Annotated in this window: 100 protein-coding genes and 1 pseudogene (1 of these 101 only partly in view); 53 read left to right on the top strand and 48 right to left on the bottom strand. The window is 42.9% G+C overall.

The window, feature by feature from the left end; genetic code table 11:
• Positions 1–498: the 3' portion of an MBL fold metallo-hydrolase gene (locus PCAR9_RS16965; protein ID WP_179984634.1), read on the top strand. It extends 393 nt beyond the left edge of the window; 498 of the gene's 891 nt are visible here — the last part of the coding sequence; its start codon lies beyond the left edge, outside the window; it ends in the stop codon at positions 496–498.
• A gap of 39 nt (positions 499–537) precedes the next feature.
• Here PCAR9_RS16965 and PCAR9_RS16960 read toward each other — a convergent pair whose 3' ends face one another.
• Both PCAR9_RS16960 and rutR read right to left on the bottom strand, forming a co-directional pair.
• Positions 538–756 (bottom strand): VF530 family protein, encoded by a 219-nt coding sequence (locus PCAR9_RS16960; protein WP_179984633.1) that lies wholly within the window; start codon positions 754–756, stop codon positions 538–540.
• Positions 757–841: 85 nt separating this feature from the next.
• The gene (gene rutR / locus PCAR9_RS16955; RefSeq protein WP_179984632.1) at positions 842–1,513 is read right to left on the bottom strand and encodes an HTH-type transcriptional regulator RutR; all 672 of its coding nucleotides are present in this window, start codon (positions 1,511–1,513) and stop codon (positions 842–844) included.
• 317 nt (positions 1,514–1,830) lie between these two features.
• On the opposite strand from rutR, the gene rutA reads away from it, so the two are divergent.
• The 10 genes from rutA to PCAR9_RS16905 all read left to right on the top strand — a co-directional run bounded on the left by rutA (position 1,831) and on the right by PCAR9_RS16905 (position 13,637).
• Positions 1,831–2,919: a pyrimidine utilization protein A gene (gene rutA / locus PCAR9_RS16950; RefSeq protein ID WP_136783790.1), complete on the top strand. Its 1,089-nt coding sequence runs from the start codon at positions 1,831–1,833 to the stop codon at positions 2,917–2,919.
• Positions 2,919–3,650 carry a pyrimidine utilization protein B gene (rutB, locus tag PCAR9_RS16945; RefSeq protein WP_232091241.1) on the top strand — a complete coding sequence of 244 codons (732 nt, stop codon included), beginning with the start codon at positions 2,919–2,921 and terminating at the stop codon, positions 3,648–3,650. Before rutA ends, rutB begins: the two co-directional genes overlap by 1 nt.
• A 201-nt stretch (positions 3,651–3,851) precedes the next feature.
• Complete coding sequence (gene rutC / locus PCAR9_RS16940; RefSeq protein ID WP_179984631.1) at positions 3,852–4,235, top strand: pyrimidine utilization protein C; 384 nt, start codon at positions 3,852–3,854, stop codon at positions 4,233–4,235.
• Between the two features lie 58 nt (positions 4,236–4,293).
• Positions 4,294–5,142 carry a pyrimidine utilization protein D gene (gene rutD, locus PCAR9_RS16935; RefSeq protein WP_179984630.1) on the top strand — a complete coding sequence of 283 codons (849 nt, stop codon included), beginning with the start codon at positions 4,294–4,296 and terminating at the stop codon, positions 5,140–5,142.
• Between the two features lie 69 nt (positions 5,143–5,211).
• Positions 5,212–5,832, top strand: a complete 621-nt coding sequence (locus PCAR9_RS16930) for a malonic semialdehyde reductase (protein WP_179984629.1) — start codon at positions 5,212–5,214, stop codon at positions 5,830–5,832.
• Between the two features lie 22 nt (positions 5,833–5,854).
• Positions 5,855–6,385 carry a flavin reductase gene (locus tag PCAR9_RS16925; RefSeq protein ID WP_179984628.1) on the top strand — a complete coding sequence of 177 codons (531 nt, stop codon included), beginning with the start codon at positions 5,855–5,857 and terminating at the stop codon, positions 6,383–6,385.
• Between the two features lie 19 nt (positions 6,386–6,404).
• The gene (locus PCAR9_RS16920; protein ID WP_179984627.1) at positions 6,405–7,895 is read left to right on the top strand and encodes a CoA-acylating methylmalonate-semialdehyde dehydrogenase; all 1,491 of its coding nucleotides are present in this window, start codon (positions 6,405–6,407) and stop codon (positions 7,893–7,895) included.
• Between the two features lie 271 nt (positions 7,896–8,166).
• The gene (locus PCAR9_RS16915) at positions 8,167–10,485 is read left to right on the top strand and encodes a TonB-dependent receptor (protein ID WP_179984626.1); all 2,319 of its coding nucleotides are present in this window, start codon (positions 8,167–8,169) and stop codon (positions 10,483–10,485) included.
• Between the two features lie 378 nt (positions 10,486–10,863).
• Complete coding sequence (locus PCAR9_RS16910) at positions 10,864–12,363, top strand: NCS1 family nucleobase:cation symporter-1 (protein ID WP_179984625.1); 1,500 nt, start codon at positions 10,864–10,866, stop codon at positions 12,361–12,363.
• Between the two features lie 221 nt (positions 12,364–12,584).
• Entirely contained in the window at positions 12,585–13,637 is a 1,053-nt protein-coding gene (locus tag PCAR9_RS16905) for a hypothetical protein (protein ID WP_179984624.1), read from the top strand.
• Between the two features lie 96 nt (positions 13,638–13,733).
• Here PCAR9_RS16905 and PCAR9_RS16900 read toward each other — a convergent pair whose 3' ends face one another.
• The 3 genes from PCAR9_RS16900 to PCAR9_RS16890 form a co-directional block, all read right to left on the bottom strand.
• Complete coding sequence (locus PCAR9_RS16900) at positions 13,734–15,779, bottom strand: TonB-dependent receptor (RefSeq protein ID WP_179984623.1); 2,046 nt, start codon at positions 15,777–15,779, stop codon at positions 13,734–13,736.
• A gap of 124 nt (positions 15,780–15,903) precedes the next feature.
• Positions 15,904–17,463 (bottom strand): PepSY-associated TM helix domain-containing protein, encoded by a 1,560-nt coding sequence (locus PCAR9_RS16895; protein ID WP_179984622.1) that lies wholly within the window; start codon positions 17,461–17,463, stop codon positions 15,904–15,906.
• 3 nt (positions 17,464–17,466) lie between these two features.
• Positions 17,467–18,048 (bottom strand): hypothetical protein, encoded by a 582-nt coding sequence (locus PCAR9_RS16890; RefSeq protein WP_179984621.1) that lies wholly within the window; start codon positions 18,046–18,048, stop codon positions 17,467–17,469.
• 243 nt (positions 18,049–18,291) lie between these two features.
• Here PCAR9_RS16890 and PCAR9_RS16885 point away from each other — a divergent pair, with 243 nt between their 5' ends.
• Positions 18,292–19,125 carry a class II glutamine amidotransferase gene (locus PCAR9_RS16885; protein WP_179984620.1) on the top strand — a complete coding sequence of 278 codons (834 nt, stop codon included), beginning with the start codon at positions 18,292–18,294 and terminating at the stop codon, positions 19,123–19,125.
• A gap of 710 nt (positions 19,126–19,835) precedes the next feature.
• On the opposite strand, the pseudogene PCAR9_RS20270 reads toward PCAR9_RS16885, so the two are convergent.
• Positions 19,836–20,294, bottom strand: a pseudogene (locus PCAR9_RS20270) (LysR family transcriptional regulator); the annotation flags it as partial.
• 226 nt (positions 20,295–20,520) lie between these two features.
• Here PCAR9_RS20270 and PCAR9_RS16875 point away from each other — a divergent pair.
• Complete coding sequence (locus PCAR9_RS16875) at positions 20,521–21,036, top strand: lactoylglutathione lyase family protein (RefSeq protein ID WP_014950763.1); 516 nt, start codon at positions 20,521–20,523, stop codon at positions 21,034–21,036.
• Between the two features lie 146 nt (positions 21,037–21,182).
• Here the strand turns inward: PCAR9_RS16875 and PCAR9_RS16870 are convergent, their stop codons facing one another.
• The 4 genes from PCAR9_RS16870 to PCAR9_RS16855 all read right to left on the bottom strand — a co-directional run bounded on the left by PCAR9_RS16870 (position 21,183) and on the right by PCAR9_RS16855 (position 26,134).
• Entirely contained in the window at positions 21,183–21,824 is a 642-nt protein-coding gene (locus PCAR9_RS16870; RefSeq protein WP_179984618.1) for an MBL fold metallo-hydrolase, read from the bottom strand.
• Positions 21,825–21,827: 3 nt separating this feature from the next.
• Positions 21,828–23,270, bottom strand: a complete 1,443-nt coding sequence (locus PCAR9_RS16865; RefSeq protein ID WP_179984617.1) for an APC family permease — start codon at positions 23,268–23,270, stop codon at positions 21,828–21,830.
• Positions 23,267–24,967, bottom strand: a complete 1,701-nt coding sequence (locus tag PCAR9_RS16860) for an amidohydrolase (RefSeq protein WP_179984616.1) — start codon at positions 24,965–24,967, stop codon at positions 23,267–23,269. Before PCAR9_RS16860 ends, PCAR9_RS16865 begins: the two co-directional genes overlap by 4 nt.
• A 132-nt stretch (positions 24,968–25,099) precedes the next feature.
• Complete coding sequence (locus PCAR9_RS16855) at positions 25,100–26,134, bottom strand: serine/threonine dehydratase (RefSeq protein ID WP_179984615.1); 1,035 nt, start codon at positions 26,132–26,134, stop codon at positions 25,100–25,102.
• 196 nt (positions 26,135–26,330) lie between these two features.
• Here PCAR9_RS16855 and PCAR9_RS16850 point away from each other — a divergent pair, with 196 nt between their 5' ends.
• Positions 26,331–29,225: a bifunctional diguanylate cyclase/phosphodiesterase gene (locus tag PCAR9_RS16850; protein ID WP_232091240.1), complete on the top strand. Its 2,895-nt coding sequence runs from the start codon at positions 26,331–26,333 to the stop codon at positions 29,223–29,225.
• A 94-nt stretch (positions 29,226–29,319) separates the two neighbouring features.
• Positions 29,320–29,694, top strand: coding sequence for a PH domain-containing protein (locus tag PCAR9_RS16845; RefSeq protein WP_014950757.1), 375 nt, complete (start codon positions 29,320–29,322; stop codon positions 29,692–29,694).
• Positions 29,695–29,930: 236 nt separating this feature from the next.
• Here PCAR9_RS16845 and PCAR9_RS16840 read toward each other — a convergent pair whose 3' ends face one another.
• Complete coding sequence (locus PCAR9_RS16840; protein WP_179984614.1) at positions 29,931–32,144, bottom strand: S9 family peptidase; 2,214 nt, start codon at positions 32,142–32,144, stop codon at positions 29,931–29,933.
• A 70-nt stretch (positions 32,145–32,214) separates the two neighbouring features.
• On the opposite strand from PCAR9_RS16840, the gene PCAR9_RS16835 reads away from it, so the two are divergent.
• The 8 genes from PCAR9_RS16835 (at position 32,215) to PCAR9_RS16800 (ending at position 43,321) form a co-directional block, all read left to right on the top strand.
• Complete coding sequence (locus PCAR9_RS16835) at positions 32,215–32,838, top strand: NAD(P)H-binding protein (protein WP_179984613.1); 624 nt, start codon at positions 32,215–32,217, stop codon at positions 32,836–32,838.
• A gap of 109 nt (positions 32,839–32,947) precedes the next feature.
• Positions 32,948–33,904, top strand: coding sequence for a tRNA1(Val) (adenine(37)-N6)-methyltransferase (locus PCAR9_RS16830; protein WP_269475069.1), 957 nt, complete (start codon positions 32,948–32,950; stop codon positions 33,902–33,904).
• Positions 33,905–33,917: 13 nt separating this feature from the next.
• A complete protein-coding gene (locus tag PCAR9_RS16825) occupies positions 33,918–34,406 on the top strand; it encodes a YgjV family protein (RefSeq protein WP_179984612.1) in 489 nt (162 codons plus the stop codon).
• A gap of 304 nt (positions 34,407–34,710) precedes the next feature.
• The gene (locus PCAR9_RS16820; RefSeq protein ID WP_179984611.1) at positions 34,711–35,283 is read left to right on the top strand and encodes a hypothetical protein; all 573 of its coding nucleotides are present in this window, start codon (positions 34,711–34,713) and stop codon (positions 35,281–35,283) included.
• Positions 35,261–37,486 (top strand): UDP-forming cellulose synthase catalytic subunit, encoded by a 2,226-nt coding sequence (gene bcsA, locus PCAR9_RS16815; protein WP_179984610.1) that lies wholly within the window; start codon positions 35,261–35,263, stop codon positions 37,484–37,486. Before PCAR9_RS16820 ends, bcsA begins: the two co-directional genes overlap by 23 nt.
• Positions 37,483–39,759, top strand: a complete 2,277-nt coding sequence (locus PCAR9_RS16810) for a cellulose biosynthesis cyclic di-GMP-binding regulatory protein BcsB (protein ID WP_179984609.1) — start codon at positions 37,483–37,485, stop codon at positions 39,757–39,759. Before bcsA ends, PCAR9_RS16810 begins: the two co-directional genes overlap by 4 nt.
• Complete coding sequence (locus PCAR9_RS16805) at positions 39,753–40,859, top strand: family 8 glycosyl hydrolase (RefSeq protein WP_179984608.1); 1,107 nt, start codon at positions 39,753–39,755, stop codon at positions 40,857–40,859. The genes PCAR9_RS16810 and PCAR9_RS16805 overlap by 7 nt, the downstream gene beginning before the upstream one ends.
• Positions 40,856–43,321 (top strand): cellulose synthase subunit BcsC-related outer membrane protein, encoded by a 2,466-nt coding sequence (locus PCAR9_RS16800; protein ID WP_179984607.1) that lies wholly within the window; start codon positions 40,856–40,858, stop codon positions 43,319–43,321. Before PCAR9_RS16805 ends, PCAR9_RS16800 begins: the two co-directional genes overlap by 4 nt.
• Before the next feature lie 32 nt (positions 43,322–43,353).
• On the opposite strand, the gene PCAR9_RS16795 is transcribed toward PCAR9_RS16800, so the two are convergent.
• The 5 genes from PCAR9_RS16795 to PCAR9_RS16775 form a co-directional block, all read right to left on the bottom strand.
• A complete protein-coding gene (locus tag PCAR9_RS16795) occupies positions 43,354–44,670 on the bottom strand; it encodes a choice-of-anchor A family protein (RefSeq protein ID WP_179984606.1) in 1,317 nt (438 codons plus the stop codon).
• A 183-nt stretch (positions 44,671–44,853) separates the two neighbouring features.
• On the bottom strand, positions 44,854–45,264 hold the full coding sequence (locus PCAR9_RS16790; RefSeq protein ID WP_136783761.1) for an ExbD/TolR family protein: 411 nt from the start codon (positions 45,262–45,264) through the stop codon (positions 44,854–44,856).
• Positions 45,265–45,406: 142 nt separating this feature from the next.
• Positions 45,407–46,195: a CLCA_X family protein gene (locus tag PCAR9_RS16785; RefSeq protein WP_179984605.1), complete on the bottom strand. Its 789-nt coding sequence runs from the start codon at positions 46,193–46,195 to the stop codon at positions 45,407–45,409.
• A 26-nt stretch (positions 46,196–46,221) separates the two neighbouring features.
• Positions 46,222–46,758, bottom strand: coding sequence for a flavodoxin FldB (gene fldB / locus PCAR9_RS16780; protein ID WP_179984604.1), 537 nt, complete (start codon positions 46,756–46,758; stop codon positions 46,222–46,224).
• Positions 46,759–46,775: 17 nt separating this feature from the next.
• On the bottom strand, positions 46,776–48,641 hold the full coding sequence (locus PCAR9_RS16775) for a metallophosphoesterase family protein (protein ID WP_179985265.1): 1,866 nt from the start codon (positions 48,639–48,641) through the stop codon (positions 46,776–46,778).
• 249 nt (positions 48,642–48,890) lie between these two features.
• Between PCAR9_RS16775 and PCAR9_RS16770 the strand changes: the two genes are divergently transcribed.
• A complete protein-coding gene (locus PCAR9_RS16770; RefSeq protein ID WP_179984603.1) occupies positions 48,891–50,012 on the top strand; it encodes a hypothetical protein in 1,122 nt (373 codons plus the stop codon).
• Between the two features lie 103 nt (positions 50,013–50,115).
• Here the strand turns inward: PCAR9_RS16770 and msrA are convergent, their stop codons facing one another.
• Positions 50,116–50,661: a peptide-methionine (S)-S-oxide reductase MsrA gene (msrA, locus tag PCAR9_RS16765; protein WP_179984602.1), complete on the bottom strand. Its 546-nt coding sequence runs from the start codon at positions 50,659–50,661 to the stop codon at positions 50,116–50,118.
• 257 nt (positions 50,662–50,918) lie between these two features.
• On the opposite strand from msrA, the gene PCAR9_RS16760 reads away from it, so the two are divergent.
• The 3 genes from PCAR9_RS16760 to PCAR9_RS16750 all read left to right on the top strand — a co-directional run bounded on the left by PCAR9_RS16760 (position 50,919) and on the right by PCAR9_RS16750 (position 53,781).
• Entirely contained in the window at positions 50,919–51,314 is a 396-nt protein-coding gene (locus tag PCAR9_RS16760) for a thiol-disulfide oxidoreductase DCC family protein (protein ID WP_179984601.1), read from the top strand.
• Positions 51,304–52,029, top strand: coding sequence for an SDR family NAD(P)-dependent oxidoreductase (locus PCAR9_RS16755; RefSeq protein WP_179984600.1), 726 nt, complete (start codon positions 51,304–51,306; stop codon positions 52,027–52,029). The genes PCAR9_RS16760 and PCAR9_RS16755 overlap by 11 nt, the downstream gene beginning before the upstream one ends.
• A 330-nt stretch (positions 52,030–52,359) precedes the next feature.
• The gene (locus PCAR9_RS16750; RefSeq protein WP_179984599.1) at positions 52,360–53,781 is read left to right on the top strand and encodes a sodium-dependent transporter; all 1,422 of its coding nucleotides are present in this window, start codon (positions 52,360–52,362) and stop codon (positions 53,779–53,781) included.
• A 203-nt stretch (positions 53,782–53,984) separates the two neighbouring features.
• On the opposite strand, the gene PCAR9_RS16745 is transcribed toward PCAR9_RS16750, so the two are convergent.
• Positions 53,985–54,797, bottom strand: coding sequence for an NAD-dependent epimerase/dehydratase family protein (locus PCAR9_RS16745; RefSeq protein ID WP_179984598.1), 813 nt, complete (start codon positions 54,795–54,797; stop codon positions 53,985–53,987).
• Positions 54,798–55,035: 238 nt separating this feature from the next.
• Positions 55,036–55,875 (bottom strand): DUF2884 family protein, encoded by an 840-nt coding sequence (locus PCAR9_RS16740; RefSeq protein WP_179984597.1) that lies wholly within the window; start codon positions 55,873–55,875, stop codon positions 55,036–55,038.
• A gap of 359 nt (positions 55,876–56,234) precedes the next feature.
• On the opposite strand from PCAR9_RS16740, the gene PCAR9_RS16735 reads away from it, so the two are divergent.
• Positions 56,235–56,426, top strand: a complete 192-nt coding sequence (locus tag PCAR9_RS16735) for a hypothetical protein (RefSeq protein ID WP_014950735.1) — start codon at positions 56,235–56,237, stop codon at positions 56,424–56,426.
• 136 nt (positions 56,427–56,562) lie between these two features.
• Here the strand turns inward: PCAR9_RS16735 and PCAR9_RS16730 are convergent, their stop codons facing one another.
• From PCAR9_RS16730 to yihG (PCAR9_RS16720), 3 genes are read right to left on the bottom strand one after another with little or no spacing between them, the layout of a single operon-like run.
• The gene (locus PCAR9_RS16730) at positions 56,563–57,915 is read right to left on the bottom strand and encodes a mechanosensitive ion channel family protein (protein ID WP_179984596.1); all 1,353 of its coding nucleotides are present in this window, start codon (positions 57,913–57,915) and stop codon (positions 56,563–56,565) included.
• Between the two features lie 3 nt (positions 57,916–57,918).
• Positions 57,919–58,812, bottom strand: coding sequence for a 1-acylglycerol-3-phosphate O-acyltransferase, YihG family (yihG, locus tag PCAR9_RS16725; protein ID WP_179984595.1), 894 nt, complete (start codon positions 58,810–58,812; stop codon positions 57,919–57,921).
• Complete coding sequence (yihG, locus tag PCAR9_RS16720; RefSeq protein ID WP_179984594.1) at positions 58,809–59,723, bottom strand: 1-acylglycerol-3-phosphate O-acyltransferase, YihG family; 915 nt, start codon at positions 59,721–59,723, stop codon at positions 58,809–58,811. Before yihG (PCAR9_RS16720) ends, yihG (PCAR9_RS16725) begins: the two co-directional genes overlap by 4 nt.
• 113 nt (positions 59,724–59,836) lie before the next feature.
• Here yihG (PCAR9_RS16720) and fghA point away from each other — a divergent pair, with 113 nt between their 5' ends.
• Positions 59,837–60,679, top strand: coding sequence for an S-formylglutathione hydrolase (fghA, locus tag PCAR9_RS16715; RefSeq protein ID WP_179984593.1), 843 nt, complete (start codon positions 59,837–59,839; stop codon positions 60,677–60,679).
• 84 nt (positions 60,680–60,763) lie between these two features.
• Here fghA and PCAR9_RS16710 read toward each other — a convergent pair whose 3' ends face one another.
• The 9 genes from PCAR9_RS16710 to PCAR9_RS16670 form a co-directional block, all read right to left on the bottom strand.
• Positions 60,764–62,884 (bottom strand): putative bifunctional diguanylate cyclase/phosphodiesterase, encoded by a 2,121-nt coding sequence (locus PCAR9_RS16710; protein WP_179984592.1) that lies wholly within the window; start codon positions 62,882–62,884, stop codon positions 60,764–60,766.
• Positions 62,885–62,893: 9 nt separating this feature from the next.
• Positions 62,894–63,379: a Rab family GTPase gene (locus PCAR9_RS16705; RefSeq protein WP_179984591.1), complete on the bottom strand. Its 486-nt coding sequence runs from the start codon at positions 63,377–63,379 to the stop codon at positions 62,894–62,896.
• Between the two features lie 15 nt (positions 63,380–63,394).
• Positions 63,395–65,158, bottom strand: a complete 1,764-nt coding sequence (locus PCAR9_RS16700) for an OmpA family protein (RefSeq protein ID WP_179984590.1) — start codon at positions 65,156–65,158, stop codon at positions 63,395–63,397.
• A 3-nt stretch (positions 65,159–65,161) separates the two neighbouring features.
• Positions 65,162–65,713 carry a hypothetical protein gene (locus PCAR9_RS16695; RefSeq protein ID WP_179984589.1) on the bottom strand — a complete coding sequence of 184 codons (552 nt, stop codon included), beginning with the start codon at positions 65,711–65,713 and terminating at the stop codon, positions 65,162–65,164.
• A gap of 278 nt (positions 65,714–65,991) precedes the next feature.
• Entirely contained in the window at positions 65,992–66,828 is an 837-nt protein-coding gene (locus PCAR9_RS16690; protein ID WP_179984588.1) for a glycosyltransferase family 2 protein, read from the bottom strand.
• On the bottom strand, positions 66,825–67,868 hold the full coding sequence (locus PCAR9_RS16685; protein WP_179984587.1) for a glycosyltransferase: 1,044 nt from the start codon (positions 67,866–67,868) through the stop codon (positions 66,825–66,827). Before PCAR9_RS16685 ends, PCAR9_RS16690 begins: the two co-directional genes overlap by 4 nt.
• Positions 67,849–68,877, bottom strand: coding sequence for a glycosyltransferase (locus PCAR9_RS16680; RefSeq protein WP_179984586.1), 1,029 nt, complete (start codon positions 68,875–68,877; stop codon positions 67,849–67,851). Before PCAR9_RS16680 ends, PCAR9_RS16685 begins: the two co-directional genes overlap by 20 nt.
• 8 nt (positions 68,878–68,885) lie before the next feature.
• Positions 68,886–69,911 carry a glycosyltransferase gene (locus tag PCAR9_RS16675; protein ID WP_179984585.1) on the bottom strand — a complete coding sequence of 342 codons (1,026 nt, stop codon included), beginning with the start codon at positions 69,909–69,911 and terminating at the stop codon, positions 68,886–68,888.
• Positions 69,908–70,474 carry a hypothetical protein gene (locus PCAR9_RS16670; protein WP_179984584.1) on the bottom strand — a complete coding sequence of 189 codons (567 nt, stop codon included), beginning with the start codon at positions 70,472–70,474 and terminating at the stop codon, positions 69,908–69,910. Before PCAR9_RS16670 ends, PCAR9_RS16675 begins: the two co-directional genes overlap by 4 nt.
• A 475-nt stretch (positions 70,475–70,949) precedes the next feature.
• On the opposite strand from PCAR9_RS16670, the gene PCAR9_RS16665 reads away from it, so the two are divergent.
• The 3 genes from PCAR9_RS16665 to PCAR9_RS16655 all read left to right on the top strand — a co-directional run bounded on the left by PCAR9_RS16665 (position 70,950) and on the right by PCAR9_RS16655 (position 74,098).
• Complete coding sequence (locus PCAR9_RS16665; protein ID WP_179984583.1) at positions 70,950–72,533, top strand: FAD/NAD(P)-binding protein; 1,584 nt, start codon at positions 70,950–70,952, stop codon at positions 72,531–72,533.
• Positions 72,533–72,964, top strand: a complete 432-nt coding sequence (locus tag PCAR9_RS20130; protein WP_232091239.1) for a hypothetical protein — start codon at positions 72,533–72,535, stop codon at positions 72,962–72,964. The genes PCAR9_RS16665 and PCAR9_RS20130 overlap by 1 nt, the downstream gene beginning before the upstream one ends.
• A gap of 435 nt (positions 72,965–73,399) precedes the next feature.
• Entirely contained in the window at positions 73,400–74,098 is a 699-nt protein-coding gene (locus tag PCAR9_RS16655; protein ID WP_179984582.1) for a hypothetical protein, read from the top strand.
• A gap of 79 nt (positions 74,099–74,177) precedes the next feature.
• On the opposite strand, the gene PCAR9_RS16650 is transcribed toward PCAR9_RS16655, so the two are convergent.
• Together PCAR9_RS16650 and PCAR9_RS16645 are read right to left on the bottom strand one after the other, a co-directional pair.
• Positions 74,178–74,735 carry a hypothetical protein gene (locus tag PCAR9_RS16650; RefSeq protein WP_179984581.1) on the bottom strand — a complete coding sequence of 186 codons (558 nt, stop codon included), beginning with the start codon at positions 74,733–74,735 and terminating at the stop codon, positions 74,178–74,180.
• 358 nt (positions 74,736–75,093) lie between these two features.
• The gene (locus PCAR9_RS16645; RefSeq protein WP_179984580.1) at positions 75,094–75,420 is read right to left on the bottom strand and encodes a hypothetical protein; all 327 of its coding nucleotides are present in this window, start codon (positions 75,418–75,420) and stop codon (positions 75,094–75,096) included.
• Positions 75,421–75,528: 108 nt separating this feature from the next.
• On the opposite strand from PCAR9_RS16645, the gene PCAR9_RS16640 reads away from it, so the two are divergent.
• The 6 genes from PCAR9_RS16640 (at position 75,529) to PCAR9_RS16615 (ending at position 79,364) form a co-directional block, all read left to right on the top strand.
• Positions 75,529–75,852 carry a hypothetical protein gene (locus PCAR9_RS16640; protein WP_179984579.1) on the top strand — a complete coding sequence of 108 codons (324 nt, stop codon included), beginning with the start codon at positions 75,529–75,531 and terminating at the stop codon, positions 75,850–75,852.
• 39 nt (positions 75,853–75,891) lie between these two features.
• Positions 75,892–76,284 (top strand): hypothetical protein, encoded by a 393-nt coding sequence (locus tag PCAR9_RS16635; protein WP_179984578.1) that lies wholly within the window; start codon positions 75,892–75,894, stop codon positions 76,282–76,284.
• Between the two features lie 191 nt (positions 76,285–76,475).
• Complete coding sequence (locus PCAR9_RS16630) at positions 76,476–77,441, top strand: hypothetical protein (protein ID WP_179984577.1); 966 nt, start codon at positions 76,476–76,478, stop codon at positions 77,439–77,441.
• Positions 77,442–77,765: 324 nt separating this feature from the next.
• Positions 77,766–78,047 carry a hypothetical protein gene (locus PCAR9_RS16625; RefSeq protein WP_179984576.1) on the top strand — a complete coding sequence of 94 codons (282 nt, stop codon included), beginning with the start codon at positions 77,766–77,768 and terminating at the stop codon, positions 78,045–78,047.
• Positions 78,048–78,917 (top strand): hypothetical protein, encoded by an 870-nt coding sequence (locus PCAR9_RS16620; RefSeq protein ID WP_179984575.1) that lies wholly within the window; start codon positions 78,048–78,050, stop codon positions 78,915–78,917.
• Between the two features lie 39 nt (positions 78,918–78,956).
• On the top strand, positions 78,957–79,364 hold the full coding sequence (locus PCAR9_RS16615) for an AAA family ATPase (protein WP_179984574.1): 408 nt from the start codon (positions 78,957–78,959) through the stop codon (positions 79,362–79,364).
• Positions 79,365–79,433: 69 nt separating this feature from the next.
• Here the strand turns inward: PCAR9_RS16615 and PCAR9_RS16610 are convergent, their stop codons facing one another.
• The 9 genes from PCAR9_RS16610 to PCAR9_RS16570 all read right to left on the bottom strand — a co-directional run bounded on the left by PCAR9_RS16610 (position 79,434) and on the right by PCAR9_RS16570 (position 93,598).
• Entirely contained in the window at positions 79,434–79,988 is a 555-nt protein-coding gene (locus tag PCAR9_RS16610) for a DEAD/DEAH box helicase family protein (protein ID WP_232091183.1), read from the bottom strand.
• Positions 79,989–80,077: 89 nt separating this feature from the next.
• The gene (locus PCAR9_RS16605) at positions 80,078–81,613 is read right to left on the bottom strand and encodes an ISNCY family transposase (protein WP_179983789.1); all 1,536 of its coding nucleotides are present in this window, start codon (positions 81,611–81,613) and stop codon (positions 80,078–80,080) included.
• 261 nt (positions 81,614–81,874) lie between these two features.
• Complete coding sequence (locus PCAR9_RS16600; protein ID WP_179984573.1) at positions 81,875–83,587, bottom strand: DUF262 domain-containing protein; 1,713 nt, start codon at positions 83,585–83,587, stop codon at positions 81,875–81,877.
• 2 nt (positions 83,588–83,589) lie between these two features.
• Positions 83,590–86,787, bottom strand: coding sequence for a type I restriction endonuclease subunit R (locus tag PCAR9_RS16595; RefSeq protein ID WP_179984572.1), 3,198 nt, complete (start codon positions 86,785–86,787; stop codon positions 83,590–83,592).
• 10 nt (positions 86,788–86,797) lie between these two features.
• Complete coding sequence (locus PCAR9_RS16590) at positions 86,798–87,628, bottom strand: FRG domain-containing protein (protein WP_179984571.1); 831 nt, start codon at positions 87,626–87,628, stop codon at positions 86,798–86,800.
• Positions 87,621–88,973, bottom strand: coding sequence for a restriction endonuclease subunit S (locus PCAR9_RS16585; protein ID WP_179984570.1), 1,353 nt, complete (start codon positions 88,971–88,973; stop codon positions 87,621–87,623). The genes PCAR9_RS16590 and PCAR9_RS16585 overlap by 8 nt, the downstream gene beginning before the upstream one ends.
• On the bottom strand, positions 88,973–90,004 hold the full coding sequence (locus tag PCAR9_RS16580; RefSeq protein WP_179984569.1) for an Abi family protein: 1,032 nt from the start codon (positions 90,002–90,004) through the stop codon (positions 88,973–88,975). The genes PCAR9_RS16585 and PCAR9_RS16580 overlap by 1 nt, the downstream gene beginning before the upstream one ends.
• Before the next feature lie 223 nt (positions 90,005–90,227).
• Entirely contained in the window at positions 90,228–92,258 is a 2,031-nt protein-coding gene (locus PCAR9_RS16575) for a type I restriction-modification system subunit M (RefSeq protein WP_179984568.1), read from the bottom strand.
• A 149-nt stretch (positions 92,259–92,407) separates the two neighbouring features.
• On the bottom strand, positions 92,408–93,598 hold the full coding sequence (locus PCAR9_RS16570) for a tyrosine-type recombinase/integrase (RefSeq protein WP_179984567.1): 1,191 nt from the start codon (positions 93,596–93,598) through the stop codon (positions 92,408–92,410).
• 117 nt (positions 93,599–93,715) lie between these two features.
• On the opposite strand from PCAR9_RS16570, the gene dusA reads away from it, so the two are divergent.
• The 10 genes from dusA to PCAR9_RS16520 all read left to right on the top strand — a co-directional run bounded on the left by dusA (position 93,716) and on the right by PCAR9_RS16520 (position 103,288).
• A complete protein-coding gene (gene dusA / locus PCAR9_RS16565) occupies positions 93,716–94,786 on the top strand; it encodes a tRNA dihydrouridine(20/20a) synthase DusA (protein WP_269475068.1) in 1,071 nt (356 codons plus the stop codon).
• 192 nt (positions 94,787–94,978) lie between these two features.
• The gene (locus PCAR9_RS16560; protein WP_179984566.1) at positions 94,979–95,263 is read left to right on the top strand and encodes a hypothetical protein; all 285 of its coding nucleotides are present in this window, start codon (positions 94,979–94,981) and stop codon (positions 95,261–95,263) included.
• A gap of 343 nt (positions 95,264–95,606) precedes the next feature.
• Positions 95,607–96,275 (top strand): phage shock protein PspA, encoded by a 669-nt coding sequence (pspA, locus tag PCAR9_RS16555; protein WP_179984565.1) that lies wholly within the window; start codon positions 95,607–95,609, stop codon positions 96,273–96,275.
• A gap of 62 nt (positions 96,276–96,337) precedes the next feature.
• Positions 96,338–96,538 carry a PspC domain-containing protein gene (locus PCAR9_RS16550; protein WP_025254029.1) on the top strand — a complete coding sequence of 67 codons (201 nt, stop codon included), beginning with the start codon at positions 96,338–96,340 and terminating at the stop codon, positions 96,536–96,538.
• Positions 96,538–96,900, top strand: coding sequence for a hypothetical protein (locus PCAR9_RS16545; protein WP_179984564.1), 363 nt, complete (start codon positions 96,538–96,540; stop codon positions 96,898–96,900). Before PCAR9_RS16550 ends, PCAR9_RS16545 begins: the two co-directional genes overlap by 1 nt.
• Positions 96,901–97,056: 156 nt before the next feature.
• A complete protein-coding gene (locus PCAR9_RS16540) occupies positions 97,057–98,049 on the top strand; it encodes a DUF2333 family protein (RefSeq protein WP_179984563.1) in 993 nt (330 codons plus the stop codon).
• A gap of 3 nt (positions 98,050–98,052) precedes the next feature.
• The gene (locus tag PCAR9_RS16535; RefSeq protein WP_179984562.1) at positions 98,053–98,808 is read left to right on the top strand and encodes a TIGR04219 family outer membrane beta-barrel protein; all 756 of its coding nucleotides are present in this window, start codon (positions 98,053–98,055) and stop codon (positions 98,806–98,808) included.
• A gap of 199 nt (positions 98,809–99,007) precedes the next feature.
• Positions 99,008–100,831, top strand: coding sequence for an assimilatory sulfite reductase (NADPH) flavoprotein subunit (locus PCAR9_RS16530; protein WP_179984561.1), 1,824 nt, complete (start codon positions 99,008–99,010; stop codon positions 100,829–100,831).
• A complete protein-coding gene (gene cysI, locus PCAR9_RS16525; protein ID WP_179984560.1) occupies positions 100,831–102,552 on the top strand; it encodes an assimilatory sulfite reductase (NADPH) hemoprotein subunit in 1,722 nt (573 codons plus the stop codon). The genes PCAR9_RS16530 and cysI overlap by 1 nt, the downstream gene beginning before the upstream one ends.
• Complete coding sequence (locus PCAR9_RS16520) at positions 102,542–103,288, top strand: phosphoadenylyl-sulfate reductase (protein WP_179984559.1); 747 nt, start codon at positions 102,542–102,544, stop codon at positions 103,286–103,288. The genes cysI and PCAR9_RS16520 overlap by 11 nt, the downstream gene beginning before the upstream one ends.
• Here PCAR9_RS16520 and PCAR9_RS16515 read toward each other — a convergent pair.
• Positions 103,285–104,190 carry a TIGR03899 family protein gene (locus PCAR9_RS16515; protein ID WP_179984558.1) on the bottom strand — a complete coding sequence of 302 codons (906 nt, stop codon included), beginning with the start codon at positions 104,188–104,190 and terminating at the stop codon, positions 103,285–103,287. The genes PCAR9_RS16520 and PCAR9_RS16515 overlap by 4 nt on opposite strands.
• A gap of 142 nt (positions 104,191–104,332) precedes the next feature.
• On the opposite strand from PCAR9_RS16515, the gene PCAR9_RS16510 reads away from it, so the two are divergent.
• Entirely contained in the window at positions 104,333–106,558 is a 2,226-nt protein-coding gene (locus tag PCAR9_RS16510) for a bifunctional diguanylate cyclase/phosphodiesterase (protein ID WP_179984557.1), read from the top strand.
• Here PCAR9_RS16510 and PCAR9_RS16505 read toward each other — a convergent pair.
• Positions 106,555–107,133: a uracil-DNA glycosylase family protein gene (locus PCAR9_RS16505; protein WP_179984556.1), complete on the bottom strand. Its 579-nt coding sequence runs from the start codon at positions 107,131–107,133 to the stop codon at positions 106,555–106,557. The two genes, PCAR9_RS16510 and PCAR9_RS16505, sit on opposite strands and share 4 nt — an antisense overlap.
• A 114-nt stretch (positions 107,134–107,247) precedes the next feature.
• Here PCAR9_RS16505 and PCAR9_RS16500 point away from each other — a divergent pair, with 114 nt between their 5' ends.
• Positions 107,248–107,553, top strand: coding sequence for a hypothetical protein (locus PCAR9_RS16500; protein ID WP_025254039.1), 306 nt, complete (start codon positions 107,248–107,250; stop codon positions 107,551–107,553).
• A gap of 54 nt (positions 107,554–107,607) precedes the next feature.
• On the opposite strand, the gene sthA is transcribed toward PCAR9_RS16500, so the two are convergent.
• The gene (gene sthA / locus PCAR9_RS16495; protein WP_179984555.1) at positions 107,608–109,029 is read right to left on the bottom strand and encodes a Si-specific NAD(P)(+) transhydrogenase; all 1,422 of its coding nucleotides are present in this window, start codon (positions 109,027–109,029) and stop codon (positions 107,608–107,610) included.
• Positions 109,030–109,225: 196 nt separating this feature from the next.
• Positions 109,226–110,353, bottom strand: a complete 1,128-nt coding sequence (locus PCAR9_RS16490; RefSeq protein ID WP_179984554.1) for an acyl-CoA desaturase — start codon at positions 110,351–110,353, stop codon at positions 109,226–109,228.
• A gap of 340 nt (positions 110,354–110,693) precedes the next feature.
• Here PCAR9_RS16490 and fabR point away from each other — a divergent pair, with 340 nt between their 5' ends.
• Together fabR and PCAR9_RS16480 are read left to right on the top strand one after the other, a co-directional pair.
• Positions 110,694–111,287 carry an HTH-type transcriptional repressor FabR gene (gene fabR, locus PCAR9_RS16485; protein WP_179984553.1) on the top strand — a complete coding sequence of 198 codons (594 nt, stop codon included), beginning with the start codon at positions 110,694–110,696 and terminating at the stop codon, positions 111,285–111,287.
• 134 nt (positions 111,288–111,421) lie between these two features.
• Positions 111,422–111,712 carry a DUF1330 domain-containing protein gene (locus PCAR9_RS16480; protein ID WP_179984552.1) on the top strand — a complete coding sequence of 97 codons (291 nt, stop codon included), beginning with the start codon at positions 111,422–111,424 and terminating at the stop codon, positions 111,710–111,712.
• A 22-nt stretch (positions 111,713–111,734) separates the two neighbouring features.
• On the opposite strand, the gene trmA is transcribed toward PCAR9_RS16480, so the two are convergent.
• Positions 111,735–112,832: a tRNA (uridine(54)-C5)-methyltransferase TrmA gene (gene trmA / locus PCAR9_RS16475; protein ID WP_179984551.1), complete on the bottom strand. Its 1,098-nt coding sequence runs from the start codon at positions 112,830–112,832 to the stop codon at positions 111,735–111,737.
• 190 nt (positions 112,833–113,022) lie between these two features.
• On the opposite strand from trmA, the gene PCAR9_RS16470 reads away from it, so the two are divergent.
• Positions 113,023–114,339, top strand: a complete 1,317-nt coding sequence (locus PCAR9_RS16470) for a DUF5610 domain-containing protein (RefSeq protein ID WP_179984550.1) — start codon at positions 113,023–113,025, stop codon at positions 114,337–114,339.
• A 75-nt stretch (positions 114,340–114,414) separates the two neighbouring features.
• Here the strand turns inward: PCAR9_RS16470 and PCAR9_RS16465 are convergent, their stop codons facing one another.
• Complete coding sequence (locus tag PCAR9_RS16465) at positions 114,415–114,879, bottom strand: RNA recognition motif domain-containing protein (RefSeq protein ID WP_179984549.1); 465 nt, start codon at positions 114,877–114,879, stop codon at positions 114,415–114,417.
• Between the last annotated feature and the right edge of the window lie 464 nt (positions 114,880–115,343).

Genomic DNA, 115,343 nt, shown 5'->3' with positions numbered 1-115,343 from the left:
GCCAATGATGAGAAGATAAAACCGGAAGCCCTGCCAACCATTACCTATGAAGATGGGATTAAAATTTACTTCAATGGTGAAACCCTACATGTAATGCACTTAGCAGTAGGCCACACCGACGGCGATAGCGTAGTGTGGTTTGAGCAACCAAACGTCATGCACACGGGCGACTTATTCTTCAATGGCCGTTTTCCCTACATTGACCAAGGTGCAGGTGGCAATGTGGAAGGCTACATGGAATCGGTAGAGCAGTTGCTGGCAAAAATAAATGACCAGACCATTATTATTCCCGGTCACGGCGATATTAGTAACAAGCAAGAATACACCGCGTTTTTAGCCATGATCAGCGAAACTTTCGACTACGTTAAGGCACTTAAGCAAGACGGAAAAACCCTTGATGAAGTTAAAGCGATGGGCTTAGATGAAAAATGGGCTGACTGGGGTTGGAACTTTATTACTGAAGAGAAGTGGATAGCTACGCTTTACACCGATGCTTAGGCCACAAATAATGGGGTCAGTGTAAAACGCTACACTATTCTAATTACTAAACGTTTGAATATAGAGCTGTTCTACTTTGTCTCGCGCCCACTGGGTCTTTCTAAGAAACTTAAGAGACGATTTAATCGAAGGGTCGTTGTTAAAGCAGTTCACTCTTATGCGGTAATACAACCCGTCCCAGCCGTAGCGCTCGTGAAGCTGTGTCACAATTTTTTCAAGCGTTAAGCCGTGTAGGGGATTGTTCGGTTGTTGGTCCATAATGTTCCGCTAATTTGCATGTACTCTATGTTTTAGTTTATCACAAACAATGGGGTCAGAGTCATTACTCTGACCCCATTCGTCTTTAAGGCTTTAGCCCATCTAAAATAATGTGCTGAATGTTACTAAGCGTGCTATCGAAGAAGTCGGGATCGCTCAAATCTTTGCCGGTGACCGCTTTAATCTGAACGCTGAAATCGGCGTAGTGCTGCGTAATGGCCCAAATGCTAAAAATTAGGTGTATGGGGTCGACAGATTTAAGCTTTCCCGCCTCAATCCACTCATTAATGACGGCGCTTTTTACGTCTAGCAATGTTTTAAGCGGCGTTTCTAATTCCTTTATTAAAAGCGGTGCACCTTGTACCACTTCCATACAAAAAAGCTTAGATTCAGCGGGGTTGTCTCTCGACATTTCAAGTTTTACTTTAATGTAGTCGCTTAGGGTTTCTATGGGCGCTTGTTCTGCTGAAAAGCTTTGCAGTGGCGTTAGCCACACATCTAATAGGTGAGTGATAACTGACAAATAAAGGCCGTCTTTACTTTTAAAGTAATAAAGTAAGTTACTTTTTGAGACATTCGCTAATTCCGATACTTGTTCTACCGTTGTGCCACTTACGCCGTTTTTTGAAAACAGAGAAAGGGCAGCATCCATAATGCGGGTGCGCTTTTCTAACAGCGCCTTTTCTCTTCGTTTCTGGGTAGTAGGGCTAAAAGCTCTTGCTGTTTTTGTACTTAGTTGGTCTTCAGATTTACTCACTACACAATTCTTCTTAACCGGATTTCTGCAATTGGCGCATAGTTTACGCGCAGTTTTCTAACCTATAAACCCATTTGCACAAATATGCACCAATTAAGTTCAGTTGCACTGGACTGGATGTTCCAAATTGAACCAGGGGGTCTAATTCCAAGTTATGTATTATTTAAGTTATTGAAAATTAATAAATAAATAAATTGGCCTGCTTTATGCTGTTTACTATGTATACCGCCACTTCAATGTTTTGAATTCGGCAACCTTAAAAAAAGCGGGGTAAACCGCTTAAACCGCTTAAAACGCAGACAAGCAGAGGGAACAACATGGATATAGGTGTATTTATTCCGATTGGTAACAACGGCTGGTTAATTTCTAAAAATTCGCCTCAGTTCAAACCATCGTTCGATCTCAACAAAGAGATTGTAATGAAGGCAGAAAAGTACGATATGGACTTCGCACTTTCTATGATCAAGTTGCGTGGTTTTGGCGGTGAAACAGAATTTTGGGACTACAACTTAGAGTCGTTTACGTTGATGGCTGGTCTTGCGGCCGTTACCTCAAAAATACAGCTGTATGCTACGGCTGCCACGTTAGTCTTACCGCCTGCGATCATGGCGCGCATGGCGACTACTATCGATTCTATTTCTAACGGTCGTTTTGGGGTCAACCTGGTGACTGGCTGGCAACGCCCTGAATATTCTCAAATGGGCATGTGGCCGGGCGATGAGTTTTTCGGTAACCGCTACGAATATTTAGATGAATACATCAAAGTTGTGAAAGAGCTGTGGGAAACAGGGAAAAGTGATTTTAAAGGCGAGCATTTCCAAATGGATGACTGCCGCATGCTACCTAAACCACAGCGTAAAATACCGCTTATTTGTGCTGGCCAAAGTGCCGCGGGCATGGATTTCTCGGCCCGTCACGCCGACTACAACTTCTGTTTTGGTAAAGGTGTGAATACACCTACCGCATTTGCGCCTACCGCTGCGCGCTTGACCGAAGCCGCTGAAAAGCACGGTCGTAGCGTAGGCTCCGCGGTGCTTATCATGGTCATTGCTGATGAAACCGACGAAGCAGCTATGGCTAAATGGGAAAGCTATAAAGAGGGTAAAGATCAGTCAGCGTTAGATTGGATGGCAACGCAGGGCGCGGCTGACAAAAAGTCAGGCAAAGACACCAACATTCGCGATATGACCAACCCAACCTCAGCGGTAAACCTGAATATGGGTACCCTTGTTGGCTCTTATGAATCAGTCGCTTCTATGCTAGATGAAATCGCGACGGTTCCAGGCTGCGAAGGTGTATTGCTAACTTTTGATGATTTCCTTAAAGGTATGGATGACTTCGGGACTAAAATTCAGCCGTTAATGAAGTCCCGTCAGCATCTACTTGAAACATCGGGAGCAGCCTAATGTCTGCCGGTGAAGTATTTGAAGTGTCAGGGTGCTTTCAAGCACGCCAAACAGGGCAGCCAGTGCTGCCTGCCAAACCAGAGCCCTTAACCCTAAACCCAGCTGAAACCGCCGTGATAGTTGTGGATTTGCAGAACGCTTATGCTAGTAAAAACGGTTATTTAGACAAAGCGGGGTTTGATGTCTCTACTACTGCGCCGGTTATTGAAAATACCGTTAAGGTGCTTGATACCGCTCGCGCCGCAGGCATGCCGGTGGTGTTCTTACAAAATGGGTGGGACGCGGATTATAAAGAAGCCGGCGGCCCTGGCTCACCTAACTGGTATAAGTCTAACGCCCTTAAAACTATGCGCAAACAGCCTGAGCTTAAGGGCAGTTTGCTTGCCAAAGGCTCTTGGGACTATGCACTCGTAGACCCATTAAAGCCTCAAGCCGACGATATCGTTATCCCTAAAACCCGTTATAGCGGTTTTTATAACACCAATTTAGACAGCATGCTGCGGGCTCGTGGTATTCGCAACTTAGTGTTTACAGGCATTGCCACTAACGTGTGTGTGGAGTCGACGCTGCGCGATGGCTTTCATCTGGAATATTTTGGTGTGGTGCTTGCTGACGCTGCCTATCAAGCTGGCCCGCCAGATATTCATGAAGCGTCTCTTTTTAATATTCAAACGTTTTTCGGGTGGGTGTCTACCACGGCGCAATTTTGTGAGGTGTTTAAACCTTCTTAATTTTAAAAGCCAAGTCGTGAGCTCGCAGCACGTAAAGCGTAAACCCATAGCAGCTATTAAAAAGTGGGAAAGAAAGCTTAAAAGCGAGAATCCGATAATCGAAAAAATAAAGGGCAACAAGTAGCGCTGCCTTTATAAAAAATTAGCTAAAGCAGTACTAAAAGCACTGTCTGAATAGCACAAAGAATGAGGAATGTAATTATGCCAAAGAAAGCCATTATTCCAGCGGGTACTTCAACGCCAATAGCCCCTTTTGTTCCGGGCTCTATGGCTGACAATATTTTATATGTGTCAGGCACTTTGCCGTTTGATGAAAATAATGATGTGGTGCATGTAGGTGACGCTGAAGCACAAACTCGACACGTTTTAGAAACCATCAAAAGCGTTATTGAAGAGGCGGGCGGCACTATGGATGACGTCACTTTCAACTCAATTTTTATTACCAATTGGGACGACTACGCCGCGGTAAACAAGGTGTACGCCGAATACTTCCCAGGTGAAAAGCCTGCTCGCTACTGCATTAAAGTTGGGTTGGTAAAGCCTGAAGCCTTAATTGAAATTGCCTCTACAGCACACATTGGGTAAGCAGCTATGTTAGGACTTCCCATTAATTGTGCTCATTGGTTTTATGTAGGTGAGCTATATGCCTTCTGATACGCAGGCAAGCTACGCCCACACGAGCGTCGAAATGCACAGCGAAATGTGCGGTAAAACACATTACGAAATACACGGTCTTATGTCGCCCGACGCGCCAACGGTTGTGTTTAGTTCAGGGCTAGGCGGGGCTGCTAAGTTTTGGCAGCCTCAACTGGCTGACTTTACCAAAAGCTACCGAGTGATCACTTACGACCAACTCGGAACCAACAAAAGTGTGGGTGACTTGCCAGCGAACTACAGTATTTCTGATATGGCCAATGAACTGGCTGCACTGCTGAAAAAACTGGAAGTACAGCAATGCCATTTTGTTGGTCATGCATTAGGCGGCTTGGTGGGCTTAGAACTCGGTTTAACTCAGCCCCACCTACTGCAAAGCCTAGTGCTAGTCAATGCATGGAGTAGCCCTAATCCGCACACCCTGCGCTGCTTTGATATACGTAAAGCCTTACTCGCTGCGGATAGAAAAGACATGTACCTACAGCTGCAAGCGCTGCTGCTATTTCCACCAGATTGGATAGCGGCTAATGCACAGCACTTAGACAATGAAGAGGCACATTTACTCAACCATTTTCCCGATGTAGATAACTTGCTAGCTCGTATCGGCGCTCTAAGCGCGTTCGATATCGATGACAAGCTAGCAAATATCACTACACCAACATTAGCGCTGGCAAATAAAGACGACACCTTGGTTCCATGGCAGCGCTCAAAACTATTAGTTGATGCCATGCCTACCGCAGAGCTATCGGTAATGGAATATGGCGGTCATGCATCGAGTATTACGGTGCCTGAGGACTTTAATAAATTGGTATTGGAATACTTAGCGCGTATAGCTTAAACGCCTAGCCCAATACCTAGATGGCTAAAACAGTACTCAATAATCTTTAAAAACTGGAAAGAACTTGAAATGACGGTATCAGAGAAAACTGAATATGAAACAAAAGGCCCCATTAGCGAAAGTGGTCTAGCCCAGTTATTTAGCGGTGCTCATACGCACACTACATGGCTCGATAAAAAGATAGATGAAGCGGTACTAAAGCAGCTTTATGACTTGGTGAAAGTAGGCTCGACGTCAGCAAATTGCAGCCCTGCGAGATTTGTTTTTATTACCTCAGATGAAGGGCAAGAAAAACTCAAGCCTTGTCTTTCAAGCGGTAACGTAGAGCAAACCATGACCGCACCTTGTACGGTTATCGTGGCTTACGACGAAGAATTCTATGAAGAATTACCTACGCTATTTCCTTATGCGGATGCGAAAAGCTGGTTTACTTCAAGCCCTGAAGCCGCCTATGAAACCGCGATGCGAAACAGTTCCATGCAGGGGGCTTATTTAATTAGCGCTGCGCGTGCACTAGGTCTTGATGCCGGTGCCATGTCTGGCTTTAACCCCAAATTACTCAACGAAACATTCTTTTCCGATAGCACGTGGAAGGTGAACTTCTTACTTAACATTGGCTATGGCGATGGAAAGAAAGTGCACAAACGTTTGCCTCGCTTAAGCTTCGAGCAAGCTTGTCAAATATTGTAACGCCAACACAAAGGATATTTGTATGACTATTACAGCAATAAAAAACGCAGTAACAGAAGTGCTTCTCCCGGTTACGCCTGAGCAATACCGTCAGGGAATGTCTAGCTTAGCGGCAGCGGTAAACGTCGTTACAACAACTGGCCCAGAAGGGCGCGCTGGCTTTACAGCAACTGCGGTGTGCAGCGTAAGCGACAGCCCAGCAACCTTACTGGTGTGTTTAAACCGCAGTGCTTCTGTCCACCAGGTATTCAAAAACAGCACGCATCTGGTTATTAACACACTAACTTCACAGCATCAGTCAATTTCAAACACTTTTGGTGGTAAAGCGCCGATGAGTGAACGCTTCGAAATTGGCGAATGGGGCGAGTCAGCAACTGACTGCCCTCAACTACTCGATGCCGCCGTCAGTTTTGATTGCGTTATCACAGATGTAAAAAGTGTTGCTACACACGATGTGCTTTTTTGCCAAGTAGTAGACATTAAACAAGACCAAGACGCCGACGCACTTTTATATTATCAGCGCGGATATCACAGCGCGTGCAAAGACGCATAACTGAAGGATTAGATACCCAATGAAAGTAGTAGGCCACTTTATAAACGGTGAAACCTGTACCCCAAAAGGGCGTATGCAAGATGTTTATAACCCAGCAACGGGGGAAGCAGAGAAGCTGGTTTTGCTGGCATCGAAAGCTACCGTAAACGAAGCCATTGTTAACGCACAGCAAGCTTTTCCGCAATGGCGAAACACGCCAGTAAGCAAGCGGGCTCGCGTTATGTTCAAGTTCAAAAGCTTACTTGAAGAGCACGCGGATGAAATTATCGCGCTAATTGGCGCGGAGCACGGAAAAATAAGCCACGACGCGGCGGGCGAACTACAGCGAGGTATCGAGAACGTAGAATTTGCCTGTGGCGCGCCGCAGTTGCTTAAAGGTGAACACAGTAAAAATGTGGGTCCAAGTATAGATTCATGGAGCGAGTTTCAGCCCCTTGGTGTGGTGGCAGGGATTACCCCATTTAACTTTCCGGCTATGGTGCCGCTTTGGATGTTTCCGCTCGCCATAGTATGTGGCAACACTTTTGTTTTAAAACCATCAGAACGAGATCCAAGCTGCGCTATTTTCTTAGCAAAGCTACTCAAAGAAGCAGGCCTACCCGACGGTGTTTTCAATGTGATCAATGGTGATAAAGAAGCGGTTGATCAGATACTCGATGACGAGCGCATTAAAGCAGTAAGTTTTGTAGGTTCTACGCCTATTGCCGAATACATTTATTCAAAAGCCAATGCTAGTGGCAAGCGCTGTCAAGCACTAGGCGGGGCTAAAAATCACGCCATTGTTATGCCTGACGCCGACGTTGATAACGCGGTTAATCAACTGTTAGGCGCAGCCTTTGGTTCATCGGGCGAGCGCTGCATGGCGTTATCTGTGGTGGTTGCCGTGGGCGACAAGATAGCCGATGAGATTGTAGATAAGATGCAGTCGGCGATGAAAGATTTGAAAGTAGGGGCATTTGACGATGCGTCTAATGACTTTGGCCCGCTTATTACACAGCAGCATAAAGAGAAAGTAGAAGGGTTCATAACAAGTGCAGCTGAGCAGGGCGCTAATGTAGTCGTTGACGGGCGAAGCCCCACAGTCGAGGGGTATGAAACTGGCTTTTTCTTAGGTGCCACGCTCATCGATAAAGTCACGCCTGAAATGACAAGTTATAAGGCCGAAATTTTTGGCCCAGTATTACAGGTAATGCGCGTTGAAAGTATGGAGCAAGCCATGCAGCTTATTGACGAGCATGAGTACGGCAACGGCACTTGCATTTTTACCCGCGACGGTGAAGCTGCCCGTTATTTCTCCGACAATATTCAGGTGGGCATGGTAGGCATAAACGTACCCTTGCCTGTGCCCGTTTCTTATCACAGTTTTGGTGGTTGGAAGCGCTCACTCTTTGGCGACCTTCACGCATACGGACCTGACGGCGTGCGTTTTTATACTAAGCGCAAAACTATTACCCAACGTTGGCCCTCAAGTGGTGTTAGAGAAGGAGTCAGCTTTTCATTTCCTAGTTAACTAACAAGTTAATAAACACCTACTTGCTGCCAGTGCATTAATGCCTTTAGCTAAAACGGCAAATACTCACTGGCGGTAGGTAGTAAAAGCTATGCCATTAATTATAACAATTTAAACCCGCAAACCTTTGGCAGTTCCTCTCCAGTCCTGCCTTAGGTTTGCACCCCAGTGGCAATCGATAAGCAGTTCACGTCGACAGTTACTCTTATAAAAATATCGGGACAACACCGCCGCAAGGCTTGTTAAAAAGAACTATAAACGAGAGTAAAACATGCATACGTTAAACACACACAAGCGTCTGCTGGCGTTAACCGTTGGGATGGCGTTAAGTGCGCCAGCGGCCTTTGCTGCAGAGAATGTTTGGGAAAGTATTGAAGTTACCGCGCAAAAGCGCAACGAGAATATAAGCGATGTGGGTATCGCTATCACCGCCTTTTCAGGGGAGCAGCTAGAGGCCTTAGGTCTTGAAAGCAGTACCGAGCTTATCGCTTTTACCCCAGGTGTGTCGCTAGCCGGTGATATTGGTGGGCAGCGCGCCATTTTCAATATCCGAGGCGTGGTGCAAAACGACTACGCTGATTTGGCTGAAGCGCCGGTAGCCGTATACGTTGACGGTGGATATTTAGCAAGTACCCAAGCACAAACCTTTGGCTTATTCGACGTAGCCCGTATAGAAATTTTAAAAGGCCCGCAGGGAACATTATTTGGCAGAAACGCCACGGGCGGGCTGGTAAATACCATTACCGCAAAACCTACTGCTGACACCGAGGGCTATGCAGAGTTTACTGCAGCCCGTTTCGAACAATATCGTTTTGAAGGGGCTATATCTGGGGAAATAGCAGAAGGCATTTATGGTCGCTTTTCTGGGTTTACCAATCAGCAAGGTGAAATACTCGAAAATGTTTACGAAGACGGTGCAGCACCCGATACTCGATTGGGCTCGGTCGGTGGCGGAGAAGACGGCTACAACGACGATACTAAAGCGTTTCGAGCTCAGTTAATGTTTGATATTGGCGAGGAAGGCACCTTACTTCTAAGCGGGAATTGGTCTGATACCACTAAAAGTGAAGGCCCGTATCAGGTGGTAAATACCACAGAAGTGAAAGATGCCGCGGGCAATGTGATAGATGTAATTTTCGCTGCTGACGACCCGCTCGGCTGCGACACTATTCAAGCGGGCGTATGTGTAGATGGTAATTTTAATGGTGACCCCTTCCGCCCAGTACATGGTGGTGACTTTAACGGTAACTTTGACCCTGACGGTTCGGGCAATAAGGTAAATAAAGACTTTGCCTTTGACGATCAAAACAAAATCAAGTCAAAAGGCTTAGCGGCGACACTAGACTATGCCTTTGAAAGCTTCGATTTCTTTGCGATGTCAGACTATAAAGAATTCAAGCGTACGGTTGGTCTTGACTCTGATCAAACGGCGTCTCCTGAACTTATCTTCCAGTCAAATAGCACCATCGAACAGTTTAGCCAAGAGTTTCGCTTTTCAGGTGAAACTGCCGACTTGAAGTGGGTTGGAGGGCTTTATTATCTGTCTATCGACACAGACTATAGCCAGGGCTTAGCGGGCTCGCCCACCACCTTTTTCTTAGGCGGTGAAGAAAATAATACCTTAGTGGCCCTTGAAACCGAGTCATACTCTGTATTTGGGCAAGTAGACTACAGTTTAACGGATGACTTGGTATTAGTAGGCGGGCTTCGCTACACCCGAGAAAACAAAGACTTTATCGGTAACGTGTATCAGAATGAAAATACCGATGACCGGGTGATTGAGATTGACACCAGCACGTCTTCTTTGGAAATACTCTCGCAAAGCAACGACCAAAATTTATGGTCGGCAAAGCTACAGTTGGAATATAGCATTGGCAATAGTTTGTACTACGCGGGAATTAATCGTGGCGTAAAAGCGGGAAGTTTTAATGCGCCCTTATTCGGAGGGTTCAGCTTTTATGAGCCTGAAGAGCTAACTTCCTACGAAGCTGGCTTAAAGCACAGCTTCATGCAGGGTAGCGGTGTGTTTAATGCCAACGTCTTTTACTATGACTACAACGATTACCAGTCTTTTTCATGGGTAAATAATGCCGGTGTTGTGACGAATGAAGAAGCCTCGTTTAGCGGTGTGGAGCTTGAAGTATTTTTAACGCCAACAGACAGCTTGGATTTGATGGTGAATTTCTCTTATACCGATGCTGTGGTTGAAGACTTAGAAGTGGCGTCAGGTTACTTTGCTGATACTACTCCGCCATTTACCCCTGAATACCAGGCGTCTGCTATGCTCAGATACAATTGGGATGCGTTCGAAGGAGATATGGCTGCACAGCTATCAGCAAACTATCAATCTGAAACTTTTCACAATGCGCGGAATTTTACCGCTCATGAAATTGATAGCTATGCTACGGCAGATGCACGCTTAACCTGGGTTGATGGTCAAGACAAATGGAGCCTAGCTGCTTACGTAGATAATCTATTTGATTCTGACCACGAGCTCATTGGCTTTGACGTTTCAGGCTTTTACGGCACAAGCCAAATTTCCTACGCAAAACCTAGGACATATGGCGTGACTATTAGACGAAGTTTCTAGTTTGGTAAGCAAGGCGTTTTAGTCACTTGGCTTAAACCCTAAGTCTAACTCGATAACGGCCTTGCTCGAAAACGCTTTAGTCCGAAAACACAAGCTATTCAGCTAACCTAGATACCGAAATTCTATAAAACGGTATCTAGGTGTCGCGTTATCGATAAGTGCAAAGCGGCAGCATTTTTGCTTCTGTTCTTATCAGCGACTTATCGCTAAATAACGCGTTTTCGCTAATTTAAAACAATGCGACATTTTTTCAAAAAATGTTACCAAAAGAATCAGCAAAATATTTGGTATTTTGCTAACTGTAACGTTTCGTAAAAACCTGTTTTTAATATAAATAAGGCAAGTGCGTGCAACACCAAAACAACAAGGAAAGAGATCGTGGATAACACCAACAATCAACCCATGACTAAACCTTCCCATTACGATGGCGACTTATGGAACCCAGATTTAGCGCCCACCAGTGAGGCAACAAGAACTTGGAGGTGGAAGGACTATGCGGCGTTATGGGTGGCTATGGTGGTATGTGTGCCCACTTATTTGCTATCTGCTGGACTAGTGTCTGAAGGTATGAATTGGTATCAGGCAGTGATTACTGTGCTCTTAGGTAACGTTATTGTGCTAGTGCCAATGATGTTAATTGGTCACGCGGGGGCTAAATATGGGTTACCTTTTCCTGTATTGCTGCGCAGTGCTTTTGGTACCAAAGGCGCGAAAATTCCTGCTCTGGCTCGCGGCCTTGTAGCGTGTGGGTGGTTTGGCATTAATACATGGGTGGGTGGCAGTGCGATTTACGTTATTTTAAATAGCGTGAGCGGCGACGCGTTTGTAGGGCAGGCGCTGCCATTTTTAGGTATAGATATTACCCAAACCCTGTGCTTCTTTGCTTTTTGGGCAATGCATTTGGTTTTCATTAAGCATGGCACTGAATCTATTCGCTGGCTTGAAACTTTTGCTGCACCATTTTTGATCTTAATGGGCTTAGCGCTTCTTGCTTGGGCATATATCAATGCCGGTGGATTTGGCACTATGTTATCTACGCCATCTCAATTTGTCGAAGGAGGCGCTAAAGAAGGCCAGTTTTGGCCTGCTTTCTTCGCAGGACTTACATCTATGGTGGGGTTTTGGGCAACCATGGCTTTAAATATTCCCGACTTCACTCGCTTTGCTAAATCACAGAAAGATCAGATGCTAGGGCAAGCTATTGGCTTACCTTTACCTATGGCACTGTTTGCCTTTATTGGGGTAGCGGTTACCTCGGCAACTGTAACCATTTACGGTGAAGCCATTTGGGATCCAGTAGCACTCGCTGGCAGAATGGGTGGCATGGGCGTGGTCTTTGCTTTAGCTGCTTTAGCTCTTGCTACTTTAACTACGAATTTAGCCGCTAACATGGTTGCTCCAGCGTATGGCTTTTCCAACATGGCGCCTTCAAAAATTAGCTTTAGAATGGGCGGATACATCACCGCGGGAATAGGTGTAGCTATTTTTCCTTGGAAGCTGCTTGAAACAGCCGGTGGTTATTTATTTACGTGGCTCACGGGATATTCAGCACTACTCGGCCCGATCGCAGGTATTCTCATTGCCGACTATTTCATCTTGAGAAAATCGACGCTAAATATTGATGCACTGTTTCAGCACAGCGGCGAATATGGCGCGAACAATGGTTGGAACATGGCGGGCGTAGCTGCACTTGTTATTGGTATTTTGCCTAATATCCCTGGCTTTGCACACGCGGCAGGGTTTGTAGACAGCGTACCTGCCATTTTCGATACGCTTTACGCTTACGCGTGGTTCGTGGGGCTAATTATCGCCAGTATCGTATACCTGCTGCTGTCCAACAGAGTTCCAGCTACCATGCAGGCAAGAAGCGCATCCTAAAAAATGGGGCAACGTACATTTCTGCGCAGCAAGCCCGTGGGGTCAGAGTACTTTTCTTCGAAATGTACTCTGACCCTTAAGTTTTGGGGGCAGAGTACATTTCGCCAAAGTCAGACGACCCCGCCATCAAATTAATTTACTCTGCCCCCACTTTTTCGTATTGTGTATCAATTGTTTAGCTTCTTAGCTGCTTCTTATCTTCAACGCATCAGGGATGAAATATGCGTAAACCCGTCAAATACAGAGTTGCTTTTTTAATTGTTGCTGCGGTTTGTTTTTATGTAGGCACATGGTTTTTACCGAGTACCTTGCCAGACATTACGCTGAACTTTAGCAATATCATTTCCGAGCCAAGCTGGCGTAATACGGCGCTTGTTTCGTTGGTTTATTTCCTTGTGCTGCCGGTGTTGTATTACTTTTGGGTTATACGCATTGGTGAACAGGCACTTTGGAAAGTACTGCTAATATTTTCGTTAAGTAGCTTGATAGCCCGCTATAACTACCCAGAACAGCTTGCGCATTATTTTGCTTTTATTAGCTACCTAAAATACCCCATCATTGCTGTTTTGATGGTCATTGAAGTAGTGCTATTAATAACTATCGTAAAAGCACTTTGGGGCGCACGTAAACTAAGTGGCGACCCACGTATTCACATGCTTGAAAAATACGAAAAAGAAGAGGCGCCGGAAAAAGGTAGCAAAGAGGCTAAGCAACTAGAGCTTGCTTTAATGTTGGCTCATGAACCGGCAAGTTGGTATTACGCTATACCTAGCTTCAGTAAAAAACATGTGAAAAGCGCAGTGCACCTGAAATTACTCTCTGGTAAGTGGTGGCATTTACTGGGCGTACTCATTGCTTTGAGTGTCACAACCTATGCCTCCTATGTATTGCTATCGCAGTTCAGCGAAACTATTGCTTTAGTGGTTGCCACCTTGGTGTTCTATCTAGTGATCATGTTTGTCGCAAACTACCGAGTGAGCAAAAATTACAGTTGCTATGTTTGGCAGGATAAGGTTGTAGTGAACAACTCGTGGTGGGGAATGGTAGTAATCCCAAAAGCGAATATAGAAAGCATTGAAGTTGGCGAGTGGAGTAGAAGTTTAACCAAAGATGATTTTCACTTTGGAAGGGGCGCTGCTAACGTCAAACTCACCTTCAATAGGTCCCAAGCATATTATTCTGGTTTGGCTTTATTAAATGAAAGTATGTCGACCTTATATTTAAGCGTCGATAACCCGTCGTTGCTACACGGGGAACTTGAAGTCATCAATTAATTCTTCCCTACACAATAAAAGTGAAAAGCCTTTGCCACCACTCGTGATACGTCGCGAATGGTGGAGGCTTGCAAAAGTTTTACTTTTTAAGGTAAATCAAAATTTATAAGTAGCAGAAACGCCAACGTTTCTCGGGTCCGCAATGGCAGCGTAGCCCGCCGGGTTACGAGCACTGACTGGCTCTTGTGTCACAATGGCAGTTTCGTCGAAAAGGTTGTCTACAAATGCCGTAACAGACCAGTTGTCAGTTTCATAGCCAGCAGTTAGGCGCACCAAGGTATAGTCTCCGGCCACGCGCTCTTCAGTATTTGAAAAGTCACCAAAGTATTCACCAATGTAACGGACCGAGCCGCCAACATTAAATGTTTCGTTTAGCCAGTATTTAGCACCTACATTAGCGTTAAAAGACGGAGCAGAGTTTAATTCGTTGCCATCTACATCAGGGTAGTTCTCGCCCGCATCGGTAATTTCACTATTAAGCAAGCCAATACCTGCATTAAGCTGTAGATCGTCAGTTAGATTTGTATGCAGTTCTGCTTCCAAGCCATAAGTTGTTACCTCTGGCATATTCGTTATAAAGCGGGTGGAGCTTAATGCTTGAAAGCCCGAGTAGTCATTATAGAAAAGGTTAGCGCTAATGAATGTATTATTACTCAACGAAGTACGCGAGCTTAACTCGTAGGTGTAGACTTCTTCTTCATCGTAATAATAGTACTCTTGAGCAGTAAAATTAAGCGCACCACCCGCTGCGTTATACCCTTTGCGAGCACTGATACCCAATGTAGTGCTTTCATCTACATCATAAGTCAGCGTAAGTTTAGGAAGGAAAATGTTCGTGTCTTCATTGTATACATCGTCGATGGGGTCATAAACGAAGTGCCGGTCTTGGCTTTCTCTTTCTAAACGTCCACCCGCTGTAAGCGTAAGCTTGTCTGACAAAGTGAAGTTGGCTTCGGTGTATAGTGCGATGGATTCACTATTGTCGTCACCGTAGTAGGGAAACGCTCCCGTGCTTAAAATATCTTGCTCACGCTCGAAATAGTAGAATCCGACAAAACCTGTGGTTTCACCATCGCTAAACGCGAAGTTTAGTTTTGCATCTACCGTGGTATTGGTTTCATCGAATACTAGAGTTTGTTCGTCTTCATCAGATGCTTCGTAACTGTCAAAGCCCCACTGATAATCCATATAAGCCAATATAAGGTCAAACGAGAAGTTATCATTGATTGCATATTCTGTAAGTAGCGAAGTGGTAGAGATTTCCGTTTCAATGTCTCTAAAGAATATGCGGTTTCGTTCGTCTAAATTCTCAAGTTCATAGTAGATACGCCCCGCGTCACCTTCTTCATTGTTGTAGGTGTGCGTGAGCATAAATGAAAGGTCGTCGCTAGGCTGCCATTTTAGCTTCGCGCGCACGCGTTGTGTTTCGATTTCGTCTATGTCGTAGTCTGGTGGGTTAGTTTCAAAACCTTCACCATTGGTAATGGTATCTGCGTTAAGCGTTTGCACACTTAAACGAAACGCTAGCTCATCTTCAATAATCGGACCTGAGATAACGCCAGCAGTATCAATATATTGGTCTTTATTTCTATAGCCTACTCGGGCTGCGCCTTCCCAATCGAAAGAAGGATCATTAGTCTTAATGAAGACAGAGCCGGCAATACTGTTTCTACCATTACTTGTGGACTGAGGGCCCCTGAAAACCTCTATTTGCTGTAAGTCCCACATACCACTATCGCCGCTCAAATCGGCAACAAAAGGCTGTGCTAGGCCATCAATTAGGGTCGATACGCGTCCCTTCGCGCCACCGGCAATTGAATTAAAGCCCCCAGCGCCACCGTTACCTGAAACACCGCGAATGTCGGGCAATGCTCCCGAAAGCGTTACTACGTTGGCGATTTCTGAAAGTGCATCAGATACTGATTTATACTGTGTATTGTTTATTTCATCTGCAGTAAGTACAGATATGGATGATGTTGAATCTTTTAGTGTACGATTGGCTTTTTCACCTAGTACGACGATTTTCTCAATTTCCTCAACACTCCCGTCTGGGGCTTGTATATTTTGAGCATTGGCAATAAAGCCGACCGTTGATATTGCCATTGCTATCACAGATAACGATGATGGAAACGCGTTTCTCATAAAAGTAGTTCCTTATTATTTCTCAAAGTAGTACGGCCGCTTTGAATGAGGCTCTTTTTATTGCTTAAGTGGTAAAGTTCTGGCGGTTGCCAACGGTCAACACCCGCCAGAGGTTAGATTTAGGTTATTGCCAGACACCGTCTTGAGGCACAAGCGTGCGCTTTGCAGCCAGACGTTTCGCAATCAAAATAAACAGCGCAATTAGCGAAATAGCGACTCCGATAAACGCGATATTTATGGTGCTTGATACACTGGCATTCCAATAAATGCAGGTCGCTACAATAAGGCTGATTGCTATGAAGGTAAGTGCATAAAGGCTGTGAATGGCTGCTTTAAGAGGGGGAACCCAAAAGCTGTATGCTATCGCTGCTAGGAACCCGCCGTAATAGCCAAGGTGCTGATAGAACTGAATATTGCTTTGTGTTGCCGATGCAAGCTTCGCCGCCAAAAGAGATAAACCAATACCAATCAAGGTTCCAGTGCAAACGCCCACAGTTAGGCGTGATAAAATTCTAACCGAGCGTTTCTGTGTGGCAGGAGCATTAGCAGTTGAGCGTTTTCTTCTACCTTCTATCCAAATGATATTGCCGGTTAAAAATAGCAGTGAACCGCTTAAGCCCAATGCAAAATAAATCCAGTGAATTGTGCTGCCGCCAAACCCCCCAAAGTGAAGGGTAAAAAAGCTATTTACAATTTTACCTGCTATTCCCGACACGGAAGGCAACATTGCCGTATACCCAGCAGACGCGGTGTATGGGTCTGTTACCCAGAACGCATAATAAGGGCCGCGTATGATCTCACCTTCAAGTTCGCCGCCTATGATCAATCTAGAACGCGGTGTACCTAGACCGGAAAAACGCAGTTCAGCCATGTTGAAGTCAGGCTCAGTTTCTGTGATTTTTTGGCGTAATGTTTCAATAGAGAGAAGGTTTTCGTTGTTTCTGTCTACCTCTATTGCAGCTGGCCGATTGAACATGGGCGTGTCTTTATAAACAAGGCTTTGCATAGAGCCGTAAAGGATATCGTGATAAGCAAATACCACAGTGGTAACGGCAATAATGATATGAAAAGGGAGCGCTGAAATACCTAAAATATTGTGAAAATCTACCCAAAAACGTTTGGCTTTCTTTGCTTTTCGCAGCGCAAATAAGTCTTTTGCCCAGGTGGGAAGAAATATAACCAAGCCAGATACAATAGCAACAAAGTAGAGTACACAAACGATACCCATTATCCAAATACCTACCGCATCGTGATCTTCACCTCCTGGGATCCCCGCGGTTCTATGTAAATGATCAAGAAAATCACCGATGTCTGAAAGAAATGCTTGCTGACTGATAAGTTGACCGTTTTCATCCAATGAGGCATGCCAATAGACCGCATCATGAGTATCTTCATCCCTCACTACCCATTGAACCGGCGCATGTTCTGTCATTGCCGCTGGCAAGTACACAGTCATTTCTTTACCTGCTTCAGGATGTACAGTCAGCACTTGTTGTATTAGGTCGTCATACTGGCTTTCAGCGATGGCAGGCATGGTATTTTTGCTGTGTAGCGCCCAGGTGTTCAGCGGCCCTTCAAACATGGTAAAAGCACTAGTTGCAAAGCAGATAAACAATAAAAGCCCAGATAAAATGCCTGTCCAAATATGAATATTTTGGTAGTTCTTAAAGTTTTCTAATTTCATGGTTTAAATGAAGACCTGTATTGCTAGGTACTCTGCAAAGGTTAAAAGAGCGATAGCGGTGAAGATGCGAAGTGGGCGGTGAGAAAAGTAAATAAGCGCTATAAGCGTGAGCCAGATGGGTACTATCCACCACATAAGGTGTTGTGTTTTGACGTCTACAGGCGTGTTGCTGAACACTGCAAAAGTAATAAGTGCGCTAGTAAATAAACCTAGGGGAAGCCCCAGTACAAGTGCTCCAATACTTTTTAGCCACCATTGTGGCGGGTTAGCCTGACTACCTTGGGCACGAGTTAATGTTGATTTACTCCCACGTGGTGCAGTTAAAGGCTTCTCCCACCGAGTAATAAGAGGAACAAGGCTTAAACCAAGCATGCTAAGCGTAAAAGTTGTAAAAATTGCTGCGGCTACTGAAAACGACTGGCTAAAACAAAAAGTCGCGACAGTACAAAGACTAATACAACCGATAATGGCTACTCTGAATGAATAGGGGCGTGTTTTAAACCACTGCTGGTTTGGGTTCCCAGCATACAATACTGTACACGCTAACACGCAGAAGACTAAACCAATTCCAAATAAAGTCGTCAACGTAAGCTCTCCTTTAGCTTTTATTTTTGTTTACGGCAGACAGCCTTAAAAAATCGCCAATAGAATATTCAACTAAAGTATATGTGTAAATAGTAATAATTGTTATTTACATTACTATTTTATTTAATGGACTATTTAGAACCTCTTTAATTATGAAATGCCGATTGCTCCTAATTGAGAATTGAACTAGCGCCAGCCCTTTATTATGCTGAACACAAATATTGTTAGAGGCCGTAAATTAACGTGTGTGAACTTCTAGGCATGAGTGCCAATACCCCAACAGATTTGTGTTTTAGCTTTACGGGATTAACGCGCCGTGGCGGTGAAACGGGCCCGCATAAAGATGGCTGGGGCGTGGCATTCTACGAGGGGAAAGGCGTTCGAATGTTTCACGACCCTGAACCTTGCGCCACGTCACCCATTGCTGACTTTGTTTCGAAGCTACCAATCAAAAGTAAAAACGCCATTTGCCATATTCGGCAAGCTAACGTTGGTAACATCAACTTAGCGAACACGCACCCTTTTACTCGCGAACTGTGGGGGCGCTATTGGGTGTTTGCACACAATGGGCAACTGCCTAACTTCTCACGTCGAGCAGGTATTTATGAAGCGGTAGGGGATACAGACAGCGAAGAGCTTTTCTGCGACATTATGAATAATGTTAGGCAGAATTTACCTCGCGACGCTATGCCTGAACAGTTAGCTGAAACACTGGTGGCATTGTCACAAGAATATGCACAGCAAGGCGTGTTCAATTGCTTGCTGAGTAACGGCGACTGGCTATTTACGTTTTGTAGTACGAAGCTAGCCAGCATTACCCGTAGAGCGCCTTTTGGCCCGGCTTGTTTAAGTGATGTCGAAGTAGAAATTGATTTTGCTGCTGAAACCACGCCAAAGGATGTAGTAAGTATTATCGCTACCGAACCGCTAACCAACGATGAACAGTGGGATATTTACGACCGAGGCGAATGGAAGCTTTGGCAAGAGGGGGAAGTCATTGTCTCTGGTAAAGTGGATGTACCCGAACACAAAAGAGAAGCCGAAATGGTGGCGCCTGACCCTTCGCTTCATGACTAATCACGAATTGCGGGGTCAGAGTAATTTTAATGGCCCCGCTCTCAAAAAGCTCTGCGTTTAGTCGTTAAGCCATCCCAATAATGTCCTCTGACCCCAAAACTCGGGTTGGCTAACTTAATAACTTACTCTGACCCCAATATTTATCTCAATACTTGGCTGATAGTTTTTTTTACTGCTTGGTAGCGGGCGGGGAGTGCGCTGTGGGGTGTTTGAACACTGTATAAGGGCTCGGTTACCTCATTTTTTGCTTCGTAAACAGTAAGTTTGTCGGCGAACGATACAAAATCTAGCGTGCTGGTGGGCAGCACGGTGTAACCTAGCCCTTCGCTTACCGGCAGTAAAATTTGCGAAAGTTGATTGATGTAGCCGGCACGGGGCAGCTTATTTGGATTAACCTTAGCTAATTCAGGCTCTCCGCAATCGTTAAAGTAGCGCTGCAAGTAGTGCATGGCGTCAGGATGATTAATAAGCCCTAAGTTGTTGATTACGGTTTTTAGTGTAATAGCGTCATCACTTTTACTCTTTGCTCTTCCAATTGCGCTTGTTATTTTTGTACCCGAACCCGAACCCGAACCCGAACCCGAACCCGAATCAGGCATAAAGTTCTGTGTATTTTCAGGCAAACCTGAAAGCTGTGTAGCAAACGTATCAGGCAGGCTGCGCGGTAGAATAAGCCCCAGCGCTTCCTCGCCTAAATACTCGCTGTGTATATCTTCACTTTCTGGCTGGTTAGTTACAATGCCAAGCTCAAGCGTATTGTTCGCTATGCCTGATAAAATTGTGCGTCGAGGCGCCACTTCAACATGAATATTTAGCGCATTATGCTGCTTTTGTAGTGCCAACAGGGCAGGGTAAATACGCTGCGCGATAGCGCCTGAACAGGCCACTACACACTTTCCTTCAAATGGAGCGTCAAACTTCAAGCTGGCAATAAAGTCTTGTTCCTTAGCCTGTTGGTTTTTAGCGTAGTGATATACCCGCTGACCCTGCTCTGTAAGCTGAATACCTTTGCCTAAACGAACCACCAATTCGCACTGACATACTTCCTCTAGCTTTTTCAGATGCTGACTTACTCCTGGCTGCGTCATAAAACGTTGCTCAGCGGTGCGAGTGAAGTTTCCTGTTTCTACTAAAGTAATAAAGGTGTCTAGCCAAATAGGGTTAATCATCTTGCTATAAATTAAATTTATAAAATTGAAAAGATATCATAATTTCATGTTTTCCCGTTGTCTAGCTACTATGTATCCATATTCACTTAAGCGCTATTTTCGATTAGCTGAATTATTGAGGTCTTGGGTAGGTGTTACAAACAACGTTATCTAACCTAACACTGAAATAGGCAATGTATTAGACGCTTAAACCATTTTGATAACTTGCACTACATAGGAGTAAGTGATGACTGAAGCAGTAAAAACACCGTATCCGCGTACGTTTTCTCATATTGGAATTTCAGTACCCGATTTAGAAGCCGCCGTGAAGTTTTACACTGAAGTACTTGGTTGGTATCTCATCATGAAGCCAACGGAAATTGTTGAAGACGATTCGGCCATTGGCGAAATGTGTACCGATGTATTTGGTCCTGGCTGGGGCAAGTTCCGCATTGCACACCTTTCAACAGGTGATCGTGTTGGCGTTGAAATCTTTGAATTCAGCAACCAAGAAAACCCAGAAAACAACTTTGAATACTGGAAAACCGGTATCTTCCACTTCTGTGTTCAAGACCCAGACGTAGAAGGCTTGGCTGAGAAGATTGTTGCCGCAGGCGGGAAAAAACGTATGAAGGCGCCACGTTACTACTATCCGGGTGAAAAGCCATACCGCATGATTTATATGGAAGACCCGTTTGGTAACATTCTTGAAATTTATAGCCACAGCTATGAGTTGCACTATGCAAGCGGCGCTTACGAGTAAGCGTTAGTTAATAACGCTTTTTAGGCATTGCGCTAAGTAAATGCATAAAAAGCTTCAAATAAGCGAAAGGCGAGAGCGAAACAAGCAAAAGCTTGTTCAACGCACCTCGCCTTTTTGTGCTTTAACCGCTGATAAAACGTTAGACCTTATCCAAACTGACCCGAAACATAAGGGTTAGTCGCCTTTTCTGTGGCTACCGTTGTAGTGGGGCCATGTCCAGGATAAATTGTCATATCATCAGGTAGCACCATAATTTTTTGCTTAATAGAGTCGATAAGCTGCTGATGATTGCCCTGCGGAAAATCAGTTCTGCCAATTGACCCTGCGAAGATTACATCCCCCACGATAACGCGATTACTTGAACGCTCTACCAATACTACATGTCCAGGCGTATGTCCCGGGCAATGCAATACTTCTAACGTTATATTGCCCAATGAAATAGTGTCGTTGTCATTTAACCACTCATTGGGAGCAAACGGCTGAGCGGGCGGAAAGCCAAACATCTGGCTTTGCTGCATGAGGGCATCTAACCAGAATTTATCACCGATGTGAGGGCCAACAATGGGCACACCGTAATGTTCTGCAATGGCGACTGTGCCGCCAACGTGATCGAGGTGACCGTGAGTCAGTATGACTTTTTCTATGCTCACGCCCTTACTTGACGCTGCATCAATAAGCTTTTCAATATCACCGCCAGGGTCGACAAACGCTCCTTTGTTAGTAGTTGGGTCCCAAATTAGCGAGCAGTTTTGGGCAAAGGGCGTAACCGGTATAACTTGAATTTCCACTGTTTAACCTTTTGATTTTTTGTTGCTTGGAGCGATATGAAAAACCGCAAAATAGAGCAGTGCGCCAACAGCTAATTCACCTAGTAAAAATAGCCATGCGTTCGTTGAAGATTGTGCAATGGACCATGCACAAACCGTTAATGCGGCAAAGGGTATCAAACGTTTTAACGGGTTTATAGCGTTAGCGGACGAGCCTGTAGTACGGTCAGAGTTTCGGCCATGCTCATTAGATAGCGACGAGCTTTGCGAAAGGCTCTCTTGTGAATAGCTTCCTTGCGAAGAGCCCCCCTGTGAAGAACCCCCTCGTAAAAAAGCTCTCTGCGCTTTTATTAACACGACAACACACATAGCATATACCACAAGCCGCGCCAGCACGCTTGAAATTGCTAGCCATACAAAACTGCCGGTAAGCGCCATGGTACTCGCAAAAATCCCCAATATTGTTATGGAAACGGCTGGGGTAGCAAAGGTCGAGTGAACTTCACCTAGCTTATTACCTAGTCTACCGGGAATAAGAGACTGCTGCGCCATAGAGAACGTAAGACGAGAGGTAGATATCATGTTCGCCAATAAGTTACCGGCAACCGAAACTACGGCGGTGAGTGTCATTATCAGTGCCCCGGTCTCTCCAAATATCACATTAGCAAGGGCAATAAGTGGTGCGCTATCAGGTTTAGCAGGCCCTACGGTGTGCCAATAAAGCCACTGCACGCAAAAATAAAAGATGGCAATCCCTGAAACCGTAAGCATCAACGCCCGAGGAATGGTCTTTTTCGGTGAATTAGTCTCGCCGCTGGTTACCACTACCGTCTCAAAGCCAATAAAGGCGTAGAGCGTAAGTAAAGCACCCGCTGATATAGTGTCGAATGCAGGGACAAGGGTAGCCGAAGAGCTTGTCAGCGCAGTAGAGAAGTCGAGCTGCCAATAACCCACAACAATTAGCGCTACAAAAGGCACGAGTTTTAGCACTGATATAGTATCAAGCGAACGCATAGCAGCCTTAAGACCAACAATATTTACTACAATTAATGCCGTTGTTAGCCCTAAAATCGCATATGATTTGCCTGCGCCGGCATTAAGCTCGGGCCACATATACCCGGCGTACAGCAATAACACGTGCATGTTGGCGGCAATTGCCGTAGCTCTTGCCAAGTAATAAACAAACCCCGTCTGAAACGCGGCTGCATTGCCAAAGCCTTTTTGGGCATAAATGACTGGCCCGCCAGTCTCTTGATAGCGCACAGCTAACTGCCCAAAACACCAGACAATGGCCAGCATAAGCGCGCCAAAGATCAAAAAGATGTAGGGGCTGAAAGCGCCGAGCTCAGCGGCCATTTTAGCGGGCAGAGCAAAAATGCCCGCCCCAATAAGGCCATTTAACACCAAAAGGGCAGCGCCAATGCCGCCAATTCCTTTGGTTAAAAGGCTTTTGTTTTGGCTACTCATTTAGAGAAAACTTCTTCTCCAGCCACATAGGTGGCGTGAACTTCGGTTTTCCAAATATCTTTAGCGTCTATGCTAAAAATATCTTGGTCTACCAAAATGAAATCAGCCCATTTCCCTGGCGTTAATGTGCCTAAAGTATCTTCCATGTGCCCTGCGTAGGCTGCATCTAGCGTAAAGCCTTTGAAGGCTTGTTCAATAGTTAGTGCTTCGTGGGCATACCAGCCTTTTACCGGTTGGTTGTTTCTATCTTGACGCGTAACCGCAGCGTGAAGACCGTAAAATGGGTTAGCAAGCTCAACAGGGAAATCAGAGCCTAAAGGCAGCGCAATGCCCGAATCGAGAAGCGTTTTCCAAGCGTAAGCGCCTTTCATACGGTCCTTACCAAGGCGGTCTTCCGCCATGTTTTTATCGCTGGTGGCATGTGTAGGCTGCATGGAAGGAAGCACTTTTAGCGACGCAAAGCGGGCTAGGTCGTCAGGCGCAATAACTTGCGCGTGTTCTATGCGGTTGCGCAACTCGCTGCCGCCTATATTTTTAAACGTAGTTTCAAACTCATTTAGCGCGACATGATTCGCTTTATCGCCGATCGCGTGATAGTTGAGTTGGAAGCCCGCACCAATAACCGTGGTGAAAAGTTGGGTCATATCTTCTGGTTGAGTTAACAGTAATCCATGATGATGGGGCGCATCTGAATACGGTTCGAGAAGTGCTGCACCTCGACTACCTAGTGCACCATCACCATAGGCTTTCACTGAACGAATATACAAAAAGTCATCGTTGTCGCGAATAGTGCCATTGCCTAGCATAGTGCTGAGCTCAGGATCAGTTGCGCTCACCATTGCATAAATACGTATAGGCAAGTCACCCTCTACCGCTTCTTTTAAATAGAAGTCGTAAACATCTCTGCCTACACCAGCATCGTGCATTGACGTTATCCCATTTGCTAGTAAGTGCTCACCTGCAGCATTTAACTGTTGCTCGTATATCGCGTTACTGGCTTTTGGTAAGTGCTCTTCAATTAAAAGTGATGCGTTATCAATAAATACACCGGTAGGATTACCGTCAGCGTCTTTGATAATCTCACCGCCAACAGGCGACTGGGTGTCTTTTGTGATGCCCGCTAGCTCCATGGCTTTCGTATTAACCCACGCCGCGTGACCGTCAACTCGAGTAAGCATTACAGGTTTATCAGACACAACATTGTCTAGATCAGTAGCGGTCGGAAAAGCTCTATCAGACCACAATTCTTGGTTCCAGCCGCGCCCGGTAATCCAAGCTTGTTGTCCGTTTGCAAAGGCGTATTCGGCAACCATCTTGGCAGCATCTTTGGCACTTTTACTTTCACGTAAATCAACTTCTAGTAAGTTAGCCCCTAAACCGAGAAGGTGACCATGAGCGTCGATAAGACCAGGAAGCATGACTTTGCCTTCGCCGTCTATGGTGTCATCAACAGAGGTTTTACCCTTGTCTACGTCTAGTGCAACTACCTTACCTTCGTCCAAAAGAAGGTTTTTAAAAGTAGTGAGTTCACCCTTTTCATTTAAGGTGTAGCCTTTTACGTTTTCGACCAGTGTGGCTGCCTCAACCTTAAGCGTAGTGGTCATTGCTGCCAGTGTTGCCGCTGTGGCAAATGTTGCTGTGAGTAGTTTTGAAAGCGAATGCTTTTTAAATGTCAGCGTGGACAATGTAGAGTTCATAGTGAGTTTCTGCCTGTTTGTTTTTCTATTCTTAGTATTAAGTTGTTCTATTTGCTTAACTTCTATTTAAAACGAAGACAGCGAAATATTGCTTTCCTAAGTGTTAGCCTGAGTCTGAGATTTAGCCTGAGTTTAAGCGTCTTTAAGTTCTTCCAATTCGTCAGCGTCTTCAAAGTTTAGGATAGGCGGCTGCAATAAAAAGTCTCTTTCCCAAATTTTTGCCATATTCGCTTGGCTAATGTTGCCGCCACTTAATATCACCAATGCAGTTTGTCCTTTCGGCGTGTTCGCCGCCCAGGCTGCAACAGCTGCCATCGTCATTGCACACGTTGGCTCTATATGAAGCTTTAGTATATGGTGCAACCATTGCGTCCAGTAAGCAATTTGTAGCTCGTCTACTTCATAAAAGTCGTCAAGCTCTTGCAGTATAGGAAAGGTAACATCGCCAACTGAAGGGGTGGCTGCCCCATCAGCTAAGGTATTAGGCGTATGCTGCAAAGAAACAATCTCGCCAGCCTGTAGCGACATGGATGCATCGTTTGCTTCGGCAGGTTCTGCGCCGATAACCAGAGCATTGGGCTGCAATTCACGGGTTGCTAGCAAGGTACCAGATAGCAGACCGCCACCGCCGCACGGCGCAAAAACAGCGTCTACATCGCCTATTTCATTTAACGCTTCTAATGCCACAGTGCCTTGCCCCGCCACAATATCCTCATGATTGAACGGCGGTATCCACACAGTGTCTGGAGCTTTTGATGCTTGCTCAACCGCCGCGTCGGCCTCTGGTCGAGTAGGATATAACTTTAATTCTGCACCATAACTTTGCGTTGCCGCAGCTTTAATGGGCGATATAGTTTCACTTGCGAAAATCGTGGCGCTACAACCGAAATGTGCTGCTGCATAAGCAACAGCTTGAGCGTGATTTCCAGAGCTATTGGCAACCACATGTTTTGGTAAGCGGCCTTCTTCTTTCAAACTTGCTAAAAAATTCATTGCGCCTCGAATTTTGAATGCACCAATGGTCTGTAAGCATTCTGCTTTAAACAAAATGCGGTTGCCCATCCATTCATTTAACAGCGAAGATTCAACAATGGGCGTTTTTTTAACATCGCTCTTAATGCGCGCGTAAGCGTGTTTTATATCGTCGAAACTGGGGGAAGTGCTCATTTAATACCGCTCTTTTAATAATGTGTTTTTAACACGCTAAGGTTTACGTACCTTCATGTATTAAATATAAAAAACTATACAGTGCCAGATACGCTTCGATTACGCTAGAGCCTATTCCAGATCGTGTATTAGGCAATTCATATTTATTTCATAATTCTACTTTAGTCTACCTCAGCACGTTTCCAGAGGTAGGCACATGTTAAACAAACTTAATCATCGTATTTATGCCTTACCTACAGTTTTATTTACCTTCCTTGCGCTACTCTTTGTATCTGCGGGTGTGTTTATTCAAAACGACGAACGTACTGCGCGTATTTCAAAGGCCCAGTCGGTAGCCGAACAGGTTAAAATAAGCCTAGAGGTTTTCTCTAGCGAACGCATTCAAGCACTGCATAACCTTATGCAAAACTGGCCTACCTTTGAACCTAACCAAGTTGATTGGTTTAATGCGCAGGCCCTGTCTCTAATGGGCATGCAAAAGGGGGTTTCTTCATTAGTATTTATCAATGCTAACGGTGAGATAGCTTGGGTGGCGACTCCCTCCAAGGGTATTAAAACCCGCATAGACAACAGCTTGATTGGCCAGCCAATGGAAGCACTAGGCTTAAACATATCCCGGTTTTCAGAGGGCTTACAAAGTACGCTTTTGTATTCAGACACCGCTGAGCATCACTTTATCGTTGTAGGCAGAGCTATCAGCCCCCAAGAGCCAAAACATGGGTTTCTCGTAGCAGGCTTTGATGTACAAACTATTTTAGGCGTAATGTTAGGCGAGCTAGTGGGCCCGCAGTTTAACTTTCAGCTTCAGGGTGACAACGAAATATTGTTCCAAAGCGGTGAGCTATTGAACGATGGCTCCATTGTAAGGCTTGAGCCATTCACCTTCTTAGAGCGAGAGCTTTTTCTCAGTATGCAATCTCAACTTAGCCTTTATAACGCGGGTTTGTTGATAATAATGATTGGGCTATTGATGTCAGCACTGGTGAGTTACGTTCTGCACAAACAGCTTAAGGGTGCAGTTCACCTATCTGTAAGCCATCAGCGCTATTTAACGGCCAGTGAAGCTTCACTTGACGCTCTACTTATTTATCAGCCTACAGATGATGACTTTTCGCTCGTGGAAGCAAACTCATACAGCCGATATTTATTCCGTGGCGCCTGTGACGCATTGCGATTTATGAGTTTGGCAGAACAAGCCCGTTACTTAGGTATGCAAGATCAATTTGAGAGCGTAAAGAATGTGGCTGCTAATGGCGTGCCTTACGAGGCTCGTATCGCGGTAGGCAGCGATAAAATAATGCCAGAATGGATTAAAATACAAGTGGTCAAAGCCGGCGAAAACATAGCAATTACGATTAGAGACGTTACCGAGCGTTTCCGTGCACAGCGTGACCTAAAAGAAAGTGAAGAAAAATACCGCCGTTTGGTTGACGGTATGCATCGCCACTTTGTGTATACCAAAACTGTTGACCATAACTTTGTTTATGTAAGCGCGGGAATTGAAAAGATCCTTGGCTTTACGGCGGAAGACTTTTGCGAAAATGAATCTCGCTATGTACGTCAAGTGCCAGACGAGTTGTTTAATATACAACAAACTATAGCCCATGGTGAAAAGCCCGAACCTTATGTTGTGTGGTATCAAGGCCGAACAGGCGAGCCGTTAGCTATCGAGTTCTCTGACACGCCGATAAACGATGACCAAGGTCTGTTAGTTGCCGTTGAAGGCATAGCTAGGGACGTTACCAAAGAGTTAGCTTTACAGGAAGAAGTGTATTTTCAAGCTAACCACGACCAGCTTACAGGCTTATTTAATCGCTATGCCTTTGATGAAAAGTTAAGAGAAATACTCGAAGACACCCAAAACCTGCCCAAGCCACATGGCGATGAAAAATGTTTAACCCCTGCCGGTTTTGAAAAAGTGGCAAATATAGAAATACCTCGTGCTTACTGCCAACAAAGCGTGATGTGTTTTATCGACATGGACCGATTCAAACTGGTAAACGATAGCTGTGGTCATCCGGCTGGCGATAAGCTGCTAAAAGAAATTTCTACTATTTTTAGACAGTATGTAAATGGGCAAGACTTACTTGCTCGCATAGGTGGCGACGAGTTCTGCATCATATTTCGCAACCAGAGCCTAGACGAGGTAACAAGGCGCCTAGATAAGCTTTTAGTGGCTATTTCAAACTACCGTTTTGTTTATGACGACAAGTTGTTCTTTGTAGGCGCAAGCATTGGGGTAATAGAAATTAACGAAACCACGCAAAGTGCGGAAGCGCTAATCAAAGCTGCTGACAATGCGTGTTACAAAGCCAAACACTTGGGCCGAAACCGGTATTTTGTGTTTCATGATACAGATTCACAAATGGCTATTAATGATAGTGAAAACCAAGTACTACATGCGTTACATCACGCTTTGCAAAACGACGGCTTTGAGTTGTACAGCCAAGCAATAATGCCGCTCAATGTATCCGATGAAGAGATGGCTGACCACTTACAGCACTATGAGATCCTACTTCGGCTTAACGGGCAACAGGGCGGGCTAATTAGTCCTGGTCTATTTATTCCGCTAGCTGAGCGACACGGCTTAATGAACAAGGTGGATATGTGGGTAGTGGATAACACCCTAAAAACACTCGAAAGTAACCCCTTTCACATTGATAACGTGGGTAAGGTCGCTATTAACTTATCTGGGATAACGCTAGGTGATGAAATGGCGCTGCACAACATTGCCAAGCGTATGCAAAGTACTTCGGTACCTGCTGAGAAAATTTGTTTTGAGATTACAGAAACAACAGCGGTAACTAATTTGAGTGCCGCTAAACATTTTATTTCAACATTGCGCGATTTAGGTTGTAGCTTTGCTTTAGATGATTTCGGCGCAGGTATGTCATCATTTACCTACCTCAAAAATCTTGATGTTGATTACGTTAAGATTGACGGCTCCTTTGTGCGAAATATCGTTCACGATCCTATCGATCATGCTACAGTAACAGCGATAAATAATATTGCGCACAGCATGGGGAAACAGACCGTGGCCGGTTTGTGGTCGATAACGCGACTGCTGAGGTACTACGAGAGCTTAAAGTAGACTTCGGTCAGGGCTTCGTTTTAGATAAACCCAAACCGCTGGCGCATAGAGTTCAATGGCGAGTTAAACTTGCCTCTGCCTAAAAGGAAATGTCATGGGTTTATTTGATACCATCATGGGTAATGCAAGCGAGACGAGCGCTTCAGATGTTCAAGAAGAGCTTACGCCTATACTTGCTGCTAACGAAACCGTTACCTCTGCGTTTAAGCTAGTGCGCGATTTAAGTGTATTCACGAACAAGCGCCTAATCCTTATTGATAAGCAAGGCCTTACCGGGCGCAAAGTGAATTATCACTCTATCCCTTACAAATCTATTACCCAGTTTATCGTTGAGACAGCAGGGCATTTTGATACTGACGCCGAGCTTAAAATTTGGCTGTCGGGCAAAGCCGATCCTATTGAGATTGAACTAAGTGCATCGTCTGCTCAGGCGGTACAGCAAAACCTAGCAACCCAGATGTTTAGCTAGTATCTGCATTCTGTGAAAATTGATTGATGCTTGTAAGCAGCAAGTGAAGAAAGTCTAATCACCCTACAAGTGCAGAAAGCGCTACAACGCAAACATGTACAAAATAAGCGTTAATTAAAGTGACCAAACAAAAAAGCGATGCCTTAATAAGCATCGCTTTTTGCTTTTCACTCATTTCTAGGGCTTGTTGAGTTTGTATGTACAGTAGAGTCAACAGGCCCCAGGCTCTAACCGTATTAGTCTTTCAAGTTACGGTTAAAGAAGTTAGTAATCGTTTTATATAAGTGAATGCCCGTTTGCTTACCACGGATACTGTGCTTCTTGCCTGGGTAATCCATAGTTTCAAACGGAATTGCCAAGTCTTGAAGGTGCTTGTATAGCATGGTTGAGTGCGTAAACAGTACGTTGTCATCTGCCATGCCGTGGTAAATTAAAAGGTCGCCTTTTAAGTCTTTCGCGTAAGGGAATACTGAAGATGCGGTGTAAGCATCGTCATCTGTATTTGGGTTACCCATATAACGTTCGGTGTAATGAGTATCATACAAACGCCAGTCGGTTACCGGCGCGCCCGATACACCCGCTGCGAAGTAGTCACCTGCTTTGAACATGGTCATTAGCGTCATGTAGCCGCCATAGCTGTGGCCATGAACACCAATACGCTCAGCATCAACGAAAGGAAGTGTGCGCAAGAACTCTACGCCTGCAACCTGATCGTCTACTTCAATAAAGCCCATTTTTTTATAAATAGGATCTTCAAAGCCTTTGCCGCGATAGTTAGAGCCGCGGTTATCTAGCGTAAATACCACATAGCCTTGATCAACCCAGTGTTGGAATAGCAAACCACGGTTACCCGCCCAGCTGTTTGTTACCACTTGTGCGTGCGGACCGCCATAAAGGTAAACAATAACCGGGTGTTTTTGCTCAGGGTTTTGCTTAGCGCTGTCAGGCGTGTAGATGCGATACTTAAGCGTTGCGCCATCCTTAGTAGTAATGTCACCAAACTCAGGTGCTGTCCAGCTGTCCATATAAGCGTGTAGCGGGTGGCCTTCTTCAACCTTGTTCTCTTCAAGCCAAGTAATTCGCTCGCCGTTTGCACTGTTTAAGCTTACCTGTGCAGGGGAATTAATAGTTGAGAAACGGTCAATAAAAATTGAAGCATCTTTGCTAAACGCAGCACTATGATACGCGCCTAACTCAGTTACGCGTGAGATATCACCGCCATCTAAAGGTACGCTGTAAACATGACTTTCTAGTGGTGTGTCTTTGCGACCAGAGAAATACACGCGGTTGTTTGCGGTATCAATAGCTTCAACGCTATCAACTACCCAATCACCTTTGGTTAGTTGTTTAATTAGCTTGCCGCTGTTGTTAAATAGGTAAAGGTGTTTAAAACCGTCGCGCTCAGATGCCCAGATGAATTGGCCTTTTTCTTTTAGGAAGTAAAGGTCGTCATGCAGGTTTACCCAGGTATCGCTTGTTTCTGTAAGCAATACGTTTTCTTTTTTGCTGTTCAGGTCGAAGGCGCGAAGCTCCAGTGTTTGCTGGTCGCGTGTCTGCCACTGGTAGGTAAAGGTAGTGCTATTTGGCATCCACTTACCGCGGGCAAAATAAATGTCTTTGTCTTTACCTAAATCAACCCAAGTACGATCGCCAGAGTTGATGTCTTGAATAGCAAGTTCAACCAATACGTTTGGCGTCCCCGCTTTTGGGTATTTTTGTTCAATAAGTTTGATGTCGTCAGCATAGATTTCAGAACGCGTGATCACGTCTACTGGGCTTTCATCAACCTTGGTGAAAGCAATTTTAGTTTCATCTGGCGACCACCAATATCCGGTCATGCGGCCCATTTCTTCTTGGGCTACAAACTCAGCCATACCAAATTTTATGTTGCCGCCGCCTTCTTTGGTAATTGCTGTCTCTTTTCCTGACTCTATGTGTTTAACATAAAGGTTCTGGTCGCGGATAAAAGAAATATAGTTGCCTTTTGGTGATAATTTAATATCAGTTTCAAATGCTTCAGTATCAAGAAGCTGTTTTGCGCCTTTTTCACCTAGCTTGTGATAGAAAACATCTCCGCCCAGCGGGAATAACAATGCTTTACCATCGTCTGACCATTGGTAGCTAACAATGCCGCTACCAGATAGGCGCATGCGCTCACGTCGCGCTTTTTCTTCATCAGAAAGGACTTCTTCGCCGCTTTGAAGGTCGTTTGAGTCGAACAGCATGCGAGTTTGACCGCTTTCAATATGGTATTCCCATAAATCTAGGCGCTCGTAGTCAGTTTGCTTACCTTTTAAAAAGGTAACACGTTGGCCGTCGGGGGATACTTTCAATGAACGTGGCGCATTGCCATCAAGTGAAGGAGAAGAGAAAATGCGCTCAATAGTGAGCGTTTCAGCGTTTAAAGCAGTAGAGAGCATAGCGGCTCCAATTAAAAGGGCTTTTTTCATTTTTATCTGCATATTTGACTGTCGAAGGTTTGATTGTAGTTATATCAATTTATGATACAAGGTGCGACGTATGAAATCCGCAATGGTGCTAGGAGCGACAGGTTTAGTAGGACGAACGCTTGTAAATATGCTGTTACAGGATAGACGGTACAATGAGGTAACCTGCTTAGTCAGAAAACCGCTCTCCTCCAGTATGTTTAAAGACCCTCACAATCGCCTAAAGCCTGTAGTTATCGACTTCGACAATCTACAGGACTATCAAGGCTACTTTAGCGTAAATCATGTGTACTGTTGTCTGGGTACCACGCTTAAAAAGGCGGGGTCTAAACAAGCCTTTCGCCGTGTGGATTTTGAGTATGTTCACGTTGCTGCGCAGCTTACCCGAGCTCAAAGGGCAGATAGTTTTGTGTGGATATCTTCAGTTGGCGCTGATGCTAAAAGCAGTAACTTTTATTTACGGGTGAAAGGCGAGCTAGAAAACGCCATTATGCGTATGCCTCAATTACCCCATGCCTCGGCAGTTCGACCTTCATTGCTACTGGGTGAGCGAGATGAATCACGAACGCTAGAAGATATAGCGCAGAAAACCGCACCTATTTGGCAAAGCATAATGAAAGGGCCGTTAAAGAAATATCGCCCCGTTCATGCCGTGGATGTGGCCAGAAACATGATGTCGCTGCAGCGCTGGCAATAGGCACAGCTAATAAGCGCTAGCAGTATATGTCACCAGCTTAACGTGAAGCGCAATCCAACTTGGTATAGAATGCGCGCCTTCTTAACGCACTAGGTAATATGACTTCCGAATGTTCCGCTGTAAACAATTCACCGTAGCGCAAGATAAATGCGCCATGAAAGTGAATACCGACAGCCTAATTTTAGGAAGTTGGGCTAACCTTCGTGCAGACATTAGTCACGCCCCGCGTATTTTAGATATTGGTACGGGCAGTGGCATTTTAGCCCTAATGATGGCGCAAAAAGCCGAAGGCTTTTATCCATTAAGCGGCGGTGATCTTGAGCTAGATAGCCATGGCGCAGACAGTTCAAGTGCGGGCAGCACTGAGAAAAAGAGTGCAGAGAAAGAAAGCACCAGCAGCTTTGTTTCATCAGGGGAAAGCCTGTTAAGTAATAACAACAATACAGCTGGAGTCGATGCTATCAAAATTGATGCCATCGAAATTGATAAGGATGCCGCGGCGCAGGCAGCAGTTAACTTCAAAAATTCAAAGTGGGCAGGGCAGCTACATATTCACAACTGCGATGTGGCGGGGTTTGAACCAGCCTATTTGTATGACACCATCATTTCCAACCCGCCGTATTTCGAATCGCCAGCGAAACTTTCAAAAGCATACAACAAGCAAAACTACAATCGTTCGGTAGCAAGGCAAACATTTACGTTAAGCCCCAATGAGCTTTTTAACGCTAGCAGTGCATTATTGATAGAAAGTGGGCAAATGTACTGCGTTTACCCTGCGTCGATGGAAGCTGACATTATCAAAACCGCCGCTAGTCATGGCTTATTCTTGGAAGCGATGCTTTATGTACAGCATACATCGGATAAAGACCCATACCTTTGTGCATTTCGCTTTAACAAAGTAATGAAGAATGCTGACGGCGGACATGCAGATTGCACTGCGTATGCAGACCATCAGCTTTTTACCACAAAGGTTGCGAATGAAAATGCGCTGGTTATTAGAGACCGCGAGGGTAATTACACAAATGAATACAAAGCCCTTTGTCAGCCTTTTTACCTTAAATTTTAATGAGCTTATATAAATGAACATAGTTGCAGAAGGTTTTGGCGCGATAGCCGTTGTTTTAAACTTTATTGGGTATCGCCAAACCAATGTCGACAAATATTTGCTTATTTCAGCGTTTGCTTTAAGTGCATTAAGTGCCCACTTTTTCATGTTAGACGCAATGGCTGCTGGCATCGGTACACTACTCGCAAGCGTGCGTAATTTTATTGCTATTAAACACAGAAGCAATGCTATTTTGGCTTTCTTCGTAGCAGTGAACCTTGGCTTCCTCGCCTATGAATGGTTTGTGTTAGAACACAGCTGGATAATTTTTATAGCCTATGCGTCGTCACTTATTTTTACCGTAGGTTCATTGGTTATTCGAAACACACATACCATTAGAAAAGTGTTTCTAGCAGCTGAAACATTAGGGCTGCTATACGCCTTATCTGTAGGCAGTATTTTCGGTACTGTTTTTAATATCAGTAATTTGATCAGCATATTAAGTAAGCTTAGAAAGCCTTAATACTATTCTCACCGCACCTGTCTAATCAATTAGTCTAACTTAGCCTTCTTTCAGCTCAAAATTTGAGCAGCTTTAGGCCGTGAAAACGTCTCGCAACACTTATCCAAATGGTCCGTTTTTTGGCGTCAGAGTATACGTCAGGCCTTATTTTTAAAGGCTTATACCAAAGTTTAATGAGCTAAAGTCCAATTTTCTTTTGCGTATGTAAGCGTATCATTATTAATCAGTAAGTATGGTTTCAGCAATTTTTCCTCCGGATGTGCAGAAGTAGACTTGTGGTGTAGTAGTCAGGAGAGCGTGCGCAGTGAAATTAGTCGATAACAACCAACAAATTGATCAAACTGATCTGCTTGAGCAGTCTTTTCAAAGCGCTATCGATAGCGGTACTGCGGTAAATGTGTTTGAACGAGCACAACATTTCAGAAATACAGCGCCAGCTGGCAACAAGCCACGCTTGGTAGAAGTAAGCACCAGTCTTGAAACCGAGAACCTTTGGAAAAAGCGTCTTAAGATGCTATTGGATGCGGAAAATAATCTTATAAAAGTTATACGTTTACGTAAAATTACTGCTATATTTACGGTTCTGAGTATCGCTATGTTTTTATTTTCCCTTTACGTGGCTCCTTCGATGTCTCCAGCAGTTTTCTACAGTTTAATTGCTGTTGCAGCTTTCGGTTTGGCGACCTACCCGGCATGGTTCTTAGTTTCGAAAAGTAATAAAAAACGCAGAGACCATATCTCTAGCTTGTTTTACAAAAGTAACCACGAAGTTGAAATAGTCGACGGAACCATGAAGTTAATAAACAGGGCGAACTATGCAAGTGTAACTCAAATACACATATTGGATCGCAAACTTGGATTATTCGCAAGCTCATAGACATCACTATACCTCCAAGCTAATTTTGCTGCTTTTGGTAGCCTCTTGTTTATTAGGAGGCTTACTTTTAGCGCCAATGGACGCTCTTGGCCAACTATTGGCCTCTATTACTATCCTAATCTTCATCTCGCTTTGTAGTAAAGAAGCGCGCCATACTCAGAAATACCAACATTTATTCCGTATCTTTGCCCTCGTTTTAGCAATAGCACTTAGCGTACGATATTTGTTATGGCGGGGTATTTATACACTCACCTATTCAGATATTTTATCGATGATTGCAGTATGGCTACTGTTCGCAGCAGAAATATATGCTGGTATCACTTCGGTATTGGGCGCTATCGTTAATGCTTTCCCGTTGAGTAGGCCATTGCTCTCACTAGATGGTATGGATAAGGCTACGCTACCAAGCGTTGACGTTATGATTCCGAGTTATAACGAAGATGAAGACATATTAGAGGTCACAATTCGTGCCGCACAAATGTTGGACTACCCAAAAGATAAGCTTCATATTCACCTGCTTGACGACGGTGGTACAGATCAGAAAATCAACGCGGATAACCCTATCTCGGCAGCGTCAGCAAGGCAGCGTCGACAAGACTTACAGTCACTTTGTTCGCGCTTAGGTATTACCTATCACACTCGGGCGAAAAATGAGTTTGCTAAGGCGGGCAACGTTAATAGTGCAATACAAAATACAACGGGAGATTTGATTGTAATCCTCGATGCTGATCACGTGCCTACTTCTGATTTTCTCGACAGAACTGTCCCTTGGGTGCTTAAGAACGAAAAAGTGTTCTTGGTTCAAACGCCTCACTTTATGGCGAACCCAGACCCAGTAGAGCGCAATTACTTTTCAGCGTTTACGCGCATGCCTTCAGAGAACGACATGTTCTATGGCACTATTCAAAAGGGGCTAGATTATTGGGGCAGTTCGTTTTTTTGTGGGTCAGCCGCATTAATGCGTCGAAAGCACCTGGACTTAGTTGGCGGTATTTCTGGTGACTCTATTACCGAAGATGCAGAAACCGCGCTAGACCTGCATAAAATGGGCTATGAGTCTGTGTATGTTGACAGACCTATGGTAAGCGGGCTTGCTCCTGAAACCTTCGATGCGTTTATTCAACAGCGTATGCGTTGGGCGCAGGGAATGACGCAAATCTTACTACTTAAAAAACCTTTTAAAGCGGAAGGTCTGAAGTGGTACCAGCGGGTGGGCTACATGAGTTCAATCATGTTCTGGCTGTTTCCTTTCGCCCGCATTATCTTTTTATTCATGCCTTTAGCATATCTTGTGTTCGGGCTTCAGGTTTACCATGCCTCTATACTAGAGATATTCGCATTTACATTACCCCACGTAGTTGCAACCTATATGATCTCAACAATGCTCTTTGGGCGAACGCGATGGCCCTTGGTATCCGAGCTTTACGAAATATTGCAATGCGCATTTACATTAAACGCACTCGTGAAAGTTTTCTTAAAGCCTCGAGCGCCATCTTTTGTCGTTACGCCAAAAGGAGAAAGCTTAGAGAAAACCTTTGTATCGCCGCTTTCCAATGTTTTTTACTGGGGAATACTTCTTATTACCTTCGCGCTAGGGTGCGGAGTTTATAAATTAATAACTGAACCACTAACCCGCGAGCTTACGGTAGTCGTATTGCTTTGGAATGTCTTTAATTTAATTTTGTTGCTGTCAGTGTTGAGTGTTCTACTTGAGCGAAAACAGGTACGCAGCCAGGCTAGGTTGCCAGCCACCAATAGTGTAGTGATTAAAACTAAAAGTGATGAAGCTTGGGTGGGTGATTTAGTCGACCTTTCATTAGGTGGAGCAAGGTTGCGATTGAAAGGTGAAGGGGCATTCGTTCCGGAAAAGGCAACACTTTCGTCATGGAGCCATGCTTTAAATAAGAATGTACATATCGCTATAGTTGTACTGAACTACGATAGCAAATCTAAAATACTAAGAGTACGTTTTGTTCCCGAAACGGACGAACAAGAAAACGAAGTCATCGCCTTCACTCTTTGTGACAGCTTGCGTTGGTTATCGTTTCAACGTCGTAGAACCAGGCCTATCTCTTACTGGTTTGGAGCTAAACACGTATTAAAAGTTGGATTAAAGCCAGCTTTATTGCATATGCTTGTATTAATAGGCAAATTAGCCGATAGATTAGGTCTGTTACCTAAGTCGGTAAAGGACAAACAATGATTAAAAAATACTTTATGTTCATGTTGTGTTTGTGCGTATCATTCGGCCTCGCGGCCCAAACCGATACTTACAGGCTAACAGAGTTCTTCGGCGGCGACGAAACCCTGCGCCTTCAAGGCAAAGCCGCAACGCTAGATATACCTATACCTCTTAGTTCAGTTACGAAAGTAGACAGCGCTCGACTGCGGTTAGAAGTATTGAGCTCCCAAGCGTTGATCAAAAAACGCTCTCAACTTTATGTTAGGTTCAACAACGCGACTATCGGTCAGGTGGCTTTTGACCCTCAAAGGCCGTCTTTAGTATCTGAGATAGAAATACCCAAGTCTCTATGGCGAGCTGGCTTTAATTCACTGACGTTAGCCGTAAGCCAGCACTATGCCGAACAGTGCGTAGATGGCAGCGCACCTGAGCTATGGAGTGAAATTAATGCCTATACGTCAACGTTACAATTAGAAACATCAATTGATAACAAACCTTTTAAATTAGAAGATTTAAGCGGTTTCTTTAATCCAGGTATTGGCGGACAGAGGGACGTACAGCTTTACACTGCACGAGAGATTGAAAGTGAGCTAAAGCAACAAACTTTGCCCTTAGTGGCACAAGCTCTAGCGCTTAGAAATCAATACCAACCTTTAATTGTAGAGCACGATACCTTTGATGATGGTTATGTGTTGCCCCAACTAAAAGAGACTGAGAATACCTATTGGGGTGAGGAAAACGTAGCGCGTTATGAACGCACTGCTTGGTATTTGGAACGAAAAGAAAAGCAGCCCGTTCACGTATTGATTGGCACCGTAGATGCGTTATCTCCCGTTTTGTCTGATGAAGTAATAAACGATATTGACGGTGCATTTTTGAAAACCCAGCGAACGCCAGCATTTGTTAAAGATGGTGAAGTAATTGTACCGGCGAGCTATCGGCTTATCGTTAGTGGTACTACACCAATTGAAGTGCTTGAAGCTGCAAAAGCACTAGCGGTAATGGATGACGCTATCAATCCAGTCTCTCAAGTCACTATACTATCCCAAACTCAGATGAAAGCAGACACGCTTCAACGCAATTTTGTGCTGGCTCCTGATAATCATTACACATTCCAAGATTTAGGCGTGCCTACATCGCAATTTAGAGATGAAGGCACCTTCAACAAACGAGTATCGTTTAGATTACCTGCTGACTTTTACGTACCAGAGAATGCCAGCGTTAATTTGTTCTTAGATTTTGGGTATGGCGCGGGTTTCGGACCTGGCTCAGCAATGAATGTGAGCGTAAATGATGAATTGGTTCATGGCCTAGCGCTTAATAATGACAACGGTCAGTCGTTTAGAGATTATCAACTCAGGGTGCCAGCGCGCTTTTTTAAAGGAGGCATCAACAATGTCGACTTTGATTTGAGTTTACGCGCGCCACTTGCGGGAGTACCCTGTGATGATGTTTCAGGTGAGCATTTAGTCTTTCAGCTGGCAGATTCTTCTGCTATCGAGTTTCCAGATGCAGGAAATGTTGCCGTGCAGCCGAATTTGGCGTTATTGTCTGAAACTGCCTACCCGTTTGCACGATTCAAGTCGGCACCTGTTTCCACAATTGTCATTCCATCAGATAGCTACCTAGGTACCGCGCTAACGCTAACGGCTAAACTTGCACAAGTTGCACAAGTTCCTTTATTAAACCTGCAGATTAGAGAAGAAAATAACATTTCTACCGATGGCTCAGCTATTGTTTTAGGCACGCCTGAAACCCTTTCGCAAATTGAGCAGAGCGAATTTAGCACTGCGATAGAGGCGACTAAACGTTGGTCTTATCGATTGCAAAATAATTTGTACAACCGCATACGTACACTTACAGACGACATGTCTTTCAAAGCAATGCGTGTAGATGGGCATACAGTACAAGAAAGTGATTTAGGTGAGCAGGCAGTATTGACCGCCCAAGAGCATCCTACTTCATCTCAAACAGATACCATGTTCATTATTGCTGCACAAAGTCCTGAACTGCTTCAGGCGAGAGTTGCCGACCTGGTTAGTTTGTCAATGTGGGGGCAAATGGCTGGCGACTTCTTTGCTTGGAAAAATGCTCTATCACCATCATTGGTCATGCAAGTTAGCGATAAATATGAGGTAGGGGCAGGTGATGATAATTGGTTGTACTTGCGACTATGGCTTTCTAACAACCCATGGTATTGGCTCATAGGTTTCGTTGCTATTGTGTTTGTGGTCAGCCTGTTTATATATTTACTGTTGAAACGCAGAAACAAACAAGTACAAGAATCATGGTAAATATACACAGCCTTATCAGAGCAATATTTTTATTGGGTATCACGCTTTTGTTAATGTCGTGCTCTACTGAAGAAGATAGCGAATTTAAGTCTCAGTACATTGCGTATAAAGCGCTGTTTATTGATGGTGGGCGGGTAGTCGACACCGGAAATGATGAGGTATCACATAGCGAGGGGCAGGGGTACGGTATGCTCTTCGCCGTTGCCGCAAACGATAAAGACACTTTTGACGCGCTGTGGCGTTGGTCTAAAAGCACGTTAATGCGTGACGACAGTTTGTTTAGTTGGCGTTATCGCCCTTGTGTTGATAATTCAGCTGCTTGTATTGATGACCCTAATAACGCCTCTGATGGCGAACTTCTTATCGCATGGGCATTACTGCGTGCGCATGAGCAGTGGGGCGTAAGCACGTATCTGGAAGACGCTAAAGCAATTGTGGGTGCTGTCGAACAGAAGTTGTTGATAACTAACACCAACAGCGTTGTATTATTACCAGGTGAGTACGGATTTACGTCCGAACAAGCAGGCAAGGACAGTTTGCAGTTAAATTTGTCTTACTGGATTTTTCCCGCTATCACTGATTTGGCGGGAATATCCGCTACGCCCGAACGCTGGGAAAGCGTCTATAAGTCGGGCTTAGCTTTGCTGTCTAAAATGCAATTCTCTTCTTATAAGCTGCCAAGTGACTGGGTGCGTTTTACGCCTAACAATACGGACTCAGACAATAAGGATATTGGCACAGTAAGCCTAGATAACGTGATATCGCCTGAATTCGGATTTAATGCGATCCGCATCCCACTGCAGCTTTCATGGTCACCGCAATTTCGAAAAAACACTCAGTTAGCCGAAGAGTTACTAGCGCCATATTATGCATGGTGGGCTGTTACACCCACGCCAGCTACGGTCAACTTGTTAAACGAGGAAACAGCTGAGTACGAGATGTCTGAAGGTATGAAGTCGGTTCATATTGCAGTAAACAGCCTTATGAAATCAGAAGCGCCAGAAAAGCCTGAGTGGCCCCCAATCGACCGTAACATGGATTATTACTCTGCAAGTCTAACGCTGCTTTCCATGTTAGCGGTTTTGGATAACGCATCGTGAAAGAAAGATTTACACGCACGTCACTTTGTCTAGCCATCGGCGCATTACTCACATCGTTTGGGCCGACGCAGGCGTACGGCCAAACTAAAACAACCTACAAAGAAAAAGATCTAGGCATACTGCCGGTACAACAAGAACAGCCGGATTTAACCGGGCTTTGGTATCACATTAACGAACGACAGATTAAGCTAGCGAACGAAGAATTTACGCGTTTAAAGGCTCGTTACCCCCAGTGGAAGGTGCCGGAAGAAGTAGAAGCTGAGCTTAATAGAATTAATGGCCGACTTAAAGGCACTATTAAGACTGTAGTTTCAGTGCCGAGAGTAGATAAGTCAGGCAAACCTGAGGCTGACTCTACGCCCCATGATTCGCTCGAAACGCCCCAAAATCAGGTTGCCAAACCTGCCTCAGAAGCGCTTCCACTAGAAAGGTTTGCGCAATTAACGCCTAAAGCTAGAGCGACAACGCCAAAGCAAAAAGTAGAAAGGCTTATTGCGTTAAGCAATCAGTTAAAGCGCACTGACTTTTACTTGCTCATGGGGTGGACTGCTATCGACAAAGGCATGTTAGAGGTTGCTAACCAACAGTTTACCTCAGCCTTGCAGTTGGCTGTTCGAGATATTGATAAACAATCAGCGCAGCAAGGTTTAAACAGTGTGAGGGGAATAAAACTTCAGCAGGCATTGTCGCTTCGAGATACGACATCCTTAGCACAGTTATTCAAATCTGACACCAATGGCTACACGAAAGAAGTGCTACAAGGTGCGGCGTGGCAACAATACGATTTAAAAAATTATGTCTTTGCCGAAGCGCTGTTTAGTTTAGTCGAAGATAACGAAGGCAGATATCTGGCACTTAGCGCACAAAGCAGTGATCTTGCCAAGCAAAACGCTTTCGACTTGGCGTGCAGTATTGATACTGAGGTATTCATTAAACGCTGTGCAGATGGCTTGGCTAGTCGACAGGCCCAGTTCTACGATACAAGGCATTACAAAGAAAGTATACAAGCTGGCGAATCTCTTGAACGTTTGCGGCCTTTAAGCATAGAGGAACGTGCGTTAATTGGCTGGGCTGCAAAAGAAATACAAGACATTTCCACCGCAACGTCGGCCTTCGAGCAAGTGCTATCGAAAACGCCAACCAATACGGTTATTGCGAATGAATTGGTTTCATTGAATCAAAGTAATGACGCTACATTAAATCGCTTGGCCTTAAAATACGGCGCAGTAAAGAGCATTTTGCAAGCGCGTAATATTCGAAACGCGTGGCCTAGAAAACAATTTTGGTTAGCTTATCAAAACGACGACTCACAAGCGGCTACCGCACAAACTAAAGATGGCTTAAGTGCAGTTTACGGTATGAATACCCGCAGTCGAAGTGGTGGCGAGGGGCTTGGTAACTTTGATGTACTGGCACAATACATAGGCATTGGCAGTGGTTATAAAAACTGGCTTTGGCAAGTTTCATTAGACTATAAGCAGTTCTACAGTGGTTCTCCTCAAGTTGGTGATTGGTTCGGTGACAGGCAATTAGAAAGTACATCTTTGGGCATAAGTGGTTTCGAAGACACAGGTGTTCGGGCTGAAGCCTATTATCAAGCACCAGACTTCAATTTTTACGCGAATTTGGAATATGCCATGTTCGAGCAACCCGTTGGCGCTAAAGTAACCGGGCAAATCTCGGCAACAAAGTTTTTAGCAGATACAACCGTTGCGGCCACTCTATTTAGAAAAGCGAAAGAAGACAGTCTATTGAGTCAGACCGGAACTTTTTATGCTAACCGAGAGCAGTCTTGGGGCTATGTGATAGAAAGCGGTGTTCGTGGATTAGTTGCCCATTCCATAGCCGACAATATGTCGGTTGCGGGAACTGCGCAGATAAGCCGATTAGAAGGCGAACTCGTTGCTGATAACAGCGCGTTATCACTTCGTGGTGACGTGAGTTACGACATAGCTGATAAGGTATCTTCTCGCCTTGATTATTGGCGTATAGGACCGTTCTTAAGCTATACAAGCTATGACAAAAACTTAAGTGGTTTTACGGTAGGCAACGGGGGCTACTTTAGCCCGAGTCAGTTTGTCAGTATTGGTGGCTATTCTGAACTGCTAACTCTAGAGGCACTCAACTGGCAGGTTAAGCTGCGCAGTTCACTTGCGCTCTCTCGTGTTAAACAAGACGATGATCTGCGCTTTCCGATAGGGCTAGCGCACTCTAGTGTAGAAGAAGGTGTTTCTCTTGGAGAAAGCACAGATACAGGTTTAAGCGGCAATTTTATGGCTGAAGGTCAATACCGTATTGACCACAACTGGATTGTGGCTGGCTATATTGGAAAAGCGTTTGCGGTCGAATATCAAGCGTTTGAAGCGGGTATTCAAATAAGATGGCGAGAAGGGCAGGGTAGTGGTGTAACAAGTGATGAGCTTTTGCTGTCTTCACCAAGATTAAGCGGCTTTGCTTTGTAAAGCCGCTTTCATCAAAGACCAAGTAATCCTGTTTAGACCTTGCTAACTTGTCGACGCCTAACCAGCATAAAGCACCCTGCGCCAAATAAAAGGGCGATTGAAGCGGGCTCACTGACGTTGATAGCGCCAAACTGGTAGTTATTAATTTGGCCTGTTGGCGCGTTGTAGGTTTCGCCTTGGTCATTAACTAATTCCACAAGTGGCGTGACCAAACTATTGGCAATCACGTTGCCATCTACGTGACCATTATAAAAGCTAAGCTCTGCATATGGTGCCAAGACGCTACCTTTCACGCCAACACTGTGCAGGGTTAGATCTTCAGCATCAACAAAATTAAACAAAATATTGTTAGTGTAAAGTCCATCGTGACGTTGGCCTATGTTGTTATCGTTGTCTCTATACTGGCCATTTTCTGTAAAATATTCGTTTTCCTGCGTAAATGCAGTATTGAAGAAGCCAGTATTAAACAGCTCTACCGTATCCCCGTACACATTGATAATGTTATAGCTGGTGGTAGAGAAATCGTAAACAATGTCTTTGTCGGCAGCACTGAACCAGTCAGAACTAATCGAATAGATATTCACATCATCGGAGCCAGAAAATACGATGGTGTCGAGAGTATCGATATTACTGTCATTACAACTGACTAACGCATTTGGATCTGAAGCGTCGGTACAGGTCAGTGTTGTTGTTCCATTTACGCTCATCGAAGCAAAGTCTTGAGACTGCGCCGTTACTTCATTAGCGATGGAATTAAAATCGAGATTGTCGACGTTTACTGTATTACTGGAAGACTGCACTGCGCTCCCCGAATAGCCAGCGTTATCCACGGTAAGCGTTGTACCGTATGTTATGGAGCCATTTACACCCGCTTCACGGATGGTAACGGCTTGCTCAGACTGGATATCACCGTTATTAACGCCTGCCTTCTCTAATGTCACGTCACCTTCACTGAATATACCGCCGTTTTCCACACTACCGTAGGTTACGGTGGTAGTACTACCACTGTTTAGTGCTCCATCGAACATTACGCCATTAGCACTAACCATTCCTGAAACTGTAGTTTGTCCTGCGTGAACATGGCCTCGGGTGTAAGTAAGATCGCCACCTACATAAAGTGCACTTGAGGAAAGATCGGTAGGGAGTAGAAGACCTACATCAAAGTCGTCAACCGTTAGGTTTCCACCTACGGCTAACGAGCCTTCAACGTCAGAACGCTCACCTTCGTAATCTTCAAAGATGAAAGCGTTGTAGTTAAACGCTTCGCTTAATTCAATTTTTGCTGCAGACACCTGGGGTGCTGACATTACCGCTGCAACTACAGCAGTGTAAATAAGTTTTTTGTGCATAATGGCTCCAGTGACATCAGAGTCTGGAACCGAGTTTCAACATGGTTTATCCAGACACACCGAATGGTACGATCTGAACAAAATTCGCGCGATAGCACAAGAGATACTTTGGTATAAGAGAGGATACGAAAAAGCCACCCGAAGGTGGCTTTTACTTAATTTGTATTTGATTAATAAAGCGTTTTAGCTGCTCTTTTTAACCAAAACAGATACTTTGTCGATACCAGCAATTTTAACTTGGTTCATTACTTCAACTACTGTGCCGTGCTCGCTGTCTTCGTGAGCCTGGATAGCAGCAGAATCAGTGTTGTTTTCTGCTAGGTATGTTTGCGTGTTCGCAACCACACGACGAATATCAACCTCACGGCCACCCATCGTGATAGTGCCGTCAGCAGCAATACGAATAGAAAGCGCTTTAGAAGGCTTGTCGTTTTTCGCTTGATTGTCTTCTGGACGGTTTACGTCTAAACCTTTCTCTTTCACGAACGAGGTCGTTACGATGAAGAAAATCAACATGATGAACACAATGTCCAACATGGGGGTCATATCAATCTGAGCCTCGTCTTCAGCCGAGGTATGCTTCTTTCTTTTCATCTCGTCTTCTTTCTTCTGTTACGTTCGAGCCATTTAGTATACTGCTTGTTACAAAAATATACAGACTTTTGTATAAAAACAGTGTGCTCATTAACACTTGTTGTTGAAAAAATACTCAGTTTCACGGTAATAAAACAACAAACTAGGTTTGTTTGCGTGAAATAGCGACACCTAATTGGTAAAAATACAACATCAATGCCTGATTGAGTGATGTACGCAAGTTACCATGAGGGTAAATGCCAAGTCTAGCTTCCGTTGACTTTTTTGTACCTTGCACTAAGAACGCATTTTTGATCTCGTGATCTTGAATGCAGGCTTCAAATGCGCGGGCTGCCATCTCCTGAGGCATAGCATAATAATACATTTTTAGCGCGCGATCAGCTTCTACGGATCGCACAAAGTACTCATTTGGCCTTTTTTGATCATTTAAAAACAATAACGAGAAACAATCGCTCAATTTTTGATTCAAAGGGTGAGCGTTCATTGGAGCGTTATCCAGCCACGCTTGCGTGGCGAAACTTCCGGCGGCAACGCCGTCGAACATACGAGGGGCAATGTAGTGATCAAATGCGTGAAACCACTCGTGAGCTAGAGCTCCCGCTCCTGCGTGTTTTGCTAGCGCTAACTGCCTTTTCGCGCTGTTGTAGTGGGCGCTACTGTGTTTTTGGCCTCCACTGCCAAAAGCAAGTGATAAAGAGCCATTTAAAGACAGAACTTGCTCATTAATATTAAGGATCGCAACCAGATCGTACAGCGCGTCAAAAAATAAATTGGCAGCGATCTGTTGTTCTTCCGCAGTCACCCATCTGCCAACCGTGATCGTAGCGAAATTAAACAGTTTGCGTATATCTTGAAACGATACGTCGGCACCGTCTCGGTGGCTAGGGCCGTTGCGATAAAACTGCTGATGAAGACGGCCTTTATTTTCCAACGCTGATATCCAAATGTATTAGGTAATTAAGCCATCGAGACCAATAGTTGCTCACACCAAGCTTCAATGCGGGCATCGGTTTTGTCGTATTGATTTTCATCGTCAAGAGACAGGCCGACAAACTGGGTTTTATCTTCGGTTAACGCTTTAGAGGCGGTAAACTCGTAGCCTTCGTTGGGCCAGTACCCCACAATATTACAACCCGAAGGCAATATCGCATCGTGAAGCATGCCCAATGCGTCTTGAAACCACTCTCCATAACCGAGTTGATCGCCTAGCCCGAATAGTGCAATGGTTTTACCTGCTAAATCTAAGCCGTGAACCTCTTCCCAGTGAGATTCCCAATCTTCTTGGAGCTCACCAAAATCCCAGGTCGAAATTCCAAATATGATGATGTCGTATTCGGCTGTGCGCGTCAGGTTTACATCTTTAATGTTGTGAAGGTCAACAATGTCTTCGTCAAAAAGGCTATTGAGCTGCGCTTGGATCTTTTCTGCTGCCATTTCGGTGTAGCAGGTTGTTGAGCCGTAAAATAATCCGATGGACAGTGCGCTATCACTCATTAGATACCTCTTTTGAACTAATCGTCTTTAGAAGCTGGGAATTCTACCTCTTTACCGTTGCTCAACAAAGCTTTGCACTGAACATCGGCGTTTTTCTGTGAAATTTTTAATACGCCGATGGCGCAACCGTTGAATAATTCGCCATAACCCTTGCTAGGTTCCCGTGCTTTTACCGACATATTTCGACGTCTTGTGAAAAGGTTCAGGGGCGACTTGGAGCGATAAAGCACACGGTTCAATCTATCTAGCCACTTAATTAGCCCATCCGGGAACGCGTTTTTCAATCCGCTGCAGGTGAACTGAGTGATATGGGGACTGTTTCGCCTAAAGCGTAAACGCACATCGTACACAAAGGAATAGTGCACATCTCCCGACAAGATAATGAATTCAGGCGGGGTTTTGTAGTGCCTGAATATGTTTAACATAACGTTGGCAGTACCTTTATGGGCCATCCAATTTTCTGCATCAACCGTCAGCGCCTTGCCAAAAAACGTGAATATTTTTTGAATGGCCTCAATAACTTTAACCCCATAGATGGGGGCAGCAGAGACAACGATGACAGATTCTTTGCCAATAATAGAATGCTGGAAATCACACAGCGCTTCCCAATCCATTAAGCCCGAAGGCTTGTTCATATTTGATTCACTGCGCCAGCGCTGTGTTCGCGTGTCTAATACTTCAATAGGAGGCGTGGTATCTAAGCGGTAATGCCATTGATCAAAATCTAAAAGATCGCTTATAACTTCATCGTGTGCAGTGAAGCCATCTTCACTTATCGATTCGTGTACTTTTGCGATCAGCGGCGCGACTTTTTTAGGTGCATTGCCCCAACCTTGGCATAGCAAGTAGCCAATGAGTGCATTGCCGATCATGCGTTTTGATAAAGGGTTGCCGTAAACTTCTTGCTCCCAACCTCGTGTTAAGTTCCAGTCGTCAGTAACATCGTGATCGTCAAAGATCATATAGGTAGGAATGTGCGCTAGTGCTCGGCGCACCTGGGGTAATTGCTTAACGAACCCGGCAAGCGCGTCATTTTCTTTATCGAAAATGTTCGAATACTTTTCTGGAATCCCATTTTTATCTATGGATACGTTGGTCCAAAGCGTATCGGACCACACCAGCAAATACATAGCGATGATCTCTGCACTGCCAATTAAATGGTTTTGTGCATTTACCGACGTAAACACAGGCTTTTTCTTGGCGCCAAAGAAAATTGAAGATAGTACCGTGTTGGTCGCTATTTGCGGCAGAAGCTGTTCACGTTCATAAAACCCAAATTCATGAGTTGCAAGTTCACTCGTATTACCCACCACTGCGCCCTCAAGCGCTTCGTGGTAAAGGCCTAAACGCTCTATCACACTGTGAATGGCTTTAAGCATAGGCCCTGCTACATCATCTGCGTAAATTTGATCCCCCGTCATCAACAAAAGATCGGGGAAATTCTTTTCTTTTTTAAACGCGTTCTTATGAAGCACGTCAACCTGCGCCAGCGCATCATCTTCGTGAAAGTGGGGCTTGCGGCAAGAGCCGTGCAAAATAGTTTCGGGTGTTTCAGTGTAGTGAAAGCTTGGCGAAGATTGACCATCGTAGAGTATTGCGCGCTGTTCTTTTTCCCATGCGGCTTGGGCAGACGAATCGTCAAATAACAGTTGATAGCTAATTCGCGCTCTGTCTTTAAAAGGATCAGCGGCGTAAAAAGAGATGAGGTGAATGAAGGCAAAAGACCCTACGCGTACCGTTTCACTCTGACACTCACCCGCTATTGTATGGTCACAAGACGATAGTTTCAGCGATGGTGCTTCGGCGTTACTAGTGACTACCCATATATGGCTTTCAGTAGGCGTCACTTTTCTAACTATTGGCCCTGCAATGACTTGGGGCAAGTGCTGCGTAGGAATGGCTTTCTCCTTCAATACTCGTTTTGCTAGCTAAAACACTTTTTTCGCACCTATATTGAGGCGCTTTACGATCTTGATTGTGTTTTACAGATACAAAAGCAGTCGCTAATGTAAATAACCGCTATAACCTTACTCTTTTTTGTGCATAAACGGTATGCTCGATATACTCCCTTACAATTTTTTCAGTTTTAGCTTTTGCTCTCGCTCTAGTGAGTCGAGAGGGGACTTCATATTATGCTTAAATATTTAACTGCCACCGTTTTAACCGCGATGCTGGTCACCGCATGCAGTGAGCCCAAAGATGTCATTATTAGTCCAGAACCCACCGATTTGACAGAAACAACGGTAGGGAAGTGGATCCTCGATGAATCTGGAAAAGTGATGTTTGACCCCCAAACATCAGGGCTAGTAGTGCTAGACGGACAGCTAGTAACCATTGCAGATGCAAGCGCGGATGCTACGCAGCAGTTGAAGTTACATAGCATTTCACCAGACACGGCAACGCTAAGCGCGTCTAGTATGCGCTTTTCATTCTCAAGGAGCGTGCGTCGAAGCTGCTTTTATGGCTACTTAAGCGAACAGCCAGATTTAGAAGCGTTAGCGGTAGACCCTAGAGATGCTAATGTCATCTATACCGTCACAGAAGACGCTACCCGTACTGGCGCCTTAAGCCCTCGTTGTGAAACCAAGTACGAAGATACAGGCTCTACGGACTACCCAACCCTATTGGTTAAATTAACTCGCAAGGACAATGGTGATGTTGAAATGTCAGACGTACGTCCAATACAATTTCCGAAAGAGTTCGAAGTAGGGAACTTCCCCAATGATGGCATTGAAGGCCTCACTATGGCAGAAGACGGCACTTTGTATTTGGCATTGGAAAAAGACAAAGCGGGACAGCCACGAGTCTTTACATTGTCTGTCGATAAAGACTTTTTCTCATCGAGCGATTTTGCGACCGTGAGCGAACCAGACCTACAGCTTCCTTCGTTTACCTCGGGAAATCACCCCATAAATGGCTTGGCTTTATATACGCACTCAACAGGCGCATCATATTTATTTGGCGCTGCAAGAAACGACAATGAATTATGGGTAATCGATACCACTGGCAACAAGCCAACAAAGCGCATTCCCATTATTTTTGATGTTGCCAGTGACCAGAGTTGTGAACAGTACACAATGGATAATTCATCAATGGAAGGGTTAGTCACTATTGATAGTACGCTATGGATAATTAACGATCCGTGGGAAAAGAATTACATGAAAAACGCGACATGTGAGGCGCATAAGACGCGTTATGAAGATTTAGCACCGTTACTGTTTCCGATAGAAATCAATGACGTTTGGTTTGATTAGCGTCTATCTACTCAAGATGACCTTCAAACCGAAAAAGGGTTGCTACCAAGCAACCCTTTCGTTTTAGCCAATCTGTAAACGCCGCTAAAAAAGCTGACTTTACTTATGCATCGCTGCGAAGGCGAGAAGCAAAAGTCTTTTTGAATTTTGCAAGCTTAGGTGCAACCACCATAGAGCAATACTGGTTCTGCGGATTGTTTTTGAAATAATCCTGATGATAGTCTTCGGCGTCATAGTAGTTATTCACGGCTACTATTTCAGTGACTACCGGGTCGGGCCAAATTTCTTCCTCTGTGATTTGTGCAATAATTTTTTCAGCTTCCGCTTTTTGAGCATCGTCGTGATAGAAGATTGCGCTGCGATACTGAGTACCCACATCATTACCCTGTCTGTTTAGCTGAGTAGGATCATGAAGCGCGAAGAAAATTTCTAAAATTTCACGGTAGCTGATGTTGTCTGCATCAAACGTTACTTGTACCACTTCTGCATGGCCAGTATTTCCCGTACATACCTCTTCATAGGTTGGATCGGCTTTTTCACCTCCAGCATAGCCAGAAATTGCTTTTTCTACGCCTTCGACAGTGTTGAACGCGGACTCGATACACCAGAAGCATCCGCCTGCTAAAGTGGCCACTTGTAAATTTGCCATAATAAAACCTCTCTTAATCTTTGCTTGTAGTGTGGGTGCCCCTAGGTCACAACACAAGTCATCCAAGCGTATTTTTTTATCGTATAAACGAATATTAAATAAGAATAACGTGCGACGGCTTGAAACGGTTTTAAACTGAACACGATAAGAGCGCTGATAGTGCAAGGCAAACGCGTTCTAATCTATATTTTTCCATGTTTGCATGGGCGAAACCGTCTTCGAGCGATAAGCGTCGTAAGTGGCAGAGGTAGGTAGAAGTGATTATTTTTTATGATGGTTATTGCCCTTTGTGCATAGCCGAAATGCGTCATCTACGCAAAAGAGACAAACATAACAAACTCACACTGGTCGACATTCAGGCCCCTGACTTTGCAAGTCGTTATCCAACCATGGATTGGCATGCGCTTAATGCCAGAATTCATGGCCTTCGCGAGGATGGCACCCTAATTACCGGACTTGATGTTACCCATGAAGCGTGGAAAGCAGTGGGTATGGGCTGGATCTATGCTCCGCTTCGCTGGCCTGTTATTCGTTATGCCGCCGATGCTTTCTACAATGTATTTGCAAAACATAGATATACCATTTCTTACCTTTTAACGGGTAAAAAGCGCCAGTGCGACCGCTGTGTACCGGGAGAGCCGAATGGAAAATAACGTACTTATAGTGGGCGCATCTGGCGGTATAGCGTCTGCGCTCATAGAACAATATCGCAGTGCAGGCGCAAAGGTGTTTGCAGTAAGTCGTGCAGCTGCATCTGAAAGCAACAACCTAGAGAATGTTTCGTATCATCAAATTTCTGAACAGAATGATAAGCACATTTGCGGTTTTGTAAAACAACTCGCTGAGCAAGACGTTGTGTTAAATACGGTAGTAATAACAACCGGTTTTTTGCATAACGAAAACGATGGTATTCACCCAGAAAAACGCTTAGAAGATGTCAGTGAGGAAGCCCTGACAGCGTACTTCGCGACAAATAGCATTATTCCCTCTATATGGCTTAAGCATTTAGTCAATGTTATGAGTAAAGAAGGGTCTACCCTTGTTTGCCTAAGCGCGAGAGTAGGGAGCATATCAGACAACGGGCTTGGCGGATGGTATGGCTACCGTGCATCGAAAGCCGCGCTCAATATGTTTGTTAAAACAGCATCGGTAGAGTACAAGCGCAGATTAAAAGATGTCATGCTGGTATGCTACCACCCAGGTACTGTTGATACAGGACTGTCAAAGCCATTCCAAAAAAATGTAGCCGCTAAAAAACTCTTTACACCAGAGTTTACCGCCAAACAGCTTGTTCACCACCTTTCAGCGCTTGATCGGGAGCAAGCTTGCCATTTTATTGACTGGAATGGTGAAGTGGTAACTTGGTGATACGGTCTATCATCGTTTCAGCAAGTTCAACATCAAGACTTTTTATTTCACTGCTGTTACCATGCTATTTTGGGAATGGTGCAGCGTATTGATACGCCCATAGAGGTAGCAATACAACGCGTTGACGCCACACGTGAGTCATAACAACAAACGCCATCCTAATAATAAATAATACCAGTTCGCTCGGCTTGATTCCGACGAGAATCAAGAACGAACAACAAGTACAAATTGTGAGTGCAAAAAAGTGATTGTTTTATACAAGGCTAATTTGTATGTCATAAGGCGTGACAAGCGAACTGTTATAACAATAACTCAACAAGAGGAATGGATATGAGCGGGGCCAGAGAACAGTTCGGATCGCGCATAGGTTTTATATTGGCTGCTGCAGGCTCTGCAGTGGGCATTGGTAATTTGGTGGGTTTCCCTGTCGGTGCAGCTAAAAACGGTGGTGGGGCTTTCCTTTTAATGTACGCCATTTTTGTTTTTGCCATTTGTTTACCGGTTATGCTGGCGGAGATGTCAGTGGGCCGCCATGCTAAAAAAGACCCATTAGGCGCATACAGCGCTATCAGTGGTAACGAAAAGAAGTGGAAACTTGCAGGCTGGTTTGCGATTGCCACGCCGTTTATGATTGCGGTTTTCTACATGGTTATTACTGTATGGCTTTTTGGCTATTTATTTGAAGCAGTTAGCGGAAACTTAGACAAACTAGCAGACCCCAATACCTTTGGGGTGTTTATTAATTCAGAGTCTATTTTCGTCTACATGGCTGCTGTTGTTGGTGTGGTTTACCTTATTCTTCAAGGTGGTGTAAAAGAGGGGATAGAAAAAGCGGCGAAGCTGCTTATGCCAGCACTTTTCGTAATGCTTATCGGCCTTGTTATCTTCGTACTAACCCGCGAAAATGCAATGGCTGGTGTTGAGTTTTATATTGTTCCTGATTTTTCAAAAATTACGGCGCAAGTGGTCAATGGCGCATTGTCACAAGCCTTTTTCTCACTATCGCTGGGTATGGGGATTCTTATCACCTACGGTAGTTACATCGATAAGCGTGCGGATGTACCAAGCGCAGCAAAGCTTGTTGCATTAACCGATACCGCTGTGGCTTTTACCGCTGGTTTAATGATTCTTCCTGCCATATTCTCTTTTAACCCAGATATCAACCCTGATGAGTTAAGTGAATCGTCTGTAGGTATGATTTTTACTTATCTGCCTAGTATCTTCTTAGCACTACAAGACTCCATAGGCTATATGGGCGCTTCGATAGTCGCGAGCCTGTTTTTCCTACTCGTGTTCTTTGCGGCAATTACGTCTCTAGTGTCTATTTTTGAAGTACCAGTCGCAGCACTAATGGACGAAAAAGGCGTGAGCCGTAAATGGGCGTTAGGCTCTTTAGGTAGCATTATGATTGTGCTGGCAATTCTAAGTGCATTGTCGTTTGGTAAAGTTGATATGCTGACGTCATTTATGCACTACGCAGGCGCAGATAAATCGCTGTTTGACGTAATTTACGATGTATTCTACGACACTATTTTGCCGTTAAACGGCTTGCTAATTTGCTTGTTCGTTATTTATCGCTGGAAGAGTGCTAATTTTAATGCTTCTTTGGAAGAAGGCAGCAGCGGCTATAAAGGCAGCTGGTTTGAAAAGTATGTGGATGTTTCGTTGAAAACCTTTATTCCGCTAATTCTACTTGTGATTTTTGTAAACACGGTGGCGGTGAAATACTTTGGTGTAAGCCTGTTCGGTTAAGCATGTTCACCATACAAAACTAATGTATTTGCTGTGTGCTAGCAGTAAATTCGGATAAAAAAACGGCAAGCCTGAGGCTTGCCGTTTTTGTTTCTTTTAGCGATTAGCCCTTAATTCATGGCTTTTTGACAACTTATTGGCGAATACACCTCAATGAATCTACAACCGTCTTAGCGAGCCAAGTAAACATACAAGCATAAGCCTTAAAACATGCTATAGGGGTCACCATAGGTAGGCGAGATGTTAAGCCTTTCCCAACTTTGCGTAGCGTCGATAACCTTGCCGCCAGGTTGAGCTTCTGTATCAGAAAAGTGTGGTGTGTCTATACCCATCGCGTTAGCTGCATCTACATAATAAATACCGCGCTTAGGGTGAGATAAACTGCAAAGGTGTATAACGTCGTTTAGCGGCTTGTCGCAAATAATCGAGGTTAACGCAGACACAATGTCGTGCACATGGACAAGGTTAATTCGTTTATTTCCTGCATCCAACTGTCTTCCACTTAATGAACGAGCTGGGTGACGATCTGGACCTACTAAACCCGCTAAGCGAACAATACTGATATTAGTTTGGTCTCGCTTAGACATTAAATGGTTTTCAATAGTCACGTGGGCTTTCGCCGACGCAGTTTGTGGGTTCGTGTCACTTTGTTCCGTAAGGACGTTATTCGTGTCATCGCCGTAAACCGATGTGGTACTGATAAAAATAATGTGCGCGACGTTTGCGCTTAGTGCAGCATCAATAAGTCGCAGCATATTTTCAGTAAATGATTCGAGGTTGGTGTTTCTTCTACCAGGGGGAATATTTAACAATAACGTCGCGTTTTGTAAGTGGCTACATAGTACTGATGTATCATCGCCCAGTGCATATTCTATGGCGGTGACACCTTGTTTCTTTAACGCGAGGCGTTTCTGTTGGCTTCGAGTAGTGCCTATAATATTGACCTTACCTGCCAGTGCGTTGCCTACATAGCCGGCTAACCAGCCATAGCCACTAATTACTACATTCTGAGTCATCGATTAAATTCCCCTTTTGTTTAGGGCTTAAGAGTACATCAATCGGGGTGCGGATGTCGTTAATATGCCTACCATTAACTGAAAAAGCAGAAATCTGAAAGAGGTGAAATATTCAAAAGTTAAATAGCGACCGGTATAAAAACTAAAAACCGACTGGTTTTTCAGTCGGTTTTCAAAATAAGTGATACAGAAAGGTAAGTAGTTTGTTGTAGCGGGTTTAGTTCGTGAGATTACTCGACTACATTTTCATTTCTTCGTTGTGGCCGTGTTGCTCATGGTGATCTCTGTGATCAATATCCAGCAGGTTCAAGTCATCAAGCCCTGATATAGATGCCTGCATCTTACCTTCGGCATAGTCGGCTTTCTTCAGCACTTTACACAAAGCCTCGCCTTTTTCTTCCAGCAAAGCGGCTTGGCTTTCCAAGCGATATTCTAAATCTTCACCCCAGCGCTCCATCTTTTGTTCAAACTCAGACATATCACCCCCTTCCCACAGCATTTGTGTGCCAACCGCGATAAGAATCCGGCCCATAGATTCACTGATCAAAGATTCAATTTGTGTTTCAAACTCTTGCTCCCAGCTCTCGTCAAACCAGCCTGGCTCGTCAAATTTCGTTGAATCTACGCGAATATTGCCCGCGTCATCATAAAATGAGGTGTTTAATTTAGTTTCTAGTGAGTTGAACAATTCATTGAAATCATCACCCATTTGGTCACCGCCCAGCAGTTCAGTAAACACTTCAGTCACTGCTACGTTGGCAATTTGCAGTCCTTCACTGGCAATGGTAAGAGTCATAGGAATAGCAATATCAATGTTGTTGTAGTATTCACTTACCCATCGTTGCTGTTCTCTGTCTAGCGAAACTGACTCGCCATTAATGGTCATATTGTGTTGAGCATCAATGGTCATTACTGAACCATTGTCCATCTGAACCGTGAGGTCGCCTTGGTAATACTGAATATGGCCATCTAGCTCCATGTCGCAACTGTTGTTCTGAAAGCTTGTGTCATGCGCGAATGCGTGGCCACTTATCAAAGCACTGGTAACGGCAACAGAAAGTAGTAGTTTGTTAGACATTGTTCATTCCTTAATTTAGGTGTAACACATTAACTTTGTTCTAAACGCTGCGATGGGGTGTAGGATCACTATCAAATAAACACTAGCGTTATTCGCTGATATATCTTTACTATCTTTACTGTCTTTACTAGAGCAATGGCCTTGCCAAAATTTAAAGTTAATATTTTTCAGTGGGTTAGGTTTTGAGAGCGGTTTTTTAGAGCAATTTTAAATTCACTATTTAGTGAAATTGCTAATTAATTAGTAGTTTTGACTAAGATCAATTAATACCAATAGCGATACATTTAAGCCAATCCAAGCATGGTTAAATCTTATTTATTGGTGCATAATACCGCCAATATTTTTAAGGGGTTATCACAATGGCTGATTGGATTAATGCAATTATGTTTGGTGTTGCGCTAATTGCCTTTACGCTAGGGCTAAGCAGCATCGTTATGGGCTTTATGACTGCTAAAGCAGGTGCTGAAGGTATGCAGGAAAAAATCGAGTATGGTTTTTTTGGCGTTACTGGTTTAGTACTTTGCTTACTGATGGCCTACGCACTGGCTTAAGCGATAAGCATTATGAAAAAACCGGCTATTACAGCCGGTTTTTTTTCGCCCTTAAACAACAGTGATGTAAGTTCTACTAGCCGTTGTCATTGCGGCTGTGTTCGCTTTTGTCCTGCGCTTCTCTTGGCGCCCTTACTTATCTTGGTGTATTGGCACTTTCGTCATCAATACGGTGTTGAGCAGGTTCCTGTCGGGCATCGTTTCCTTCAGAGCTGTTAAACACGCTATGTTCACGATGGGCAAGCAAGGATAAGTGCCCATCACGTTGATAAGCGCGTAAGTCGAACAGGTCTAGCATGGCCATGACATGGTCAAAAATATCTGCCTGAACTTTCTCGTATTTAACCCAGTCTTTTTGAATACTAAAGCAGTATATTTCTAACGGTAAACCAAGCTCATTAGGCGGCAACTGCCTAACCATAAGAGTCAGTTCTTGGTTAATATCTGGGTGTTTACGTATATAAGCCTCTAGATACGCCCTAAAAGTACCAATGTTGGTAAGGCGACGGTTGTTCAACAGATCCGATTCATCAATAGAATAATCTCTGTGATAGGCACGAAGCTCGTTCTTCTTTTTCTCGACATACTCATTGATGTAACGAATTTTCGAAAAGCGCTCTAGCATGTCGTTGTCGCAAAGCTTGATAGAGTGCACATCGATATATATTGCGCGCTTAATTCTACGACCACCAGACTCCTGCATGCCCCGCCAATTTTTTACCGCTTCAGTGGTAAGGCTATATGTCGGTAACGTGGAGATGGTCTTGTCCCAGTTTTGCACTTTAACGTTGGTCAGGCCTATCTCGAGTATTTCCCCATCTACTTCATACTTAGGCATGGCAATCCAATCGCCCGTATTAAACATGCGGTTGGCGGCTATTTGAATGCCGGCAACAAAGCCTAGAATGGTGTCTCTGAAGATGAGTAGTAAAACAGCTGCAATGGCGGTTAAGCCAGACACAATAAGCAGTGGGCTTCTATCTACAATCAAAGAAATACTAAGTAGTATCGTAATGATCGCGAAGGCCAGTTTCGTTACTTGAATGAAGCCTGTAATAGGGGCGCGCCGAGATAGGGCAGAAGCATTATAGACATCTTCTACTGTACTTAGCATGGCATACAAAGCTAATAGCCCACTATACAGCATGTAAAGTTGTGCACTCTTTATCATCATTCCGTGTATGACAGCTTCATCGTCAATGAGAACGGGGGTGGTAACGTAAATAAAGAGAGCTGGGAAGAGATGCATTAAACGCCTAAAGAAGCCGTGTTCTTGTAGCGCGTTATCCCACTTATTATTCGACTTATATACCCAGTTGGCTATTTGAGGGCGCACTAGCAGGCGCGCAACCACGTAGATAAGGATTGCTACGAATAGTATAGAGCCTAGAGCAAGCAAATTGTAAAGCGGATCTTCAGTGGTTAAATTAGGAAAAACGTCTTTAACCAAATGAATGAAATGATCGCGTACTGAAGCACTGACTTCCATTATTTACGACTCCAACAATTTCTTTATACGGTTGTCTTTATTTTCCCACAGACCATTTAACCAGTTTTGGAAATAAAGACGAAACTCAGACTCAGTGCGTTCTGATTCTTGTTGTAGCTCTGGCACTGGGGTAACGTTTACGTCGATAACGATTTTTGTCATCTGTCCGCTTAGCATTGCCATCATGGGGTGACGTTTATTTTCAGGGTAAAGTAGCGAGATATCTAGCACGTTAGTAAATAGCTCACCCATAGCTGAAAGCGTGAAAGAAACCCCGCCCGCTTTTGGTGGCAGTAAGTTTTCGTAAGGGCTTTGCTTAGATAAATGCTTTTGCGTTGTGAAGCGCGTTCCTTCCACAAAGTTGATGACGGTAGTAGGAACCGTTCTAAACTTTTCACAATACGCTTTAGTGGTTTCTAAGTCCTTGCCTTTCTTGTCTGGATTTTTTTCCAAATATGCGCGGGTATATCTATGCATAAAGGGCATGTCGAGCGCCCAAGCGCCTAACCCAACAAAGGGTAACCAGATGAGCTCTTTCTTAAGAAAGAACTTAGGCGCGGGAATGCGGTGTGTGGCAAATTCAATAAGTAGAATAATATCTAGATAACTTAGGTGATTAGCGATAATTAGATACCAACTGTTTTTTGAAAGCTCACCATGAACCGAACACTCAATATCAACCTTATTAAATAGCCTGATTAACAGCACACTGATACGCCCAAAGCTAAACATTAGGGCATGCATAACCTTGTTCCAGGCAGTTCTAATTCTTCCATTTGGTAACAGCAGTTTTACCAAGCCAAGTAGAATAATTAGTCCGCCCCATAGAGCGAGGTTCAGAATTTGCAGCGTGGTGTGCAAAACAAAAATAAAAGGCGCAAGTACTACACGGATCATAATGGTTTCTGAGTTGCGTTAAGTGAATCTAAAAGCTGATCTTTGGCGTGCCATTGTTCATTTAGCCACGTTTGAAAACGGGCGCGAACTTGCGGATCATCAAAGTAACTATCGTTGAATACGCCATTTTCCATAATGTCTTTAATAGGCATAACCTTTATATTTACGCGGATGTCGCGCACTTTGCCACTCACGAAGTCCCAAAAAGAAGGAACGCCGTTAGGGTAGTCTATTGTGACATCTATCAATTTATGTAGCTGGTCACCCATGGCCGATAACACAAAAGCAATCCCGCCTGCTTTGGGCTTAAGAAGATGCTGAAAAGGCGAGTTCTGCCTATCGTGTTTTCCCTGCGTAAAGCGGGTGCCTTCTACAAAGTTCATAATACTAACGGGCTTGTTGCGAAACTTCTCGCACGCTTTGCGTGTAGTTTCCATGTCCTTTCCTTTGAGATGCGGGTTTTTAGCCAAGAAAGACTTTGAATACCGCTGCATAAATGGGAAGTCGAGCGCCCACCATGCCAATCCAAGAATTGGTACATAGATTAGCTCTTTTTTAAGGAAAAACTTTAAAAAAGGGATTTTTCGGTTGAATACACGTTGAAGAACAAGGATATCGACCCAAGATTGGTGGTTAGCAACGACGAGATACCAATCATCTCGGGTAAGTTTTTCTAGTCCGTTTACCTGCCATTTGGTTCGACCGCTGATGCGCTGATTAAGGTTGTTTACACCAATCCACGCGGTAGCGCAGGCATCGAGCAAATAAGAGATGAAGCGTCGCCACGGGGTTATGGGGATTAATTTAAAAATCGCGAGAATGAATATAGGCGTTGACCACAAAACTGTATTCAGGAAATAGCAGATAACCGAAATAGTGCCAACAATATGATGCAACAGGGCTTTTACCATTGTACTTACCTCAAAAATTAGGCGCTTAGTGTAAACGAACTTGATCTAAAATCCGATAGAGCCTTTACTGATTCCACAATAAAGGTGCAATTTTACGAATTCAAGGAGCTGAAATGGAGCTAATTGGCGAAAATAAAGCATTTGGGGGCCAGCATTTGCGCTACACCCACAAAGCTGAAACCACACAATGCGATATGACTTTCGCAATTTTTCTACCCCCATTTGCCTCTAGAGAAAAGCCGGTGCCGGTATTATATTGGCTATCGGGGTTAACCTGTACCGATCAAAACTTTATGCAGAAAGCGGGGGCAATGAAGCTTGCTGCAGAACTGGGTATGGCCATCGTGGCACCTGATACTTCACCTCGTGGTGAAGGTGTGCCCGATGATGAAGAAGGCGCTTATGACTTCGGTCTAGGAGCGGGCTTCTATGTAGACGCAACTCAAGCTCCGTGGGACAAACACTACAACATGTATAGTTACATTGTTGATGAACTGCCAGCGCTTATCGAAAGCGAATTTCCTGTAACTAAAGAGCGAGCAATTAGCGGACATTCTATGGGCGGGCACGGGGCGCTTGTTATCGGCATGCGTAACCCAAACAAATTTGTTTCAGTATCAGCGTTTAGCCCAATCTCGAATCCGTCAGATTGCCCATGGGGAGAAAAAGCACTAGGCAGATACCTAGGTGATGGCAAGGCAGCATGGAAGGACTACGACGCATCTTTGCTGTTAGCAAGCAAAACCCATAGTGTGCCTTTGTTGGTAGAGCAGGGCACAAAAGATGAGTTCTTGCACGAACAGTTAAAGCCTCAGTCTCTGGTACATGCTGCGCAGCAATCAGATACGCAGCTTACGCTAAATATGCACGAAGGTTACGATCATAGCTATTTCTTCATTGCATCGTTTATTGAAGAGCATTTAGAGTTCCATGCGGGACATATGGGCCTAATTTAAGCGTGTTCATTTAAGTTAAGAAGTGCACTAAAAAGCCGGAACAAGTTCCGGCTTTTTGTATTATTTTGCATAAAAGGCTGTAAATTACTTGAGCTTTCTTGCAAGTGAGATGAACTCATCAATCGCAACGGGTCGCTGATATAAATACCCTTGGCCGTATGCGCATTGGTGATTCTGTAGAAACTGCTGCTGTTGTGGCGTTTCAATGCCTTCAGCAATTATTTTGATATTTAGATTATTCGCAAGCCCTAGAATCGCCTGAACGATAGCTTGGTCGTCGGTGTTCTTCTCTAGTTCGCTTACGAAAGAGCGGTCAATCTTAAGCTCATCAATGGGCAACTTTTTCAAATAGACAAGTGAGCTAAAGCCTGTACCAAAATCGTCAATTGATACAGTAATACCCATAGCTCTAAGTTCATTTAGTAATATGGATACTGTTTCCAAGCTCTCAATGAATACGCTCTCTGTAAGTTCAATCGAAAGGTTAGAACCGAAAAGCTGGTGGTCTTCCAGGGCATTCTTAATTTGGTTTAGTAGCGCTAAATCTGATACTTGTCGGCCGGATATATTGATAGCTAACCTGATATCTAGGTTAGATGCCTTTAGTGCCTCAATGGCGGCACAAGCTTCATTAATAAGCCATTCGCCAAAGGGAAAAATGAGCTCACTTTTCTCTGCTAATGGTATAAAAACTTCCGGCGAAATAAACTTACCTTCTGGTGTTATCCATCGCGTTAACGCTTCGCACTTGACGATTTTTCCAGTGGAAAGGTCAACAATAGGCTGTAGGAATAGTTTTAGCTCATTGTTTGCAATCGCTCGCCGCAGTTCTGATTCAAGTTCGTAAATAGCATTATGCTGACTATGCAACTCTTCGCTGTAAACTAACGAGATGTTTCTGCCCTGATATTTAGCAGCTTGAAGTGCGACATCTGTACATTGAAGTAATGTTTCTGCTGAAGAGCAATCTTGCGGAAAACTTGCTTCACCAATGTTAATACCTAAATTAGGCTCGCTGCCGTTAAGCACGGTGTAGGTCTTGGTTAGCTTGCTCACAAGCTGTTTTACGTACTCGCTGCTACTTACATCTTTAAACGTATCTATTCGTTTTACGAGTGCGAACTCGTTACTGCCAATCCTTGCAATAAACCCGCTATTTCCAACAAAGGCCTGTAGCCGCAAAGCAAATGATTTTAAGATTTCATCCCCAGATTGGTAGCTCAGCGCCTCATTAATCTTTTTGAAATCGCAGATATCAATAATAAATAGCTTAAAAGGAGTGTCTTCCTGAACTAACCGTCTTACCGTATCGGTGAACAAATTCCGATTGGCTACTTTGGTTAATGAATCCATGCCGCTGGCAGTAAGCACACTTTCTTCTTTATTATGTATGTGCGTGATGTCAGTAAACAAATAAACCCAATGGGTGAGCTCTTCGCCATGTAATACAGGGTGGATAGTGACCTGAAGCCAAACCTTATAATCGTCTACCGGTTGCCAGTATATTTCGCCTTGCCACGGTGCTTTACGTTGCACTAATGCGGGTAGAAAAGTAGACGGCGCGTCGATATCTTTGATTAGCTCCATGATACGTATAGAGCTTGGTGTAGTGCTATTACACAACAGAAGCCGGTGTGAAGCTTTGTTGTCTAAAATTAACGCCCCTTCATTATCTAAAATAACAACACCCGTTTCTAAATTATGAATAGCTTGCTGTATAGGCGGCACGAGCTTTTGTAGTCGAGTGTTTTTGCGCAGCACATTATTTAATCTATGCCTAATGTATTCGTGCTGTCCTACAATTTCATGGTGACTTAACAGCAATTCACGGGCAGCTTGAAGCGTCTGTTGTTTTTCATCAAATTGTTCTTCAACGTTCTTGACCACTAGATAGCGAGAGCCAGAGCCGCTATTTATAGCCAGGGCTTCAAGACGCAAAAGCTGATTTTCGTTTTGTTCGGTCCAAAAACCGGAAGATAGGGTGAACGACGTTTCTCCTTTCCAAACCTCATCAGCATCGAAAAAGAAATCATCTAAAAAGATCGATGGAACGTGCTTTTTTTGCAGCTTATTGTTTTCGTCAAGCGAAACTACGTTCAATAACCATGGAAGTTCCGGTGTTAAACACGTGATGTCGTCTTCAGAGTTACACTTAAACAACGCGCAGTTAGTTATGCCCAGCGCATTTAATAAATGGATATCCATGGCATTCTCCTACCAAAACGCAATTGTACTGAATAAGTTTTCTACATTTTCACCGGTTTTCGCACTTGTTTTAGTAAGTGAAGAAAATCTCTGTGCGTAATTATTCAGCTCTTCTTCACTCCAATGCCAGCTAGTGGGGAGGTCAGTTTTATTCACTACGAAAAAGGCGGGAATGTCGGGGTAATGCTCGCGTGCAAGGTCAAGGATTTCTATACCCTCAAGCAAAGATTGAGAGCGAGTTTGATCAACCACAATAATATAAGCACTGGCGCCGCGAAGGTAGCGGGGATTAAAGCCGCAGTATCTATCAATACCCTCTAAATCCCAAAGGAGAAGCTGAACACCTCGGCCTTCTTTATTGACTTGTTTTTTGTCTATTTTTACGCCAATAGTTGTCTTGTACTTTTCGGAAAAAATACCTTCGACAAACTGCTTTACTAGGCTTGTTTTACCAACACCAGTGGGCCCTAGAATACAAACTTTTTTCTGTATCACCGCAAAGCTTCCTTACTATTGCTCACTGGATATTAAAACATTTAACATAACTGAACGCCCCATTGATGCCTTCTGCAATGGCAGCTCTCCTAAGCTTACGGGTATAAGGATATCACTTTCTACACCAAGTGAAATTAATGAATTCACAACATTCTCTGCTCGTTTTTGGCTCAAGGCACGATTGCGTGCGCTTGAGCCTGAATTGTCACTGGCACCCATTACAATAATACTCACAACAGTATTTGTTTTATCCGCAAGCATTAATAGTTGTTTTATATCGTTTGCCAGTGTCTCTAATTTTGCTAACTGTACTTCAGAAAGCGCTTCTTGGTTAGTAGCAAAAAGTACATTTTGTGAAGAAACTTTATTAACGAGTCGGTTTAACGTTGCTTTTTGAAGCGCAGCATCATCAACGTTATAAGCCGGTTTTACGTTTAGGGCAGTAGTGTCTACGGAAACTGCTGATATACCTGGGATTGCGCTTATTTGCTGAGTAAGGTCTATCGCGGTTGTGTTATACACGGCTCCTGATATCAGGAATCTGCGGTTTTCCTCTTTTTCTATAGTTATGCTTTCAAGCTCGTTGAGTGGGTACTGGTTCACGAGCGTTTCAAGTTTACGCTCTACCACACTTGGTTTTAAAGAGACAAAGGGCTCTTCAATTACCGTGACCTTTTCTGCATCGATTCCATTGTCGCTGAACCATTGATCAATGCTGGTGGAAATAGGGTCGCGCAGTACTTTTGTATGTACAATGCCATTTGATATATAGGTATCGGTGACAATGATACCAGGGGGAGGCGTAAGCTCGTGCAGCTCGCTCTTTAAAATACTTAGCGATAGTCGCATGAAAGAAAGTACCGCTAAGGCGATGAAGATTACCAAAAGCACGGCAGCGCCTATCAAGCGTTTTGACTTTTTGCCTTCGCCTTCTTTTCTTTCGCTGACCAAGCAATCCGCAAGGATAGTTTCGCATCCCTCAAAAGGGGCATTGTCTCCCTCATAATTGACTAATGGTTGTTGGTAAAACTGATGAAAATCTTCCAAAGCCTGCTGAAGCTTACCGCGAACCTCAGGAGGAATACTTCCCGTTACCGCTGCGACAAGTAACGCTTGAGGGCCAATTTTAATCAACAGCGTAAAATCTTCTGTTTTAATCTCGCCCAGCTCGTTATCAGACTCGGTAGCGGTGACACCAAACGCATCTGCAACAAAATCATTGATAGCCACAAGCATTGATGAAATGAGATCCGCATCTTTTTCTTTATCCGGATCTGAGGAGATACTGTGAAGTAACGTGCCGGTTTCTCGATGAATGACGAGCAGCTGTTGAACTTGATACTGGTAAATTTGTGAAGCAACATATTCAGAGTATTTAACGCCAGACTGCCAGGCTTTAAAGCGCCACGAGATACTTTTGGGGCTAAAGCTATTCTCGATTAATGCATTGGTTCGCTCAACAAACTCAACGAGAAATGAAGAAACGGCTTTTCTTACTAACGTACCGACCAACGGGTAAAGTGTGCCTACAATCTTTTCACTGTTAGCTTCAATAGAGCGGTGCAGTGATTTTTCGACAAGGGGAACAAGAACTTTGTTAACCGAGCCATCTTTTGTTTCCCGTTCAAATAATGCTTCAGAAACAACATTGCTCACAAAGCCCTTTGCATCGCGATCAAGCTTCTGTTGAACGAATTTGTCATCTCGTCCAATAAGTAGCTCTCTGACTTTTTCAAGAGAGTTGTCCGGCAATTCAGACGACGGCACCTTGTCACTCATTAATTAATGATCAGTAGCGAGGTTGGTTGCCATGGTTGAAAGTAAGTTTGCCAGTGTTTTCCTGTCAGTTTTACTCTCTGAAAGCTCGCTAGTAACTTGCTGAAGCTTTTCTAACAACTCTTGATGACGCTTGCTAAACAAGTTGTCTAGTGACTCCAATTCTTTCACTACATGAGCTTCTAAAGCGTCGTTGTCGTTCTTCGCTGATGTTTCAGCGATTTCCAGTTCACTTTGCAGCTTATCGGTAGTGTGCTGAAGCTGTTCTTGTACGTTACTGTTGTTGTCATTAGCGCTGGCTAGCTGATTAGAAAGCTCTGAGATCTGATCATCGATAAGTTTACGTATATCACTGAACTGATTATCAAGATGCGTGTTTAATTTAGCGAAGCTTTCATTTACACGAGACTCAAGGGCAGAAAGATCTGCGCGAAAAGCACGGTTTGTTTGACCAAACAATATTTCTCTAAGTTGAGCAAGTTCGTCAGCTGGTTGGGGAGCGCTCTGCGTTGCGTGTACGTCTTGCGCTTGTTGATCCTTCGGCTTCTTGTCCGCCATAAAATGTCTCCGGAAGGTGCAGTACTTTTGCTTTCAATAGCGAGTAATCTGCGATCACATTTTTATTTGTGCTAATAATTACGGTTATTACTTTATACAATAGCCGCTAATTACTTATTTTGAAATACGCTAAAAGCATAATAGTGGTAAATACCTAGTTAAAAAAAGCAAATTTTTCAGAGGGTTGTTAATAATTTAATAGTGCAAGGAGACTTCAAGCACTATTAAGTGAGGCTGATAGATAGACCTTCGAATCTAATGAAAAGTTAAAGCGTTAACTAGTAGGGTTTTGTAGACAGAGCTAACTCGATATCTAATTGGTGCGGCAAGCGCACAACTTTAAAATTATGCTTACGTTCATCAAAAGTCACATAACTTCTTTTGCAAAACTCTTGTAGCCATGAATACATCGCAAAATATCCATGTTTGTGATAGAAGAGGTTAGCGTTCTCTACGATTGCTTCTAAATAATTGAGTGGGGGCGAATATTTAAAGTGATATTGATGTAAGACTTCATCATCTATGAGAATAAAATCGAAGTACTGTTTATTAAATCGCTCTGCAAAGTCGGTGTCTTCACCACCATAACCTGTGAAATCCTCATCAAATCCGCCAATGACGTAGAAATCATCCTTGCGCAATGCAAAAACAAGTGACCAAAACTTCTTATGAGGTAGTGGTGTGTTTGCGTCAAGTTGCGCTCGTTTAGGGTGTGAAAGAGCATCTTGTTCAATTTGCGTATACAAGCCAGACAAAGGAATGTAGGGGAGGTATCTTGCATATGCAGAGGTAATGGTTTTGTCTTTCAGGCCGTTAAGCAATCCTTCAAAAAGAGTAGGACTGCATATGCAGTCAACATCCAAAAATATAACGCGTTCGTGAGTCGTATTTTCAAATCCCAAATTTCGAGCCTTAGCTAAGGGGAGTTCTCCTTTTTCCAGGTAAAGCTGTTTAATGTTCAGGTCTTCATCTTCAACGCGTGCGTTGCGTGTTTCCTCTTCCATCCAAACAATTACGATTTCACTCGGGACTATTGTGCTCTGTTTAATACTTTCAAGCATGTTTTCGAGTTGTTTTTTTCTACCCTTTACTAGCGTAACCACAGAAAAACTCATAAAAAATGCTCCCTTATTAAATTTTCAAAGCTTTGTTCCCACTGCGATGAAGAGCTTGTATCAAACATATCGTTAATAGTGTCAGTCTTTATATCGTTCGAAGCTTTTAGCGCCTTGATGATATTTTCTCCATTGGCCAACTCAGCTTTTGGCAAGTGAACAGCTGCATTAATATCAGATAATTTTATCGCCTTAGCGGTTTGTTCTTCATAGGGACGTGGCTCTGGAATAACAATAAGCTTCTTGCCGGCCGCGAGCAGCTCACATAGGGTATTGTTTCCCCCGCTGCAAAAAATTATGTCGGTGTTCGCAGAGTGCGTTATGTCACTCACCTGTTCGTAGTACGTAATCTTGTCTAAATGATGTAGGTTGGAGCGTTCACTACCAATAGCTGTTATAGGCAATTCTATTGGCAGTAAAGCCTCGCATATTGCATTGATAACTTCATGGTCACTGTGAACAATACTTATGCCGTTGTAATGGTGCGCAGAGTTATTCTTACTTGTAACTAAGCTCCCTAAAAAATACGTTTTGTTGAAAAAAGCATAATCATCAGCTTCTAGCTGTCGTGGGTAGGGAGCGTATAAAGCATTTGCACACTGGTATGCGAAAACCTGAGTAGGATCGATAGATATATCTCCCGAGTGTCGCTGCATTAAAACGGGTATACCTGCACCGCGAGCGTAAATAGTAAGCTCGGCCGAAACATCGCTAATAAAGCCATCATAAGCCTCTTTTTGCAGATGGTTTACAAAGAAACTGGCGCGTAGAGTAGATTGTGCAGATAAAGGAACACCTTCAAACGCGGTATCGAAAGTACGCTTTTTACCCACATCGGATGAAGACCATTTCGACGGCAAGGTAACAATTTTCCTTTCTGGTAGCGCACACTTCACTGCCGGTAAAAAGTCATCTTGCGCAATAATTAATGAAACGTGAGCAAATTTTTCAATAATAGGGATCAGCAGCTGCACTCGTGATAAATGACCTTTGCCATGATGGTGTATGTAAAAAAGGATTTTAGGTTTTTGCTTGTTCATAGATGCGCTCGTATGCCTTAACAGTATTGGAGATATCAAATTGTCGGGCTGCCTTTTGGCATCGGCTTGCCGATATACTGACTGCTTCCCGATAGGCACTTAGTAGTGATTCTACGTCGTCAAGATCTATAGTTTGGGTTAAAGGAGGCACACGAAGCTCGCTGGGAATCGCTTGGGTTGTTCCTATAACTGGCGTACCCATCGCTAGTGACTCAAGTGTTACTAAGCCAAAGGGTTCCTTCCAAAGCGAAGTAATAAAGAGGGCACGAGCTTCAGAGATCCTTTCATAGAGTACTTGCTGTGGTAGATGCCCGCCGTATTTTATCTTGGCATCCAATAACGGTGCGATATCGTTGTTGAAGTGCGTTTCATCACTAATCGGGCCGTAAAGTATCAACGAAATATTAAGCTGCTTCGCCGCGCGAATGGCGGCTTCGGGGTTCTTCTCTTTGCACAGCCTGCCTACCCATACTAAGTCGCTCTGTTTATTTGGCGCTGCAGGAGGCAGTCGTGAGAGGTCAATACCATTTTGTACAACATCAATTGGGGTGGATATGGTCGAACACCACTCATCAGCTAAACGTTGCGATACCGCCACATACCTATCGTCACTTCTCATACTGTTCAATTTATGCGTAAGCGCAAGTCGTTCGGACAAAGGGCTGTGTAGCGTCACAATGTTACGTCTTTGATGAAAATAAGCGAATTCAAACATGGCGTGGTAATAGCTGTGAAAGTGTATAACGTCGTAATCATCCGCATTGAAAAGTCCGAATTGGGCAGCCTGATAGAGCTTTTGACCTTCAGTTTCACTAGTGATGGCGTCAGTCATACGAAAAGCCGACTCTTGTAGGTGAAGCGTATTAAACTTATTGTCTTCGTCGGCATCTTTACATAGAACATCTACCTGATGCCCCGCATCAGCCATACCGTTTGCAAGGCTAACGACAAATGATTCGGTCCCACCTTTAAAGGGCTCTCTCAACGATACGATGGGGCTTGTTACCATTAAAACCTTCATGAAACACGTGCCAGTTTATCGAGGTAAGCGGAACACATAGCGTCTAAAGGAAACCTATGAGCGCGATGTATGACATCCTGACTATGTTTATCTAAAGAAGCGCTTATAGCTTCGGCGAGGCTTTCTACATTGTTACCCCGTGCTAAGGCGCCACCTTCTTTAGATACGACTTCTGGAAACGCGCCCCGGTTAAAAGCCGCTACAGGGGTACCCGTTGCCATGGCCTCTACGGTAGAAAGTCCAAAGGGTTCGTCCCAGCGTACGCCAAAAATTGCCGCTCGCGATTTCTTTAACTGGCTTTGTAACTCCATATGATTCAAATGGCCTAAGTAGTTCACGGCTTTGCCCAAGAAAGGCGATATCTTGTCATCAAAATAGTTTTGATCGTAAATAGGGCCAGCGATGTTGAGCTCTATACCCACAAGGTTAGCTGCCTTAATCGCCAGGTCGAAACCTTTAGAAGGGACAATTCTGCCAAAACTGAATAGCTGATCTTTTGTTTGTTTTTTACCTTCCCACTGGGATAACTCAATACCATTGTAAATAACGTCTATTGTATCGTTGATGTAGGGTTGCCACGCCTCAGCGACGCTATAGGAAACAGCATTGTAATGAACAAAAGGAGACAAAGAAGAGAGTTCTGCCGATGCTTTGAGGCGGCTGTAAGGTGGTGTATGCAAGGTTGTAAGCATGGGAATGTCGTATTTACATGCCCAAACTGTTGGAATAGGGCTGATAGCATTGTTATGAACAGCGTCAAAGCCTTTAAGCCGTATATCGTTCATAACTTTAAGCAAAAAATCATTTTCTATTAGCTCGGGGTATTGCTTGTGGGCTTCGGTATCGAACGGAAACGTTACGAGTTTAGCTGGGCTCTGGATTTGAGAACCCGGATGCGCGTAGACCGTAACTTCTGCATGAGCACTATATTGCGGAACTAAAGACGCAATAAAGGCTTCTAGGCCCCCTGGGAAAGGCGACTTAATAGGAAAGCGGGGATGTGCAATTATGGCTATTTTCATGCGGTCATTTCTCTGCCATGACCAATTTTATGAAGTATGACTTCGGCAAATGTTTCGGGGCATTGTTTATCGTATGCGCGCTTTAAAAGTTTCCAGTCAGCGCTGGTAGCGTTCTCAAACGGTAATAAACCTTTAAGAAAGTGATGGTCAAATACGCAAGTTTCTATGGGGCGTTGGTGATCCTGTTTAACCTGTAGCTGGCCATCGAACTTATGGGGCGTAACTGCAAAACCGCGCCAAGAAGCTTTAGCAACCTTTGCTGTGACAGACTCGTTAAAAACGTCGTCATCAGTTCTAAATACCACTCTTCCGTTAGTTACCGTCTTAAGCGCTAGGTTATAAGCGGTAAACCTTGAGTTCGTGCAGTTTTCTAAATAAGTAACCTTCGAAGTAATACGCTCTATAGTATTTTTATATATGTCCTTATCTTTATATTCTTGGGGCGAGTTATCTACAAGAATAATATTTGCAGTGGGCATAGATACAAGCAGCCTTTCAATATTTTGTAAGGCAGATTCGACCATTTCGTAAGTAACAAAAATAGCACTTAATTGATGTTCCATATCAACCTACTTATGAAGCTGTTCTTTTAAATGGCGTAGTTTTAACTCTAATTTTAAGCGTTCTGAAATTTTCCAGTAAGGCAGCTTCTTCAATAACTTTTCAGACTTTGTTAATTCAGAATTAATTTTTGATGAACTTAAAAATACCATGTGAATATCCCTCTCATGTAAGGCAGTGAATACGTTCAATGCTCTAACTACACCGTGACGGCAAAAAGCTGAAACAGATAACTTTAGTGAAGACAACTAAAGCATAGAGAACTAAAACAAAAAGAGCTTAAGCAATAGGTGTGCCTACTGTATAAGCGTGGACAAAGCCTTCAGATAAGCCCGATTTACTGTGGGAGTGACAATATGAAGAAACGTATGGGATGAAAATGTTGCAGCGGGCGAGGAATAATTACAGATGCTATAAATACTAAATTGAATGATCTAATTTACCTTAGATTAAATAAAAGCAATAAAGGGAAAAGAGATGATCGTCATGGAAAATAGTTTTCACCAAGATTGTGTACAAAAAAATATAGCCATAATTGGCGCAGGGCCAACGACGCTTTATTTTCTTTGCGAGTTATTGGAGAAAAACGTTTTTCCGCAGACTATAGTTATTTTTGAAAAACATGCCGAGCCCGGCAAAGGAACCCCATTTAGAAATGAAAATGCTAGCCCCAATTTACTTTCTAATTTAAAAGAGAATGAAATCCCAAAGCTTAACGTCTCTTTTTCCGCTTGGCTCCATGAAATATATGGTGAAGACCTGGTTCCAACGACCCTAAAGACTTTTCTTTCGTGCGCGGACTATCCTGAGGAGGCAGCAAACAAGGTTATTCCAAGAGCAGTATTAGGAGAGTATTTAGGTTTTTGCTTTAATCGAGCGATTCAGAGCCTAAAACAAAAAGGTTTAGACGTTACCGTAAAGCTTCACACTGAGGTCAAATCCATTGCCTTAGAGAACCATCGTTTTACCGTTGATACGAGCAAAGAACGGTGTTCAGGTTTCGATCGTGTCGTGGTCAACATGGGCGGCGATCTATGTGCCAAAGAAAAACTTGATGATGCGCTTTGGGCTTATCCCCCAAAGCAATATACACACGAAGATGCCAGCAAATTTACCATTGACGGGATGTCATTGACGGCAATCGACGCCGCTTTATCTATTGCGAGAACTAAAGGGCAGTTCTACGACAGTGCGAATGGGATTGAATACCGAACTAAACACGATTTCCAAATAGTAATGCGTTCACGTTCGGGAGTGTTTCCGAAAGTTTGGTATAACAGTGATACTGTTACTGACTACAAAAAAATATTAAATGCAGACTGTGCAATTGATGTTAGTAATGTAGAGAGTTTCTTTCGCCACAAGTTATTGCCTCTTTTTAAGCAAAGTATGCCGAAGATCTATCATCAGATTAAAAACATGTCTTTCACTGAAAGCCTTACTTTTCTCAACCAGCGTAATGAGCAAAGCCATCCTATTTTGAAGCTCAAAGCAGAATTGCTTTCTTTAGCTGATGAAAGTCGTCAGTCAGATTGGCCCGCTGTTATTGCTGCTGGTATAGATTACATTCAGCAATCGCCCCTGTTACTTAAGGATTTTCTTACTCAGCATCAAGATATAAAGTCGCAGCTCTCAGCGAGTTTCGCTTCAATTCCACTAGAAAGCGCAAATCGGATCATTGCATTGTATGACAGCAAAGTGCTTACTTTTGAGCAGGCTGAAGATGCAAAGTTAGAAGAAGATAGTAATGCAGACGGCATCAAAATTAACGCTAAAGGTATAATCGAATGTGAGGACAAACTAGCAAAGCTTAAGGACTTATTAACCTTTAGCGGAAAAAACTACGAAAGAGGGGCGTATACAAACGGTGACGAGTGGTCGGTCGCTGAAAATCACGAGTTACTGATAAATGGCAAGTCTACTCAACTTTATGTGGGATCTGCTTTCGTGACACCTTGGTATATTAATATCCCTGGTTTAGGAACATGCGCAGATTTTGGAAAGCAAATCGCTCATCATTGTGTCCAAACTGATGCATACGAAGAAGCTGTAGGTGAATAATGTTACTCTTTGCGTGCGTTCTCTTTATGCTTTTCAGCGCCATAGAAATAATTATATTTCACTACTGGGGATTAAGAACAATCACCCAGTTTTCAAAACGCTTTTCTTCTCATTTTATGATGAGTGTATCGGTAGTAGTGTGCCTATTTCTCATTCACCTTGTCGAAATTGCTTGGTATACCTTGATGACGTATTTCGCCTATGAAGTATGGGGTATAAATGGTTTCAAAGGTGATGTGAGTTTATCCATAGATGATTACGTTCATATTGCGGCCAGTAGTTTTACGACTTTAGGAAGTTTGACCCATACACCGCACAGTGAACTGGCAATTTTTATTGATTCAATCTCCCTTGTTGGTTTTATGATGCTGACTTGGTCAGCAACTTATTACTACAATATTTTTTCTAACTCTGAGCTTCGTGATAAATAAATCGGGCCAAAGTCATGTTTATAATCTTGCCCGCTTTTGTTTTGGCACATAGCTAGGTAGAATGCGCATCGCCTAATTTTATGGCGCATTTTTGACCACGTTTTACAGATAAGAAAAGGTAACGCAGTGCTAATCACCCCCTTTAACCGAAGATTCTCTGTCGCTCCAATGCTGGACTGTACGAGCAGTTCTTCTCTAGCTCTTTAAATATAAGGTTTTAAGCAGCGCTCCCTCAATATGATTCCACCTATTAGTCCCTGCGTTAGTGCGAAAGTCTCGCAAACTCATGTTACTAAAACGTTTGATGATTACAACTGGCCACTTCCTCTTCAAAAACAACATTTTTAGTTCAATTTACAAAATCTAGTAAAGCGATGTTTGTCGTGATACCTTTTTGCCCGCTAAAAAATCAAAAATAAAGATAGGGAGATATACATGCTCAAGGTGGCAGCGCTTTTTTCACTTGGATTATCAACTTCATTTTTAACGACCAATACCTTAGCTAACGATATTTATGGAGTATCAGAAGGTATTCTATATTCAAAGTCAGACTTGACCTCAATAGATAAGGTAAAAGGATTTTGTGCAAGCTTAAATCAAGCTTCCATAGATGCATTGGAATTAAGAAAAGTAGGGGGAAAAGAGCCGTTTAACGAAATGAATGCTCTTGTAAGTTATGTGGAGCAGCAAGATAGTGTTTACATGCTAAAACAAGGCGGTCGAAGAGTCTTCCATACCACTCAAATCGACCAACCAGTTCGAGCGGTATGTCAATACGATCAAGGCACTATTTCAATAACTGAACGAGCAAAATCGTACGCCAATAGAGTAGATCCAGTTTACCAGTCATACGTTGCAGCAAAGGAAGGTATTTGGAGCAATAGACTCAATGCAGACTATGAACTTGGGGATGAAGTATGTTCTTACGATAATAAACTTGGTTACGTAGAACAGGTTACTGATAAAAAGCAGAAAGTTTTATGGAAAGGTCAGGTAACCGAAGTGGGCGAGGGATATTTTTTCGGCAAACGAGATGTCTTCTCGTTTAAAAACAAAGATTTTTTATATGAGCGCCTAGACGATGTGCGTTGGGAGTCTAAGAGCGAGATAGCAGCCTGTGACTTTGAGTTATAGTTAGATATAAATCTTTAAGATATATTAGCCGCTCGCCTCCTATAAGCTTAGAGGCGAGCATGGTGCTCGTCAGGTTCTTCTACTCGTTAATCTTTTCAGTCGGCGCATCGCCAAGAATCACCACATCCCTCTTCTTGTAAAAGTAGTCAGCAAGGTCTAATACGCTTACCAAGGGTCGAGACTTGCGATTTTCTTTCTCGACTTCCATGTAACACAAACCTTTATAAGTTCCGCTTTTCAGCTTTGCTTCCGCCGAACCAGCTGAGATTTGAAAAAGTTGAGCAGCTTCAGCAAATGGAACAACTGCGCGATTGCCGAGCTGCTGAAAGAAAAAGGTGGCTAGTTGGAGTTTTGACATTGACGCGTTTAGCGTATCCACAGACTGTTCGTGAAGACTGATATCTTGCATGTTTTTCGGGGTACTCAGTTTAGCTGACTTGCTTGCGACTAAATCCTTAGCCACTTGCATCAACGAAATATCACAATCCAATTCCTTAGACTGTGCGAAATACTTTGCCAGATCGGTAAGAAGCGTCTTCGAAGCAGGTTTCGCTGCAAACCACGTTGAGATATCACTTGGTTGTACATACGCATTATTGAATTGTTGAACCAGTAATGAAAATAAAGTGGTTACCATCGAGTACAGCCTCATTTTGTTCTGACAGTTAAAAGTGTATTTGGAAAAGCGAGAAATAAACACAACCTCATTTGCGCTTTTTTGAAAATAATCTGCGATGTGAGCGAAGACATTCTCAAAACTTACTTCTTGGTAAATGTTAGCGATTAGGCATACACAAAGCGCCTTAAAATCAAAAAATTGTTTGAAATTTATTTTGGTGGCTATTAGTTAGGAGCTAGGATGTTGTTTGAAGTTGAACTATTGAGCTTCGTCGCGATTCACCGCAGCGTTTATGAGAGGAGGAACGATGGATACAGAGGTTTTGAACTCGCCTGTTAGGTATAAATAAAGCCAGCGAAAAGCTGGCTTCAGTAGTTCAAAGTCTTTTGATGAACTTTGAAACACTACAGTTGAACAAGTAATGAAAGTGAGGCAATAGTGCACTTGTAAGTAAGTGATGTGTGACTTCTGACTCAAAATGTTTAAGAACCGAGAAGTGCGGTGTGAAATAAACGCCCGCCACGGTTCTGAACTTCTCGTCCAAACTCATCATCAAATCCAAGCTGAGCAGCAGAAACTCAGTTTGAGCTGCATAATTCCTCACGTAATAGATATACGAGTCTTCGCTCTCGTACAAAGCGATACAGTCCTCATCATCTGAGAAACAACGCTTTGGCTGTTCAACGAGTGATAGATGTGTCATGTCTTATTTCCTTTCCTGATTAGTCTTACCTTTTAATAAGTCAGGAATAGGGTAATTTTTCTGAAAGAGAGGCTAAGTAGTCATGAATAACAACAAAAAGGAAAATTCATGACTACAAATACATATCTATGCTCCGCAATGGTATCCGATATTTTTAATAACCTAGCAAGCGCATTTGAGGCTTACCGTGACGAATTTGACGGGAGTCATTACAGAAACAATCAGCGCATCGAAGACGTTATTATGAATGTCATTTTGCAAAATCACATTGTGTCGAATCCTGCGTATTTCCCTGTGATACGTGAACTCATCGGCGTAGTATTGAGCGAGCCTGAGCTTTATGCCGAGTGGACAGAAGACGATTTAGATTTCCTCTCAAAACAGATGAAGTTGGACTTTCACATTGAAGAAAGGGAGGAATTTCCTATCTAGGAGCCTAGTTACTTCCAAGGACAAAACAGGAGTAACAACATGCAAGACAACACGACTAGCATCATCCGAAAATACAAAAGGCAATCGAGATCTCCTTTTATAGGTGATGATTCAACCATATTGCTTTTAGCGAATTTAGATATTGAAGGTGAGAACTTACGGTTTGATTACCAGCGATATATTTACTTGCATCGTAATCAAAAAGGCCAATGGCTAGGGATATCGCTTAGCTCAACTTTAATTGATGAATTATCTGATGGCAAAGTCAAATACCGGAGCCACAAAGAAGTATTGATTGTTCTACTGAGATACTACGAAGAGATTCGTGATTTTTTAAAACACTTTTCGGATGAAATAGAGTCCGTTTTTGGTATCGATGCTGAAACGTGGATGATTGCGTGTAAAGCTCGATGGCGGAAATTACTCAAATAACTAAAACAGCTCACTTGAGCTGTTTTTTCTGTGAGGCCAATATCTTTATCTTAGGGCGTCCCAGAGAAGAGCGATTCGTTAATTAAAGAACAATTTATATTTCCAATCTTTCAGCAATTATTTTGACATTAACATCCTTATAGGGAGAATAGTAACGGCAAATTTTTTATCAACAAATGGAATTGGAATCAATGAATCAATGCCTCACCACAATGCTAACTTTTGCTACGTTATTGCTCAGCGCCTGTAGCCCTAACGCAGATAATATAATTGCCCACTTCAAAGCGACTTCAGGCTATACATCTGACTATGAGTTTTCAGGTTACTATTCGTTAGTAGATGACAGTGAATTCGCAGACAAAATTGAACGTCAAAATTACAAATTTGCAGCTCCGACATCGTTCTATCTATCAATGGATGGAACAATTCATCAATTCCCAGTGCAGAACTTGGCAAACGAAAAGGATGCTCATTTATATATAGCTGCTAAAAACTTGTATGAAGATTTACTAAAAATTAGAACGCCTATATGGGCCAAGGCCGTTGAAGATGCAAAGAAAATGCGCGGCACTATCAATGTTATGAAAGAGGCAGAGCAGGAAGAAATTAATTCACTGCAAGCTAAAGTTGATGACCCGAATCTAGATGCCGCAAAAAAGCTCATTGCAAAAGCATCACTACGGGATAAAAAAATTCAGTTTGAAAAGATGTATGGCAATACTGATGATGACTTCAATAATGCCGTCAAGCTCTACAGAAAAGAGTTTGAAAAAATCGTGAAAGAAGGAAGCCAAACAACTAAAGAGGCTAGTCAAGCAATGGCTGATGCTAATAACAAATATGATGAATATCTGCGGCTGGCTGAGAAATATAATAATGCTACTAGTCGAACTCGTCTAAAGCAGCTTTTGTCATTTGCTTCTATCTCCGATGAAGATAGCAGCATTCATATTAAAAAAGGGCATACATTGAGGTCGGTATATCTATTCACCCACCCAGAATCGGGGAATAGTTTTATAAGTTACGCAGAAGTTGCTGGAGATGGTGCACCGTATACCTTTGGTGAAATCTTTCGTCGCAATGCGGGTTACAAATTTGTCTCGGATCGAGGGACTGACATGGATAAGGTTTTTAGCACTATAGAAGAGAGCATCTAAATTCATCCACCCTCAGAGGGCGCTAATGCTGGCGCTCTTTCCTTATGGTTTCATATATGTTGTTTACCATACGAAAGTAAGGCTCCAATTGAAGGATAGAAAGCTATATTGTTAAGTCAAAACGAGCTGAGTCGCAGTTCGTTGCAGATAAAAGTTGCTTATTTTTCTTAGTAAAAGTCAAATCAGTATTAAGCACTTATCTATGTATAAGTAGCTTTTTGTTTCAAGCTTGATATAAAGCCCTATCCGATTAATAAGTTAGATGAATCCAACCCTGTAAGGTAAATTCAACCAAAAGGTCTTACGACAAACAAGGAAAGTTGTATGGTATTCACAAGCAATTTTGAGTTTCTTAAAGCACACGGAGTCTGGTTTTATAATCTCGCAGCAAGCGCTGAGCGTAACTTCACCTCTGATCCGAATACAACTCTTATCAAAATGCGCCAACTCGGCGAAGCCACTGCCCAGAATATTGAAGCAAGAGAAAGGTTGGAAAAACTCAGCCAAACAGTTCTAACTAAAGCTTTCAAGGGAGAATTTATCAATATTTCTGACGAACTGGAAAGTAGTATTGCCGACCAGGTGAATAAAATGGAAGCAGTTTAAATGAGTGACGAAAATAAAAAGTTCATTGAGGCTCTGCAAAAGCGCTCTGAGAATAAAATGCAAATAGTACCTGATTCATACTTTTCACCGAATTATGATCCTCATATGCAGTTGGGGGGGATTCGTCAGTTTATAAACTGTTTGAGAATGGAATCAGCAGGCAATTACAGTACGATTGAAGTGTCTAAGCATACCGGAAGATATGAGTCTTATAGAGGAGGTGATGCGTGGGCTGATGACTGTGCCGAGGCAATATACTTTGACGCAACAATTTCTGGGGCAATAGTTGCAAGTCTAGCGCAATACATAGAAGGTCTTTTCACTTACGAGTTTAATAGAATTTCGAAAAATTCACCCCAGCTTTTGCAGGTTGATAGTAGACGGTATCAAGTTATTTCAATTTGGGTTAAAAGAGATTTAGAGCAAAAAAAATTAAAAAAGCAGGATAAAAAGCCCAGTGCTCATGTGAATATTAGTAAGGTCAACATAGAGAAAACTACTGCTAAATATTTCTGGGATCCGCACTGGTACATTCAAAAAGATGAAAAGCAGAAAGGTAATATTGCAAATGGCATTGTAGAGCTATGTAAGCTTTTTAAGCTTGATAGATATCTGCCAGAAGATTTTGAGTTACTTCTTACTGCTATTTTTCAATACAGAAATTATGTAATGCATAATGGTGTTGAGTGGGACAGTGATAAGATCAGGAAGTTTAAACAAGTTGATGATGGACTCGCTTTTGACGCTTTCGAATGGTCAAAGCGCAATGGCGAAGAATATATAGCATTTATCTCGGATGAGCTTGTTAATAAAGCCATACAGTTTTGCGATGCTTGCCTTGAGCACGTGTGGTTTTCGACACTGGATTGAGTAGGTTATAGAAATTTAAACCAATAAACGGATTTAACAATGCCTCATATTACGAAACTAAAACTAACAAATTTTAAGCGTTTCCCTTCAATCAGTTTAGAGTTCAACGAATCTATCAACACAATCATTGGTGATAACGAAGCTGGCAAGAGTAGTATTTTACAGGCAATAGAATTGGTTGCCGGAGGAAGTCGCGGAAAGGTCGAGACTATTGGCTTTGAGTCATTAATCAATAAGCAATGCGTGGAAGATTTTAACGCTGGCGAAAGAAATTATGCCAACTTGCCCCATGTACTAGCTGAGTTGTTTTTAAGTGATTCACCTAAGCCAGAGCTTAGAGGCAAACATAATACTGAGAATGTTGATTGCGCTGGTTTATACATGGTCATTGAACCAAATGAGGAGCTGACCCGAGAAATAAATGATGCTTTAGCTGAATTAGTGTGATAACCAAGGGAACTTGACGGTCTAACTACCAAGCGATTTTGACGCTTTGAAATTAGCATCGGTTTGAGGCTATGACAATAGACTTTTCTCCGTAGTCGTGGCTAGGTAGCGTTCAATCTCTGCCGCAGTTGCCTTAATAGACATTCCTGTATTGTCTAAATGGAATGTTTTTACCTTTGGTATATCAGTTGAAAAATCAAATTTATCTAGATAATTGTCAAGGTACTCTTTCGACTGAATCTTGTTGGTGTTTTTCCGTCTTTCGTCGATAACTCTGCATACGTGCTCATCGTAAGTACAAGATAATCTTATGAAATTAGGGCTAATGTCGTTTCGCTCTAACATTTCAAGCAGGTCGTTAATGAAATAGTTACTAGCGGGGTGAACATAGCAAAACGTAAACACCAATCCATTGGTGTTGTTATCGATCAGCGTTTGGAAGGCTTCAATGCATGTCTGACGCTGATATGCCTCAAAGCCATCATTACCGAATCCGATCACTGCACACGAAATGTCGAAGGCCAAATGCTGTGGAAACAATCGCCAGTTTTTTCTTTTTGCCAGCTCCCTAGCAACACTTTCCTTACCTACTCCAGATGGACCATATATCATCGTAAATTTCAAAACATGTGCGCCTTCAGGATCATTAAAATTAACAATCCTAAAGTAACTGTATATAAATACAGTTTCAAGTCCGATTTTCAACATCCTGATTACTTTACAGATGATTTGTCTATTCTCAGCGCCATAGTGTTCATCTTTTCCCTTAGCCAGATATTGCGGACGCCGCTAGCATGTATCGTGACGTTCCGCTCAGATTTGAGCAGTCGTGACACTTGCACTTGACCAAGATGTGGATTGGCTAGCGAGAACTCAATTACGATTTGCTCGGTAGCTTTGTCAGTACGATTCTTATGATGTAGGCTCGGAGGTTCTTGGCGCTTTAACGCGTCGGCACCACCTTCTTTCACAAGTTTTCGGTGTCGGTAGATAGTATCGCGAGATACGCCGCTCAGACGAGACGCCTCTGCTACATTGCCAAGCTTGTCTGCCAACGCCAGTACATCAAGTTTTTTCTGTATCTCAATGTCTTCTGAGTGCGTCGTATAGGATTTGTCTAGCGGCGCTTTCGTTGGCTCTATCACTGGTGATACCGTTAGTTTTCTACCTGCGAAGTAGACATCAAACTGCTTGCCGATCACGTTTCTGATTTCGATTTTCTGATGGGCAATTGAGTGTTTTATGGGTGACTCAATAAAGTAAAATTGCCCTTTGTAAGTGAAGGTATGATCGTTGCGGATTTTGCGGTGCACTTTGGTTATACAGATATCATCAAGATTGACGTGATTGGGTATCGGTTGATATTCAGAATCCGTCGTAGATGGCTTTACGGTCATTTTTTTATGCCAGACCTGCGGGATAAAGACATGCTGAAGGTACGCATTGGCCGCTGCCATATCAGTGATATTGCGCATTCTAAACTCAGGGACGAGCCTATCTTGCAAGGTATCGAACGCCCGTTCTATTCGCCCTTTACCCTGTGGTGAGCTGGCGAAGATAATTTCGATACCCAGCTCTTCACATGCCCGCTGTACTTGAGAGAAGTTGCAACGTTTAGGTCCACCGAATATACCTGCGCGATCAACATACAAAGTTTTAAATACGCCTTTTTTCTCCACCACCGAGCGCAGTAGCTTCAAACAGCCAGCGGTTGTTTCGGCATGAAAAAACTCGGCAAACAACTGGCTGTTGGCATCGTCAATCATGGCAATCAAACAGGTCTTTTGGGTGCCAAACCACCGATGTGTGCTGCCATCCATTTGCAACATTAATCCCACGCTTTCCATACGCTCTCTACGCTTGTGTACACGGCCACGTCTGCGTTTAGCACGTTTCACATGATGAATATCATGCGCCCACTTACGCAGAGTTTCACGCTTTACTTCAATGTGTTCGTTGGCTTGCAACAACTCTCCCAAGTGAAGCAGATTGACATCGTAATATTTCTCTCGGATAAGTGATTGAACTTGCTGCTTCAATGAATTTGATGTTTTGTTGACTGGTTCGTTACCTGTATTTCCATGAACCACAAAACGAATACCGACTTCACGATAACGCTTCAAGTAACGCTCAATGGTACGTCTGGATTTATTCAGGAGTTTGACGGCATTAGCAATGGTTATCTTGCGCTCAGCAACCTTGGCAATAACGTCTACAGTCAATTGCGCTTTGGAATTTAACATGATCATCCTCAGCGTCTCTCCTATGCAAAAAGCAAAGAAGAAACATGGTTAAAAGATAACCGTCAAATTCCCTTGGTAATTAGTGAATGCGACAAAATCGCGTGGTAATTAAAGACCGACAGAATCGCTTGGTGTTAACAGCTGAGAAGAATCTAGCTCAAATCTAATCTGACAGCGGCACCTTGAAAATCGGGTAACTGTCAGATCAAGTCTGAGCTAATACAAATTATAGGTTCTATCTGATCCAGCCCTCTACATTGGGGGAAGTTAACTCACCCTGCTGTTTTCAAATAAATATTTTGCTATTTCTTTTGTCCGTTTTTCTATTGAACCTGCCTTGCCATCAAACTGGTCAGTTAGAAAATTATTTTCCAGAGGATAGTTACTCTTTCGCAAATAGTCTAATTTGTCATTTAGACATTTGTCTCTCAACTTTTCGGCATTTGTACTTTGGTCAACCAGCAATAAATTTCCAATGCTCCCAATTAGTTCAGGAGAAAGGTTTGTGTCGCTCTGCGGAACAATGTGTTCGATTGTTAAAGCATCACTGCGAATATCAAAGCAGCTTGTCGTGTTAGGAAGTAATCTATTTAAGCAATATTTGATTATATTTCTGTCTTTGGTACGACTTTTAAGAAATATTAACTCCAAGAATTTTACTTCAAACTCTTCATAGTGCGGAATTTTGCTCGAAAGTGTTTTGAACAGTTCCTTTACTACTATATTTGCTTCATCAGAAGTGTTGGCCTTGCTTAGTTTGATGGCATTTTTGGAATAGGTAGAAACAATGTGACCAGAAGATCTTTGGGATGTTATTGCATTGAAGATAAAGTGAAAATATTCCACCCGTTTGAGTGTTAACTTTAAAACTTTCAGGCTGAATAGTTTTTTTTCGTATGCAGCCAATGCAGCCAGTACAAAGGATGATTGTTGCTTCACTTTAAACCTATTTAGTGCAATGAGAGAGTCTTTGATGCTTTGACTTCCTTCATTATTATCCCAATCAAAAAAGTTGGGGTGGAGCATTTTACAATAGAGTTTTCCATAATTCTCAAAATCACTCAAAAGAGCATCTGCTTTTTCCATACTGGTAATGTGCTCTTTTACTTTGGAAAAAAGCTCTTTTTCGGTGCAATAGGATTGCTTTGATATCCAGTAATGAAGAATGAAATTGTCTAATGCGTCTGTTTCTCCAATATCGTCAAATTTATTTACTAAGGAAACCCATGCTTGCTTAGGTCTATCAATACTGACGCTGTTATTTTTTATGGTTTTTAGCAGTAAGTTTTTAACTAAATCGGAAGATTTAAGGTCTCTTCCTCTCGCGTTTAAAGTTTCAAAAATCAAGTAAGCATCATCTTCATTGTCGAGCTGAATAAAAACTAATTTTAATGATAAGATTTTATCTCTAAGCCTTTTTAACAAACTGAGAGGATCTTTGTCAGTTGGCATTAGCTCTAATTGAAGAGATGTGACCTCTTGTAAACCTGCGAATTCAGTTAGTTTTTTTGTTATAAGCTCAAATGCATTTTTAAGCTTTTGTTCTTCACTGCCGACTTCGAGATCAATTTTTTGTTCCTTGTAACTCTGGATGTGGTTTTGAAGGTAAGGGAAAGACGTTTCAGAGTGAAGTACAAATTCGTTTTTATTATCAATGTTAGGTTGTTCTACGTACTGATGTACCCCCTTTGCCAAGTCATCTTGATTCAGATGAATAAATGCGTCTCTAATGGCCGATAATACGAGTGTGATAGTTGTAAGTCGCTGTTGACCGTCCACAATTCCAAAGTAAGGTTTCGAGTCCTGATAAACGACCATCGAACCTATAAAATATTCTGGCGAATTATTCTTGGTTATATCGTTCCAAAAATTTTCGACTTCGTCTTTTTCCCAAGAATAAGGCCTTTGGAATCTTGGTATCTTAAAATAACCCAATTTGAAAACATCCCTGATATCTTTGTCATTAGCTTCAATCTTCATAGCTATTCCTTAGGACTTTGAGGCTGCTTGTTAGCAGCTCCCTTAACCAACATATCAAACATCAACTCAGCAAAGCCTTTGGCAACTGCTTCATTAGATAGCACCTTCATTGCCATGCCTTCATGGATACCCATACTTTCAATTACAGCTTCGTTAATCGACTCTGGGAATTTGCCAAGCATGGCCTGTTCTTTGGTGTTATTGCGAAGTTGATCCATGACTACTTCATTTTCAGACACTTTGCCCGCTATTGTGTTGGCATAATTGATCATGTCGTTTTCGGTTAGTTTCTCGTCAACAAATAGATCATTCATACGAGAGACAATATTGCTTAATAATTCGGTCTGAGGGTCACGAGGTGTAGCGCCAGCGGCTTCTTTTGCAACATAAAGGGCTTTGGACTCGTTAAGTATTAAGTTGGCTTCTCGTTGCTCATGTAAGCGATAGTGAGTCATTGCCAAATCACTGAGGTCGATCTCATTTTCTTCAATGTCAAAGCGTAGTAATGGATATAGCTCCTTGGCATATATACTAAGCTTTTCTAAATCAACATCGTCAAAATCAACAATTTGAGAGCTAAATTCATAGAAGCGACAGAATGACATTAAGTCCTTCTTGAATACTTCTAAAATATCTCGCGCTTCTTTGGCATTTTTAACGCTGTTCTCGGCAAATTTAATCTTTTTATCATTACCTTCATTTTTGGCTTTTTGAAGTTCTGATTGAGCGAGTGTTAGGACTCTTGACGCTTCTTTGTATCTGACATTGAAGCGCTCAACAGCGGGTTTACAGATATTAGATAATTTAGCCTGATTAACTTTCTTGTCGTTATAGGCTTCAACAAACCTTTCAACTTCTGACCAAGTGTAAATGCCAACGTTATTTAGCTTGTCCATGATGTCGTAAACAAGGTTAGGATCTGACACACCTGATAACTCTGCGGTTTTGAAGTACACCTTAAACTCTTCCAAAATCTCTTCTGGATCGTTAACAAAGTCCAGCACATAGGTGGTGTCTTTACCTTTGCATGTGCGGTTAAGACGAGAGAGTGTCTGAATACACTCGACACCTTTTAATGGCTTATCTACGTACATGGCAACCAGCTTGGGTTGGTCGAAACCAGTCTGGAACTTGTTAGCGACTAACATGACCTGATAGTCGTTGGTATCGAATGCTTTACGCATATCTCGACCATTTAGGTTCGGGTTCATGTTGCGCTCAGTGAACTCCATATCTGCTATGTCTGGATCTTTCACCTCACCCGAAAAGGCAACCATTGCGCTAATGCCTTCATAGCCTTTGTTTGTAACGTATTTATCAAATGCTCTTTTATACCGAACCGCTTCAAGCCTACTTGAAGTCACCACCATTGCTTTTGCTTCACCTGCCAGTAGGTGTTTAACATTACTATTGAAGTGCTCAATGATAGTTTCAACTTTTTGAGCAATATTATGAGGGTGGAGACGTACCCATTTGGCAACTTTGGTAGAAGCCTTTTTACTATCTACTTCCTTATCACTCTCAGGATTTTTATGGGCTAATTGATAAGCAACTTTATAACTGGTGTAGTTTTTCAGTACATCCAGAATAAAGCCTTCCTCAATGGCTTGCTGCATGGTGTAGATATGAAAAGCCTCTGGTTTATTGTCGTCAGCAGCAGGTCGGCTTCTGTCAGGTGCTCTGCCAAACAATTCTAACGTTTTAGGTTTAGGTGTTGCGGTAAATGCAAAGTAACTAATGTTTTGAGAGCCTTTTCGGGCTTGCAAGCTTAGGCGTAAAATATCTTCTGAATCCAGTTCTTCTTGATTGTCGAGCTGTTCTGCCATCAAAACTTCACGAAGCTTTCTTGCCGTTGCACCTGTTTGGCTTGAATGGGCTTCGTCAGCAATAACTGCAAAGCTTCTACCTGAAAGCGTTGAGTCTTTTCGGATTGCTTCTAATACGTGCGGGAAAGTTTGAATCGTAACAATTATAATTGAAGTCGAAGCTTTTAACTCACCTGCTAATTGAGATGATTTTGAACCTTGCGCTTCTTCTCGATTAATACGAGCAATCATACCCTCATTGTGATCAAACTGATAAATAGTATCTTGTAGCTGGCTGTCTAACACGGTTCTGTCTGTTACAACAATTACTGAATCAAAAATCTTATCACCGACTTTTTTACTCAGTCGCTCGTGATCTTGATAGTAGTGCAGTGAAGCTAACTGGTGAGATAACCAAGCAATAGAGTTTGATTTACCTGAACCTGCACTGTGCTGAATCAAATACTTTTCACCAGTGCCTTCTTGCTCAACTGTTTCAAGTAATGTCGAAACCGCTGACCATTGGTGATAACGAGGAAAGATCATGGTCTCTTTTCGGTTGATTGTACCGTCTAACTCTTCTTTATCTTCAACCTGTAAGTGAATGTACCGACCTAAAATAGTAAGCAGGTTGTCTTTACTGAAAATTTCGTTCCAAAGATATGACGTAGCGTAGCTGTCGTCTTGTGGAATATCGTTACCTGCACCTCCTTCACTTGTGCCTTGGTCAAACGGCAAAAAAAATGTCTTTTTACCAGCCAAACGAGTCGTCATGGCTACGTTATATTGGCTAACCGCAAAGTGAACTAATGCGCCTCGTTTGAAAGTCAGCAAAGGCTCTGGTTTTTTAGTTGTCGGGTCTTTGGGTTGACGGTCTTTCATATACTGAATTTTTGCATTGTCCAACGCTTGCTTAAATTCAGATTTAAGCTCCAAAGTCGTTACTGGCAAACCGTTAACGAATAAGGTTAAATCAATACGCCCTTCATAGCCATTAGGGGAATAAATTAGTTCAGGGACAACACGCAAAATATTCTTGTTGTATCTGTCCAATGCATCTGGGTTTAAGTCATGGTCAGGCTTAAATGCACAAAGGTTGAACTTAGCTCCACGGTCTTTAACTAAATTTCTAAGTACATGCAGTGTCCCTTTGCTATGGGCTTTCAGATCACGTTCAACTGCTTTGAGTAAAGCGCCTTTGGGGTCATTAGGGTAAGTATTACAAAGCTTGTGCCACTGTTCTTTTTGCGTAGATTCAACAAACTGAAACAAGTCATCAGGGTAAAGAGCCAGCTCTCGATTGTACCGAGAGGATTCTCCGACAAGCCAACCGTGAGACTGCATTTGGGTTATTATGTCGTTTTGAAAGATCTTTTCCTGTGTACTTGTTGTCATTATTAATCCTTTAAGCTCTCAATGAACGTGCAACGTAGTCTATCTCTGGGAACAGTGTAGCCTCTGATATGGCTACATTTTTCAGCTCATTTAAAATATTAAGTTTCGCTGATTTTGGGATTTCTATTTTTTTGATAGATTCAGAGCGATAGTTCTCAGGAATTCCTGTTGGGTCATTTTTTCTGACACCCATACCAAATAATAAAAAAGCACCACTTTGTTTAACTATTCTTCGATTGTCTAACTTTGGTTTCACGCACAAAACAGAGTTTAAGTGCTCATGCTTAATTTCGTCTGCAAAGTAGGGTTTCTCTTCTCTTATCGCGTGAAGATAACTCTTATGATGATTAACATTTTCGAAATTAAATTCCGAACTCATTTTGGACAGGTTACTGACAACAGAAACTGTGTCGCTGTTATAGAACTTAATTTCGTCATTTGGAATGCTATAAATCAGGACTTCACCATCCTTACCCTTTGCTCCTTTTCCTGCCAAGGTACAACAAGCAAAATAAAGTGCCACCAACGGGTTGCTTGTAATATCAAGCAACCTTGTTGGTAAGCCGTAATGTTGCATTTTTACTAAATGGTCAAATGCTGAATTGCAGGATAAAAACTCCTCAGGACAACGCATGATAATGTCATGAAATAGCTCTTGTTCTTTTTCTACATAACGCAAGCTCTGCTCGTCATTGGGATTAACTCTGAAAATAGTTGGCAGTGCTACATACTCTAAATCAGCATGACCTCTGAAAAATAGAGTACGATTTTCGTCTGCTTTTATGTCTGTAATGTGTCCTATAAAAGTTGAAAGTTTAGTAACTCTTGCGGCTTCACTCATTTACTTCTTCCTTAAAGTTTCGCACATCAATTTTTCCCGTAACAGCCGCGGATATCAGAGCTGTTTTTCGCTCTTTCATTAACCCTATTTGTTCGATACAGTTTTCAATCAATTTTGAATATAAACTTCCTATATTTTTGAGAGCTAAATTGATTTCAATTAACTCATTTTGAGGAGGAACGGCAATGCAAATATCTCCAATTCCTTCCCCTGAAATATTTGGTTGATTGGTCACAGTCATATTATTTATAAATTGTGCTTTAAAAGCCGATGACAACGAAGACTGTAAAATAAAAAATGAAATATCTTCGTTTTCAATATTAATAAATCCAACCCTTTGGTTTATCAAAGGGTTACTGTCATCTTTCATTCTGAATACTTTGATACCGCCTGATATAACAGGTCGAGTCATTGCAAAAACCAGAGATCCTTTTGGTGCTATGTATTCTTTGTGCCTCTGTGCAAAATCAGGCGGGAGGTAAGATCTATCTGACCAATCTATCTCTAAGTGTGAAACATTAGAAATCTTAATTACAGGGTAACCATTATCTGTAAAGTCACTACTTTTGAAAGCATAACCTCCGATTACTGCACCGAAATGTTTAATTTTTTTTACAGTCCAATGCTTAGGCACTTGTCCTAACCACTCAATACCCGAATCTTTCATTTCTGAATCAGGTCTTAATCCTTTCGTTACAGCATGAGAGATAACAGCTTGTCGTTTTTCTTTTAGCAACTCAATCAGCTTTTCTTGTTTACTGATCAATTTGTCTATTTTGGCGGTTTCATGATTAAGGAAATTATTAATTGGCTCTAATTCAGCTTCTGGGGGGAAAGGAATTTCGAAACTGTTCAAATTGCCAGTTGTTAGCTGATTAATAGTTGATGTTAAAAATGAGCCTGATTGATATTCAAATAACTTGGAGTTGAAAACATGCGATAGGTATTCATTGTACTTACTTCGGAAAATAGTCATGAATGCGCCAAACGTCATATTGGTAGAACTATCGTCAATTCGTGCGTTTTTTCCGATTAAAGCTCGGCTACCATTTCGTGAGCAAATTAAAATATCGTCTTTTTTTGTGCGAAGCTTTTCGGGAATGTCTTTACTCACATATACGTTGTCTAGTAGAGATATTTTTCCGTTTTGCACATTAGACGATCTTAATACCAATGTAGCGTCTTCACTTTCTTTCTCTACAACTTCATCAGGTGAATATGTTAAGCCAATAATGGCATTACCTAAGTATTTCAGGCGGGTGGTTTTCCATTGTGAAGGTATCTCTTCTAACCAATCTATTGGTGAGGGTTTGTACTCAGGATAAGCTTGATAACGTCCTGTCATTATTCAATTACCTCTTGCAAAAATGGGTGTTGTTGCCAGTCTTCGGGAAAGCCCATATTTTTTAATGGCACATTTGGATATTTGGTAAATAATGCCAGTAAGCTATTTACCCATTTGCTATCTGGGCTTACTTGCTTCATTAAAAAGGCTAATAGCAATACAACTGAAAATAATCGTTTTGCTGGTTGAATTTGAGTGTCTGGAAGCACCGCTGGAAATCGCCATTCGGGATCACGCATTAGCTTAGGCGCAATAGGAAGTTCTCTGTTCCATAACCTTGCATGATGAGCGCAACAATTTCGAATGAATGTAAGTGTGTGTAGCCAACTACCGAGTTTGTCTTGCGGTACATTGAACCGTCTTGCGATGGCTTTACGATCTGCGTCTCGCTTTAACCCTTTGTACAAGTGAGATAGTTCACCAAGAGTTAATTCTTCTATTGCAGCCCAACAAGGCGGCAACTCTGGCTCACTGTAATTGTTGGCATAGTAACGACAATAGTTTTCACGTTGTTTCAGGTTTTTCAGTATTTGTTTTTTATCGTCATCATGCTGGGCGTTATCTATTTTTTCGAATTCTTGTCGAAGAGAGCGTTTTTCTTGTTCTTGCTTATTACCTAATGTGTCAAGAAGACGTTGATGGTTGTAACGATTATTGAATCTCTGTCTATTTAAATACCAATGACTACCGCTGTATGGTTCTTGTTCGGTTTGATAACTTGGCCCCATAACATTGTTTATCATAGAGCGAATACCAACCTCTACTCGCTCAACTGCGTCCATGATAATCAAACGTAATTCGCGGTCAAAAGCGTACAATGCGACTATTTCTCTAAACTCTGCATCGTCTTTAAAAGTGTGTTGGTTGTCATGGGAATGCTGAAAAGGGCGCATATAGGCGGATAGTCTGAAAAAGCTGATGACTTCCAAGTAGCGTTCAGCTCTCTCTGTATCTTGTATATTTAGCCCTCTATTTTGCAATAAATTAACCTGTTCTCTGACACTGATAGAAGGTTTAGAAAATGGACTCAAAGACCGCTCCTTACTATTGCAGGAGTACTACTTATTGCACTTCGATTGGCATTTTTAGGGGGGTAAAAAAAGGAAAACCCGCTCAATTTCAGCATACCGAATGACGAATCAAACTGCATAGGCTTGGCGGGTGTATTATCTATTATAGTAGTGACAAAAAGTTTTGGGCGCAATATGAACCATAAGATAATTTTAGTTTTACGTGTGCAAACAAAACGCTTCATCAAGAGTGAACCTCTTGTAATAGCTGCATAATTTCGCCTGAAACTATGTCTAAATCTTTGTCTATCTCTTCCAGCTTTCTCGGCGGTTTGTACTCATAAAAGTGGCGATTAAATGGGATTTCATAGCCTACAATACCTACTTCTCCATCTTTTTCATCGCGTTTGCTTTCGTCAATCCAAGCGTTTGGTACATGAGGTAACACTTCACGTTCAAAGTAACTTTGTACGGACTCTGTTAGTGGAACATTCTCGTTGTCCCTTAGGTCTGGGTTTGGTTCTGGTTGACCTTTGTTTTTACCAGATTCGACATAGCAAATTTCAGCCTCATCATTGTGTTCGCCAAAGTACTTGCATAGAGTTTTAACCTCGGCAGCAGAAAGCTTTTCGTTAAATTGAGCTAAGAACTCATTCCGACTCATAATGATAGGCTGACCTATTAACCTTTGGAGAGTCTGGTAGCCTGATGGCGGATGACTTTCTTTAACTTCTTCCAAAGAAAGCTCAGGAGCCTTCTTTTTTAGCTTTTCATGATGATCTGACAAATAAGCATGTAATTTATCTTCGGTTACATCAAACGCCAACTGTAACGGACGTTCAACGGTAATGCGGCGATAACCAAATTCTTGGTAGTTAAATATTTTGCTGTTCTTGGCCTGTTCAAACTGACCATATAGTTTAACTATTTCATCAATCTTAGACTCAGGAAGTTCTCGGCGTTTGCTGCCTAATGATTTACGCATGGCGACATAAAAATTGTTATCAGGAGCTTCTTTATCGTCAACGCTGGCATTTATAAGCTGAACCTGCTTTTCTCTGCCTTCGGGTTTGCTGTTAGTTAAAATCCAGACGTAGGTTGCAATCCCCGTGTTGTAGAACATATCCGTTGGTAGGGCAATGATTGCTTCAACTAAGTCATGTTCCAATAAATAACGTCTGATCTCACTTTCGCCACTACCAGCACCGCCAGTAAATAGCGGTGAACCATTCAAAATAATGCCAATGCGAGAACCGCCTTCATGCTTAGGGCGCATTTTGCTGACAAGGTGCATTAAGAATAAAAGGGAACCGTCAGAGACTCGTGGTAAACCAGCACCAAAACGACCTTTGAACCCTTTAAACTTGTGTTCGTCATTAATCTTTTTCTGAACCTTTTTCCAATCGACACCAAATGGTGGATTAGAAAGCATATAGTCAAATTTATCCGCAGGTAGGTGATCGTCAGATAGAGTATTACCAAGTTTAATATTATCGACCTTTTGCCCTTTGATCAGCATATCTGCTTTGCATATTGCGTATGACTCTGGATTTAGTTCCTGACCAAAAGCCGAAAGAGCGGCTTTGTCATTTAGCTCGTGAACATATTCCATACCAGAAGATAAGAAACCACCTGTTCCCGCTGTGGGGTCGTAAATACTTCTTACCAGTCCTTGTTTTGTTAATAAGTCATCGTCATGGCAAAAAACCAACGAGGTCGTTAAACGGACAATATCTCTTGGGGTAAAGTGTTCACCAGCCGTTTCATTGGAGCTTTCCGCAAAGCGGCGAATTAATTCTTCAAAAGTCAGCCCCATGTGATAGTTATCAATAACTTCTGGGTGCAGATCCGTTGTAGCAAATCGCTTTGCTACTTTGTAAAGCAAGTCAGCTTCTGAAAGCTTGTCGATGGTATTAAAGAAGTCAAAGTGCTCAAAAATTTCACGAGCATTCGAGCTGAAAGATTGCACGTAGCTTTCAAGGTTTTGAGCAACGCTGGTTTCACCCAGTTTCGTTAAATCCATTTTCGAAGTGTTATAAAAGCTTTGCTTTGCAGATACCGCTAAGATCTTTTCTTGTGCTTCATGGGGCATTGCTTTTATCGTTTCGTATTTAGCAATTACATCGTCTTTTGTTGGTTCGAGAACACATTCCAAACGGCGAAGCAGGGTGAAAGGAAGTATAATTCGTCCATATTGGCTTTGTTTGAAATCGCCACGAAGAAGATCAGCAACTGACCAAATTAATGCTGCTGTTTTTGAAAAGTGCTCGCCCATAAATTGCCCTATATCTTGTTCTGTTTTCCGTAACCGATTGACTTTTGTTATCGGGATTTAAAAATTAGTTTTTCTACGGAATACGCTATCACATTTGTTGAAATTGTGGGATGTTAAAATTCCTTTATCTATTGATGTTCAGTCCTTTTTTATTTGTTTAGACCATGCCTTTCATTGAAATCATCTAATGCTATTTTGGTTACGTCTAATCGATTATAAATATTATTTAAAACGTTCATGTCACGGTGGCCTGTCACTTTTGATACTTTGGAAAGTGACCATCCTTTATCCATAAGTAAAGACGCGCCGTAAGCTCGTAAATCATGGAAGCGAATTTGTCTTATACTATGCCCTTCCTCAATGAGTTTTTTACGGCTGCGTTGCCAGCCAGCGGTGACAGAGCGAGCTTCGTAGGGAAAAATTTTTGCTTGCGGATCAAATTTTTCACCTTTTTCTTTGAGCTTCTCGATTAGCTGTTTCTTTCGCTTCATAACGATTTCATATGCACCGCTGATTAATGGGACTGGTACATGGTTTCCTATTTTGTTCGTAGGGTGCTTTCTGTCTTCAACCACGACTGTGTGTTGGTCTTCATCAAAGTTTTCCCATTTAATACGACATATTTCTGAGACTCGCATGCAAGAGGCAATGGCAAAATCGAGAATCTGTAAATATGGTATTTTGGCACTTTGGTGTTCCTCACGAGTCTTTAAAGCTTCTCTTAAAAGCTCCATTTCTTTTCGTGTTGGAAGTTCAGTCCTTTCGTTTGCAGTAAACTCTACAAGACGTTTATGCTTTGGAACATTATTCTTAATATCATCTTTAAATTTTTTGATAGCTTCCAAAATAAAGTCAATATCACCTCTAACCTGAAATTCTTTTTCGTGGGCGACTGCTATTACAGACTTAATGTATAAGATGTCTTGGTAAGTGGTGTACGCTGTAACACCCTCAGCCTTTCTTTCTTTGGCGTAATTAACAATATCTTCAACAGTAAATGCAGATACTAAATTGATGGCAATATCTCTGTTGGCAATTGCTTTTAAAGCATAATATTTACTTCTACCAAGTTCGTGTCGGTATTGCTCTAAATACATATTTATCAATGTTGATAGTGACACATCTCGTAAATCAGAATCTTTAACTCCTGATTGTGGCATGCCATGAACTTCAAGATATTGGGCGCGATTCGTGGCCCAGTGCTTTGCTTTTGCTCTGGTGGAGAATGTATTACTTTCTTCGTAATACCCTTTTTCAAGCAACTCGTTCCTAAGACGAACACGCGCACGGAATTTTATGCCTTTCTTAGTCTTTCGCTGTTCTATATTCACTGTTGCCATTCTACTACCTCCTGTATACTACCCTTAATTTTTTATTGTCGCAGGGTACTCTTATTGTACCCCATAATTGTACCCTTGGGGTACTTTCTATGCAGAAAAATGCAGAAATGTGTAAAAATGACCAAAAATATACAAGATAAAAATCAAGAAAAACATGGCTCTGATGCTGATTGTGCAAGGCGGAAGCTTGATCGCCGTTTCTCTGTCGCTCCAATGCTGGATTGGACAGACAGACATTGTCGCTACTTTTTACGATTAATGTCTAAGCACACGCTGCTTTACACTGAAATGGTCACTACAGGCGCGATTATTTACGGTAAAGGCGATTACCTTGGCTATAACCAAGAAGAACATCCAATCGCTGTTCAGTTAGGCGGCAGCGATCCCGCCGACATGGCTAAGTGTGCTGAGTTATCACAAGAGCGCGGCTACGATGAAGTCAACATAAACGTAGGCTGCCCCAGTGATAGGGTTAAAAATGGCAGCTTTGGAGCCTGTTTGATGGCACAACCTGAAGTGGTAGCTAGCTGCGTTAAGGCTATGCAGGCTGTGGTAGATATTCCCGTAACTGTGAAATGCCGTATTGGCATTGATGACATGGACGAAGATGAAGACTTTGCTCGTTTTATTGATATTGTTGCTGATGCAGGCTGTGATACGTTTATTGTGCATGCAAGAAAAGCGTGGCTTCAAGGGTTAAGTCCTAAGGAAAATCGAGAAATTCCGCCTTTAAATTACCCTAGGGTTCACAGACTAAAACAGGCGCGCCCTGAATTATCAATTAGCATTAACGGTGGTGTTAAAACACTCGCTGAAACCCAGCAACAGCTAGAGAGCGTTGACGGTGTTATGGTTGGCCGCGAGGTTTACGCAAACCCCTATATTATGTCTACCGTTGATAAAGACATATTTGGTGATACTAATGCACAGAGTTTGTCACGTCGTGAAATAGTACTTCAAATGCAGAAGTACATTGAGCGCCAAGAGGACCCGTATTTTAAACCTTGGCATGCGGCTCGCCACATTCTGGGCCTTTATCAAGGGCAAGCGGGTGGACGAATTTGGCGAAGATACTTGAGCCAAAATGGTACAGGTAAGAATCCAGATCCTAATTTACTTCTAAATGCTTTAGATGCCGTAGAGAGCGCTCAAAAAGAAGTTGCTGAGTACAATAGTCAAAAAGGCTAATAACTTAGTGCTTTTGACCAAAGTTTAATATTTGTTCAGTTATCACCAAGGCCCGTATCTTTGCGGGCTTTTCTTTAAATTTATATAAATCAGCTGCTTAAGTCGTTTTTAAGGAGTTGGCACACCTCTCGCAATCCTCTAAGTATCGCGACAACAACGTGTTGTTGCACTGACTAAATTTAGAGGGATAACATGAAAACTTCATTAATCGCAGCAACTTTACTGACAGCAAGCATGGCAAGCGGTGTAGCAAATGCAGAAGAGTCAGTGCTTCAAACGTTTTTGACACATGTAGTTTCAAATGCAGTAACTACAACTACACAAGAAATAAAGTCTGATGTGTACCAAGCAGTGGCCAACGCCACCTACCATTTTGAATTGAGCCCTCAAGAGGTTCGTGGAAACGGTAAAGTAAGTGTTACCGACTTAGCTGTAACAAAAGCGGACAACCCAGATACAGATAAAGACGCTGATTAACCTTTAAAGAGCATCGATAAAAGCGCCCACGGGCGCTTTTTTTATGCGTGTTTAGCAATGAAGTAAGTTTATAAGGGAACAGTGTAAATGCCGTTAAACCGGAAGTGGTCAATTTAACAATAGCGTTGGTTAAATACACTAATTTATCGTATCTAAACTTAAAGTTAGAAAGCAGTTTTAAGCTTAATTTTAATAAAGTCTATATATATCAATAATATAAATAAATGGCATAGTCATTGTAATACTAAAAGTGTTGAGGAGAACTCAGTCAGCGGCAACTAGCAGTGTGTACAAGAGAATAAATGCTGGAAGCCACAACACTACTTTTAACGGAGAAAGAATCATGGGTATGTTTTCACGCATTAACGATATTGTTCAAGCAAACATCAACGCGATGTTAGATAAAGCTGAAGATCCAGAAAAAATCATTCGTTTGATTATTCAAGAAATGGAAGAAACCCTGGTTGAAGTTCGCACCGACGCGGCACGCTTTATTGCTCAGCAAAAAACGCTAGCGCGTCATGTGGAAGCAGCAAACAAACAAGTTGATAGTTGGCAGCATAAAGCGCAGATCGCAATGAACAATGACAAAGAGTCTTTGGCAAAAGCGGCACTTATAGAGAAGCAGAAGTATGTTTCGAAACTTGACTCTCTTAAAGAGCAAGAAGCGCAACTAGCTGAAAGCATCGAAAAGATTCAAGGCGATACTGCAAGACTGAACAGTAAATTGGCAGAAGCCAAAGCTAAGCAAAAAACCTTAGTTCAACGAAAAAATTCAGCGCAAACACGCTTGAAAGTGAAGCAAGCTGATCACGAAGGAAAAATTGACGATGCAATGATGCGTTTTGAAAGCTACGAACAGCGCATTGACCATCTTGAAGCGCAAGTGGATGCATATGACTTAACGAAGTCGAGCGAAGCAACATCATTACAAGCTGAGTTCGATGCAATGGAGGCGGACGAAGCGATTGAAAAGGAGCTGGCAGAGCTTAAGAAGAAAAAGGTCGCCTAAGCAACCTTAAGTGCCGCCAACTTATATTGTAGATATCGAAAGAAACATTTTTGGAGAAGATGATGAAAGTACCATCACAGAAGCGAATTTATAGAGATCTTGATTCTGGCATTATTTCAGGTGTGTGTGCAGGTGTTGCACGTTATTTTGATATCGATGCAGTATGGGTAAGAGCGGCAGCGGTAGCGGGTCTATTTATCGCAACCCCCATTACGCTAGTAGCTTACGTGGCTGCTGTTATCCTACTACCGAGATTAGTGTAATGAAAAACTTTCTAATTGCACTGGTTATTGCCATTGTACTGGTTAATTGCTTGGGTAACCTTGTAGATAGCTGGCTAGGTATGCACCTTGTCATGTCTGACGAACTGCTTAGCCCCTGGGAAAACGTGGCTGTGCTATCGTTAATTGGGGTTGCCCTTGCCGTTGTTGGCTTTGTTGTCGCAATAAGTGTTATGGGAACAATTCTCTTAGCGCTTGGCGCTGGTTTCCTAGCGCTACTTGTTTTGGGCGTTAGTGCTTTCTGGCCAATTATATTAATCGGTATCGCACTATATGTGCTGAAAAATCGTAACTCTGCTGCCTATAAGCAGCAAAATGATACAAACATGCATCATACTTTATAATTAACATAATTAATTTTATATTGTGTTAACGTAGTAAAAGGTGGTGTTATATCGAAAACCGTCATAAAGGTTTCGCATTTTTCACATAATAATAGTTGTTTCAAATAGCTGACCATCGTCGGCTATTTGTTATTTAAAAGGAAGGTTGGTGTTTATATGAGACAATCTATTAACTCAAAACGAATAGCGATTGTCGCTGTGGTAATCTTTTTACTTTTCTGGTTAATCGGTTGGTATTGGAGTTTATCTCCAGATACATTTGATGTCAGAAAGCGTTTGGAACAAAACTCACCCGTTGAGAACCCTACAAATATAGCGGGTTACACACTAACTACCACTATGATTGATGTGTCAGAAACTTTGCTAAATAAGCCTGGTGGCTATCTTTCAAATGATGTTATCCCACCCGGTGTCTTTTTAGATAATATGCCTGCTTGGGAGTTTGGAGCATTAGAGATGGTGCGAGACCTAGCACTTTCTATGCGTAAGGATTTCAGCCGTTCTCAATCTCAGTCAATTGAAAACCCATACCTGACAAAAGCCCACCCTAAATTCAATATGGACCATAAAAGCTGGGCATTACCTTCGTCTGAATCTAGCTATGCTGAAGGTATCGAACTTCTTAAAAAGTACCGAGACGAGTTGGCAAACACACGTAATTCAGACAGTCAGTTTTATACCCGAGCAGATAACCTGCGAGAATGGTTGAAGCAGGTTGAAAAACGGTTGGGTAGCTATTCACAAAGATTAAGCGCCAGCGTAGGATCTGCTAGAGTTAATACAGATTTAGCTGGTGACGCTAACGCGAAGCAATCTACACCTAGCACCAATCAACGCGTTGTACAGACAAGCTGGTGGAAGTTAGATGATAATTTTTATGAAGCGCGTGGTGCAACATGGGCTCTTCTACACTTTCTTAAAGCTGTAGAAATAGAGTTCAACGATGTGCTTGAAGATAAGAATGCATTAGTTAGTCTTCAGCAAATCATTCGCGAACTGGAAGCAACACAACAGTCTGTTTACAGTCCGATGATTTTAAATGGCAGTGGCTTTGGTATGTTAGCTAATCACTCTTTAGTTATGGCTAACTATATTTCTCGAGCAAACGCTGCTTTAATTGAAATATCAGAACTTCTTAATCAAGGATAATTAATGAAAAAAGGTCTTATAGCTGCCGCATTGGGATGCGCATTATTTTCAGTTTCATCTCAAGCAGACACTATCGCAGGCGTTTACGTTGGAGCTCAAGTTTGGCAAACCGACACGCAAGGCGGTTTTGCAGATAGCAACAACACTGCTGATTTCAACTTCGACGATGAAACCAATACGGCGTTATATATTGCCTTTGAACACCCAGTGCCTTTTTTACCGAATGTGAAGGTAAATCACACTACGTTAGATAATTCGGGGTCAACAACACTGGATTCAACCTTTACCTTTGATGGTGAGCTTTTTGCGCAAAGCACCACGATCAATACCGACGTAGAGCTTGATGCAACTGATTTTATCTTGTACTACGAGTTGTTTGATAACGATTTGGTTAGCTTTGACCTTGGTGTAAACGCAAAATACATCGATGGTGCTTTGTTTGTGGTCGATACAGATAGTGACACCAGCGGCTCAGCTGAATTTTCTGGTATTGTGCCAATGGCGTATTCAAAAGTTCAGTTGGGTCTTCCTTTCACAGGGCTATCTGCATATTTTGAAGGTAGTTATTTATCGTTTGACGATCACGAGCTAAGTGATTATCAAGCTGCGGTTCAATATTCATTCATCGAAAGCTTAGCAGTCGATATGACCCTTCAAGTTGGTTACAGAAACGTAACGGTTGATATTGAAGATCTTGATGATGTTTACGCTGACATGGAATTTGACGGTGTATTCGCAGGCTTAGAACTTCATTTTTAAGCACTAACTATTTGTTTTTAAAGGCGTGGCTGCTTGTGCAGTTCACGCCTTTTTTAATTTCCGACGGGAATGTTTACGCGCGTTATTACCTATTCACACAGTCATTAGCACTTTCAGTAATAAAAAAGTTTCATTTATTCTTTTCTCTTCTTGTAGAAAGCCGTTAGCCTTAGCGCCATTGATAAAAGGCTAAAAGACTATGTCACAAGATTCTAATTCGAACTCAGCGCCAGGCGCGGTATTAAACGAACAGCAGTGGAATGCAATTACGCAAGCCATTGCAGGCTTAAATCGTGATCAACTTACTTGGGTAAGTGGCTATGCTGCAGGCATGGCGGCTGCGCAAGGCGGTTCGGTTGCCCCTGCGTTACAAAGCGCGCCTGCCGTAGCGGGTGACGCACCAACGCTAACTATTCTGTATGGCTCACAAACGGGTAATGCGAAGGGTGTAGCTGCGCAGTGTCAAGCCAAAGCAGAGGAAGCAGGCTTTAACAGCAAGCTTGTTAGCATGGCTGACTACAAGCCACGCAACTTAAAGGCTGAAACTCACGTGGCGGTATTTGTAAGTACCCACGGTGAGGGCGATGCGCCAGATGACGCCATAGAATTGCACGAATTCTTAGCGGGTAAGAAAGCACCTAAGCTGGCAAGTATCAAATACGCGGTGTTGGGTTTAGGCGATAGCAGTTATGAGTTTTTCTGCCAAACAGGTAAAGACTTTGACGAGCGTTTAGGCAAACTTGGTGGCAAGCCTATCGTTGAGCGTCTGGATTGTGATGTTGATTATGAAGCTGAAGCCGAAGCATGGCTTAACAAGTTGATTGAATCGTTAAAAGAGGATTTTAGTGCAGCACCACAAGCTGCGGTAGCGGCGCAAACCGGCGCAGCAGTGCAAGGCGTAGCAGCGCAGACATACACTAAAAAGGCACCGTTCAAGGCAACGTTAATTGACGCGCAGAAGATTACTGGTCGCGATTCAGTTAAAGATATCCGTCACATTGAAATAAGCCTTGAAGATAGCGGAATTACCTACAAGCCAGGTGATGCGCTAGGTGTTTGGTTTAAAAACGCAGCTTCTTTGGTATCAGAACTTATTAGTATTTTGTCACTAGATGGCAATGCTGAAGTGTCTGTAGGCGATGCGTCAATGTCGTTAATTGAAGCCTTAACGTCTAAACTTGAATTAACCTTAAGTTACCCTAACTTTATTAAGTCATATCAGGCTGCAACAGGTTCTGAATCGTTAGCAACTTTGATGGAAGATAAAGCGCAGCTACGTACTTATATGGCCGAACGCCAAATCATTGATATTGTGCGCGACCACCCAGGTAAACTATCTGAACAGCAGCTTGTAGATGCATTGCGCCCATTAACACCACGTTTGTACTCTATTGCATCAGCCCAAGCTGACGTAGAAGACGAAGTGCACTTGACGGTAGCTCACGTTGACTACGAAGCGTTTGGTCATCGTCATCAAGGTGGGGCGTCTGGCTTCTTGTGTGAGTATTTGGAAGAAAATGGTGAGGTAGAAGTTTTCGTTGAAAACAACGATAACTTCCGTTTACCGGAAGATCCGAATACACCTGTTATCATGGTCGGCCCAGGCACGGGTATTGCGCCATTTAGATCCTTCATGCAAGAGCGTGACGTTCAAGGCGCTGAAGGCAAAAACTGGTTGTTCTTCGGCAATCCTAATTTTACGCAGGATTTCCTATACCAGGTAGAGTGGCAAGGTTACGTTAAAGAAGGTCTGCTAGATAAAATTACGCTTGCATTCTCTCGTGACCAAGAAGAAAAAGTATATGTTCAGCACCGCTTATTAGAAAACGGTAAAGAAGTGTACGAATGGCTAGATCAGGGCGCACACTTTTATGTGTGTGGTGATGCAATGCACATGGCGAAAGATGTAGAAAACGCCTTAATCAATATTGTGCAAGAGCACGGCGGAAAATCTGAAGCCGATGCAAAAGCCTATATTGTAGAGTTACGAAAAGCGAAACGTTATCAGAAGGATGTCTATTAATGAGTAACGAAAAATCACCATTTATCGTTGAGGGCAAACTGGCTGACAACGAGCGTCTAAAGCGCGAGAGTAATAATTTGCGCGGTACCATCACTACCGATCTTAAAGATGATCTTACCGGTGGTTTCACAGCTGATAACTTCCAGCTTATTCGCTTCCACGGTATGTACCAGCAAGACGACCGTGACATTCGAGCAGAACGTGCAAAGCAAAAACTTGAGCCGCTTCACAATGTGATGCTGCGCGCGCGTTTACCGGGTGGCGTGATCACGCCTGACCAATGGTTAGCTATCGATAAGTTTGCAGCTGACCACACTATGTATGGCAGTATTCGCTTAACTACTCGTCAAACTTTCCAGTTTCACGGTGTATTAAAGCCTAAGATTAAGTCTATGCACCAAATGCTTAACAAAGCTGGCATTGACTCTATTGCAACGGCGGGTGATGTAAACAGAAACGTACTATGTACCTCTAACCCAGTTGAATCCGAGCTTCACCTTCAGGCGTTTGAGTGGGCTAAAAAGATAAGTGAACACTTACTTCCTAAAACTCGCGCATATGCAGAAATTTGGTTGGACGGTGAAAAAGTTGAGACTACCGAAAAGCCTGTTGAACCTATTTTAGGTGATAACTATCTGCCACGTAAGTTTAAAACTACCGTGGTTATTCCTCCGCAAAACGACGTAGATGTTCACGCGAACGATCTTAACTTTGTTGCGATTGCAGAAAATGGGCAGCTAGTTGGCTTTAACGTACTTGTTGGTGGTGGGCTTGCAATGACTCACGGCGACAAGAGCACGTACCCGCGTAAAGCCTCTGACTTTGGTTTTATACCGCTGGAAAACACGCTAGACGTTGCCGCTGCAGTTGTTACTACGCAGCGTGATTGGGGTAATCGTGTTAATCGTAAGAACGCGAAAACCAAATACACCTTAGAGCGTGTTGGTGTAGACAACTTCAAAGCTGAAGTTGAGAAACGCGCAGGCGTGACTTTCCAAGATAGCCGACCTTACGAATTTACCGACCGTGGTGACCGTTTTGGCTGGGTTGAAGGTATTGACGGCAAATACCACCTGACTGTGTTTATCGAAAATGGTCGTATTTTGGATTACCCAGGTAAAACACTAAAAACAGGTTGCGCAGAAATTGCCAAAATACATAAAGGCGATTTCCGTTTAACTGCAAACCAGAACCTGATTATTGCTGGTGTTCCACCCCAGGACAAAGACAAAGTAGAAGCCTTGGCTCGTGAGCATGGCCTTATTGCGCCAAGTGTTTCTAATCAGCGCCTAGATTCAATGGCCTGTGTTGCACTGCCAACTTGTCCGCTAGCGATGGCGGAAGCTGAGCGTTACCTGCCAGACGCTGTTACCGAGCTAGAGGGTTTACTTGCCAAACACGGTCTGGAAGAAGACAGTGTTATCTTCCGCGTAACAGGCTGCCCAAATGGCTGTGGTCGCGCGATGTTGTCTGAAGTTGGCTTGGTAGGTAAAGGTCCAGGCAAGTACAACTTGCACCTAGGGGGCAACCGAGAAGGTACGCGTATCCCACGTATGTATCGTGAAAACATTAGCGAACAAGAAATCATGGCAGAGCTAGATACGCTACTTGGTCAATGGGCTAAAGAGCGTGAGAGTGGCGAGGCCTTTGGTGATTATGTTGTTCGCGCTGGTATTGTAAAACCAGTAGTAGACTCCGCACGGGATTTCTATGACGAATAATACAGCAGAAAAGCAGCAACCACTTACGCTTGATATCAGCAAGGAAGATCTTGCTGATATCAACGATATGTTGGAGAAAATGACAGCGCAAGAGCGAGTTGCTTGGGCGCTGGATAACTTGCCCGATACTCATATTGTGTCTTCGAGTTTCGGAGCACAGTCGGCAGTTATGCTGCATATGCTTACTCAAGCACAGCCGGATATCCCGGTTGTGCTTACTGATACCGGGTATTTGTTTCCAGAAACGTACAAATTTATCGATGAGCTGGTTGAGAAGCTTAATTTAAACTTGCACGTTTACAGCGCAAAAATGTCATCTGCGTGGCAAGAAGCGCGCTTCGGTAGGCTTTGGGAGCAAGGCATCGAAGGTATTGAAAAATACAACAAGATGAACAAAGTTGAGCCAATGCAGCGTGCGTTGGGAGAACTAAAAGTAGGCACTTGGTTTGCCGGTTTGCGCAGAAGCCAATCTGATACCCGTGGCAAACTACCTGTATTACAAAAAGTAGGGCAGCAGTTTAAGCTATATCCAATTATCGATTGGAGCAACAAAGACCTCCACTACTACCTTAAAGATAACGACTTGTCTTACCATCCACTTTGGGAGCAAGGTTACGTTTCAATTGGCGATTGGCATACAACGCAGTCGTTGCAAGAAGGTATGAGTGAGCAGGATACCCGCTTCTTCGGGTTAAAGCGCGAATGTGGATTACACGAATTTGGTGACGGTATTTAACTTATGTTGAATACCTCGCCCAATACTTTTTTCAATTCTTGCAAATACTTTTCGTTAGAAGATTTAGTCACCAGTTTGTAAAGCTCACTTCCTACAGAAGTAAATTTGTAATACACCAACGCAACGCCTGAAGTTTTACACGTAAGCGTTATATTCTCATTAACACATCGCCATGTGACCCGTTGCCCCTCTACATATTCTCCACTCTCGATTTCACTGGCATAGATTAATTTCATTTCCTGCAGCGACAATAGGTCTGGGTAACTAAGTCCAACAGAGGCTAGGTTTAATTGTTCTGGAATGGGTTTTCGAAGAAACGAGAGCAGGCCTTTACGCTTATGATATCCCACTAATATGCGCGGTACAGTATCACTACTTTTTCGGCTCGCTACGTTAACCGCTTTATTAAATACTTTAGCATCTCTGTGTGTGAGCGTTTTGAGCAACTGCAGAGTGCGAAGTGAAAAACTACCGGGGTGAGCGACCTCAACGGCAAAAATCTTGCCCCACAATTCTTGCATCGGTTGGCTGTAAATTTCCTCAGCCATGGTACTAAAAGCAAAAAACCAATCTGCATCAAGATTATCGCTAGTTTGTTCGTTGATTGAAACATTTAGTGCTATATTTAAAACAGACTGAAGATTACTCGCTTTTTGAGTTTCTAGAATTTGTTTCCTTCGTTCTAGCGCATGTTTTTGCTTTTTAGGATCAGGAGACATCATGGAAGGGCTAATACCCACTCTAGCAAACCATGACAACATGCGTTGGCGGCTTACATCCGCTTTGATAGAGCTCGCCACTTTCTCAGCAGCGGGTTGGTCATTAGGCGCTTTAGCGCTACTGACTTCCGTGTTCTGAGCTTTTTTAATCTCAGGGGGCAAGTGCTGAGGTGTAATCTTCATATTGATTTAAATTATTGAATGTAAATTAGCATGTAACATGAGAGCACTATTGCATTGCGTAACCCATTTATCAATGCGATTGTCTCCTTAATACAGTAAGTCGTGCATTCTTGTTTTGTATGTATCGGGGAAATGAGCGGTAATGTCGGCAATGGATTACGATAACGACGAGTTAATTTTTTTAGATGATGATGATTCAGTTGCAGAGCCGGTGTTATTAGGCAAAGACTGGAACATTCTTATCGTCGATGATGATGAAGAAATTCATACGGTAACGCGGCTGGCGCTATCTGATCTCATCGTACACGATCGCAAGTTAAACTTCATTCACGCTTATTCTGCGAAGCAAGCCAAAGAAAAACTTCATGAATTCGGTAACAGTATCGCTATCATTTTGCTTGATGTTGTTATGGAAACCGACGATGCAGGCTTTGATGTCGTTAAATATATTCGTGAAGACATGAAACTGTACGAGCCTCGTATCATTTTGCGTACAGGGCAGCCAGGTTATGCTCCTGAAGAGCAAGTTATTAAAGTTTACGATATTAATGACTACAAAACGAAAACTGAACTTACGCGCTCCAAGCTACTTACGACCATTATTTCTTCGCTGCGCTCATACCAGCAAATTATCACCATAAGCCAAAGTCGCGCTGGTTTAGAAAAGATAATTACCTCGTCGGCTAATTTGTTTGAAGAGCACTCGGTCAAAGAGTTCTGCGAAGGAGTTGTCACACAAATTAGCTCTCTTATAGGTCTCGATTCTGAAGGGCTGTTATGTGCCCGAGCCGGTTCCCTTTTAGACCAAGACGACGAACAAGTATATGTCCTTGGTGCAGCGGGTGAATATGCAAAATTTATCAATCACCCGGTTGTAGACGTTAACAACATTGAAATTGAAGAAAATATAAGCCGTTGCTTACGCCTTAAGAAGCACATATTTGAGGCGAGTTGTTCTGTACTTTATATAAGTCGCGCTGGTTTTGAAGCCGCTGTGTACGTTAGGCAAACTCACGAAATCAGTGAATTGGACAAAAACCTTTTAGAAGTATTCTTATCTAGCATTTCTGTAGGCTACGAAAACGTCAACCTCTTCCACGAGTTAAGGAATGCAGCGTTCAGGGATTGGTTAACCCGATTACCAAACCGCAATGAGTTCATTAATATGCTAGACAAGCCTCACTTGTTTGGTGGAGAAAATTTTAGTGTTGCGCTTATCGATGTTAATCATTTTTCCGATGTTAATGATGGGCTAGGGCAAGAAGTTGGTAACGAGTTACTGCGCGCAATCAGCACTCGTTTTCAGACGTCTTTCGATGGCCAAGTCAAAAAGGGACGAATCGGTGCTGATGTTTTTGGACTTATCGGCCCGGATGAACTTGTCTGTCCAGAAGCTATAAACGCACTTTTCCAATCATCGTTTAAAGTTGGTGATCACACACTACCTGTGAACGTTACCGTCGGGTTTTGCAAGCTAGAGAATAAGCGCCATATTGGCATTGAGATTCTAAAGCGTACCAATATTGCGTTAAATCGCGCTAAGAAAAACCTGACAGACAACTTCGAGTATTACGCTAAAGATATTGAGGATCAGACCACATGGCGTTTGGATATGATCCGTCAATTAAGAAGCGACTTTGCGGCGAGAAAGCTAGAACTATGGTTCCAGCCCCAAGTAGACCTGCTCAATGAAAAAGTAGTGGGTATGGAAGGCCTGCTTCGCTGGCCAGATGGAGAGGGAGGCTATATCTCTCCAGCTGTTTTTGTGCCACTTGCTGAATACTCTGGTCTTATCGTTGATATTGGTGAATGGGTACTCGAAGAATCATGTCGCCGGTTGCAAGAGCTGAGAGAAAAGGGGTATGGGCATCTTAGGGTTGCTGTAAATATATCTATTCCCCAGTTTCGCGATAGATTATTTGTCGAAAAAGTTAAACAAGCACTTTCTAAAGCCAATTGTGACCCCAGTCTCTTAGAGCTTGAAATAACCGAAAGTGTGGTAATGGACGAGCCGCAAATAGTGATAGATGCTTTGCGCACGTTGAAAGAGTTTGGTGTCCAAATTGCTATCGATGATTTTGGTACAGGCTTTTCTTCCATGAGTTACCTGCAGCAATTGCCACTAGATCGTTTGAAAGTCGATCGTTCGTTCGTTAAAGACATCAAACCGGGTGCTAGTGCAGTGCTTGCCGAAACCATAGTAACGTTAGGAAACAAGTTAGGTTTACTCACCATCGCCGAAGGTGTGGAAAAAAGAGAGCAAGCAAGCTACATGATTAAACTTGGTTGTGATGAGGCGCAAGGTTATTTATATGCCAAGCCCATGCCTTTTGATGCACTTCTAACGTTTCTTGAGGCGCACGATTAATCAGATAAGGCTGCTGAAACAACACGCTGCAGTTTGGGAAGTATAGTCTGCTCGAACCATGGATTTTTAGCAAGCCACCTGTTATTCCTCCCAGATGGGTGAGGTAAAACAAAGTGTGTATTAGTCGGCGCGCCTACTGCTTCAGTCAAAGTCTTGTACTGGGGTAAATAATACTGCTGTGAGTATCGACCTACGTAAAGCGTGACTTTAGGCTTTAGGTAGGTGAGAAACTCATTGTGCCATGTAGGTGCACATTCTTTTCTAGGAGGGGCATCAGCGCCGTTTTTGTATCCTGGAAAGCAAAAGCCCATAGGTAGCACCGAGATCAAGCGAGAATTATAAAAAGTTTCTTTAGATACGCACAGCCATTCACGCAAGCGATCCCCGCTGGGATCATTAAACGCAATGCTTCTTTCGTGCGCTTTAAGCCCTGGTGCTTGCCCAATAATAAGAATTTTTGTGGATGGTGAAGTGTTAAAAATAGGGTTAGGTTTGTGAGGTAAATGAGGTTCACACAACGTGCAACTTTTTGCTTTGGCCACCAGTACATTGTGCCCTTTCAATATTTTCTCCAATTATTTCTCTTTGTAATACTTTTGTCACAATTGTATGATCTCAATTTGACTATCTAATGTATATACAGTATGTTTAATAGTGACAGTAGTAGACTGTAGCACAGGAGAAGAAACATGCGTAAAGTAGTACTAACATTAGCTCTATCAGCAGCCTTTGGTATTGCGCATGCGGAATCTGGTGAGAACCAGCTTTTCGATTGCATGGATGCGAAAACATTCGAAATGAATAACCAATGTATGTCGGATCAAATCGGCAATAACATTCGTTTCCGTGATGCACAAGCAAAGCTGATCGACATTGCAAGCGAAAGTCAGGGTGACTACGCTATTGCAACAATGACATTCGATCAAGAAAATATGCACATCGACATCGTAGCACATAAAGACTCGCTTAATGCGCTTGCTGCGAACCGTAACTAATCATTAGTTAACGCATATAAGCCGGCGACAATTTCGCCGGCTTTTTTGTATCTTTTAAAAAATCCTATTTAGCCCGTTGATGGCAGCAACACGATACGCTTCCGCCATGGTCGGATAGTTAAATGTGGTGTTAACGAAGTAGTCTATGGTGTTGCCTTCACCTTTTTGCTGCATGATGGCTTGGCCGATATGAACAATCTCAGAGGCACGTTCACCAAAGCAGTGAATACCCAGTATTTCTTTCGTTTCCCGGTGAAATAGAATTTTAAGGCTACCCGTTTGCGTTGATGCAATCTGCGCTCTAGCCAAATGTTTGAACTGGGCTCTTCCCACCTCATAAGGTACTTTGGCTGCGGTAAGTTCTTGTTCTGTCTTACCTACCGAACTAATTTCCGGGATGGTATAGATACCTGAAGGAATATCTTCTACTAAAGCTGAATGTGTATTTATGCCGAGCATCGCCTCAGCGGCAAATCGACCTTGATTATAGGCTGCCGATGCCAAACTTGGGTAACCAATCACATCGCCAACCGCAAATACATTGTCTACGTCAGTTTGATAACTTTCATTAACTTTAAGTTGGCCTCTACCATCAGCTTTTAAACCAATATTCTCAAGTTTCAGGGTATCGGTGTTGCCCGTACGGCCATTAGCAAACAATAAGCAATCGGCCCGCATGCGCTTGCCTGACTCTAGGTTCAAAATTACTGAATCATCTGTCGCTTCTACAGAGGAGTAGGTTTCATTGTGACGAATAAGTACGCCGTTGTTCCATAAGTGGTAACTTAGCGCATCAGAGATTTCGTCATCTAAGAATGACAACAAACGGTCTCGCATATTAACCAGATCGACTTTTACTCCCAAGCCTCTAAAGATACTGGCATATTCCGACCCAATTACACCTGCACCATAAATTATGATGGACTTTGGATCGTGATCTAAAGATAAGATGGTGTCAGAGTTATAAATACGAGGGTGATTAAAATCGATATCTTTCGGGCAATAGGGGCGCGAACCTGTAGCTATTGCTATTTGTGCTGCTTTGACCGTGTCCTTCGAGCCATCTTCTCGGGTTATTTCCAAGGTGTGAGCATCGACAAAGCTGGCTTCGCCATGAAACAGGGTAACGCGGTTCCTATCATAAAAAGAAGAACGCAGGCGAGTTTGGCTTTGCACTACGCCACTAGCATGGCGCATGATGTCTGAAAATGTAAGGCTCTTACTTAAGTGGTTGTCGGCAAACAGGGGAGACGTATTGTATTCAATAAGACGACTGACAGAGTGACGAAGCGCTTTAGATGGAATGGTTCCCCAGTGAGTACAGCCGCCACCAACTGCTTCGTATCGCTCTACCACTGCCACTTTTTTACCGGTCTTGGCAAGCTGCATTGCAACACCTTCTCCACCAGGGCCAGTGCCTATAACTATCGCGTCGTAATGATACGACGGAGCTTTAGTTTTTTGCTTCGTTGCCATCTTCCTTTCCCATATTGTTATCTTTGTATTACGCGGAATATCAAAATAGTGAGCCGCAATACAAAATAAGTGATTCTGGTTTTAGTATAACTACCTTACTTACTTTGTAATTCCAACTATAGAATAAAAAAAACCACATAAGCAGATACTTATGTGGTTTTCGTTTTAATCCAATTAGCTAAAAGAATACGTAATGCTACGCCATTTGTAGTGACAGGCTTTGCAGTTGGACCCATTTCTCTTTCTGCACTGCAAAGGCGTGCTTCATCTCTTTATATTTGTAAGCAAGCTCTAATCCTTCAATGCTGCGTTTTAATGTACGCTTCTTAACGCGCATAACGCGCTTTTTCGTTGCGTAGTACTCACTCATCCGCTGCATTAGCAGGTCGTACTCTTCTTGAATAGTGTGCATCATTTCTTCCGCATTCGGTAGTAACGATACTTTTTCACTTGCTCTTTGAAGCTGCATGGCCGCCAGAGCCTTTTCGATGCGTTCTTCAGGCACCTTGCGAAGGTTCGACGTTAAACCTACATAAGACAGCCCTTTGATCAGCCATTTAGTCGGATCAAACTGATACCAACGAATGCCATTACGGTAGTCGTACTCAAAAATATGGTGATAGTTGTGATAACCCTCACCAAAAGTAAAGAATGCTAAGACGCCATTATCACGTGCCGTATTCTTATCGGTGTAAGGCTGACTACCCCAGAAGTGAGCAAGTGAGTTAATGAAGAAGGTAACGTGGTGAACCAGCACTAAGCGCAACACACCGGCTACTAAGATCATGCCCATGACGTCGCCGTTCAGATAACCCAAAAGACCAGTAATACCAAAGTTAGCAGCGAGTACGATAGGCAAGTAGTATTTGTGCTGCCACATTACAACGCTATCTTTTTGTAGATCTTTACAGTTGCTGTAATCATCGTAACGCTTGGCTTGATACTCGCGTAACATCCAGCCGATGTGCGCAAACCAAAGCCCTTTCTTTGCAGAGTAGGGGTCTTTGTCGTTGTCATCTACATGGCGATGGTGAACGCGATGATCTGACGACCAGTGCAAGATACTGTTTTGCAGGGCCATCGCCCCACCAATCGCTAATACGACACGAACTACAATGTTGGCATCGTAGGTTTTATGTGACCACAAGCGATGATACCCAGCGGTTATCGACATACCGGTGAAATAGAATAGGAATATGGCGGTACCGATTTCTGCCCAATCGATACCCTGATATGCCACCCAAAGCGGCACACCTATAAATGCAATTGCGCCTGATATTATAAATACCAGCACATTCGTTAGGATAAGAGGAGGTTTTTTCATTTTATACAACTTGGCTTACAACTGTTCGCTAATTTATCTTTTTACGAGGCTTCAGGCAAGCAAAACCCATATAAGTTCTGCTTACATGTGTAAAGTTTAATTATAGCCGAGGGTGGCTAAAACGTAGGTAAAACGTGAGAATTAATGCTTAACCCTTGTTTATAAAAGAGATGATTTTGTTTCCCTTTCCCCATCAGTGCGTGTTGCGATAAACTAGGCGTGCTAGTCTTTGATGTATGAGGTTCGATTGCGTTAATGGTTATTCAGATGACGTTGAAAGTAGACTCTAAAGTTAAAAAATCATCAGACCATTAAAAGTTAATGAACACAGGGTGCGAACGTGAGCCGACAAGAACAGAAATTAAAAACCCGCCAAAATATTATCCATGCTGCGTTTTCACTGCTAGACGAAAACCGTAGTTTATCGGCAATAAGTTTGCGTGAAGTTGCCCGAGAAGCTGGTATTGCCCCCACGTCGTTTTATCGACACTTTAAAGATATGGACGAGTTGGGTTTAACGCTGGTGGATGAAGCAGGTTTGGCCCTTCGTCAGCTTATGCGCCAGGCTAGAAGGCGCATAGCTTCAGGCGGGGGCGTCATCCATACCTCTGTTGAAACCTTTATGGAATTCATCGCGGCCAACACAAACGTATTTCGTTTATTACTGCGAGAGCATACCGGTACGTCGTCTGCTTACCGACTAGCAGTGTTCAGAGAAATTCAACATTTCATCGATGAACTTACTGACTACATTATCGAGCAGCAGGGTGTGGAATACGCCTGTGCCCAGTTACAAGCCGATGCCATGGTAAGACTGGTATTCAGTGCCGGAGCTGAAGCATTAGAAGCGGATGATAAGCTTAGAAGTGAAATCGGTGAAAGAGTGAAAACGCAACTTCGCTTTGTTCAAGTAGGCGCTACGCAGAAAGCGTAGCACGGAAGTATTATCAAGTATTTTACGAAACAGATTCTAGTGTAAGCCTTCTTATTACATGGAATATAGCTTGTTAAGCTCTCAATACGATAACGCTGGGTTCAACCAGTTAATTTTAAGAAAGAGAGCAAGATATGTATTATTCAGTTTTAGAAGTTACACCTACTAATGAAGCGTGGATCCCACACTATGTAAAACTCGCCGCAGATATCGTGTCGAAACATGGTGGAAAATATTTAGCGAACAGTGCAAATCATCAAACTTTAGAGGGCGAAAGAGAAGAACCCGCCATTCGCGTTATTATACAGTGGCCTTCAAAACAAAGCGCACTCGACTTTATGTCTGACCCAGATTACCTTCCGCTACTAAAACTAAGAACTGACGGCTCAATAAGCCATCACGTTCTTGTAGAAGGCAAGGAGTAGTAGAAAATGACTTACACGCAAACTAGACTTTGCGTGTAAGTAGTACACCTGCCTCGATGTGATGAGTGAACGGGAACTGATCGAAAAGCGCAGACTGCGAAATATTGTGAGTCTTACTTAAAAGCTCAAGGTTCTGCGCTAAAGTCTCAGGGTTACACGAGATATACACAATATTATCGTAATCCTGAATCATTCTTAGCGAGTCTTCATCTAACCCAGCTCTTGGAGGGTCGACCAATACAGTGGTGAAATTGTAAGTGCTTAAATCAATGCCTTCTAAGCGACTAAACGTACGCTCGCCCTTCATAGCCTGTGTGAATTCTTCAGCCGCTAACCTAACAATTTTTACATTGCTCAGCTCATTCTGCTCAATATTAAATTGTGCAGCCTGCACCGAAGGTTTAGCTATTTCGGTACCTACGACATTATCAAAGTGAAGTGCTAGCGGCAGTGAGAAGTTACCAGCACCGCAATACATTTCCAGTAAATCGCCTGAGAGTGGCTTTACACAATCTAAGGCCCATTCAATCATTTTACAGTTCACTTCAGCATTGGGCTGAGTAAAACTGTTTTCTATATGCTTGAAAACGAATTCTCTACCGTTTACTGGTAAACGCTCAATCACAAAATCGTTGTCGATAATAAGCTTTTGTTTTCTAGCGCGACCAATGATGTTTACTTTGGGAAAGTGAGTCTCAAGTGTCGCTTTTAATTCTTTTGCAGCCACTTGCCATTCTTCATCTAATTGACGATGGTATAAAAGACTTATAACAAGTTCGCCAGACAGTGCAGAGAGGTAATCGATTTGAAATAACTTTTTTCTGAGAGTTTCGTTTGGTCTTACTTCTTCAAGCAAAAGTCTCATCGCATCGTTTATTGCTTTGCAAGCAGGGGGAAAGCTATCTACACGATATTTTTCTTTCGTTTCCTGATTAAACATTATGTGGAATAAGTCATCGCCCTCATGCCACACTCTAAACTCCGCACGCATACGATAGTGCGTTGGCTGAGACGGGAATACAGAAAGTTCTGGTGCATTGAATGGAGAAAGCAACGCGGTGAGACGATTTACTTTTTCGTCCAACTGCTCTTGATAGCGTTGTTGTTCATTGGTGGTCATAAAATTCTCCATTCATTATTAAGGTCGCGAATTGTAGTCCCTTAAAAAATAACTGCAACAAGCGCTCCCGACTTCTTCATTATTAGTATGCATGATTGCCTAAATAGCTTTTAGAAAAAAATGCTGTATTAAAATTAAACAATATTGATTCTTTGCCGATAATAAGAATGAGGATAGTGAGGATCAAATTATGAACGTGGGTCAAATTAAAGCTTTTATGGGAGACCAAAAGGTTGATCAGAAAGCGGATCAAAAGGCAACGGTTCACCCGAATGAAGCGCTTAAAAAGCAGCTGCAGCAAGACGGATTGCAGCAAGCCGCTGAGTTCTCGAAGCAACAAGCAGCTTCAGTATCTGTTTCAAGTAGCCAGACGAGTATCGGCTTGCGCGTGGTAAGTAGCAATATTAATCAAGCGTTGGAAATAGATGGGCAAAAACCACAAGAAACGAAAGAGAAAAATCTTGAAGAAAAGTCGAGCGGTTTATTCGATTTTGAAAAAGTAGCGCGAAACGTACTTAAGTTCGTGGGCAGCGTTATTCGCGGCGCAGCCGATGGAGGTGCCAGCGACGAAAAGCTGACCGGGCTATTTAGCCAAGCAAGGGAAGGAGTAAGCCGCGGTTTCGCAATGGCCGAAAAAGATCTCGCTGGGTTTATGAATGAAGAGATTGAGCAAGGTATAACGAAAAGCCGGGATCTTATTGATACGGGTATTAATGATCTAGAAACCGATATCTTCGGTCGCCAACAGCCTAATGCTGTTCAACTTTCATCCTTAGAAGCTTTAGCTGCATCGGACGAAAAAAGCGGTAGTTTGGTAATTCGTACTAAAGATGGTGATGAGGTGAGCTTTAGTTTTGAAAGCCAGCGATCTTTCCAGGCTTCTCAGCAATTCAATTTTCAAGCTCAGGCATCTCAAGATTTATCTGGCGGAAATGGTGAACAAAATGAAAATGATTTTTCGGCAAGCTATTCTCAACAAACGTCTTATCAATATTATGAAAGAAGCGGTATAAGCTTTTCATTAAAAGGAAAGCTTGATGAAGAGGAATTGAATTCGATAGCTGATTTAGTTGGACAAGTACAGGATCTAGCCGACACCTTCTATAGTGGTGATATCGACAAGGCATTCGAAGAAGCACTGAGTTTAGGCTTTGATGATAAAGAGTTGGTTGGTTACGCACTACAACTAAATAGAACAACACAAACAGAAGTGCTAAAGACATACGAAAATATTCAGCACTATAACGAAGATAAAAGCGACAACGCGAAGTTCGGTAATGTGGTTAGTCCAATCGCTCAGTATCTAGAGAAAATGATGGATACCTTTGCTAACGCAGAAAGTAAGTTAGAAAGTAACGAAGACTATAATGCGTTAATAGCTGGCATTATTAACGAAATGGAAGATGTACAGGTTCCTGACCTTATATCCGCCATAAATAGATTTCGATCTTTTAATCAAACTTTATTAGATGGCCTTCCTCAATCTGCTGAAACCAGCGAGAGCTAATGCTTATGACAATAAAAAGCCCGGAAGCGAGAGCTTACCGGGCTTTTTTACATAACTAAAAACTACGAATAAGAATTACACGTGTTCGACTTTGTCTTTTGCAGGTCGAACTTTCAACGTTCGTTCCTGGAAGATTGAGTCATTTGTTTTATCAATAACACTGCTAAGGTCGTCTGTGACAACCTCGATAAAACCGTAACCTTTTCTTTTTCCAGTTTTGCGATCCTTCATTAAACGAACCGACTGCACTTCAATAAAGCTACTGAAGTATTCCTTTACTGCATTCTCGTTTGCCCTATAGGGTAAATTGCCCACATATAGAGTCTCGACTGATCCGTTATTGGTGTGTGCTCTGGCATCTGAGGAAGATGGACTTTGAATAAGAGACGCTAGCCAAGGAGTAACGATACCGCTTATCAGCAGAGCTGCAGATACGGTAAGTGGAACATGGACGTTTAAACTAGCAGAAGAAAATAACAAATACCCTGCAATTGCAAAAATAGCGCTAATTACAGCGCATTGAATAAAGCCTACTTTCATATACCTACCTTTCTATTGTTTATTATGGTGTTGGAGGCTGTATATAGTTTACTCATTTGTAACAATTTGAACAATAAAATGTGAAAAAACTAGTCGAAAGATGCATTGAGCCTATGGAAATGATGCAGAAATGAGCGGTTAACACCAAAAGCGCCTTAAAAAGCAAAAAAAACCAATTTAAGTGTTGATCTTTCTCAAGAGGTATCTATAATGCGCTCCACGTTCTGAGGGGGCTTCGAGAAAAACAAAGCCAACTTAGCAACAAGTGCGAAACCAAGTTTTCAAACAAATAAAAAGTTTAAAAACATGGTTGACATCGAAAATAAACGATGTAAAATGCGCACCTCACTCGAACAGGGTGAGTCACTAAGAGGCAATGACTTCTGGTGAATTGCGACGGAGTCGCAATGTTCTTTAACAATTTAGACAAGACAATCTGTGTGGGCACTCGTTAAGAGTGTCAC

Origin of the sequence: Alteromonas macleodii (assembly GCF_903772925.1) — a bacterium.
Lineage (GTDB): Bacteria > Pseudomonadota > Gammaproteobacteria > Enterobacterales > Alteromonadaceae > Alteromonas > Alteromonas macleodii_A.
Note: the sequence above shows the minus strand (reverse complement) of the source record. Positions and strands in the feature narration are given on the sequence as shown.

Coding starts and splice junctions, on each gene's coding strand:
- PCAR9_RS16960 (WP_179984633.1), bottom strand. CDS start 756: ATGGACCAACAACCGAACAATCCCCTACACGGCTTAACGCTTGAAAAA.
- rutA (WP_136783790.1), top strand. CDS start 1,831: ATGGATATAGGTGTATTTATTCCGATTGGTAACAACGGCTGGTTAATT.
- rutB (WP_232091241.1), top strand. CDS start 2,919: ATGTCTGCCGGTGAAGTATTTGAAGTGTCAGGGTGCTTTCAAGCACGC.
- rutC (WP_179984631.1), top strand. CDS start 3,852: ATGCCAAAGAAAGCCATTATTCCAGCGGGTACTTCAACGCCAATAGCC.
- rutD (WP_179984630.1), top strand. CDS start 4,294: ATGCCTTCTGATACGCAGGCAAGCTACGCCCACACGAGCGTCGAAATG.
- PCAR9_RS16930 (WP_179984629.1), top strand. CDS start 5,212: ATGACGGTATCAGAGAAAACTGAATATGAAACAAAAGGCCCCATTAGC.
- PCAR9_RS16925 (WP_179984628.1), top strand. CDS start 5,855: ATGACTATTACAGCAATAAAAAACGCAGTAACAGAAGTGCTTCTCCCG.
- PCAR9_RS16920 (WP_179984627.1), top strand. CDS start 6,405: ATGAAAGTAGTAGGCCACTTTATAAACGGTGAAACCTGTACCCCAAAA.
- PCAR9_RS16915 (WP_179984626.1), top strand. CDS start 8,167: ATGCATACGTTAAACACACACAAGCGTCTGCTGGCGTTAACCGTTGGG.
- PCAR9_RS16905 (WP_179984624.1), top strand. CDS start 12,585: ATGCGTAAACCCGTCAAATACAGAGTTGCTTTTTTAATTGTTGCTGCG.
- PCAR9_RS16900 (WP_179984623.1), bottom strand. CDS start 15,779: ATGAGAAACGCGTTTCCATCATCGTTATCTGTGATAGCAATGGCAATA.
- PCAR9_RS16895 (WP_179984622.1), bottom strand. CDS start 17,463: ATGAAATTAGAAAACTTTAAGAACTACCAAAATATTCATATTTGGACA.
- PCAR9_RS16875 (WP_014950763.1), top strand. CDS start 20,521: ATGACTGAAGCAGTAAAAACACCGTATCCGCGTACGTTTTCTCATATT.
- PCAR9_RS16865 (WP_179984617.1), bottom strand. CDS start 23,270: ATGAGTAGCCAAAACAAAAGCCTTTTAACCAAAGGAATTGGCGGCATT.
- PCAR9_RS16860 (WP_179984616.1), bottom strand. CDS start 24,967: ATGAACTCTACATTGTCCACGCTGACATTTAAAAAGCATTCGCTTTCA.
- PCAR9_RS16855 (WP_179984615.1), bottom strand. CDS start 26,134: ATGAGCACTTCCCCCAGTTTCGACGATATAAAACACGCTTACGCGCGC.
- PCAR9_RS16850 (WP_232091240.1), top strand. CDS start 26,331: ATGTTAAACAAACTTAATCATCGTATTTATGCCTTACCTACAGTTTTA.
- PCAR9_RS16845 (WP_014950757.1), top strand. CDS start 29,320: ATGGGTTTATTTGATACCATCATGGGTAATGCAAGCGAGACGAGCGCT.
- PCAR9_RS16840 (WP_179984614.1), bottom strand. CDS start 32,144: ATGAAAAAAGCCCTTTTAATTGGAGCCGCTATGCTCTCTACTGCTTTA.
- PCAR9_RS16835 (WP_179984613.1), top strand. CDS start 32,215: ATGAAATCCGCAATGGTGCTAGGAGCGACAGGTTTAGTAGGACGAACG.
- PCAR9_RS16830 (WP_269475069.1), top strand. CDS start 32,948: ATGTTCCGCTGTAAACAATTCACCGTAGCGCAAGATAAATGCGCCATG.
- PCAR9_RS16825 (WP_179984612.1), top strand. CDS start 33,918: ATGAACATAGTTGCAGAAGGTTTTGGCGCGATAGCCGTTGTTTTAAAC.
- PCAR9_RS16810 (WP_179984609.1), top strand. CDS start 37,483: ATGATTAAAAAATACTTTATGTTCATGTTGTGTTTGTGCGTATCATTC.
- PCAR9_RS16805 (WP_179984608.1), top strand. CDS start 39,753: ATGGTAAATATACACAGCCTTATCAGAGCAATATTTTTATTGGGTATC.
- PCAR9_RS16795 (WP_179984606.1), bottom strand. CDS start 44,670: ATGCACAAAAAACTTATTTACACTGCTGTAGTTGCAGCGGTAATGTCA.
- PCAR9_RS16790 (WP_136783761.1), bottom strand. CDS start 45,264: ATGAAAAGAAAGAAGCATACCTCGGCTGAAGACGAGGCTCAGATTGAT.
- fldB (WP_179984604.1), bottom strand. CDS start 46,758: ATGAGTGATAGCGCACTGTCCATCGGATTATTTTACGGCTCAACAACC.
- PCAR9_RS16770 (WP_179984603.1), top strand. CDS start 48,891: ATGCTTAAATATTTAACTGCCACCGTTTTAACCGCGATGCTGGTCACC.
- msrA (WP_179984602.1), bottom strand. CDS start 50,661: ATGGCAAATTTACAAGTGGCCACTTTAGCAGGCGGATGCTTCTGGTGT.
- PCAR9_RS16755 (WP_179984600.1), top strand. CDS start 51,304: ATGGAAAATAACGTACTTATAGTGGGCGCATCTGGCGGTATAGCGTCT.
- PCAR9_RS16750 (WP_179984599.1), top strand. CDS start 52,360: ATGAGCGGGGCCAGAGAACAGTTCGGATCGCGCATAGGTTTTATATTG.
- PCAR9_RS16745 (WP_179984598.1), bottom strand. CDS start 54,797: ATGACTCAGAATGTAGTAATTAGTGGCTATGGCTGGTTAGCCGGCTAT.
- PCAR9_RS16740 (WP_179984597.1), bottom strand. CDS start 55,875: ATGTCTAACAAACTACTACTTTCTGTTGCCGTTACCAGTGCTTTGATA.
- PCAR9_RS16735 (WP_014950735.1), top strand. CDS start 56,235: ATGGCTGATTGGATTAATGCAATTATGTTTGGTGTTGCGCTAATTGCC.
- PCAR9_RS16730 (WP_179984596.1), bottom strand. CDS start 57,915: ATGGAAGTCAGTGCTTCAGTACGCGATCATTTCATTCATTTGGTTAAA.
- yihG (WP_179984595.1), bottom strand. CDS start 58,812: ATGATCCGTGTAGTACTTGCGCCTTTTATTTTTGTTTTGCACACCACG.
- yihG (WP_179984594.1), bottom strand. CDS start 59,723: ATGGTAAAAGCCCTGTTGCATCATATTGTTGGCACTATTTCGGTTATC.
- fghA (WP_179984593.1), top strand. CDS start 59,837: ATGGAGCTAATTGGCGAAAATAAAGCATTTGGGGGCCAGCATTTGCGC.
- PCAR9_RS16710 (WP_179984592.1), bottom strand. CDS start 62,884: ATGGATATCCATTTATTAAATGCGCTGGGCATAACTAACTGCGCGTTG.
- PCAR9_RS16700 (WP_179984590.1), bottom strand. CDS start 65,158: ATGAGTGACAAGGTGCCGTCGTCTGAATTGCCGGACAACTCTCTTGAA.
- PCAR9_RS16695 (WP_179984589.1), bottom strand. CDS start 65,713: ATGGCGGACAAGAAGCCGAAGGATCAACAAGCGCAAGACGTACACGCA.
- PCAR9_RS16690 (WP_179984588.1), bottom strand. CDS start 66,828: ATGAGTTTTTCTGTGGTTACGCTAGTAAAGGGTAGAAAAAAACAACTC.
- PCAR9_RS16685 (WP_179984587.1), bottom strand. CDS start 67,868: ATGAACAAGCAAAAACCTAAAATCCTTTTTTACATACACCATCATGGC.
- PCAR9_RS16680 (WP_179984586.1), bottom strand. CDS start 68,877: ATGGTAACAAGCCCCATCGTATCGTTGAGAGAGCCCTTTAAAGGTGGG.
- PCAR9_RS16675 (WP_179984585.1), bottom strand. CDS start 69,911: ATGAAAATAGCCATAATTGCACATCCCCGCTTTCCTATTAAGTCGCCT.
- PCAR9_RS16670 (WP_179984584.1), bottom strand. CDS start 70,474: ATGGAACATCAATTAAGTGCTATTTTTGTTACTTACGAAATGGTCGAA.
- PCAR9_RS16665 (WP_179984583.1), top strand. CDS start 70,950: ATGATCGTCATGGAAAATAGTTTTCACCAAGATTGTGTACAAAAAAAT.
- PCAR9_RS20130 (WP_232091239.1), top strand. CDS start 72,533: ATGTTACTCTTTGCGTGCGTTCTCTTTATGCTTTTCAGCGCCATAGAA.
- PCAR9_RS16655 (WP_179984582.1), top strand. CDS start 73,400: ATGCTCAAGGTGGCAGCGCTTTTTTCACTTGGATTATCAACTTCATTT.
- PCAR9_RS16650 (WP_179984581.1), bottom strand. CDS start 74,735: ATGGTAACCACTTTATTTTCATTACTGGTTCAACAATTCAATAATGCG.
- PCAR9_RS16645 (WP_179984580.1), bottom strand. CDS start 75,420: ATGACACATCTATCACTCGTTGAACAGCCAAAGCGTTGTTTCTCAGAT.
- PCAR9_RS16640 (WP_179984579.1), top strand. CDS start 75,529: ATGACTACAAATACATATCTATGCTCCGCAATGGTATCCGATATTTTT.
- PCAR9_RS16635 (WP_179984578.1), top strand. CDS start 75,892: ATGCAAGACAACACGACTAGCATCATCCGAAAATACAAAAGGCAATCG.
- PCAR9_RS16630 (WP_179984577.1), top strand. CDS start 76,476: ATGAATCAATGCCTCACCACAATGCTAACTTTTGCTACGTTATTGCTC.
- PCAR9_RS16625 (WP_179984576.1), top strand. CDS start 77,766: ATGGTATTCACAAGCAATTTTGAGTTTCTTAAAGCACACGGAGTCTGG.
- PCAR9_RS16620 (WP_179984575.1), top strand. CDS start 78,048: ATGAGTGACGAAAATAAAAAGTTCATTGAGGCTCTGCAAAAGCGCTCT.
- PCAR9_RS16615 (WP_179984574.1), top strand. CDS start 78,957: ATGCCTCATATTACGAAACTAAAACTAACAAATTTTAAGCGTTTCCCT.
- PCAR9_RS16605 (WP_179983789.1), bottom strand. CDS start 81,613: ATGATCATGTTAAATTCCAAAGCGCAATTGACTGTAGACGTTATTGCC.
- PCAR9_RS16600 (WP_179984573.1), bottom strand. CDS start 83,587: ATGAAGATTGAAGCTAATGACAAAGATATCAGGGATGTTTTCAAATTG.
- PCAR9_RS16595 (WP_179984572.1), bottom strand. CDS start 86,787: ATGACAACAAGTACACAGGAAAAGATCTTTCAAAACGACATAATAACC.
- PCAR9_RS16590 (WP_179984571.1), bottom strand. CDS start 87,628: ATGAGTGAAGCCGCAAGAGTTACTAAACTTTCAACTTTTATAGGACAC.
- PCAR9_RS16585 (WP_179984570.1), bottom strand. CDS start 88,973: ATGACAGGACGTTATCAAGCTTATCCTGAGTACAAACCCTCACCAATA.
- PCAR9_RS16575 (WP_179984568.1), bottom strand. CDS start 92,258: ATGGGCGAGCACTTTTCAAAAACAGCAGCATTAATTTGGTCAGTTGCT.
- PCAR9_RS16570 (WP_179984567.1), bottom strand. CDS start 93,598: ATGGCAACAGTGAATATAGAACAGCGAAAGACTAAGAAAGGCATAAAA.
- dusA (WP_269475068.1), top strand. CDS start 93,716: ATGACCAAAAATATACAAGATAAAAATCAAGAAAAACATGGCTCTGAT.
- PCAR9_RS16560 (WP_179984566.1), top strand. CDS start 94,979: ATGAAAACTTCATTAATCGCAGCAACTTTACTGACAGCAAGCATGGCA.
- pspA (WP_179984565.1), top strand. CDS start 95,607: ATGGGTATGTTTTCACGCATTAACGATATTGTTCAAGCAAACATCAAC.
- PCAR9_RS16550 (WP_025254029.1), top strand. CDS start 96,338: ATGAAAGTACCATCACAGAAGCGAATTTATAGAGATCTTGATTCTGGC.
- PCAR9_RS16545 (WP_179984564.1), top strand. CDS start 96,538: ATGAAAAACTTTCTAATTGCACTGGTTATTGCCATTGTACTGGTTAAT.
- PCAR9_RS16540 (WP_179984563.1), top strand. CDS start 97,057: ATGAGACAATCTATTAACTCAAAACGAATAGCGATTGTCGCTGTGGTA.
- PCAR9_RS16535 (WP_179984562.1), top strand. CDS start 98,053: ATGAAAAAAGGTCTTATAGCTGCCGCATTGGGATGCGCATTATTTTCA.
- PCAR9_RS16530 (WP_179984561.1), top strand. CDS start 99,008: ATGTCACAAGATTCTAATTCGAACTCAGCGCCAGGCGCGGTATTAAAC.
- cysI (WP_179984560.1), top strand. CDS start 100,831: ATGAGTAACGAAAAATCACCATTTATCGTTGAGGGCAAACTGGCTGAC.
- PCAR9_RS16520 (WP_179984559.1), top strand. CDS start 102,542: ATGACGAATAATACAGCAGAAAAGCAGCAACCACTTACGCTTGATATC.
- PCAR9_RS16515 (WP_179984558.1), bottom strand. CDS start 104,190: ATGAAGATTACACCTCAGCACTTGCCCCCTGAGATTAAAAAAGCTCAG.
- PCAR9_RS16510 (WP_179984557.1), top strand. CDS start 104,333: ATGTCGGCAATGGATTACGATAACGACGAGTTAATTTTTTTAGATGAT.
- PCAR9_RS16500 (WP_025254039.1), top strand. CDS start 107,248: ATGCGTAAAGTAGTACTAACATTAGCTCTATCAGCAGCCTTTGGTATT.
- sthA (WP_179984555.1), bottom strand. CDS start 109,029: ATGGCAACGAAGCAAAAAACTAAAGCTCCGTCGTATCATTACGACGCG.
- PCAR9_RS16490 (WP_179984554.1), bottom strand. CDS start 110,353: ATGAAAAAACCTCCTCTTATCCTAACGAATGTGCTGGTATTTATAATA.
- PCAR9_RS16480 (WP_179984552.1), top strand. CDS start 111,422: ATGTATTATTCAGTTTTAGAAGTTACACCTACTAATGAAGCGTGGATC.
- trmA (WP_179984551.1), bottom strand. CDS start 112,832: ATGACCACCAATGAACAACAACGCTATCAAGAGCAGTTGGACGAAAAA.
- PCAR9_RS16470 (WP_179984550.1), top strand. CDS start 113,023: ATGAACGTGGGTCAAATTAAAGCTTTTATGGGAGACCAAAAGGTTGAT.
- PCAR9_RS16465 (WP_179984549.1), bottom strand. CDS start 114,879: ATGAAAGTAGGCTTTATTCAATGCGCTGTAATTAGCGCTATTTTTGCA.